We start from the raw sequence: 114,083 nt of genomic DNA, 5'->3' as shown, positions 1-114,083 counted from the left end.
TGCCGAAGGCATGCGCCGTATCTACGCCACGCCGCAGATCGGCAACGTGATCATCCGCGCCGCGCCCGGCCAGGACATGGAACGCCTTGCCCAAGAGGCCGCCGCAGCCTTGAAACCACAACTGCCCGACCACGATGTGGACATCCAGGTGCCCCAGCAAATGATCGACGGCATGACCCGGCAAAGCCGCACCTTCGCCTACCTGCTGCTGGCCCTCGGCGCGATCTCCCTGGTCGGCGGCGGCGTGGGGGTGATGAACGTGATGTTGATGAACGTCTCGGAGCGCCGTCGCGAGATCGGCATTCGCATGGCCCTCGGCGCGCGCCAGCGAGATATCCGTAACCTGTTCCTGCTTGAAGCCGTAACCCTCACCGCCGTCGGCGCCCTGTGTGGTGCGGTGCTGGGCATGACCGCTGCCTGGCTGTATGCCTGGCTGTCAGGCTGGGCGTTTGCCCTGGCCGTCGCCGCCCTCCCGCTGGGCGTGGGCAGTACGCTGCTGGTGGGGTTGTTCTTCGGCCTCTACCCGGCGATCTCGGCCTCACGGCTGCAGCCGGTGGAGGCCCTGCGCGATGAATAAGTGGCTGCTGTGGTTTGCCCTGTTCAGCCTGCAGGGCGTGGCGGCCGACGTGGTGATCAAGCCGTCGGCACCGAGCACGACGCGCAGCGGCTATGAGCGCAGCGTCTCGCTGAATGCCCAGCTCACCACCCTGACCCTGGGCGATGCGGTGTACCTGGGCCTGCGCAACAACCCGGCGATCCGCAGCGCGTACCTGCAACGGGTGGCCCAGAAATTCGACCTGCGCGTGGCCGAAGACGTGTTCAACCCCAAACTCACGCTCAACAGCGCGTACCGCAGCACCCGCGGCTCCGTCGACAATGCGCGCAATGCCAACGTGGCGCCGGCCACCAGCCTGCTCGGCGAGTACGGTACGCGCTTGAGCATGGCCTGGACCCAGCAGCTGAACACCGCCGACCGCGCCGGCCGCTACCGCAGCGACGGCCTGGACCTGGCGATCATCCAACCGCTGCTGCGTGGCGCCGGCTGGGACGCCACCACCGCGCCGCTGCGCCTGTCGCGCCTGTCGGAGCAGGCCAACCGCCTGAACCTCAAGGCCACGGTGGCGCAGACCATCAGCCAGATCATCGCCACCTACCGCGAACTGCTGCGCGCCCAGGAACAACTGAGTATCGTCCAGGACGCCCTCAAGCGGTCCGGTACCTTGCTGGAAGTGAACAAGGCATTGATCAGTGCCGGGCGCATGGCCGAGTTCGAAATCGTACAGACCGAAGCCGATATCGCCACCCAGCAACTGGGGGTGGAAGAGGCGCAAAACCAACTGGACACCAACCGCCTGTCGCTGCTGCGCCTGCTGGCCCTCGACCTGTCCACGCCGATTCGCGCCACCGAAGCCCTGGAGGCCAGGCCCATGCAGATCGACAAGCGCCAGGCGTTCAACCTGGCGCAGACCCAGCAGCCGGAATACCTCGCCGCCCTGCTTGGCAGCCAACAGGCGGACCTCAACCTGGTGATCGCCAAGGACTCCGGGCGTTGGCAGGTGGACCTGGTGGCCGGCGCCAACCAGGTACGCGACGCCTACGACAACGACACAGGCCGCTCCAACAACCGCACCTGGGACAGCTACGCTGGGGTGCAGGTGCAAATCCCCATCGGCGATATCAGCACGCGCCAGGCCGAAGTGCGCGCGCGGGTGAATGTGGAGGACCAGGAGATCCGCATCACCGATGCACGCCAGGAACTGGAACGCAGCGTCAACGATGTGGTGCGCGACCTCGGCACGCGCTGGCGCCAGTATGAAATTTCCCAGCGCGCGGTGGAGTTGTCGCGGCGCAAGATCGAGATCGAGCGGGAGAAACTCAGCGCCGGGCGCTCCACCAACTTCCAGGTGCTGAGTTTCGAGACCGACCTGCGCAACGCCGAAAATGCGCGCCTCAATGCGCTGATCGCTTATTTGAACGCCCAGACCCAGCTCGACTTGACCCTGGGCATGACGCTGGAAAGTTGGGAAATCGCCCTCAATGACTACTAATCAGAAACGCCTGCTGGGCGCTGTATTGATCGTGCTGCTGGCGGGCGCAGGTCTGGCCCTGCGCAGCCCTGCGTCCGATCCGGCGACCACCGCCGAGCACTGGCAGGAGGTGAAAGCCGACGCGCTGGTGCACCAGATCGGCCTGGTGGGCAGGATCGAACCCGACACCACCATCACCCTCACCGCGCCCTTCGACGGCAACGTACAGGCCAACCTGGTGGAACAAGGCCAGCGGGTCGAGGCCGGCCAAGTGCTGTTGCGCATGGACCCGGCGACCCTCGAAGTGCAGCTGCGTGAAGCACTCTCCACGCAGCTCAAGGCCCGGCGCACCGTGCAAGAGATGCAGGACTGGAACAACGGCCCTACCGTCAGCCGCGCGCGCCGCAGCCTGCGCACCGCCGAAATGATCGCCGGCAACACCCAGCGCAAACTCACTGAAAGCGAAAACCTGTTCAAGCGCGGCATCATCCCGCGCAATGAGCTGGACGACCTCAAGCAACAGACCCAGCAGCAACAACTGGACCTCGCTTCCGCGCGCAGCGAACTGCAACAGGCCATCGACCAGGGCAAAGGCGAATACCGCCAGATCGCCGATATGGAACTGACCAATGCCACGGTGAAATACGAGGCCCTGCACACGTTGCTCGAAGGCAAGGACATCAAGGCGCCGTTCGCCGGCATCGTGGTGCCACCGCCCGGCAATCCGTCACCCCAAGGCGGTGGCAACAACACGGCCCCGGTGCAGGCCGGCAGCAAGGTCAGCCAGGGCCAGGTGCTGTTTGGACTGGCGAATATCGAACGGCTGAAAATCGTCGCCAAGGTGTCGGAGCTGGATATCAACCAACTGCACCAGGGCCAGGCGGTTGAAGTACTGGGGGATGGGTTTGATGGCGAGCGGCTGACCGGTTCGGTGAGCGTGGTCAGTGGCTTGGCGATTGCCAGTGACAGCCAGGGCAGCGCGCAGTTTCCGGTGACGTTATCGATTCCCAAGCTCACGCCGCAGCAGTTGCAGCGGGTGCGGCTGGGGATGAGTGCGCGATTGACCATCGTGACCTACAACAATGCGCAGGCGATTGTGGTTCCGAGCCAGGCGATCCAGGCGGACAAAACCGTTGAGTACCGCGAGGCGATGGATAAGCCGGTGGAGCGGGTGAAGGTGACGACCGGGCAGTCGACGGCGCAGGGGGTTGAGGTGTTTGGGCTTAGGCCGGGTTTCGTAAAAGTCGGAAGCTGAACACGGTTCAAACTGTGGGAGCTGGCAAGCCAGCTCCCACCTTCAGATTTGTGTGAGCTTTGAGGCCAGCGCCTTGGCTTGCAGCGCTACATCCGTTACCGCCGTACTCTCCCACCACATCCCCCGCAACGGCGGCCCCATGGCGAACAACCGCTGGCTGACCTGCCCCTGCGCATCCACCACCGCCCCCGACGCATCAGCCGCAATCCCCAACGCCAGCGGCCCAGGCTGGATCAGCCCACGCTTGAGCAACTGCTGCGGGAGCGGCCGGGCCACGCGGCGCCAATCGTATTCGATGCCGCTGGAGTTGATCAGCGCTGCGCCCGACACCTGGGTCACCGCGTGCTCGCCGCGATAACGCAAGCGAATGGTCACCCCTTGCGCCGAAGGCTCCAGGCCTTTGAACGACGCCGCCCGGATCCGCAACCGCCCTTCCTCATGCAAGCGCGCCACCAACTGCGCGCTCAACGGCGGCGAGCGGTGGTGATGGCTCTCCCACCACGGCCGCACATGCCTCACGAACTGGCGTTTCTCGCCCTCGCTGGCCTGGCTCCATAGACGGCCGATGTGCGCACGCACGGTGTCCAGCGGTGCTTGCCAATCGATGCCCTGCGCGTGCGCAATAGCGCATTGCCGACGCACCTCACGCAGCAATTGCCGGGGGCTGCGCAGGCGGTGATCCTCGCCGAGGAAATCCACCCAACTCGGCGGTTGCCGGCGCACATGGGGCAGCAGGCCGTGGCGCGAGAAAATTTCGATTGGCCCGCGATGCCCGGCCTGCTCGAGGGAAACCACGGCGTCGACCATGGTCAGCCCGGAACCGATGATCAGCACCGTCGCTTGCGGGTCAATCTCGGTCATCGCGCTCACATCCCAGGGGTCCACCGCCGCCGCGTTCAACCCGCTGGACTCGGTCTGTGGCGTACGCGCCGCCGGGAACATGCCGGTGGCCAGTACCGCGAACGCGCCGCGCAGTTGCTGGCCGTTGTCGAGGGTCAGCAGCGTTGAGGCTTCCTCCACGCGCAGGTCGACCACTTCACCGCGCACATGTTCGACGCTGGACGCTGACTGCGCCTTCGCCTCGGCCAAGCGTTGCTGGGCGTACACGCCGAAAATCCCGCGCGGCGGGAACAGTTCGCTGATCGGTACGTGCTGCTGATCCGACTCAGGCCAGCCGCCAGCGCCGATAAAATCGGTCAGCCATTCGGTCAGGTCGTCGGCATTGTCCGGGTCGACACTCATGCGCGCCGCATTGCCGTTCAGGGTGTGGCCCAGTTCGACGGCGCTGTAGGCCTCGCCCCGGCCGAGTTCCGCGCGCGGCTCGATCACCAGGATCTGGCGCTGGCCAGGCAGGCGCAACAGTTGCACGGCCAGCATCGTGCCGCTCAGGCCGCCGCCGATGATCAGTACATCAGCGTTGCGGATGGATTCAGTCATGCGGAGTCGCCCTTACTGTTTGCCCAGATAAATGTCATGCAAGTCGCCCCGCGCCAGCAGTTCAGCGGCGCTGCCACTCAAGGCCACGCGGCCAGTATCCAATACGTAGCCGTGGGACGCATAGTTCAGCGCGACGTTGATGTTCTGCTCGGCGATCAGGAAGCTCACCTGCTGCTCACGGTTGAGCTGCGCGATGATCGCGAAGATCTCCTGCACGATCATAGGCGCCAATCCCATGGACGGCTCGTCGAGCAGTACCAGCGTAGGACGGGTCATCAACGCCCGACCGATGGCGACCATCTGCTGCTCGCCGCCGGAGGTGAGGCCGGCGCGGGTGTGGCGCTTGGTCTTGAGCCGTGGGAACCAGGCGTAGATGCGCTCCAGGTCGTGCGCCATGTCCTTGCGGCTCAGGCGCCGCACGAAGCCGCCGCTGCGCAGGTTGTCTTCCACGCTCAACTGGCCGAACACATGGCGGCCTTCCAGCACGTGGACCATGCCCTGGCGCACGCGCTGGCTGGGGTCGATGCCGGCCAGGTCGGCGCCGGCGTATTCGATCGTGCCCCGGCTGACCTCGGCCCGCTCGGCACGCACCAACCCGGAGATGGCCTTGAGCGTGGTGCTCTTGCCGGCGCCATTGGCACCGAGCAAGGCGACGATGGCGCCCTTGGGCACGCTCAGCGACACCCCGGCGACCGCAAGGATGGCACCGTCGTAGATCACTTCAATATCGTTGACCGTCAGCAGCGACGGGCGTGTGGTGTCGGTGGCGGGCTGGCTCATGGTTTATTCATCCCCGGTGCAGGTACGTGGCGTCAGGCCTTTTTCCTTGGCGAACGCTGCCGACTTTTCATCGATCAGCGGGCGCAACAGGGCGCGGTCGGCGGCGATCCAGTCGCTGATCAGCGTCCATTGAGCGCCGTCCCACTGCTGCACGCGCGCCGAGCCGCCGCCTTCGTGGTCGCGGCACGACAGCTTGAGGTTCTGCATCAGGCCCAGGTAACCCATGTCCTTCAAGCGCGCATCGTCGATGTTCAAGTGCTCCAGGCCCCAGCGGCCTTCTTCGCCATTAAGCGGGCGCTTGCCGAACTTGGCCTGGCCGGTGCGGATCGCTTCCACCGCCACGGCGGCGTTCACCAGGCCGGAGTTGTAGTAGACGCTGCCGAAGTTCTTCAGGTCCTTCAGGTCACTGTGGCCTTTGTCGAGGATGTAGCGCTTGAGGCGCTTGTGGATCTCAAAGTCGGCACCTGCTGGGTACGGCGTGAGCGCCAGGTAGCCTTTGGCGGCGGCACCGGCGGGCAATACGTCTTCGCTGGAGCTGGCCCAGATATCGCCGATGATGTGGTCCGCCGGGAAGCCGAAGCGCGCGGCGGTCTTCACCGCGACCGGCGTGGACACGCCCCAGGTGCGCAGGAACACCCAGTCCGGGTTGGCCTGGCGCACCTGGCGCCATTGCGCAGATTGTTCGTTGCCAGGGTCGGCGATCGGAATCTGGATGTTTTCGAAGCCGTATTTTTCGGCGAGCAGTTTCAACGGGCCGAGGGTTTCACGACCGTAGGCCGAGTCGTGGTAGACCGTGGCGATCTTCTTGCCCTTGAGTTTGTCGAAACCGCCTTCGCGCTGCGCGATGTAGTTCACCAGCGTCGACGCCTCGCTGTAGAAGGTCAGCATCACTGGGAAATTGTAGGGGAACACCGTGCCGTCGGTGGCTTCGGTGCGGCCGTAGCCGAGGGTGATCAGCGGGATCTTGTCGACTTCCGCCCGCTCGCTCAGCGCGTACGCCGCCGGGGCGCCGTTGGGCTGGTACACCGCGACCGGGGCGCCATCCAGGCCATTCTTGAAGCGCTCGTAGCACTCGATGCCCTTCTCCGCCGTCCATTCGGTCTCGCATTCCTGCCACACCAGTTTGACGCCGTTGATGCCGCCTTCGACCTCGTTGATGTAACGCAGGTAATCGATCATCCCGGCCCACACCTGCACGCCACTGGACGCATAGGCACCGACACGGTAAGTCGCGAGGGGAAAGAATTGCTGGTCGGGCGAGGCCACCGCCTGAGGCACAGCACCGGCCAGGGCAGCCAGCGCGAAGGCGGCGCCGGCCAGGGAACGTTTCAAGGATGCACGCATTTGGGTTCTCTTAGTCAGTCAGAAACGTAGGGGCCATTGACGCAGCCGATCGCGAAGGTTGTGCAACAGGCGAATCAAGCCCTCGGGTTCCTTGATCAGGAACACGATGATCAACACGCCAAAAATGATTTTCTGCAGGTTCTGCAACTGCCCCGCATCCACCGCGCCACCAAACAGCGCCTGCCCGGCGTGGCTGAGAAAGATCGGCAGCAGGCTGATAAAGGCCGCGCCGACAAAGTTGCCGGCGATACTGCCCATGCCGCCGATAATGATGATGAACAGGATCTGGAACGAACGATTGATATCGAAGCTGCTGGCGCTGGCCGTTCCCAGGTAGGCAAAGGCCCACAGCGCGCCGGCGATGCCCAGGTAGAACGAGCTGACCGCGAACGCCAGGCGTTTGTAGCGCACCACCGGAATGCCGACCACGGCGGCGGCGGTGTCCATGTCGCGGATCGCCATCCAGTTGCGCCCGACCTGGCTGCGCACCAGGTTGATCGCGGTCCAGGTCAGCAGCAGCACGGTGACCAGGGTCAGCAGGTAGCGGCCCAACGGCGTGTTGAGGTCGTGACCGAACAGCGCCAGCTTCGGCGCGGAGATAGTCCCGGACGAACCGTAGTTGTAGAACCACGGAAATTTGACGAACAGCCACTCCAGGAAAAACTGTGCGGCCAGGGTGGTGACCATCAGGTAGAAGCCCTTGATCCGCGAACTGGGCAGGCCGAACAGCAGGCCGACCAAGGCGCTGATGACCCCACCGCCGAGCAGCGCCACCGGCAAACCCAATTCAGGCAGGCGTAACAGAAATCCATAGGTGGCAAACGCGCCGACGGCCATGAAGCCGGCCGCCCCCACCGATGTCTGTCCGGTGTAGCCGGTGAGCAGGTTAAGGCCCAGCCCGGCCAGCGACAGCACCAGGAACGGGATCAGGATCGCATTCAGCCAATAGTCATTGCCCCACAGCGGCACCGCGATAAAGGCCAGCGCCAACAGGCCGATCAGGGCCCACGGGATGCGCCGCTGAATCAGCAGCAACGGCGCGGTTTCTTGCGCAAGGGGGATCGACATGGTTTCAGACTCGCTCGATGGCGCGCTCGCCGAACAGGCCGGCGGGACGGATATACAGGAAGGCCAGGGCCAATACGTAGGCGAACCACGGCGTGATACCGCCGCCGATCAACGGGCCGATGTACACCTCGGCGAGGTTCTCCGCCGCGCCGACAATCAGCCCGCCGACAATCGCCCCGCCAATCGAGGTAAAGCCGCCGATAATCAACACCGGCAAGGCCTTGAGCACCACCAGCGACAACGAGAATTGCACGCCTTGACGCGCGCCCCACAGCAGCCCGGCCACCAGCCCGACGATCCCGGCCACCGCCCAGACAATCTGCCAGATGCGGTTGAGGTTGATGCCGATGGACAGCGCCGCCGTGGTGTCATCCGCTACCGCGCGCAGCGACACGCCGATGCGGGTCTTGTTGAACAGCAACGCCAGCACTGTCACCAGCACCACGGCGGCGGCGGCAGCGATCAGGTCGAACTGGCTGAGCATCAGCGGGCCGACGAACAGCGGCACGTCGTCGATACCCAGGTCGAGGGCGCGCACCTGAGCGCCCATCAGTCCCTGGGCCAGGCCTTCGATAATGAACGACAGGCCCAGCGTCGCCATGAACAAGGTGATCTGCGAACGGTTCACCAACGGCCTCAAGACCAGGCGCTCGATGAACAAGGCGCCGACGATCATTACGATCACCGTCAGCAGCAGTGCCAGGGCAAACGGCACGCCCTGATCATGCAGGCTGACAAAGGTCAGCGCGGCGAACAGCAGCATCGAGCCCTGGGCGAAATTGAACACGCCACTGGCCTTGTAGATCAGCACGAAGCCGATGGCGACCAGCGAGTACATGGTGCCGGCGAGCAGGCCGCCGAGCAGGGTTTCAAAGAAGAACGTCATCCGTTTACCACTCCCAGGTAGGCCGCGATCACCTCGGGATTGGCCTGCACATCGGCAGGCGTGCCGTCACCGACCTTGCGCCCGTAATCAAGCACCACCACGTGGTCGGACAGGCCCATCACCACGCCCATGTCGTGTTCGATCAACACCACGGTGGTGCCGAGGTCGCGGTTTACGTCGGCGACGAAGCGCGCCATTTCCTGCTTTTCTTCGGCGTTCATGCCGGCCATGGGCTCATCCAGCAACAACAAGCTCGGCCCTGCGATCAACGCCCGGCCGAGTTCCACGCGTTTTTGCAGGCCGTAGGAAAGGTTGCCCACCAACACATCCCGGTGAGCTTGCAGTTCAAGGAATTCGAGAATGCCCTGGGCCCGCAGCCGGAACGCTTCGGCTTCGCGGCGTGCGCGGGGTAAGCCGAGGGCCTGTTCGATAAAATTGCTGCGCATGTGCCGTGACAGGCCGGTGAGAATGTTGTCGAGCACGCTCATCTTTTTGAACAGCGCGTTGTTCTGGAAGGTGCGACCAATGCCACGACGCGCAGCCCCCAAGGGGTCGATGCGGTGGAAGTGTTGGTCTTCGAAGACAATCTCGCCGGCATCGAAGCGATACACACCATTGAGCACGTTGAGCAGCGAACTTTTACCTGCGCCATTCGGCCCGATCAGCGCGCAGATTTCGCCGCGCGCCACCTCGAAGGACAAGGCATTGATCGCTTTGACGCCCTTGAACGACAGCGAGATATCCCGCACCTGCAAAATGGCCTGGCTCATGCGATGTCCCGTGTGAACTCAGCCAGCCAGGTCGGTTCGGCCGTCGGTTTAAGCGGTTGCCAGATGTAGGCCAGGCGTTGGAAACCCAGCAGTTTGCGCACGCGGTTTTTCAGCAGGCGACGCACGCCGCTCTGCGGGTGGGCGATGGCCCAGTCGCACAAACGTCGGCGCCAGGTGCCGTGAGGCGCCAGGCGGCTTTCGATCTCATCGGCCAGATGCTGCAAACGCACGGGCGACAACAGCAGGCCGGTGGGGGCGACTTCGCTGCGATCGCGCCGCGCCGAGGCCAGGCTTTCCGGGAAGGCCAGGCCGTGACCGCTGTTCAGCCATTGCTCCAGCACCACCGCGAGACCGCCCTGCCAGTGGGTGCCCTCTTCGCTCCACAACGCGGTTTCGCCCGTGGGCTGCCACCAGCGTGCGAGGTGTTGCGCGGGGTCCAGCGGGCCGAGTAATTGGGCGAAATCCAGTAGATTCGCTGACTGCCAATCCCGTACGTGCTGGCGGCCTTGCACATAAGAGTGAGTGGGGCGGATGCGCCACAGGTGGTGCTGGAGCGCCTCGGGATCCAGGTCATCGGCCAGGGTCAAGACCTGTCCACCGATGGCGTGCGCCGCCAGCGCCAGCAGCAACAGGTTCGGTTCAAACGCACCGCTGAGGGCCAGCCGCGACTGCTCGCTGAAACCCTGATGGCGTAACCCGTCGGCCAGGCGCTCCACATCGCGCAAGGCGTCGATCCAGCGCCACGCATACCACTGCCCCTGGCGCTTGTGGCGCAGGGCGGTGTGCAGCGGCGTGATCTGCGCCCAGTGGCGCAACTGTTCCAGCGCCTTGGGCAGGTTGCCGAGCAGTTCGGCGGGCCATTCCAGGGCCAGTGGGCGTTTGAGTGCGTGCACGCTCATAGGGACTTGCTCCTATTGAAGTGTTAAGCGTGCGGTGGTCCGCTGGCTGGATTATTTGGATCAACACCGATCTACTGTGGGAGGGGGCTTGCCCCCGATGGCGGTGTGTCAGTCACAAGTGCCTTGACTGGACTGCCGCTATCGGGGGCAAGTCGAATCGTCGCACCGCCCCTCCCACATTGGTTATGTGCGCGTCAGATAAATTGCGGTAACCGGCACCAGGGTGGTTGGAGGCCAACCTTGCACCGTCGCCAAACAACTTCTCGCGCAACGTACCCTGGGCGTATTCGGTCTTGTACACGCCACGCTTCTGCAACTCCGGCACCAACAGGTCCACGGCGTCGATGAAGGTTTCATGGGTCAGCGCGTAGGCCAGGTTGAAGCCGTCGACATCGGTCTCTTCGACCCATTCCTGCAACAGGTCCGCCACGGTTTCCGGGCCGCCGACAAACAAGGGGCCGAAGCCGCCGATGCCGACCCAATCGGCCAGTTCGTTTGGGGTCCAGACCTTGTTCGGGTCCGCCGTGGAGAAGGCTTCCACCGCCGACTGGATGGCGTTGGTGTGCACGTGCTTGAGCGGTTCATCCGGTTTGAACTGGCTGAAATCGATGCCGGTCCAGCCGGAGATCAGCGCCATTGCGCCTTCGTAGCTGACGTAGGATTTGTATTCGTCAAACTTGGCTTTGGCCTTGGCATCGGTCTCGCCGACGATCACCGTCTGCAAGTTGAAGATCAGGATCTTCTTCGGATCGCGCCCGGCTTCGGCGGCACGGCGGCGGATGTCGGCGACGGTCTTTTTCAGCAGCACCTTGGACGGCGCGGCAACGAACACGCACTCGGCCTGCTCGGCCGCAAACTGCTTGCCACGGCTGGACGCACCGGCTTGGTAGAGCACCGGCGTGCGCTGCGGCGACGGCTCGCACAGATGAATGCCGGGCACCTGGAAGTGTTTGCCGACGTGGCGGATCTCGTGGATCTTGCTCGGGTCGCTGAAAATCCGGCGCTCGCGGTCGCGCAATACCGCGCCCTCCTCCCAACTGCCCTCCCAGAGTTTGTAGCAGACCTCCAGGTATTCCTCGGCGTAGTCGTAGCGCGCGTCGTGTTCGGTCTGGGCTTTCTGGCCAAGGTTCTTGGCGCCGCTTTCCAGGTAGGAGGTGACGATGTTCCAGCCGATGCGGCCCTTGGTCAGGTGGTCGAGGGTGGAGAGTCGGCGGGCGAACGGGTACGGATGTTCGAAGGACAACGACGCCGTCAGGCCAAAACCCAGGTGCTCGGTAACCAAGGCCATCGGCGCGATCAACGACAGCGGGTCATTGACCGGCACTTGGGTCGCCTGGCGAATCGCCGCCTCGCCATTGCCGTTGTAGACGTCATAGATGCCCAGCACATCGGCGATAAACAGGCCATCAAACTTGCCGCGCTCAAGGATTTTGGCGAGGTCTGTCCAGTATTCCAGGTCCTTGTACTGCCACGAACGGTCACGCGGATGCGCCCACAGGCCCGGGGATTGGTGGCCGACACAGTTCATGTCGAAGGCGTTCAAACGGATTTCACGGGACATCAAAGCACTCCGTTGAGGTGGTAGTTACCGACAACCTGGTATTTCCAGCGCAGGGGGTCATCGAGGGTCGGCGGCAGTGCGGTGCGTTGGCCGGTGAGTTCGAATTCGGCGTTGCTGGCAGCGATCAAGGCTTCGGCGGCCGCGATCTGCGCTTCGGTCGCAGCGACTGGGCTGGGATGGGTTTCGGCGCGTTCAAGCAAGGCGGCGGCCACGTCGACGCGGATCTGCAGATCGCCGAAGCGGCTGATCACATAGGGGTCATCGCTTTTCTCGACATGGCGGCGGGTGCTGTCCAACAGTTGGCGCGCAAGCTTCAGTGTGGTCATGGAATGCGGCTCCTCAGTTCCAGGCGTGGCGCGCGGGCTTCACGCCGTTAAGCACGAAATTGCCGATCAGGTGGTATTTCCAGCGGGCCGGGTCGTGCAGGGTGTGGGTACGCGCGTTGCGCCAGAAGCGATCAAGGTTATGTTTGCCGGTGACCGAGCGCGTGCCGGCCAGTTCGAAGAGTTTGCTGCTGGCGAGCAAGGCGGTTTCAGCCGAGAGGACTTTGGCCTGGGCAACCACCAGCGAGGCGTGGGCGACGGTGTCTTCGCTGGGCTCGGCGAGGGCGCGATCAACCGCCAAACCTGCTTTGGCGAGGATGGCTTCGGTGCCGTGGACGCGCCATTCCAGGTCGCCGATGGCGGCGATGGTGAAGGGGTCTTGCCAGCCGTGCTCCTGCTGGCTGTCGATCCACGGTCGCGCCTGGCGGGCGTAGATCTTCGCCTGTTCGAGGGCACCGAGGGCGATACCGGTGTCGACGGCGGCCTGGATGATCTGCGAGATCGGGCCGTTGGCGGTGGGTTGGTCGAAGACTTGATGGGCGGGGATCACCGCTGTCAAGGGCACCGTTACCCCGTCGAGGGTCACGCCGCCGCTGGCGGTGGTGCGCTGGCCGAAGCCGTCCCAGCTGTCGATCACGCTAAGGCCCGGCGCATCGCGTTCGACAAAGGCGATAAACGCCTGGCCGTGTTCGTTGTTGCCGACCGTAGGCACGATGTGGGCGAACAGCGCGCCGGTGCAGTAGAACTTCTCGCCGTTGATGTGCGCGGTGTCGCCGTGGACGCGAATCTGGGTATCGAAGGTGCCGGCATTTTTGCTCTTGGCTTCGGAGAAGGCATTGCCGAAACGGTAGCCGGCCAGCACCTTGCCGAAGTAATGACGTTTTTGTTCCTCGGTCGCGGTTTGCAGCAGGATGTCCACCACGCCCAAGTGGTTCTGCGGGATCTGCCCCAGGGACGGGTCGGCGGCGGAGATCAGCTTGATGACCTCAGCGACCGTCACATAGGACACTCCAGCGCCGCCGTACTCTTTGGGAATGGTGATGCCCCACAGGCCGCTGGCAGAGAACGCTTCGAGTTCGGCGAAAGGCAGGATCCGATCACGGTCGCGCGCGCTGGCGTCGACGGCAAAACGTGCGGCCAGGCGCGTGGCGACCTCGATGGCTTCCGCGTCCGAGCGGATGATATGGGCAGGGTGTTGAGGGTGGGCTGACATGGGCCGACTCCAGGCTCCGTGGGGATGACCTGGGTGATTGCAGGAGTCGTGCCTGAAAGTAATTACCAATAAAATCAGCGGGTTGGTGAGAGTACGAGGCGCTTATTGCTCGCGCTAATCAGCAAAATGTTCAAGCACTGTTGCGCTACGAACACTTTTAGCCACTCACCCTCCTGCCAACTCAATCGACACAGGCTTCAATACTCACGGCTAATTAATTTGAGTATTAAAGCCTCACAACGTCGACTTAAACTTAAGGGCGATCTATCACGGTATATACACTTTGATGAGAAACACCAATTACCTCGTCATTCTCGCGAACGCTATAATCGGCTGTGACTTGCTCGGCATCGAAGACAATATGAAAACGCACTTTGACCTCATACTGGGGCTTCAACTCTAGAATTTTAAAACTAGCAAATGCAATTCCATTACCGCGTATCCCCCAGGAAACTTCTTGTCCGAGCGTAATACCGGGATAACTAGGGAAGATAATCTCGGCAGTACCGCCGGTCACTTCGGGGTACTTCAATACATTCCCGTGGGACGGCGTAATCTTCGGCTGGGGAAGCAGATTCTTGCTTGAGACATGTTTTGGGTTCATTCGTTTTCACTCCATGAAGTCATGACAACTACCCAACGTCACTGACTGAGTAGTATCGTCCACCCTAGCACCCGTCCCTTTTGAACATAAGCTGTCAACCTGCACAGTTGACAAACAGCAAAAACATGCTAACTACAACACCACATTCCTTACAAATCTTGCCGCCACCTTGCCTCCGTTGTAATAAGAGTGGGGCTGGTGGCTGGCAAACATAAAAAACTCACCGGCATCAATAGTGTTTTCCTTGTCGCCTATCACCAAGGTCAAACTGCCCTCAAAGACGAACAACTGCTCGCTCCAACCCTCTTGGTCTGGGTCCGGGCAGTACCGATCACCGGGTTCAAGGCGCCACTCCCAGAGTTCGACTTCACGCCGCGCCGTGGCCTTGGCCAACAACACCGCCTTACTCCCAACAATTTCCCCCGCCCAAGCCAATTCGTTGATGCGACTGTGGTCGCGCACCTCCGGCGCCTGGATGAGGTCGCTGAAGGCCACGTTTAACGCTTCGGCCACCCGGTCGAGGGTGGACAGGCTGACGTTCTTTTCGCCCGCTTCGATGGCCACCAGCATGCGCCGGCTAACCCCGGACTTTTCCGAGAGCGCGGTCTGGCTCAGGTCGGCGGCGTGGCGCAGGCGACGGACGTTCTGGCTGACGTGCTGCAGGACCGAAGCCCGATGTGGATTTTCTTTGTGCACTATATTGCTCAATGGGTGGGTGTGCGCAGTATACTGCCCAGCGTGCGGCGCATTGTGCGGTCCGTGCCTTTCCCTTGCAAGACCGAGCCGCCATGACCACCCCAAACGTCTCCCCTCGTTTCAACCGTTTCAGCAAAGCCGAATGCATCCTGGTGGTGATCACCATGATCTGGGGCGGCACGTTTTTGCTGGTGCAGCACGCGATGACCGTCAGTGGGCCGATGTTTTTCGTCGGCCTGCGCTTTGCGGCAGCGGCGATCGTGGTGGGGTTCTTTTCCTTGCGCACCCTGCGCGACCTGACGCTGTTCGAGTTGAAGGCGGGGGTGTTTATCGGTGTGGCAATCATGTTTGGCTACGGTTTGCAGACCATTGGCTTGCAGACGATCTTGAGCAGCCAGTCGGCGTTTATCACGGCTTTATATGTGCCGTTCGTGCCGCTACTGCAATGGCTGGTGCTTGGGCGTCGTCCGGGCTTGATGCCGAGCATTGGCATCATGCTGGCGTTTGCCGGGTTGATGCTGCTGACCGGGCCGGCGGGCGCTTCGCTGAACTTCAGCGCCGGCGAAATCGCCACGTTGATTGGCGCGGTGGCGATTGCGGCGGAGATCATCCTGATCAGCGCGTTTGCCGGGCAGGTGGATGTGCGCCGGGTGACCGTGGTGCAACTGGCCACGGCGTCGCTGTTGTCGTTCCTGATGGTGGTGCCGATGGGCGAGGCGTTGCCGGGGTTTTCGTGGCTGCTGCTGTTCAGTGCGGTGGGCCTGGGCTTGACCAGTGCGGTGATCCAGGTGGCGATGAACTGGGCGCAGCAAAGTGTTTCGCCGACCCGGGCCACGTTGATCTATGCCGGTGAGCCGGTATGGGCAGGCGTGGTGGGGCGGATTGCCGGGGAGCGCTTCCCGCCGATTGCGATGGTGGGGGCGGCGTTGATTGTGGTGGCGGTGATTGTCAGTGAAATGAAGACTAAGGGGCAGAAGGCGCTGGCGTTGGAAGAAGAGCTGGAGCAAGAGCGTCAGAACTGAGGTGCCGGTTGTGGGGCGGCTGCGCAGCCCAGCGGGAGCAAGCTCCCTCGCCACAGGGTCCTAAACACTGCCAAATGGGATTATTCGACCTATCTTGTAGGATCCTGCCACATCTTGCCGTTTGGTGATCGTGAAAGCGGCACGTATGATGCATCCCAAACTCCCGCAGATTAGAAGCCTATGTCCCTGATAGTTCTACTGCTTCTGCCTTTTATTGGCAGCTGTCTGGCGGCCTTGCTGCCGCACAATGCACGTAACACCGAATCCCTGCTGGCCGGCCTTGTGGCCCTGGTCGGCACTATTCAAGTCGCCCTGCTCTACCCCCAGATCGCCCACGGTGGCGTGATCCGCGAAGAATTCATATGGTTGCCCAGCCTCGGGCTGAACTTCGTGTTGCGCATGGACGGGTTTGCCTGGCTGTTCTCGATGCTGGTGCTCGGCATCGGTTCGCTGGTGGCGTTGTATGCGCGTTACTACATGTCGCCGGATGATCCGGTGCCGCGATTCTTCGCGTTTTTCCTGGCCTTTATGGGCGCCATGCTCGGCCTGGTGATCTCCGGCAACCTCATCCAGATCGTGTTCTTCTGGGAACTGACCAGCCTGTTCTCGTTCCTGCTGATCGGCTATTGGCACCACCGCGCCGACGCGCGCCGCGGTGCGTACATGGCGTTGATGGTCACCGGCGCCGGCGGCTTGTGCCTGCTGGCGGGCGTGATGCTGCTGGGGCACATCGTCGGCAGCTATGACCTCGACCAGGTGCTGGCGGCGGGCGATCAGATTCGCGCGCACTCGCTGTACCCGGTCATGCTGGCCCTGGTGCTGATAGGCGCCTTGAGCAAAAGCGCGCAATTCCCCTTCCACTTCTGGCTGCCACATGCGATGGCGGCCCCCACGCCGGTGTCGGCGTACCTGCATTCGGCAACGATGGTGAAGGCCGGCGTGTTCCTGCTGGCCCGCCTGTGGCCGTCGCTGTCGGGCAGCGAAGAATGGTTCTGGATCGTCGGCGGTGCCGGCGCCCTCACCCTACTCCTCGGCGCGTACTGCGCCATGTTCCAAAATGATCTGAAGGGCCTGCTGGCCTATTCCACCATCAGCCACCTCGGGCTGATCACCTTGCTGCTGGGCCTCAACAGCCCGCTGGCCGCCGTCGCGGCGGTGTTCCATATCCTCAACCACGCCACCTTCAAAGCCTCGCTGTTCATGGCCGCGGGCATCATCGACCACGAAAGCGGCACGCGGGACATCCGCAAGCTCAGCGGGCTGGTCAAGCTGATCCCGTTTACCGCGACCCTGGCGATGGTGGCCAGTGCGTCCATGGCGGGCGTGCCGTTGCTCAACGGCTTCCTGTCCAAAGAGATGTTCTTTGCCGAGACCGTGTTCATCACCTCGACGGCCTGGGTGGAGTTCGCCCTGCCGTTGATCGCGACCATTGCCGGGACATTCAGCGTGGCCTATGCGCTGCGTTTCACCGTGGACGTGTTCTTCGGCCCGCCGGCGACCAACCTGCCGCACACGCCCCACGAACCACCGCGCTGGATGCGCGCACCGGTTGAGTTGCTGGTGTTCACGTGCCTGCTGGTAGGGATTTTCCCGGCCCAGGTGGTCGGCTCGATCCTTGCCGCCGCTGCGCTGCCGGTGGTGGGCGGCGTGCTGCCGGAGTACAGCCTGGCGATCTGGCACGGCTGGAACGCGCCGATGATCATGAGCCTGGTGGCCATGTCCGGCGGCGTGGTGCTGTACCTGCTGCTGCGCAAGCAACTCAAGCTGGGGCGCTTCAAGTACCCGCCGATCATCAGCTATTTCAACGGCAAGCGTGGTTTCGAGCGCAGCTTGGTGGTGATGATGCGCGGCGTGCGCAGGATCGAGAAACGCATCAGTACCAAGCGCCTGCAGACTCAGTTGTTCCTGCTGGTGCTGGTGGCGGTGATCGGCGGCATGATCCCGATGCTCAACAGTGGCTTGAGCTGGGGCGACCGCCCGAAAATCCCGGGGTCGATCGTGTTCGTCACCCTGTGGGTGCTGGCGATCGCCTGCGCCCTTGGCGCCGCCTGGCAAGCCAAGTACCACCGGCTGGCGGCCCTGACCATGGTCAGCGTGTGCGGCCTGATGACCTGCATCACCTTTGTGTGGTTCTCGGCGCCGGACCTGGCGTTGACGCAGTTGGTGGTCGAAGTGGTGACCACCGTGCTGATCCTGCTGGGCCTGCGCTGGCTGCCGCGGCGGATCGAGGAGGTCTCGCCGCTGCCGAACACCTTGCGCAAGGCGCGGATTCGCCGGGTGCGCGACTTCCTGCTGTCCACCGTAGTGGGCGGCGGCATGGCGCTGTTGTCCTACGCGATGTTGACGCGCCAGACCCCCAACGATATCTCTTCGTTCTACCTCAGCCGTGCCCTGCCCGAAGGCGGCGGCAGCAATGTGGTGAACGTGATGCTCGTCGACTTCCGGGGCTTTGATACCCTCGGCGAAATCACCGTGCTCGGCGCCGTGGCGCTGACGGTGTACGCCCTGCTGCGCCGCTTCCGCCCTTCCAAGGAAAGCATGCAACTGCCCGCGCAACAGCGCCAGTTGGCGCCGGACGTGGCCACCGACCTGGTCAACCCACGCCAGGCCAGCGACACCGCGCTGGGCTTCATGATGGTGCCGGCGGTGCTGGTGCGTCTGCTGCTGCCGATTGCGCTGGTGGTGTCGTTCTACCTGTTCATGCGCGGCCACAACCAACCGGGCGGCGGGTTTGTCGCCGGGCTGGTGATGTCGGTCGCGTTTATCCTGCAATACATGGTCGCCGGCACCCAATGGGTCGAGGCACAGATGAGCCTGCGGCCGATGCGCTGGATGGGCTTCGGGCTGTTCTCCGCGACCCTGACCGGGCTTGGCGCCTTGTTTGCCGGCTACCCGTTCCTCACCACCCACACCTGGCATTTCAGCCTGCCGGTGCTCGGCGACATTCATGTCGCCAGCGCGCTGTTCTTCGACGTCGGCGTGTACGCCATGGTCGTCGGCTCGACGCTGCTGATGCTCACCGCCCTCGGTCACCAGTCCGTGCGGGCCCATAAACCGAGCAACCAGGCCAAAGTGGTTGCCGCTACGGAAGGAGCCGCCTGATGGAAGAAGTCATTGCAATTGCCATTGGCGTCCTGGCCGCCTCCGGGGTCTGGCTGATCCTGCGGCCACGGACGTTCCAGGTGGTGATGGGCCTGTGCCTGCTGTCGTACGGGGTCAACCTGTTCATTTTCAGCATGGGCAGCCTGTTTATCGGCAAGGAGCCGATCATCAAGGACGGTGTGCCGCAAGACCTGCTCCACTACACCGACCCGCTGCCCCAGGCGCTGGTGCTCACGGCCATCGTGATCAGCTTCGCCATGACCGCCTTGTTCCTGGTGGTGTTGCTGGCCTCACGGGGCCTGACCGGCACTGACCATGTGGACGGCCGGGAGCCCAAGGAATGACGTGGATGAATCAACTGATCGTCGCGCCGATCCTGCTGCCGTTGCTCACCGCCGCCTTGATGCTGATGCTCGGCGAGAAGCATCGGCCGCTGAAAGCGCGCATCAACCTGTTCTCGAGCATGATCGGCCTGGGCATCGCCATTCTGCTGCTGTACTGGACGCAAAAAGGCGGCCCCGGCTCGATCGGCGTGTACCTGCCGGGCAACTGGCAGGTGCCGTTCGGCATTGTGCTGGTGGTGGACCAACTATCAGCCTTGATGCTGGTGCTCACCGGGATCATCGGCGTGAGCGCGCTGCTGTTCGCCATGGCCCGCTGGGACCGTGCCGGCACCAGCTTCCATGCGCTGTTCCAGATCCAGATGATGGGCCTCTACGGCGCCTTCCTCACGGCCGACCTGTTTAACCTGTTCGTGTTCTTCGAGGTGCTGCTGGCGGCGTCCTATGGCTTGATGCTGCACGGTTCCGGCCGTGCGCGGGTGTCATCGGGGCTGCATTACATCGCGATCAACCTGCTGGCCTCGTCACTGTTCCTGATTGGTGCGGCGATGATCTATGGCGTCACCGGCACGCTGAACTTTGCCGACCTGGCGCTGAAGATCCCGCTGGTGCCGGAAGCCGATCGCGGCCTGCTGCACGCGGGTGCGGCGATCCTTGCGACGGCGTTCCTGGCGAAAGCCGGCATGTGGCCGCTGAACTTCTGGCTGGCCCCCGCCTACTCATCGGCCAGCGCGCCGGTGGCGGCGATGTTTGCGATCATGACCAAGGTCGGCGTGTACACCGTGCTGCGCCTGTGGACCCTGTTGTTCTCCGGCCAGGCCGGTGCGTCGGCACTGTTTGGCGGCGATTGGCTGGTGTATGGCGGCATGGCCACCATTGTCTGCGCCGGTCTGGCGATGGTGGCGGCGCAGCGCCTGGAGCGCATGGCCAGCTTGAGCATCCTGGTCTCGGCCGGGATCCTGCTGTCGTCGGTGGGCTTCGCCCAGCCGAGCCTCACCGCCGGCGCGCTGTTCTATCTGGTCAGTTCCACCTTGGCCTTGAGCGCGCTGTTCCTGCTGGCCGAATTGATCGAGCGTTCGCGCTCGGCCAACGACCTGCCGCTGGATGAAGAGATCGATGCGCTGCCCAAGGCCATGGAGTCCCTGCATCCGCGCCCTGGCGTCAACCTCGATGACGAACAGAAAGCCGTGGTCGGCCAGGTGATTCCCTGGACCATGGCCTTCCTGGGCTTGAGTTTTGTCGCCTGCGCCCTGCTGATTATCGGCATGCCGCCGTTGTCCGGGTTTATCGGCAAGCTCAGCCTGTTGAGCGCGCTGGTCAACCCGCTGGGCCTGGGGGTCAGTGTCGAGGAGCCGATCCGCCCGGCTGCCTGGGGCCTGGTCGCACTGCTGATCCTCTCCGGCCTGGCCTCGCTGATCGCCTTTGCGCGCTTGGGCATCCAGCGCTTCTGGACCCCGGAAGAGCGCCCGTCGCCGTTGCTGCGCCGCTATGAGTGCGTGCCGATCTTCTTTCTGCTGGGCCTGAGCATTCTGCTGACCTTCAAGGCAGAGCCGCTGATGCGCTACACCCTGGGCACCGCCCAGAGCCTGAACAACCCGGAAAACTACGTGATGGCGGTGATGGCAACGCGTCCTGTACCCAGCCCTGAAGCCAAGACCGCCGCGCTGGAGGTGCAACCATGAAGCGCCTGTTCCCTGCCCCGTGGCTGTCGCTGGCGTTGTGGGTGCTGTGGCTGGTGCTGAACCTGTCGGTCAGCCCCGGCAACCTGCTGCTGGGCGCCCTGCTGGGCTTTCTTGCGCCGCTGCTGATGGCACCGCTGCGCCCGTTGCCGATCCGCATCCGCCGCCCCGGCGTGATCATCCGCCTGTTTTTCCTGGTGGGACGCGATGTGATCGTCTCCAACCTGCAAGTGGCCTGGGGCGTGCTGACCTGCGGCTCGCGCCCGCCGCGCTCGCGCTTCGTCAAGATCCCCCTGGACCTGCGCGACGCCAACGGCCTGGCCGCGCTGTCGATGATCACCACCGTGGTGCCCGGCACCATCTGGTCGGAACTGGCACTGGACCGCAGCATCCTGCTCTTGCATGTGTTCGACCTGGAGGATGAAGCGCCGTTTATCGAGCACTTCAAGACCACCTACGAGCGGCCCCTGATGGAGATCTTCGAATGAGCGCCCTGCTCTCCAATGCGATCCTGTTCAGCCTGTTCCTGTTCTCGCTGGCCATGGTGCTGACCTTGGTGCGCCTGTTCAAAGGCCCGTCGGCACAAGACCGCGTACTGGCGCTGGACTACCTGTACATCCTGGCGATGCTGATGATGCTGGTGCTGGGCATTCGGTATGCGAGTGACACCTACTTTGAAGCGGCGCTGCTGATTGCGCTGTTCGGCTTCGTGGGCTCGTTTGCCCTGGCGAAATTCCTGCTGCGTGGGGAGGTGATTGAATGATGCCGTTATGGGTGGAAGTGATCGTGGCGGTGCTGCTGGTGCTGAGCAGTGTGTTTGCGTTGATTGGCGCGATCGGGCTATTGCGCATGAAAGACTTCTTCCAGCGCATGCACCCGCCGGCGCTGGCCTCGACGCTGGGCGCGTGGTGTGTGGCGTTGGCGTCGATCATCTACTTCTCGGTGCTCAAATCTGGGCCGGTACTGCACGGGTGGCTGATTCCGATTTTGTTGTCGATCACGGTGCCGGTGACCACATTGCTGTTGGCTCGCACTGCGCTGTTCCGCAAGCGCATGGCCGGTGATGACGTCCCCGCCGAGGTCAGCAGCCGCCGCTGATCCCTAGAATAAGCATGGTCAAAAATGTGGGAGGGCATCTACGCCACCGCCATTTCTCTGAAGGAACAGATCATGGCTATACCCATCGCAGTCGTGGCAGGAATGGGCCGCCGTAACCGCTCTATCGGCAAAGCGGGCGGACTCTTACGGATGGTCCCGGACGACATGCGCCGCTTCGCCGCCAAAACCATCGGAAAGCCCGTGATCATGGGCCGCAAGACCTTTGAATCGGTGATCGCACTCAGTGGACGACCACTGGCGGATCGTCCCAATATCGTGCTGTCGCGCAACCCGGCCTTTGAACACAAGCAGGCTGTAGTCTGCCGCTCGCTAGCATCAGCGCTGGAATGCGCCGCTTCCTACCATCCCGAGGAAATTCATATTGGTGGCGGCCCGGAGCTGTATGACCAGGTGATGGATCGGGTGGACAGGCTTTACCTCACCCTGTTCAACGACGATCACGAAGGGGAAGCCCGGTTTCCCAGCTTCGAGGATGAATTCATCGAGGTTTGCCATCATGGTGTCAGGGAGCATGAGGGCCTAGCGTATGAATGGGTCGATTACGTGCGGCGCGGCGCAGCGAGGGAATGAAGCAGGCACGATCCAAATGTGGGAGATGTCGAGCTCTAGCGAGGCTTCGAAGACGGCGGCACTGTTGGCAGATATATTGACTGAACCACCGTCATCGGGGGCAAGCCCCCTCCCACACTGGATCGCTGTTGGCAGGTAGAAAGCAGCCCGGCTGTAAATCTCATGGATACCGCCAATCCCCTGTGGGAGATGTCGAGCTCTAGCGAGGCTTCGAAGACGGCGGCATTGTTGGCAGATATGTTGACTGAACCAACGTCATCGGGGGCAAGCCCCCTCCCACACTGGATCAGGTGAGCCGCTCACTAAAACGGTGTGCAAAAAAACGCCCCGAACCAATCGGGGCGTTTTTCATTCAGCGTTTACCGATCAAGCCTGATCAGCCAACCGCCACGTCGTCCCACCCTTGCCGTCTTCCAACACCACCCCCATCGCGGTCAGTTGGTCACGGATACGGTCAGATTCCGCCCAGTCCTTATTGGCCCGCGCAGACAAACGCGCCTGGATCAGCGCATCCACTTCAGCCGCATCCACACGCCCTTCGGCGCCGGCTTGCAGGAAATCCTCAGGCTTCATTTGCAGAACCCCCAGCACGCTGGCCAGCTCTTTCAAGCGTGCCGCCAGGCCGGCCGCCGCGTCGAGATCGCTCTCGCGCAAGCGGTTGATCTCGCGCACCATCTCGAACAGCACGGCACAGGCTTCCGGGGTGCCAAAGTCGTCGTTCATGACTTCAGTGAAGCGTGCCACGAACGCTTCGCCGCCGGCAGGCGCCACGGATGGCAGGCCTTTCAACGCGTGGTAGAAACGCTCCAGGGCGCCCTTGGCGTCCTTGAGGTTGTCTTCCGAGTAGTTGATGGCGCTGCGGTAGTGGCTCGACACCAACAGGTAACGCACGACTTCCGGGTGGTACTTTTCCAGCACGTCGCGAATGGTGAAGAAGTTGTTCAAGGACTTGGACATCTTCTCGCCATTGATGCGGATCATGCCGCAGTGCATCCAGGCGTTGGCGTAGGTCTTGCCGGTGGCGGCTTCGCTCTGGGCGATTTCGTTTTCGTGGTGCGGGAACTCAAGGTCGCTGCCGCCGCCATGAATGTCGAAGGTGTCGCCCAGGCAGCAGGTGGACATCACCGAGCATTCGATGTGCCAGCCCGGACGCCCGGCGCCCCACGGCGACTCCCAGCTCGGCTCGCCGGGCTTAGTGCCTTTCCACAGCACGAAGTCGAGCGGGTCTTGCTTGGCTTCATCGACTTCGATCCGTGCGCCGATGCGCAGGTCTTCGATTTTCTTGCGCGACAGCTTGCCGTAGCCCATGAACTTGGCGACGCGGTAGTACACGTCGCCATTGCCTGGGGCGTAGGCGTAACCCTTGTCGATCAGGGTCTGGATCATCGCGTGCATGCCAGGGATGTGGTCCGTGGCACGTGGCTCCATGTCCGGCTTGAGGATGTTGAGGCGCGCCTCGTCCTCGTGCATCGCGGCAATCATGCGCTCGGTCAGCGCGTCGAACGACTCGCCGTTTTCATTGGCGCGGTTGATGATCTTGTCGTCGATGTCGGTGATGTTGCGCACATAGGTCAAGTCATAGCCGCTGAAACGCAACCAGCGGGTCACCAGGTCGAAGGCAACCATGCTGCGGCCGTGGCCGATGTGGCAGTAGTCGTACACGGTCATGCCGCACACGTACATGCGCACCTTGTTGCCATCCAGCGGCTTGAAGACTTCTTTGGTCTTGCTGAGTGTGTTGTAGATCGTTAACACGACATTTCCCTTAAATCACTGGCCCCACGAATCACGCAAGGTCACGGTACGGTTGAATACCGGATGACCGGGTTTCGAGTCCTTGATATCCGCGCAGAAGTAACCTTCGCGCTCGAACTGGAAACGGTCTTCCGGCTGTGCGTCGCCAAGCGATGGCTCGGCACGACAACCGGTGAGCACTTGCAGGGAGTCAGGGTTGATGTTGTCGAGGAAACTGGCGCTGTCTTCAGCCTTTTCAGGGTTCGGCGAGCGGAACAGGCGATCGTACAGGCGCACTTCGCACTCGACGCTGGCAGCGGCCGGCACCCAGTGGATCACGCCTTTGACCTTGCGGCCTTCAGGGTTCTTGCCCAGGGTTTCCGGGTCGTAGGAGCAGCGCAGTTCGACGATGTTGCCATCGGCGTCCTTGATCGCTTCGTCGGCACGGATCACGTAGCTGCCACGCAGACGTACTTCGCCGTTCGGCTCCAGGCGCTTGTAGCCCTTCGGCGGTTCTTCCATGTAGTCATCACGGTCGATGTAGATTTCACGCGCGAACGGCAGCTTGCGCACGCCGAGCGCTTCGTTCTGCGGGTGACGCGGCAGCTCGAGGTGGTCGACTTTGTCTTCCGGATAGTTGGTGATCACTACTTTCAACGGACGCAGCACGCACATGGCACGCGGCGCGTTGGCGTCGAGGTCCTGGCGGATGCTGAATTCGAGCATGCCGAAGTCGACCACGCCGTCGGAACGGTTGGTGCCGACCATGTCGCAGAAGTTGCGGATCGATGCCGGGGTGTAGCCGCGACGGCGGAAGCCCGACAGCGTCGACATGCGTGGGTCGTCCCAGCCGTGCACGTGCTTTTCATCCACCAGTTGCTTGAGCTTGCGCTTGCTGGTGATGGTGTAGTTCAGGTTCAGGCGGCTGAATTCGTACTGACGCGGGTGCGCCGGTACCGGCAGGCTGTCGAGGAACCATTCGTACAGCGGGCGATGGCTTTCGAACTCCAGGGTGCAGATGGAGTGGGTGATGCCTTCGATGGCGTCCGACTGACCGTGGGTGAAGTCGTAGTTGGGGTAGATGCACCACTTGTCACCGGTCTGGTGGTGGTGGGCATGACGGATGCGGTACATGATCGGGTCGCGCAGGTTCATGTTCGGCGAGGCCATATCGATCTTGGCGCGCAGCACGCGGGCGCCGTCCGGGAACTCACCGTCGCGCATGCGGTTGAACAGGTCCAGGTTCTCTTCCACCGAACGGTCGCGGAAGGGGCTGTTCTTACCCGGCTCGGTCAGGGTGCCACGGTATTCCTTGGCTTGCTCAGGCGTCAGGTCGTCGACGTAGGCCTTGCCGGCCTTGATCAGCTCGACGGCCCAGTCGAACAATTGGTCGAAATACTTCGAGGCATAGCGCACTTCACCGGACCATTCGAAGCCCAGCCACTTGATGTCGCTTTCGATGGCGTCGATGTATTCCTGGTCTTCCTTGGCCGGGTTGGTGTCGTCGAAACGCAGGTGCGTGACGCCACCGAACTCCTGGGCCAGGCCGAAGTTCACACAGATCGACTTGGCGTGACCGATGTGCAGGTAGCCGTTGGGCTCTGGCGGGAAGCGGGTGACGATCTGCGTGTGCTTGCCCGAATCCAGGTCCGCCTGGATGATCGGGCGCAGGAAGTTGACCGGGACGGCAGGTCCGGCCTTGGCATTCGAGGTAGGGTCGACAGTGGGCTTGCTCATAGGATCCTTGAACAGACAGGTTCGTGGCCGGGTGAGGCCAGATAAAACAAAGGCGATATCATAGCCGATGCTGTCAAGCACCTGACAGGCCAGCACCGAAAACTGCAGCATTTATTGCATAGGCGGTAAAAAACCACCTCGAAATTCCTGCAGGTCACGCTAAACTGCGCCCCTTGGCCTCTGTTTAGCCAGACCGGTCGAGGCGCCCAGGCGTCCAAACCCACGAATTCCCTGAAAAGAGTAGTGAACATGACTCAAGTCAAACTGACCACCAACCACGGTGACATCGTCATCGAGCTGAACGCCGAGAAAGCGCCGATCACCGTCGCCAACTTCATCGAGTACGTTAAAGCCGGCCACTACGAAAACACCGTTTTCCACCGTGTCATCGGCAACTTCATGGTCCAGGGCGGCGGTTTCGAGCCTGGCATGAAAGAAAAGAAAGACAAGCGTCCAAGCATCCAGAACGAAGCGGACAACGGCCTTTCCAACGACAAATACACCGTTGCGATGGCCCGTACCATGGAGCCACATTCGGCCTCCGCGCAGTTCTTCATCAACGTCGCCGACAACGCCTTCCTCAACCACAGCGGCAAGAACGTGCAGGGCTGGGGCTACGCGGTATTCGGTAAAGTGACCGAAGGCCAGGACGTCGTCGACAAGATCAAAGGCGTGCAAACCACCGGTAAAGCCGGCCACCAGGACGTTCCGGTAGAAGACGTGATCGTCGAGAAAGCCGAGATCGTTGGGTGATATTGCTGATTTCAGATTTGCATCTGGAAGAGGAGCGCCCGGACATCACCCGGGCGTTTCTGGATCTGCTCCACCACCGCGCCCGTGGCGCCCAGGCGTTGTACATTCTGGGGGACTTCTTTGAAGCCTGGATTGGCGACGATGGGATGACCCCCTTCCAGCGTTCGATTTGCGCAGCCCTGCGCGAGCTGAGCGACAGCGGCACCCCGATTTTCATCATGCACGGCAACCGCGATTTCCTCATCGGCAAGGCGTTCTGCAAAGCCGCAGGTGCCACCTTGCTCAAGGACCCGAGTGTCGTGCAGCTCCATGGCGAGCCCGTGCTGTTGATGCACGGCGACAGCCTCTGCACCCGCGACGTCGGCTATATGAAGCTGCGGCGCATCCTGCGCAACCCGATTGTGCTGTTTATCCTGCGGCATCTGCCGCTGCGCACGCGGCACAAGCTGGCGCGCAAGCTGCGCAGCGAAAGCCGTGCGCAGACGCGCATGAAGGCCAACGACATTGTCGATGTGACCCCCGAGGAAGTCCCACGGGTGATGCAGCAATTTGGCGTGCGCACCCTGGTCCACGGCCACACGCACCGGCCGGCCATCCATAAGCTGCAGATTGGCGATCAGGCGGCCAAGCGCATTGTGCTGGGGGATTGGGATAAGCAAGGCTGGGCATTGCAGGTGGATGAGCAAGGGTTTCAATTGGCGGCGTTTGATTTTGTGAACCCACAATTGGCGTTGCCCGGCGCCTGAACCTCAGACACCACAAATCCAATGTGAACAAAGATCCAAATGTGGGAGGGGGCTTGCCCCCGATAGCAGTGTGTCAGTCAGCTCATACTCAACTGACAGAATGCCATCGGGGGCAAGCCCCCTCCCACATTTGGATGTTGTACGTTTTCGGAATCAGTGGCCTGAGGCTTCCGGCCCGGCCTTGGCGCCAAACGGCGGCTTGGCCAACCACACCAGCAACATCAACGCCATGAACATCCACCCCAGCAACGTGAAGTAATCCACGGTGGACATCATGTACGCCTGGCTGGTGAGGATCTGGTCCAGCTGCGTGTAGGCCTTCTGCCCTGCCCCGCCGAGCGCCTGCAAGGCATCGCGGGTCGCGGAGTCGTAGGTGGTCATGTTCTCGCTCATGTACGCATGGTGCTGGTCCGCACGGCGGATCCAGATCCAGGTGGTCAGCGAAGCGGCAAAGCTACCGCCCAAGGTCCGCAGGAACGTCGCCAGACCTGCGCCGTCGGCAATCTGGTGCGGCGGCAGGTCGGACATCAAGATGCTCAAGGTCGGCATAAAGAACAGCGCCACGCCGATCCCCATGAACAGCTGCACCATCGCGATGTGCGTGAAGTCCACCTCATTGGTGAAGCCCGCACGCATAAAGCAGCTCAAGCCAATCGCCAGGAACGCCAGGCCTGCCAACAGGCGCAGGTCGAACTTGTGCGCGTACTTGCCCACGAACGGCGACATCAGCACCGGCAGGATGCCGATCGGCGCCACCGCCAGGCCCGCCCACGTGGCCGTGTAGCCCATCTGGGTCTGCAACCATTGCGGCAGGATCAGGTTGATGCCGAAGAAGCCTGCGTAACCCAGGATCAACACGATGGTGCCAATGCGGAAGTTGCGGTAGGCGAACAGCCGCAGATTCACCACCGGGTGCTTGTCGGTCATCTCCCAGATAATGAACACCGCCAGGGCAATCACCGAAATCGCGGCGCCAATGATGATGAAGTTGGATTCAAACCAATCCAGGTCATTGCCCTTGTCGAGGATGATCTGCAAGGCGCCAACCCCCACGATCAGGCTCAGCAGCCCCACGTAGTCCATGGGTTGGTAGCTGGTCTCCACCGGGCGTTTCTTCAGTTGCGAACGCACCACCATCACCGCAAAAACACCGATCGGCACGTTGATAAAGAAGATCCACGGCCAGCTGTAGCTGTCGGTGATCCAACCGCCGAGGATCGGCCCCGCAATCGGCGCCACCACCGTGACCATCGCCAGCAGCGCCAGGGCCATTCCCCGCTTCGCCGGCGGGTAGACCGCGATCAGCAGCGTCTGCGTCATCGGGTACAGCGGCCCGGCCACCAGGCCTTGCACGACCCGAAAGGCGATCAGTTCAGGCATCGACGTGGAAATACCACAGAGGAACGACGCCAGCACAAACAGCATGGTCGCCCACAAAAACAGCTTCACCTCGCCAAACCGGCGGCTCAGCCAACCGGTGAGTGGCAACGCGATGGCGTTGCTCACCGCAAACGAGGTGATCACCCAGGTGCCCTGCTCCGAACTCACGCCGAGGTTGCCGGAAATGGTCGGCAACGCCACGTTGGCGATGGTGGTGTCGAGCACCTGCATAAAGGTCGCCAGCGACAGGCCAATAGTGGCCATCAACAGGCTGGGTGGCGTGAAGGAGGCGTTATTGCTCATCAGCGTTGCGCAGCCTTGGGAGCGGCGAGGCTGTTGTCATGGATCAACTGGGTGATCATGGCGTCAGCTTCGGCCAATTGGCGGTCATACACGTTGGTGGTGAACGAGGCCTTTTGCGGCGCCTGTTGCGCCAGCACCGGGCCGCTTTGGTCGTGCAGGTCCACATTGACCACGGTGCTCAAGCCCACGCGCAGTGGGTGCTTGGCCAGCTCCTCGGCGTTGATATGGATGCGCACCGGCACCCGTTGCACGATCTTGATCCAGTTACCGGTGGCGTTCTGCGCCGGCAACAGGGCAAATGCGCTGCCGGTACCGGCGCCCAAACTGTCCACGGTGCCGCTGTACTTCACGTCGCTGCCGTAGATGTCCGACTCAATGTCCACCGGTTGGCCAATGCGCATATCGCGCAGTTGGGTTTCCTTGAAGTTGGCGTCGATCCACAGCTGGTTCAGCGGGATCACTGCCATCAACGCTGTGCCGGGCTGAACGCGCTGGCCCAGTTGCACGGTGCGCTTGGCGACGTAGCCGGTGACCGGTGCGATCAGGGTGCTGCGCGCATTGGCCAGGTAGGCTTGGCGCAATTGCGCGGCGGCGGCCTGCACATCCGGATGGGAGCTGATCACCGTGTCGTCCACCAACGCGTTGCTGGTTTTCAGTTGCTGTTCAAGGTTGGTCAACGCGTTCTTGGCGGCGGTCAGGCTGTCACGGGCGTGGGACAGTTCTTCCTGGGAAATCGCCCCGCCCTGGGCCAGGGTTTTACGGCGGTTGAAGTTGTCCTGGGCCGTTTGCACATCGGCTTTCTGCGCATTGACCTGGGCCTTCATGCCATCGACGTTGCTGTACAAACCGCGCACCTGGCGCACGGTGCGGGCCAAGTTGGCCTGGGCGCTTTGCAGGCCGACGGCGGCGTCGTTCGGGTCGAAGTTGATCAGCACCTGGCCTTCGTGGACCAGGTCGCCGTCGTCGGCGCCGATGCTGACCACGGTGCCGGTGACCAGCGGGGTGATTTCCACCACGTTGCCGTTCACGTAGGCGTCGTCGGTGCTTTCGCTGAAGCGGCCGTAGAGCTCATACCAGCCCCACACGCCGACCACGGCGAGGATGACGATCAGCGTCAGGCCGATCAGCATCACTTTGCGTTTGCGGGGGTTGTTGTCTTGCTTGGGTTGTTCGCTTGCAGGGGTGTTTTCGGCAGTGGCCATGACAAATACCTCAAATTATTCCGTGCGGGTGGCTGGGGTGGTCGCAGCCACGTTGTCGGCGCTGTAGCCGCCGCCCAGGGCCTGCATCAATTGAATCGACAGATCGATCTGCGCGGCATTCAGCGTTGCCAACTGGCGCTGGGCCTGCAGCAATTGCTGTTCGATGCTGAGTACATCCAGGTAGTTACCGATCCCGGAGCTGTAGCGCTGCACGCCGGTGTCGTAGGACTGCTGGGCAATGTCCGCGGCGTGTCGCTGGGCCTGGATCTGCCGGCCGGTGTCGCGCAGTTGCGAAAGGGTGTTACCGATATCGCCCAGGGCTTGCACCAGGGTCTTGTTGTACTGCGCCACCGCCAGATCGTAGTCGGCGTCGCGGGCATCGAGGTCGGCGCGCAGGCGGCCGCCGTCGAAGATCGGCAGCGAGACCGTCGGCGCAATATTGAAGAAGCGGCTGGCCGAACCGAACATCGCATCGCCCAGCAACGACTCGGCCCCAGCGCTCGCGCTCAGGTTGAGGTTGGGGTAGAAGCGGGTCTTGCTCGCATCGATGTTCTTGCCCGCCGCCTCGACGCGCCAGCGCGCGGCGATCAGGTCCGGGCGACGGCCCAACAGCTCGGCCGGCAGCACCGATGGCACGGCAACGGCGCTGGGTTTCAGCACGGCGGGCCGGGCCAGTTCACTGCCACGGTCCGGGCCTTTGCCGAGCAACACCGCCAACGCAATCTTGGCGCTCTGCAGTTGTTTTTCCGCGTCGATCAGCTGCGACTGGGCGCTGGCTTCGAGGCTTTCGGTCTGCTGGTACTGGTACTGGCTGTCGATGCCCGAGTTCAGGCGGCGCTTGCCCAGGTCGAGCATCTGCCGGGTGCGCTTGAGGTCGTCATTGGCCAGGTCCCGCACGATATGGGCCTGGCCCAAGTCGCTGTAAGCCTTGGCCACATTGGCGGCCAGCGTCAGGCGCGCCGCCTGCTGGTCGACTTGGGCGGCACGCGCCTCGCCCAACGCGGCTTCCCAGGCAGCGCGCTGGCCGCCCCAGAGGTCGAAGTTGTAATTGAAGCTGGCGCCGATGTTGCGCACGGTCGAATAGGCATCGCCTTCGCCGCGTGGGTCCTGGTCTTTGGCCAGGCGCGAACGGCTCACGCCGGCGCTGGCATCCAGGGTCGGCATGCGCTCGGCGTTGGCGGCGTAGGCGGCGGCTTCGGCCTGGTGGGCACGGGCGCTGGCCACTTGCATGTCGGGGCTGTTTTGCAGGGCTTCCTGGATCAGGCCGTCGAGTTGTGGGTCGCCGAGGCTTTTCCACCAGTCGGCGCTGGGCCAGGCGGCGCTCGACAAGGTCGCACCGCTCAGGGTTTTTCCGCTTTGCAGGGTGCTCGCGTCGAGGCGTTTGCCTTGGGTGTCGAGGCCGCTGTAGTTGGCGCAACCGGCCATGCTCATGGCCACCAGCACCAGGCAAAGGGCACGTGTGTTCATTGGTTACCTACCCGCTGGATAGTGATGGGATCACCCGCAGCTATCAGAATTTTCTTTAGGATCTTTTCCAGGGTTTCCAACTCACCCGGCTCCAGTGCGCCGGCCAGCTGGTTCAATGCATCGGCGCCGATGAACGGCAGCATGTCTGCCAGACGCTGGCCCTCCGGGGTGAGTACAAGCTGCACTTGGCGTCGATCCAGCGCTGAACGTTTGCGGTCCAGCAGCCCCTTCTGCTCCAGGCGGTCGAGCATGCGGGTCATTGAACCGCTGTCCAAAGACAGGTTGCGGCACAGCTCCGCCGGGGTGTCGACGCCGAACTGAGCCATGATGATCAACACCTTGAACTGCGCGGCGGTGATGCCGTGGGGTTCCATGTGGGTGTCGATGATCCGGTCTTTGAGGATTGCGGCACGCCCGAGCAAGAGGCCGAGGTGGCAGTTGTGGAAGTTATCCGGGGTGAAGTGTTTCATCGGAAGTCACCTTATTACTGCCTAGGCAGCGAATGTGTGACGAGATGTTACTGCTTAGGCAGCAAATGTCAAATGGAATAATTAGCTTGCTTGCTAATGTGGGAGGGGGCTTGCCCCCGATGGCGGTGTTTCAGTCGACTGCAACATGACTGACCCACCGCCATCGGGAGCAAGCCCCCTCCCACATGTTTAATCGCGTAAGCGTTAGAAATCGCGCTTGTAGAAGATATCCAGGGAGCTGGCCACGCCGCTTGCCACTTCCAGATACACCTTCTTGCTCAACAGGTAGCGCAAGGCAATCGTGCTGGCGGGCTCGAACACGCCCACGCCGTAACGCAGGCTGAGTTTCTCGGTGATCTTGCCGCTGGCCACCACGGCGGTGTTGTTACCGCTGCCCTGGGTGTCGAGGTCGAAGTCCTGGATACCCAACTTGTTGGCAAGGTCCGAGGTGACCCCGGCGCTGCCCATCAACCCCAGGCCCAATGCGGCTTGCGCGAGCATATTGTTATCTTCGCCGGTGCTGCTCAACGGACGCCCCAGCACCAGATACGACAGTGCCTGTTCCTGGCTCATGGCCGGTTCCGAGAAGATTTGCGTGGTGGGCTGCTCGGCACTGCCGCTCAGGCGGATACCGGCGACCACATCATCGGTCTTGCGGATCGCTTCGATGTCCAGGTACGGCTGGTCCAGGGGCCCGGCGAACAGCAAGCGCGCTCGTCGCACATCCAGCCGCTGCCCGTAGGCACGGTAGCGGCCATCGTTGAGCCACAGCTCGCCACGGGTGTCGAGGTTGTCGCCGATATGCACCTGGCCCTGCACCTTGGCAGTGAGGTCGAAGCCCGAGAAGTTGAGCTTGTCTTCACCCACCACCACGTCGATATCCATGGCCATCGCCATCGGCGGCTTGCCCTCCTCGGTCTGGCTGCCGATGATCACCGTGTCATCCGAGACTTTGACGGTGGACGGCGGCAGCTCACGCACGGTGATATCGCCACGCGGGATGTGCACTTTACCGGCCACCGCCAGCTTGTCGTTCTTCAGGCTGATTTTCAGGTCGGGCGCCACCTCCAGCACGGCGTACGGTTCAACCGTGACCGGCAGCTGCGAGCCTTGCAGGCTGAGGTCCACCACCAGCGCCTGGCCCCAGTCGATCTGGCCCTTGAGGCTACCCTGCCCCGCCTTGCCGCTGCGCCAGCCACCGTTGAGCTGCACGCTTTCGCCCGCGATCAGCGCTTGCACATTCAAGCCTTCGAGGCTGATGGGCAGTTCCGGCCCGGCAATCTCGCCACCCACCAGGTTCACGTTGCCGTTGACCTGCGGTGCCAGCAAGCCACCGGAAATCCGACCATTGCCATTGAGCTTGCCGCTGAGGGTTTCCACCATCGGTACAAACGGCCGCGCCACCGCCAAGTCCAGCCCGACGAGGCTGAAGTTGCCGGTGATCGGCTTGTTCTTCGGCAACGGGTTGATCTGCGCCTGCAGCATCAACTCACCGAGCTTGCCGCCACGGAAGTTCAGCTGCGTGTCGATGCGTTTAGGGTTAAGGGTGGTTTCCAGCTTCAGGGTGTCGTAAGGGAAATCCAGCCACTGGTCCTTGTCCTTGACGCGCAGGATGCCACCACTGGCGTCCACCGAGACCAGGCCTTTAGGGCCGCTGTCCGGCAGGTCCAGTTGCAGGTCGGCGTTGAGCTTGCCCTGCCAGGCAAAATCCTTGGGCAAGAACGCCGCCAGGCTGTCGATGGGGAATTGCTTGAGGTGGTAGCGCAGCTTCGGTTCCGGCATCAGGCGCTGGTCTTCGCCGCACAGGCTGGCGGGCCCGGACACCCAGCAGTGCGCGGCAAAAGTGAGCTTGCCATCGGCCAGGCGCTCGATCTTCGCCGGCGCCTGCAGCTTCCAGTCCTGCCCGCCGGCTTGTACATCACCGCTGGCCAAGCGCCCGCGCCAGTTGCCTTTATCGAGAGTGCCATCCAAGGCCAGGGCCAGCTTGACCAGCGGGCCGACCAAGTCCAGTTGGACCTTCTGCTGCTGGATATCGCCTTGGGCGCTGGCCGTCAGGGTACCAACCTGGGTGTCGCCGGACTGAATGCCGCTGCCCTTGAGGTCGATCTTGGCGCGCTGGGCATTGTCCAGGCTGGCATCGAGGGTGAGGCTTTGCAGGCGATTGTCGGCAAACGCCAGTTGCTGGCCCTTGAGGCCCAATTTGCCTTGGGGCGCCTTGAGGCTGCCGGCGACGTCGAGGCGGCCGTTGACCTGCCCGCGCAGTTGCGGCCACAACTGGGCCAGGCGCGCCAGCTTGATATCAATCTGCCCGGCCAAGCGTTGTTGCAGGCTGCCACTGCCGTTGATGCGGTTGTCGCCGAGGCGGATATCCAGGTTAGCCAACGTCCACTGCTCGCCCGCCCCGTCGGCCTTGGCCGCCAGCACCGCGGTTTGACCGCGCAGGCGGCCCTTGAGGTCGAGGTCGGCATTCAGCTTGAGTTGCTCGTTCTTGAACTCGCCTTTACTGCGCAACGGCCCGGCCAGGGTGCCGGGCAATTCAGCCACCCAGTAAGCCGGGTTCAGCGCCGACAGGTCGAGGGCCGTGTCCCAGGCAATGCCGTCGGCGAATTGCAGGTTCAGGTGGCCTTCAGCCTTGCCTTGGCCAGCGGTGAGTTTCAGTTCAGGCAGGAAAATTTGTTTAAGGTCGCCACTGAACGGCGTGACCACATTGAACTTGCCCGCCGGGCCATCGAGGTCGGCCTTGAGGTTGCCCAGGTAGTTGCCGTCCTTGTAGGAGATCTCACCATTGAACGTACGCAGCGCGACTTGCGGCTCGTCGATCACCGGATAGAGGCGATGCCAGGGGAAATCCAGCCAATCGATCTTGGCCTCGGCGCTGAAGCCTTGCTGCCAATCGAGTTGGGCGGTCAGTTTGAGGCTTTGCTTGTCACCGGCATTCAGGTCCAGGCCGGCGATCTGCGCGCCCTTGGCGTCGACCTTGCCTTGCAGCAGCAAGTCCACCGGGCCCTTTTCCGCCGGCAGCACGGCCTTGCCCAGCAATTGGTAGCCGCTGTTCAAGTCGCCTTTGGCGGTGAGGTCGAGTTGATTGAGTTGCAAGGTGTCGGGCAGATCGGCGCTGGGCTTGAAGCCGTCGGCAGTGAGGTGCAATTGGGCCGGGAGGTTTTCCGCCAGCGGTTGCAGCTCGCCGGTGAGCTTGGCCGGCAGGTAGCCGCTGCTGTCAGCATTGAGCTTGAGGGTCTTGAGCAGGTCGCCGTCGACGTTGAGAGCGACGTGCCACGGTGCGCCGCCCGGCGCGTAGGGCAGGCTCAGGTTACCGCTGGCGGTCAAAGGCCAGTCGCCAATGGGTTGCAGCAGGCCGGCGAGGTCCAGCACCAGGCCATCGCGCTGCACATGCACCGAGTCGATCTGCAGGCCGGCGGCGGTCCAATGCGCCGCCAGTTGCAAGCCTTTGAGTTCTTCGCTGCCGTTAAACAGCAGGCTACCGACGCGAACGTCGCCCAGCTGGATGGCCAGCGGCAGTTTCAAGTCAGGCAGCGCGATCGGCCCGCTGCTTTCCTCGGTGCTTGGCGGGAATTGCAGGCTGACCTGTTCCACGTCCAAGCGGTCGATACACAAGGTCATGCGCAACAGGCACGCCGGCGACCAATCCCATTGGGGGGCCTGGAGTTCGACGCGACTGCTGTCCTGCTGCCACAACACATGGTCGGCGCTCCATTGGCCGCCCAGATGCCCCTGGAAATGCTCTACGCTCAACCCCGGTACACGCCCCAACGCCCAGCGGCTGCCCGCCTGAGTGCCCAGTACCGCCCACAGTGCCAGCAACAGCACCCCAAGGAGGGCCACCACGGCCAACCCTGCTATTTTCACACCACGCATCACAGCTCAGGCCCCATGGAAAAGTGCAATCGAACGCCGCCCGGATCTTCGAGGGCATGGGCCAGGTCAAGGCGGATCGGGCCGACCGGCGAAACCCAGCGGATACCCACGCCCACGCCGGTCTTGAGGCTGGGCATTTCCAGGGAATTGAAGGAATTGCCCTGGTCGATAAAGGTCGCGACCCGCCATTTCTCGGCGATGGAATACTGGTACTCGGCGCTCAGGGCCACCATGTAGCGGCCACCGATGCGGTCGCCACGGTCGTTCTCGGGTGACAGCGTCTGGTACTCGTAGCCGCGCACGCTCTGGTCGCCACCGGCAAAGAAGCGCAGCGACGGCGGCACCGACTTGTAGCCATTGGTGGCACTGCCGCCTACCTGGGCACGCGCCAGAAAGCGATGGTTGTCCCACAAGGTGGTCAGGCCTTTGACCATGGCCGTGCCGTAGAGCAGGTTGGTGTCGGAGCCCAAGCCCTCTTTCGCCACCTTGCTATCAAATTGCAGGCGATAGCCGTGGTGCGGGTCGATGCGGTTGTCACTGCGCAGGTAGGAATAGCTGATCCCCGGCATCACCAGGTTGCTCAGGCCGGAGTCATTACCCAGGCGATATTCTTCGCGCTGGTACTTGAGCGAGATCACTCGGGTCCAACCGCTGGGCAATTTGCTGTGCCACTCGGGGCCGAGGGTGAGCAATTTACTCAGGGTGTCGGTGTTGGCGATTTCTTCATTCTGATAGCCACCGGCGAAACGCAGCTTGTCGGTGAGCGGTGGGTCGAGCGGGATGTCATACCACAGGCCGACGTTCTGGCGTGGCGCCGACAGCTCGGCTTCCCAGCCATAGCTATGGCCCTGGGGGTTGACCCAGTGCCGGGTCCAGTTGGCTTTGCCGCGTGGGCCGACGTCGGTGGAGAACCCCAGGCCCAGGCCCATGGTGCGCGGCTTGCGGGTCTCCAGGCGCACGGCGACCGGGATGATGTCGTTGGCCGAGGCGGCCGGGGCGGCGTCCACGCGCACGCCTTCGAAAAAACCGCTGGCTTGCAGGTTCTGGTTGAGTTCGGCGATCAGTTCGGAATCGTAGGGCGTGCCACTTTTGAACGGCACCATGCGTTGCAGCAGCTCTTCGTCAAACGGCGTATCGCCGGCGAAGCTGACCTTGCCCAGGGTGTAGCGCGGGCCGCTGTCGTAAACGAGTTCGATATCGGCGACACCCGCCTTCGGGTCCACCGCGAGTTGCTGTTGGGTGAAGCGCCCGCTGAAAAAGCCGTAGCGCGACGCCTGGTTCTGGATCAGACGCTTGGCGTCTTCGTAATGGCCATGGTTGAGCACGGCGCCGGAGGTGAGGTCGTCGCTGACGGGCACGCGAAAGGCCTTGAGGTCGGCGGCAGGGCCGTCGACCCGAATGGTCACGTTACGCAGATGCACCGGCTCGCCGGGGTCGATGGTGAGGATCAGGCGCGGATTCTTGCCGCCCTTCACATCGCTTTCGATCTGTGGCTGATAGAAACCCAGCGCCTGGGCGGCCTTGCGCGCCTGCTCCTCGGCGCCGCGGCTGAACCGCAGCAAGGCCTCTTCATCACGATCGCCCACCCCGCCGATATAGCCTTCGATGTTGGCTTTCAACGCGTCGTTTGAGGGCTTGATCCGCACGTCCAATTCGCTCTGCGCCAAGGCGCCGCAGCTTGTGAACAGCAGAACCAAGCCGCTGGTAAATCTTCCTGGAAACTTCATAGGCGCGGATGCTACACGAGCTGGGGAGAAACTTAGAACTCAGACAATTCTGAAAAATTCTGTGCTAAACCGTTACGGCCTGTAAGGCTTGGGGGTTGGGATGGAAAAAAACGTGCTCCAGGATCGGTCCTACAGCGACCTCACCAATTTCCTCATAGCCCTGACGCTTATAGAAATCCAGGTAGCGTGAATTGCCCGTGTCGAGCACCACACCGGACGAATGCGGGTCTTCGGCGCACCAGTTGTGCACGGCCTCCAGCAACTGCTCGCCATAATGTTTGCCCTGGAATTGCGGGTGGATCCCCAGCAGTGGCAACACGTGCACCGACTCATTGGGCAGGCACGCCAGCACGGCGTGGTGGTAGTCGAGATAACGCCGGGTACCGCGCACACCCGTGCTCAACCACATGCGCAATTGCCAGGCCCAGCTCTCGGTGATGCCCAGGCGCCGTTGCGGTGGCGCGATCAGGGCGATGCCGATCAGCCGGTCGTTGACGAACAGGCCAATCGCCGGCAGTTTCTGAAAGAAATGCTGTTTGACCAACTCGCGCACGGTGGCCCGTACGCGCTGCTCGTAGCCCGGACGCTCGGCTTCGAAGATATAGGCAAAGGTCGGCTCATGACGATAGGCCTGATACAGCAGGGAACGGGCCTCACGGGAATAGCCGCTGTTGAGCAGGCGAATTTCAGCAATGGCAGTCGAAGTGTCCGGCATACAGTCAATCTCCCTGGGCGCCGCTCAGGAGGCGGCGTTCTTATGGGTACGAACCCACGCAGCACGAGTCGTTCCCAGACATTAGCAGCGCATCTGCCCTACCGCCATGCTGGCCCCCGTCCGACTTGTCCGCTAGCATCGCCCTTTTGCCAGACTGGACTGCCGACCATGAAAATCGTCTCCTTCAATATCAACGGGCTGCGCGCCCGCCCTCATCAGCTGGCGGCGCTGATTGAAAAGCACCAGCCCGACGTGATCGGCCTGCAGGAAACCAAGGTCCACGATGACCAATTCCCCCTCGCCGAAGTACAAGCCCTGGGCTATCACGTGTACTACCACGGGCAGAAAGGCCACTACGGTGTGGCCCTGCTCTCGCGCCAGCCGGCGCTAAGCCTGCACAAAGGCTTTGCCAGTGACGAAGAAGACGCCCAGCGCCGGTTTATCTGGGGCACTTTCGCCGACGAACATGGCCAGCCAGTGACCATCATGAACGGCTATTTCCCACAAGGCGAAAGCCGCGACCACCCCACCAAATTCCCGGCCAAGCAGCGCTTTTACGAAGACCTGCAACAGTTGCTGGAAAGCCAGTTCAGCAATGACCAGGCGCTGGTGGTGATGGGCGACGTGAACATTTCCCCGGAAGACTGCGACATCGGCATCGGCGCCGACAACGCCAAGCGTTGGCTGAAAACCGGCAAGTGCAGCTTCCTGCCGGAAGAACGCGAATGGATGGCGCGCCTGAAAAACTGGGGCCTGGTGGACAGCTTCCGCCACTTGAACCCGGACGTGGCGGACCGCTTCAGCTGGTTCGACTACCGTAGCCGTGGGTTCGAAGATGAGCCCAAGCGCGGCCTGCGGATTGACGTGATCATGGCGTCCAATGGCCTGCTGCCGCGGGTCAAGGACGCCGGGGTGGACTACGACCTGCGCGGGCTGGAAAAGCCGTCGGACCATGCGCCGATCTGGCTGGAACTGAGCTGATTTCAGGACCGTACCCGGTCAAAATGTGGGAGGGGATTACCCCTTCCCACATTTAGCCTTGCGGCGCGCCAGTCATATTTATGCAACCTGCCTGACTTATTCTCGCGGCACTCCCTTTGGCTTGAGAAGGTGCCGGCATGAGGCTGCGCGTTCTGTTCCTGCTGACCCTGTTTCCCGTCTTCGCTGTTTGCGCTCCCCTTCCCGTTCCCGACCAAGGCCCTGCACTGCGCATCCAGGGTTCCAATACCATTGGCGCTGCGTTGGGCCCGGCGCTGGTCAAGGGCTTGATGGAGCATCAGGGCCTGCAGGCAGTGCACACTGAACCGGCCGAAGGTGCCAATGAACAGCGCGTGATCGGCAAGACGCGTCAGGGCAAGACCGTGACCATTGAGGTCGCCGCCCACGGTTCCAGCACCGGTTTCACTGCGCTTAAAAAGTCCACTGCCGACCTGGCGGCCTCCTCCCGCCCGATCAAGGACAGTGAACTGGTCGATCTGGAACCCCTCGGCGACCTGAAAAGCCCTGAAGCCGAACAGGTGATCGCCATCGACGGCTTGGCCATCATCCTCCACCCACAAAACCCGTTGAACACCCTGAATACCGAGCAACTGGCGCAGCTCTTCAATGGTGAAATCAGCACCTGGGAGGCCGTGGGCGGCGTCGGCGGGCCGATTCATGTGTACGCGCGCGATGATCAGTCCGGCACCTACGACACGTTCAAGGACCTGGTACTGCGCCTGCGCGGCAAACCGCTCGTGCCTTCCGCCAAGCGTTTCGAGTCCAGTGAGCAGTTGTCCGATGCGGTCAGCCAGGATCCGCTGGGCATCGGCTTTATCGGCTTGCCCTACGTGCGCCAGGCCAAGGCAGTGGCAATTGTGGACGGCGACTCACAACCGATGTTGCCGCTCAATAGCCTGATCGCCACCGAGGATTACCCGTTGTCCCGTCGGCTGTTCTTTTACCTGCCGCCGTCGGGCCACAACCCGTGGGCCAAGGCGCTGGTGGACTTTACCCAGAGCAGCAAGGGCCAGGCGATTGTCGCGGCGAGCGGGTTTATCGCCCAACAGGTGCAGGCGATGGACGTCGAACCGCGCGCCTCGATGCCCGAGGGCTATCAAACCATCGCCCGCGAGGCACAGCGCCTGACGGTGAATTTTCGTTTCGAAGAAGGCAGCGCCAGCCTCGACAACAAAGCACGCCAGGATTTGCAGCGGGTGGTGGCTTATATAAAAAGCCACGACAAGCTGGATAAGCAGGTGACGCTGGTGGGGTTTGGTGACGCGAAGAATGACCCGCAGCGCGCCGCGTTACTGTCCAAGCTCAGGGCGATGGCGGTGCGCCGGGAGCTGGTCAAGAGCGGTGTGGTACTGAGGGAGATTCGCGGGTTTGGCGCGCAGATGCCGGTGGCGGCGAATACGGCGGATGAGGGCCGGATCAAGAATCGGCGGGTGGAGGTGTGGGTTTACTGAGAACTGATGGATCTTCATTGCCTGATCCGGCCTCATCGGGGGCAAGCCCCCTCCCACATTTTGATCTGTGAACACATCCAAGTGTGGGAGGGGGCTTGCCCCCGATGCAGGCGACGCGCTGTTATTGCCCGCTGCGCATCAGCTCTTTAGGCACGTACTTGCCAATCTCGAACTTGCCGATCGCCGCCCGATGCACTTCGTCCGGGCCATCGGCCAAGCGCAGGGTGCGTTGCATGGCATACATGTAGGCCAGCGGGAAGTCGTTGGAAACCCCGGCTCCGCCATGGATCTGGATCGCGCGGTCGATCACCTTCAACGCTACGTTCGGCGCCACCACCTTGATCTGGGCGATTTCACTTTTCGCCACTTTGTTACCCACGGTGTCCATCATGTACGCCGCCTTCAGGGTCAGCAGGCGCGCCATGTCGATCTCCATCCGTGAGTCGGCGATCTTGTCGATATTGCCGCCCAGGCGGGCCAGCGGTTTGCCAAACGCGGTACGGCTGACGGAACGCTTGCACATCAATTCCAGTGCGCGCTCGGCCATGCCGATGGAGCGCATGCAGTGGTGGATACGGCCAGGGCCCAGACGGCCTTGGGCGATTTCAAAGCCGCGGCCTTCGCCGAGCAGAACGTTCTCATAAGGCACGCGTACGTTGTCGAACAGCACTTCGGCGTGGCCGTGGGGGGCATCGTCGTAGCCGAACACCGGCAGGGGGCGCACGATTTTCACGCCAGGAGTGTCCACTGGCACCAGGATCATCGAATGCTGCTGGTGGCGCGGTGCATCGGGGTTGCTCAGGCCCATGAAGATCAGGATCTTGCAGCGCGGGTCGCAGGCGCCGGAGGTCCACCATTTTTTGCCGTTGATCACCCATTCGTCGCCCTGGCGTTCGGCGCGGGCGGCCATGTTGGTTGCGTCCGAGGACGCCACGTCCGGCTCGGTCATGGCGAACGCTGAGCGGATCTCGCCGCGCAGCAGCGGTTCCAGCCAGCGTTGTTTCTGCTCTTCGTTGGCGTAGCGCACCAGCACTTCCATGTTGCCGGTGTCGGGGGCGGAGCAGTTGAACGGCTCCGGGCCCAGCAGGGAGCGGCCCATGATTTCGGCGAGTGGCGCATATTCAAGGTTGGTCAGCCCGGCGCCCAATTCGGATTCCGGCAGGAACAGGTTCCACAGGCCTTCAGCTTTGGCCTTGGCTTTCAGCTCTTCCATGATTGCGGTGGGCTGCCAGCGGTCGCCTTCGCTGACTTGGCGCTCGAACACCGGCTCGGCCGGGTAAACGTAAGCATCCATGAACGCAGTGACGCGTTCACGCAGTTCCTGAACCTTGGGCGAATAGGCGAAATCCATGAGCAGCTCCCTTCTCTGAGAGGTTGTTTAGGTCATGCAATCGATGCTAGAACAGCGTTGATAATTTACCTAGCCTATTCTCGGCGTGTATTAACATTCATCACCGATATATGATCGACGTATGGCCACCTAACAATAAGAGCGCTACGCAATGAATCTGAGCAAGGTCGACCTCAACCTGTTTATCGTCTTTGACGCGATCTACACCGAAGCCAACCTGACCCGCGCCGGGCAGATTGTCGGCATCACCCAGCCGGCGGTGTCCAACGCGCTAGCCCGTCTGCGTGAGACCTTCAACGATCCGCTGTTCGTGCGTACCGCCCAAGGCATGGTGCCCACGCCGATGGCGCAGAACATCATCGGCCCGGTGCGCAATGCGTTGTCGTTGCTGCGGGTGTCGGTACAGGAAAGCCGCATTTTCAACCCACAGCAGGCGGCCAAGACCTACCGCATCAGCATGACCGACCTCACCGAGGCGGTGATCCTGCCGCTGCTGTTTCAGCGCCTGCGCCGCTTGGCGCCCACCGTGGTGATCGAGAGTTTCCTGTCCAAACGCCGCGAGACCACCAAGGAACTCGCCGCCGGGCGCCTGGACTTCGCCGTGGATGCGCCGTTGAACACCGATCCGCAGGTGCGCCACGTCAAGCTGATGGAAGACCGCTACGTGTGCGCCATGCGCAAGGGCCATCCCATGGCCGGCAAGGACAAACTGACCCTGGATGACTACCTGTCGCTGACCCATATCCATATCTCCAGCCGCCGCAACGGCTTGGGCCACGTCGACCTGGCCTTGGGCAAGATGGGCATCCAGCGCAAAATCGCCCTGCGCTCCCAGCATTACCTGATGGCTTCACAAGTGTTGCAGCAGACCGACATGGTCATGACCGTGCCCGAACGCTTCGCCCGCCGCCACGAACTGCACTGGTTCAACCTGCCGGTCAACGATGTGCCGCCGGTGGAAACCCACCTGTACTGGCACGAAAGCACCGACCAGGACCCGGCCAACCGCTGGATGCGCGAGCAGATGATTGAGTTGTGCCAGCAGGTCACGGCGCACGAAAAGAAACTGGACGGCAAACAACCCTAACTTGTAGTGAGCGGGCTTGCCCCGCGCTGGGTGGCGAAGCCGCCCTAGAAAAGACACCACCGAGTCCCAGATAAACCCAGGTCGCCTGGTTTGGGGCGGCTTCGCCGCCCAGCGCGGGGCAAGCCCACTCACTACAAGAGCGCGACCCTTGACGTTAACGTCAAGCAGCCATTAGCTTAGCGCCCAAGACATCTTCTCGGGCACTACCATGAGCACGACCTACAGCATCTCCGACCTCGCCCGCGAGCTCGACATCACCACGCGCGCCATTCGCTTCTATGAGGAACAAGGGCTGCTGGCCCCGGAACGCCGGGGCCAGGAGCGTATCTACTCGGCCCGCGACAAGGTCAGTCTCAAGCTGATCCTGCGCGGCAAACGCATCGGCTTTTCCCTGGCCGAATGCCGCGAGCTGATCGAACTCTACGACCCCGCCAGCGGCAACCATGTGCAACTCAACAGCATGCTGGCAAAAATCGCCGAGCGCCGTGAGCAGTTGGAACAGCAACTGCTGGATATCGAACAGATGAAGCTGGAACTGGACACCGCCGAAGAGCGCTGCACCCAAGCCCTGGCCACCACCCTGCGCCAGGCCGGCCATTGATCAGAAGGTAACTGCCATGTCCCTCCCCTCACACGTACGCCTGGTGGAAGTCGGCCCGCGCGACGGCCTGCAGAACGAAGCCCAACCTATCAGCGTTGCGGACAAAGTCCGGTTGGTGGACGCACTCAGCGCTGCCGGCTTGAGCTATATCGAAGTCGGCAGTTTCGTCTCGCCCAAGTGGGTGCCGCAGATGGCCGGCTCGGCCGAGGTATTCGCGCAGATCCAGCGCAGGCCCGGCGTGACCTACGGTGCCCTGGCGCCGAACCTGCGCGGTTTCGAGGACGCATTGGCAGCCGGCGTGAAGGAAGTGGCGGTGTTTGCGGCCGCGTCCGAGGCGTTTTCCCAGCGCAATATCAACTGTTCCATCAGCGAAAGCCTGGAACGCTTTGCGCCGATCATGGCGGCGGCCAGGCAGCACGGAATCAGCGTGCGAGGTTATGTGTCGTGCGTGCTGGGCTGCCCGTATGAAGGCGAGATTGCGCCGGCGCAAGTGGCGGCGGTCGCGCGGGAGTTGTATGCCATGGGCTGCTATGAAGTGTCCCTGGGCGACACCATCGGCACCGGCACGGCGGGCGCCACGCGGCGGCTGTTCGAGGTGGTCGGCGCGCAGGTGCCACGAGACAAGCTGGCGGGGCACTTCCACGATACGTATGGCCAGGCTATCGCGAATATCTACGCCAGCCTGCTGGAGGGCATCGCGGTGTTCGACAGCTCTATCGCGGGCCTCGGCGGCTGCCCCTACGCCAAGGGCGCCAGCGGTAACGTCGCCACCGAAGATGTGCTGTACCTGCTAAACGGCCTGGGCATCGAGACCGGTATCGACCTGCAGGCATTGATTGCCGCGGGCCAGCAAATCAGCAACGTGTTGGGCCGACCCACCGGGTCGCGCGTGGCCAAGGCGCGTAACACCGGTTGAGTAGCGTAGCCGTGACAATGTGTTACCGCACGCCTACACATCGAGTAACACGGGAACATATTTTGTCGTATTTGCCGCAGGATATTTCCCACAAAAAAATCAAACCCTTGATTTTAAAGACTTTTTAAAAGTTGGCACGGCTTCTGCTATCTCTATGGCATAACAAGAATAAAAAGCACCAAGCCTAATAAAAATAAGACGAAACGACTCTGACATAACAAAAACAACACGGCAGAGACGCAGCTAACAGATTTTTTTGGAGAAGATGTGCTTCGCTGGGTACGGCGTGCCGAAACCCGCAACCGGTTAGAGAAAAATAAAACTACCTCAGGTAGCTACCCACTGGTTGGATCGATAACGAAGAAGCAGATCAGCGCTCAAAAAAATACGTTTGCTCTTGACCCCGAATGGGGGTCGCCAAAAACAGCGGTAAAGGGTAACGGTTGCCAAAAACAACAATAGACCGCCCCTCAATAATAAAAAAAGAGCACGCAACGACAAATTAAAGGGGACCCTCGGGTCCCCTTTGTGCTTTCTGCGTTTCGTTCATGTGTTGATTCACCGCAGCCAACATGTGAGGGAGCAAGCCCCCTCCCACATGGGTTCTGTGGTGTTATTGAGACTGCGTGCGCAGCTCTTCGATGGAGATTTCGCGCATGCGGAATTTCTGGATCTTGCCCGTGACCGTCATGGGGAATGCCTCCACGAACTTGAAGTGCTTGGGCGTCTTGAAGTGCGCAATGCGGCCCTTGCACCAAGTTTGCAGCTCAAGCTCATTGGCCACATGGCCGGGATGGAACTTGATCCAGGCGACGATGGCTTCACCGTAGCGCTCATCCGGAATGCCGATGACCTGCACATCCGCCACCGCCGGGTGGGTGAAGAAAAACTCCTCCAGCTCACGCGGGTACACGTTCTCGCCGCCGCGAATGATCATGTCTTTGTTGCGCCCGGCGATGCACACGTAGCCGTGGGCGTCCATGTTCGCCAGGTCACCGGTGTGCATCCAGCCGGCGTCGTCGATGGCCTCGCGGGTGGCGTCGGGGTTGTTCCAGTAGCCGAGCATCACGCTGTAGCCACGGGTGCACAACTCGCCGATCTCGCCGCGCGCAATCGTATTGCCATCGGCGTCGATGATCTTGTTTTCCAACTGCGGCTGGGTGCGCCCGACGGTGGTCACGCGGCGTTCCAAGTCGTCATCCGCTCCGGTTTGCAAGGACACCGGGCTGGTCTCGGTCATGCCGTAGGCAATCTGCACCTCGCTCATGTGCATCTCGCTGATGACCCGGCGCATCACTTCGATGGGGCACGTGGCGCCGGCCATGATGCCGGTGCGCAGGGTGGACAGGTCAAAGTCGCCCAGGCGGGGGTGATCGAGCATGGCGATAAACATGGTGGGCACGCCGTACAGGCCGGTGGCGCGCTCCTCGGCGACGGCGGCGAGGGTCAGCAGCGGGTCGAAGCCGTCATTCGGGTAGATCATGGTGGTGCCGTGGGTGATGCAACCGAGGTTGCCCATGACCATGCCGAAGCAGTGATACAACGGCACCGGGATCACCAGGCGGTCCTGCGCGGTGAGGCCCAGGCTTTCGCCGACCATGTAGCCGTTATTGAGGATGTTGTGATGGCTGAGGGTGGCACCTTTGGGAAAGCCCGTGGTGCCGGAGGTGTACTGGATATTCACCGGTTGATCGAAATGCAAAGCGGCCTGGCGGGCATGCAGTTGCTCGAGCGGGATGCCTGCACCGCGCGCTGCCAACTGCGACCAGGGCAGGAATCCCGGTGGCGGGTTGGGGTCGAGGCTGATCATGCCGCGCAGGTCCGGCTTCAGCGCCTGCAGCATCGCGTGGTAATCGGAAGTCTTGAACGACCCGGCACACACCAGCCACTGGCAGCCGGACTGCTTGAGCACGTAGTCCAGTTCACTGCTGCGGTAGGCCGGGTTGATATTGACCAGGATGACCCCGAGCTTGGCACTGGCGATCTGGCTGATGCACCACTCGGCGCAATTGGGCGCCCAGATACCCAGGCGGTCGCCGGCCTGCATGCCCAAGGCAAGAAAAGCGCGGGCGTGTACATCCACCGCCTCGGCCAACTGCCGCCAGGTGTAGCGAAGCTGCTGGTGGCGCACCACCAGGGCCTCGCCGTCAGGATGACGCGCAACCGTGCGATCAAAGGCCTGGCCGATGGTCATGGCCAGCAAGGCTTTGTCCTGAGGGCCACGGCTGTAGCTCTGATTCGATTGATCCATAACGACCCCTGTTGTCTTTTTTGTAGGTTGACGTAAACGTAAACTACGATTGACAGCGCCGCAACGCAAGCTTACGTTAACGTAAAGGTGAGCGCCCTCCCCTGGCGCGCCCTCCACACAAAAACAATGCTCACATTAAGGTGCCTGTCATGAGTTACCCGTCCCTGAACTTCGCCCTCGGTGAAACCATCGACATGCTGCGCGACCAGGTGCAGTCCTTCGTGGGCAAGGAAATCGCGCCCCGCGCGGCCCAGATCGACATCGACAACCTGTTCCCCGCCGACCTGTGGCGTAAGTTCGGCGATATGGGCCTGCTGGGCATCACCGTGCCGGAAGAGTACGGCGGCGCCGGCCTGGGTTACCTGGCCCACGTGGTGGCCATGGAAGAGATCAGCCGGGGCTCGGCGTCAGTGGCGCTGTCCTACGGCGCGCATTCCAACCTGTGCGTGAACCAGATCAACCGCAACGGCAACCACGAACAAAAACTCAACTACCTGCCCAAACTCATCAGCGGCGAACACGTCGGCGCCCTGGCCATGAGTGAGCCGAATGCCGGCTCCGATGTGGTTTCGATGAAACTGCGCGCCGACAAACGCGGCGATCATTACGTGCTCAACGGCAGCAAAACCTGGATCACCAACGGCCCCGACGCCAGCACCTATGTGATCTACGCCAAGACCGACCTGGAAAAGGGCCCTCACGGCATCACCGCGTTCATTGTCGAGCGCGACTGGAAAGGCTTCAGCCGCAGCAACAAGTTCGACAAACTGGGCATGCGCGGCTCCAACACCTGCGAACTGTTTTTCGATGACGTGCAAGTGCCGCAGGAAAACATCCTCGGCGTGCTCAATGGCGGCGTCAAAGTGCTGATGAGCGGCCTCGACTACGAGCGCGTGGTGCTGTCCGGCGGCCCCACCGGGATCATGCAGGCGTGCATGGACCTGATCGTGCCCTACATCCACGACCGCAAGCAGTTCGGCCAGAGCATCGGCGAATTCCAGCTGATCCAGGGCAAGGTCGCCGACATGTACACCCAACTCAACGCCAGCCGCGCCTACCTCTACGCGGTGGCCCAGGCGTGCGAGCGTGGCGAGACCACGCGCAAGGACGCGGCCGGGGTGATCCTCTACAGCGCCGAACGCGCCACGCAAATGGCCCTTGATGCCATCCAGATCCTGGGCGGCAATGGCTATATCAATGAATTCCCGGCCGGGCGCCTGCTGCGTGACGCCAAATTGTATGAGATCGGCGCCGGCACCAGTGAGATCCGCCGGATGCTGATCGGTCGCGAACTCTTCAACGAAACCCGCTGAAGGAGCGCACCATGGCCACCTTGCACAGCCAGCTCAACCCCCGCTCGGCGGAGTTTGCCGCCAACAGCGCGGCGATGCGCCAACAGGTCGACGCCCTGCACACCCTGCTCGCCCACGTGCAACAAGGCGGCGGCGCCAAGGCCCAGGAGCGGCACACCTCGCGCGGCAAACTGCTGCCTCGCGAGCGCATCAATCGCTTGCTCGACCCCGGCTCGCCGTTTCTTGAACTCAGCCAACTGGCCGCCCATCAGGTGTACGGCGAAGACGTACCGGCCGCTGGGGTGATTGCCGGGATCGGCTGCGTGGAAGGCGTCGAATGCATGATCGTCGCCAACGACGCCACGGTGAAAGGCGGTTCCTACTACCCGCTCACGGTCAAAAAACACCTGCGCGCGCAGACCATTGCCGAGCAGAACCGCCTGCCGTGCATCTACCTGGTGGACTCCGGCGGCGCCAATCTGCCGCGTCAGGACGAAGTGTTTCCCGATCGCGAGCATTTCGGGCGGATCTTCTTCAACCAAGCCAACATGAGCGCCCAAGGCATCCCGCAGATCGCCGTGGTGATGGGCTCGTGCACTGCCGGTGGCGCGTATGTGCCGGCGATGGCCGACGAAGCGATCATGGTGCGCAACCAGGCCACCATCTTTCTCGCCGGCCCGCCGCTGGTGAAAGCCGCGACCGGTGAAGTGGTCAGCGCCGAAGACCTCGGCGGTGCCGATGTGCACTGCAAGGTCTCCGGCGTAGCCGACCACTATGCCGACAGCGATGAACACGCATTGGCGCTGGCCCGCCGCAGCGTGGCCAACCTCAATTGGCGCAAACAGGGCGAGTTGCTGCAACGCCCGCCCGTGGCGCCGCTGTACAGCAGCGAAGAGCTGTACGGCGTGATCCCGGCCGACGCCAAGCAGCCCTTTGATGTGCGCGAAGTGATCGCACGCCTGGTCGACGGTTCAGTGTTCGATGAGTTCAAGGCGCTGTTTGGGACCACCCTGGTGTGCGGTTTTGCGCACTTGCACGGCTACCCGATTGCGGTCCTGGCCAACAACGGGATTCTGTTCGCCGAAGCCGCGCAAAAAGGCGCGCACTTTATCGAGCTGGCCTGCCAGCGCGGCATTCCCCTGTTGTTCCTGCAGAACATCACCGGCTTCATGGTCGGCCAGAAGTACGAAGCCGGTGGCATCGCCAAGCACGGCGCCAAGCTGGTCACCGCAGTGGCCTGCGCCAAGGTGCCGAAGTTTACGGTGATCATAGGCGGCAGCTTTGGCGCGGGTAACTACGGCATGTGTGGCCGCGCCTACGACCCACGTTTCCTGTGGATGTGGCCGAATGCACGCATTGGCGTGATGGGCGCCGAGCAGGCGGCCGGTGTGCTGGTGCAGGTCAAGCGCGAGCAGGCCGAACGCGCGGGCGTGGGATTCAGCGCCGAAGAAGAGGCGGCAATCAAGCAGCCGATCCTCGACCAGTACGACACCCAGGGCCACCCCTACTATTCCAGCGCGCGCCTGTGGGATGACGGCGTGATTGACCCGTTGCAGACCCGTGACGTGCTGGCGCTGGCCTTGTCCGCCTCGCTGAATGCCCCCATCGAGCCGAGCCGCTTCGGCGTGTTCCGCATGTAAATGGAGCCGTACCCCATGAGCGATTTCAATACCCTCGAACTGATCACCGACAGCCGTGGTTTTGCCACGCTGTGGCTTAGTCGTGAAGCCAAGAACAACGCGTTCAATGCCGAGATGATCCGCGAACTGATCATCGCCCTCGACCAGGTGCAAGGCGATCCGTCCCTGCGTTTTCTGGTGCTGCGCGGGCGCGGCAAACACTTCAGCGCCGGTGCCGACCTGGCCTGGATGCAGCAATCGGCCGAGCTGGACTACCACACCAACCTGGACGATGCCCGCGAACTGGCGGAGCTGATGTACAACCTGGCCAAGCTGAAAATCCCGACCCTCGCAGTAGTGCAAGGCGCAGCCTACGGTGGCGCGCTGGGCTTGATCAGTTGCTGTGACATGGCAATTGGCGCGGATGACGCGCAGTTCTGCCTGTCGGAAGTACGCATCGGCCTGGCGCCGGCCGTGATCAGCCCGTTCGTGGTGCAAGCCATCGGCGAACGCGCGGCGCGGCGCTATGCCCTGACCGCCGAGCGCTTTGGCGGCCAACGCGCGCGGGACATCGGTTTGCTGGCAGAGAGTTACCCGATTGGCGAGCTGGACCGTCAGGTCGAACAGTGGATCGCCAACCTGCTGCACAACAGCCCGGCGGCGATGCGCGCCAGCAAGGACTTGCTGCGCGAAGTGGGCAACGGCGCCCTCACCCCGGCCTTGCGCCGCTACTGCGAAAACGCCATTGCGCGCATTCGCGTGAGCGCCGAGGGCCAGGAAGGCTTGCGCGCCTTCCTGCAAAAACGTCCACCGAGCTGGCAGCCTCAGGAGCCGCGTTCATGACAACATTGACGACCGTGCTGGTGGCCAACCGAGGCGAGATTGCCTGCCGGGTGATGCGCACCGCCAAGGCGATGGGCCTGACCACCGTGGCGGTGCACAGCGCCATCGACCGCGATGCGCGTCACAGTCGCGAGGCGGATATTCGTGTCGACCTGGGGGGCAGCAAGGCCACTGACAGTTACCTGCAAATCGACAAACTGATCGCCGCCGCCCAGGCCAGCGGCGCCCAGGCGATTCATCCGGGTTACGGTTTTTTGTCGGAGAACGCCGGGTTTGCCCGCGCCATTGAAGCCGCTGGCTTGATCTTCCTCGGCCCACCCGCCTCGGCGATCGATGCCATGGGCAGCAAGTCGGCGGCCAAGGCCCTGATGGAAACCGCCGGTGTGCCGCTGGTGCCGGGTTATCACGGCGAAGCTCAGGACCTGGACACCTTCCGCGCCGCCTGCGAACGCATCGGCTACCCCGTGCTGCTCAAGGCTACAGCCGGTGGCGGCGGCAAAGGCATGAAGGTGGTCGAGGACGTCAGCCAATTGGCCGAGGCGCTCGCGTCGGCCCAGCGTGAGGCGCTGTCGTCCTTCGGCAATGGGCAGATGCTGGTGGAAAAATACCTGCTCAAGCCGCGTCATGTGGAGATCCAGGTGTTTGCCGACCAGCATGGGCATTGCCTGTACCTCAATGAACGCGACTGCTCGATCCAGCGCCGCCACCAGAAGGTGGTCGAGGAAGCGCCCGCGCCGGGGTTGAGCGTTGAACAACGCAAGGCCATGGGCGAAGCTGCCGTGCGTGCAGCACAGGCCATCGGTTATGTCGGCGCCGGTACGGTGGAGTTTTTGCTGGACGCGCGCGGCGAGTTCTTCTTCATGGAGATGAACACGCGGCTGCAGGTGGAGCATCCCGTGACCGAGGCGATCACCGGACTGGATTTGGTGGCCTGGCAGATTCGTGTCGCCCAGGGCGAGGCTTTGCCGATCACCCAGGAGCAGGTGCCGCTGATCGGCCATGCAATCGAAGTGCGACTGTATGCCGAGGACCCCGCGAATGATTTCCTGCCGGCTACCGGGCATCTCGCGCTGTACCGCGAATCCACGCCAAGGCCGGGCTGCCGGGTGGACAGTGGCGTCGAGCAAGGCGACAGCGTGTCGCCCTTCTATGACCCCATGCTCGGCAAGCTGATTGCCTGGGGCGAGGACCGTGAACAGGCGCGGCTGCGGTTGCTGGGCATGCTGGATGAGTTTGCCGTGGGCGGGCTGAAGACCAACCTGGGCTTTTTGCGGCGCATTATCGGGCATCCGGCGTTCGCGGCGGCCGAGTTGGATACCGGGTTTATTCCGCGATATCAGGACGATTTGCTGCCGGCGCCCGGGGAACTGGGCGATGAATTCTGGCAAGCCGCAGGCGCGGCCTACATCCAGAGTTTGCCGCCGGGTGAAGGGCCTTGGGCGGATAAGCGTGGGTTTCGTGCTGGGTTGCCGGCCGAGGTTTCGCTGCATTTGAGCTGCAACGGCCAGGATCGGCTGGTCACTCTGGCCGCGGACGGCGCCCAGCTACGCGGCGAACAGCTGCTGATCGAGCAACAGGGCGTGCGTCGCAGCCATTTGGCGGTGCGCCATGGCCACACGGTGTATCTGCGCTGGGACGGCGAGATGCAGGCGGCAACGCTGTTCGACCCGATTGCAGCAGTCGAGGCCAACCAGTCCCACCAAGGCGGCCTTACCGCGCCGATGAACGGCAGCATCGTGCGAGTGCTGGTGGAGGTCGGACAAAACGTGGAGGCCGGCACGCCACTGGTGGTCCTGGAGGCCATGAAGATGGAACACAGTATCCGCGCGCCCCAGGCTGGAGTGGTCAAGGCGCTGTTCTGCCAGGAAGGTGAAATGGTTGCAGAAGGTTGCGCGCTGGTGGAGCTCGAAACGGCTGGCTAGAACTTCGCCGTGGCTTGAACCACCACGCCGAGGATGCGGCATTCTTCAGTGAACAGCCGTTTCGGGTAGGTGGGATTGAGCGGCACCAGGTAAAGCTGGCCGCTCTCTTCCAGCAACTGGCGGAAGGTCGCGTGTGGGCTCTCGGCCCATTGGGCGACCACCAGCTTGCCGGGCTCGGCCGCGATGGCCGGGTCTACCAGGATCATCATGCCCGCACTGACACTCAGGCCGCTGGGGGCGGTCATGGCGTCGCCTGTGACCGGCAGCCAAAAGGCGTCGCCCTGGGCGTGATAATCCGTCAGTTCGAAGCGGGACACGCCATAAGGCGCCCGTTCTTCGCGCACCTCGCACACCCCTCTCCAATCGCTGACCGGGTAGCGGTAATACGGGTTGTAGTTTTTCTCCGGTGGGGCTTCCTCGGCCCGCTCGCGGATATCCAGTGCGACTTCAAGGTACCCCAGCCCCAGCGCCGCCAGGACCCGGTTCATGTCCACCAGGCTTGGCGCCCGCCGTTTGTTGAGCCAATGGCCAACGCCGCCCTGGGACATGCCCAAGCGCTCGGCCAACTCCCCTTGTGTGACCTTGCGGTCTTCCATGTTGGTCCTGACCAACGCAATCCAGTTATCCATGGGGCTGACAATACGTCATGGAGTTTTCAGGGCAATAAACAGTTTGTAGTAATCCATAAAACGACATAAATACGATACGTACTATCATCGGACATAAGGTTTTCGACACCCATCCGGAGTACCGCCCCCCATGACGACCAGCCCCAACCTCCTGCCTGAAACCGCTGAAGACACTGAACTGCACGACCTGCGCCATAGCGGTGCCGCCAAGCGCGCGCTGGATTTTTACTTGAAAGAAGATAGTTCGGAATCATTTCCGGATGGAGCCCTATTCACCCTCAAGCCAGGCATCAGCCAGGAGGAAGCCCTGATACACGCTTCAGACCTGCTGCGCAGCGCCGCGGCCACCGCCTATGAATCAGCAAGCAGCCATCAGGGCAATCATCGTGACCTGGCGTTTTCAGTGGTGTATTTGATTGATATGGCGAAGGCGATGGTGGAGCGGTCGTTGCAGGTGCCAGTGGCTCAGGCAAACGGGTAACCGGCGCGGAAGAAAAATATTTCTATCTCACGGATAAAAACATTTGACTTGCAAATGATAATGATTATTATTGGGTTCAGCTGATCGCGAGATCAGTCGATAGACCAAGGGACCTTAGGTCGGACTCTTGGAATATCTCCTCATCAGGCTAATCACGGTTTTTGACCCGGCTCTTTGGCCGGGTCTTTTTTTTGCCGGTTTCCCCGGCATGGCTTCAGGCTAATGAAGACTGTGTGTTGCTCGATGGCGCGCATGGTAGCAAAAGACCATCGCCGAAAGAAAGTCGGTCGAGCGCTCTGGCTCACATCTTTGCGAAATAGCGCTTGAGAATCAATCTCATAGATTCTAAGCTGCGGCGGCGTCACGGATGACGCCCCCCCTTCCCCCAGCAACAATTTTGCGTCCAGCCTTTACCAGACTCCTGTGTAATATGGCGCCACAACACTCATATTCAGGCACCCAGACTATGACCGTGGCCTTGACCTCCATCAAAATCAGCACCGACTTCGACAGTGGCAATATCCAGGTACTGGATGCCCACGATGCCTATCAGTTGTTGCTGGCAATCAAACCCGACACGCGCAGCCCACACTTCCAGTGGTTCCACTTCAAGGCCGAAGGCATGCACGTGGGCCACACCCACACGTTCCGCCTGAGCAACGCGAGCAAGTCTTCCTACCCGCACGCGTGGAGCGGCTACAACGCCGTGGCCTCTTACGACCATATCAACTGGTTCCGGGTGCCTTCGCGCTTTGATGGGGAAATCCTGCACATCAGCCTCGAAACCCGCGAGAAACACGCGTGGTTTGCCTACTTCGAGCCCTACAGCCGCGAGCGCCACGACGCATTGATCGACAAGGCCCTGAGCCGTGCCGGCACGAAGCTGCTGGCCACCGGTAAAAGTGTCGAAGGCCGTGATATCCAACTGCTACGTCGCGGCAAAGGCGGCGAAGGCCGCCGCAAGATCTGGATCATCGCCCAACAGCATCCTGGCGAGCACATGGCCGAATGGTTTATGGAGGGCATCATCGAACGCCTGCAGCAGGACGGTGACGCCGAGCTGAAAAAACTGCTGAAAGTCGCCGACCTGTACCTGGTGCCCAACATGAACCCGGACGGCGCCTTCCACGGTCACCTGCGCACCAACGCCATGGGCCAGGACCTTAACCGTGCCTGGCAGAGCGCCAGCCAGGAGATCAGCCCGGAAGTGCTGTTCGTACAGCAGCAAATGGAAACGTACGGCGTCGACCTGTTCCTCGATATCCACGGTGACGAGGAAATTCCCTACGTGTTCACCGCGGGCTGCGAGGGTAACCCCGGTTATACCCCGCGCATCGAGGCGTTGGAAAAACACTTCCGCGGCCACCTGAGCGCGCTGACCCGCGACTTCCAGACCACCTACGGCTACACCCGCGACCTGCCGGGCGAAGCCAACATGACCCTGGCTTGCAACGCGGTAGGCCAACAATACGACTGCCTGTCGCTGACCCTGGAAATGCCATTCAAGGATAACGACGACGCGCCCGACCTGCACACCGGCTGGTCAGGCAAACGCTCGATGCAGTTGGGCAAGGACGTGTTGAGTACGGTCGCTGATATCGTCGACGTCCTGCGCTGAGGTTGTGGCTTGCTTGCGCGGGGCTGCTTCGCAGCCCAGCGCGAGCAAGCTCGCTCACTACAGGGAGCGTTTGGAGCCGGTCATGCTTTGCAGCACGCCATCGCGTCGGACCAACCCATGGAACAGCGCCGCCGCCAGGTGCAAGAGCACCGTCAGGAACAACAGGTAGGCGAGAAACCCGTGGGCCTTGCGCAGCACCGCGAACAGCGGCGCATTCGCCCCCACCAGCGCCGGCAACTGCACCGAACTGCTGAGCATCACCGGGTCGCCGGCCGCCGAAATCATTGCCCAACCCAGCAGCGGCAGCACCAGCATCAAGGCATACAGCACCAGGTGGGACGCCTTGGCCGCCAGCACTTGCCACAGCGGCAAGTCGGCTGGCAACGGCGGTTGGCGAGTGGAAAAACGCACCACCAACCGCACGATCACCAACGCCAGAATCGCAATACCCAGCGGCTTGTGCAGGTGAATCAACCACTCATGCCGCTCCGACACCGAAGCCGCCAGGCCCGCGCCGATAAACAGCATGGCGATGACCATCAGCGCCATCAGCCAGTGCAACAGACGCGCCAAGGGGGCGAAAAACCGGGGTTGGGCATTCATGGCTTCGACTCCTGAGGGGCGCTATGCAACGGGCTGACTTCACCGGCACGGCGCAGGTACGAGCTCGCGTACGCTGCCGAACGTGCCGCCAGCAGGGGGTCATTGGAGGCTTCAATGCCACTGGGCAAAATCAGCGGATCAAAGTTGATATCACGGCAAGCACCGTCCGCTTGCGGCTGGCTGCTTTGCAAGACCAGGGTGCCGGCGTTAATGACCTTATGCTCGCCGGTCCAGGCCTTGCTCGCATCGTCCAGCGGGTCGCCGGGGTTGGCCAGGGTCATGCTTAACTGCCAACGCAGCGGCCCGGCAGACAGGCGCTGTACCAGGTCTTTCTCGAGGAAATCACTCCCCGCTGGCGCGGTATCGCCCGGTGCGTCTTGACTCAGGGGTACGACGCCCCAACGCACGGCCTGGCGCTTGCCATCGGCACCCACCAGGTAAAACGCATTGATACCGTTGTAGGTTTCGGTCGCATAACTGGCCGAAGGCTTGGCGGTCTTGACCCATGCCAGAAACGACGCGGTCTCGGGATGGGCGGCAAAGAACGCTGGCATACTCGCCGGGTTCGGTTTGCCGGTGGCGGGCTCCGGTGCGCCGGCCTTGAGCATCTGGTAGAACGCCTCGGGCGTGCCCACCGGGAACACCGGCATGCTGTTCATGCCGGTGCGCCACTGCTGGCCGTTGGCCTGGCTGAATTGCACGGCAAAACTGCGGATCGGTACACTGCTGTCCGGCGCATAGGGGTTGCCGCTGGGCAACGCAAACCGACCGATCAGCGGGGTCTTGGCCGCGCTGAACACCTGGGCGCTGGAGTAGGCGCGGGCTTCGGCACTGCTCTCGAAATACCCCGCCACGCACACGCCCTTGGCATGGTTACGTCGGAAGCCGGGGTGCACGCCATTGTTGGTTTCCAGAGCGTTGACCAAGGTTTTCGGGCGCAGGCGCTGTGGGTCGAGGGTGCCATTGACGTAGGCAAATGCCCCCGCCACAACCGCAACCACGGCACCGATACCCGCCAGGCGCGCGATCAGGCTCGCAGTGCTCAACGGGGGACGGGGCGGTGATGAGTGATCTACCATGAAGAAACTCCAGGGCCAAAGGCCTTAGGGGTGAACATAAGGTCGGAGCATTAAGACGAACGCCGATCCGCTCTATTCCCGGGCCGTGGATTTATTTCCCAACACAGGGAATAACCGTCAACGCCGCACGTCTCTCTAGTCCCAGCGTAGTGACCCGCCAGACGCCCATGCATGAACTCGACGAACAGTTACGTGAACTCATCCCCAGGCTACGGCGCTTTGCCGTGTCCCTGACCCGTAACGCCAGCAGCGCCGACGACCTGGTGCAGTCGACCCTGGAGCGGGGGATCATCAGTTGGGCCGATAAACGCATCGAAGGCGACTTGCGCGCCTGGCTGTTCTCGATCCTCTACCGACAATTCCTCGATGCCCACCGCCGCACCCGGCGCTACGCACGCATGCTGGAGTTCTTCACCGGACGCGACGATGTGCAACCGTCGGTGGAACGCACGGTGATCGCCCAGTCGACCCTGCAAGCCTTCGATCAACTCAGCACCGAGCAGCGCGCGCTGCTGCTGTGGGTCTCCGTCGAAGGCTTCAGCTACAAGGAGGTCGCCGAGATCCTCGAGGTGCCCATCGGTACCGTGATGTCGCGCCTGTCGCGGGCACGCCAAGCCCTGCGTCAACTCAGTGATGGCGAAATTGCCAGCCCTTCCCTGCGGAGACTCAAATGATCAGCCTGCCCCCCAGCGAACGCGATTTGCATGCCTACGTCGATCATCAACTGCTGGAGAGTGATCGCCGTGTGCTGGAAACCTATTTGGCCACCCACCCGGACGTTGCGGCCCAGGTCCACGCCTGGCAGCACGATGCACAGTTGCTGCGCGCGGCATTGGGCGGTGCGCTGCAACAGCCGGCCAACCCGGACCTGGACCCGGCGCTCATCCGCCAACGCATCAAGCACCAGTCGCGTCGCCACGTCGCCACCGCAGCCGTGCTGCTGATCGCCGTCAGCCTCGGCGGCCTCGGCGGCTGGCACGCCCGTGAAGCCACCCAACCGCCCCTGCTGCCAATGGCCGACGCGATGCAGGCGTTCCGCTTGTTTGCCCAGGACGGCATCATGCCCGCCGACTACAAGGTCCAGGGCGACGGCACGATGCAGGCCTGGCTCGACCGCTACTTCAACCAGGCGCACCGCCTGCCTGACTTGAGCGCATCGGGCTTCACGCCGGTCAGCGGGCGCTTGCTCACCACCGAGCAAGGCGCGGCGGCCATGGTGCTGTACGAAGACCGGCAAGGGCGGCGCATCAGTTTCTACATCCGTCCACCGGGTCCCGAAAACGGCTTCCTGCCCCGTGGCAGCCGCAGTGCCGATGGCTTGCAGGCCCAATACTGGTCCGGCGCCGGCTACAACTATGCGGTGGTCAGCCCGGTGGGTCAGCCCACACCACCGATGCAGACGTTCTAAAAGCCCACGTCGAGTACCACGTTGTCGAGATAGGTACCCGCGGGTGGAGTGTTCTGGTCGGTGTAGACCCTGGCGTTGTAGTTGAACACCTGGCTACCGGTGCCCAGGCCGTTGCCGGGGTTGATTTCGGCGGTGGAGCTGTCGCGACGCGCTGCGCCCACGCTGCCCCAGCGGGTGGTCCCGGCGCTTTTGAAGATGTCGTAGGCCAGGTAGTTGCCGCCGGACACCATGCGCCGTCGCCCGCCCACGCTGAGCGGGTTCTGGCCGTCACTCAGGCCGACGCTGTAGGCGCTGCCTTTGGTGCAGGAAATGCTGGTCTGCCCGGTCACGGTGGAGAACCCACTGACAACCGGCGCGCTGCCAAAGCTGATATTGGGCGCGGTGATCTGGCAGTCGTTGGTGACGGTCATGCTCACGGTCAACGCTGCCGTGCCGCTGCCGATGTCGCGGCCCAGGCAGATACCTCCAATGCCGATCCCCGAGCAGTAGTTCCAGTTCCAGGCAATGTTCAAGGTCTCGGTGTACAACCCCGCAGCAACGTTGCTGCCGGTGATGCTGCTCAGGTACAGCGGGACGGTTTTTGTCCCAGGCCCCGCGATCAAACCGATGCCTTGGGCAATGCCCCCGGCTCCACCGAATTCAAATTGGGTACCTCTGGTTATCGGGAAACTGGTGCTGTTGCTGCCGTAAATCGTATAGCCGATGACATCGCCGGTTGGCCCGACCATCCCGGTGTTGGAGGAGGTGATCGTCGCGTAGAAGTGGTCGGAGGACACCAGCAGCGAAATCAACGCCGAGGCGCAGCTCAACCCTGCGTTTGCCGTCGAACTGGCCTGCGCCGCCGTGCGCACCGTCATTGAGCTGATCGAACCGAAACTCGCCGGCGTCGTGGTCACCACCGAACACAGCGCCATGGCCTGGCCCGAAAACACTACGCCCACGACACACAGCCACCCCATTCCCCTCATTGGCATACCAACGGCCCGATCAGCGGCACATCCTGTTGTTGCTCATCGATATCAAACCGCGCCTGGCAGGTACGCCCTTCGCCCAGCGTGACGTGCAGGGTGTTATGCCCCGAGAGATTTTCCAGGTACACCAGGCCATCCCAGCCGACCACCGCCTGCTGGTTGCTTTGCTCGTGCACCACCAGGCTGCCCAGGGGCAACTCCTGATGCTGGGTGTCCACCAGGGTGACGCTGGCCGCGAGTACCCGGCGCAATGGAAACTCCAGCAGGTAGCCGCTGCCACGCCGCACCGACACACGCTGTTCCACATTCGGGCTCTGCACGTTGAGCGGCAGGTTCAGCGGATCGATTTCATACTTGGCGCGGTAATACGCGCTGCTCCACGGCACCAGAAGATGGCCGTTGCGGTCGGTTTCGCCCACCAACTGGTTCTCGTAGCGCACCGGAATCCCGGCGAACCCCTGGGTACTCACCACCACAAAGGCATCGTTGATGCGGTTGGCGGCAAAGGCGTCGCCGCCCATCCACACCAGCGAGCCACTGGCATCCGCCCAACGCGTCTCGGCATCGCTGCTGCCGTATACGCCAGCCTGCAACTGCACCGATTGCAAGCGCCACGTCAGGTCGGCCTGCCGGTACGCCGGGCCAGCGCCCTGGGCATAACCGAGGTTGTAGCCTACCCCGCCTTCGCTGGGCACCGCGTGACTGTAGTTGAGGCGCTGGCGGCTGGCGCCCTCCTTGCTGCGCTCGGTGCTCAGGGCCAGGCTGCCGTTGAGATCAAACGGAATCACCAGTTGCGCCTGCATCGCCCAGTTGCTGTCGCCGATCTCACGGTTGGCCGACAGGTAGAAACTGGTGTTGCGCCACAGCGGTTTGCTCCAGCTCAGGTTGAGCAGGCGCGTGCGCGAATCGTCCGCCGCCTGCACGTCGAAATACCCCACACCCAGGCTGCCGAAACGCTCAAGGTTGAGGCTCAGGGTTACCTGCTCGCTGCGCTTGCTGAGGCTGGCGTAAGGCGTGTCGACCAGGGTCAGGTCGGCGTACGCTTCGTGTCGCTCCACCCGCTGATAGGACAGGCTGTAGCGCGTGCTGTTGTACTGATACCCCAGGCTCAGTTGCTGGCCGGTGCGGCCTTCGAACTGGCTTTGACTGACGGCCGTGTTGAGCACGCCGAAGTTGCCCAGCCGCAGGTTGCCGCCCAGGCCGCCCAGGGTCAGGTCGCTGGACGCTTCGGCATGGGTTTCCAAGGTCAGGTTGTCGGAATACCCATAACGAAAGGTGCCGCTGGCCACACCTGACCCGTAGGCAAAATCCTTCAGGGCGTACTCCCGGCGCAAGGTACCGGCGGCCACCGAGAAATCCGTCAGACCCTGTTGCAGCAACGTGCTGGTCACATAGAACGGCACGGTGGTCGAGACCTGGCGACCCAGGGCGTCGGTGGTCACCACCACGGCTTCGCCCGCTCCGTTGATAAACGGCACATTGGTCAGCGTGTAAGGCCCTGGTTGCAGCAGTGCGCTGTCGGACTTGTAGCCGTTGATAAACAGGTCCACCGACGATGGCACCGCAGCCTCACCGGCAAATTGCGGCAAAGGATAGGTCACCAGGTCCGGGCGCACCGCAAAGTCCCGCGACAGTTGCACGCCGCCCAGGCGCACCGAACTGCTCCAAGGCAAGGCGCCGCTGATCACGTCACCGGCCTCGTAGGTCAGCAGCTGCTCATCATCGGAGAAACGCCAGGTGGTGTCGTAGCGCCGGTAGCCGTTGTTGAGCGTACTGCTGCCGACCCCATCGGCCAGGGTCTGGCGGTACTGACCGGTATTGGACAAAGTGCCCCAGTTGTCGAACAGGCGCACTTCGTTCCAGGCGGCGAGGTAGCTGCCGCCTTCGTCGGTGTCGTTGAAATACAGGTCATAGTTGAGCAAGGCGCCGAAGCTGCTCATCGCCTGGGTACGCGGATAGGTGTTGCGGTTGCCGATGAATTGCGCCTGCAGCCACGACGGTGGCACATCCAGCAACAGGCGCTGTCCATGGCTGTCGTACTCGCTGTGCAGGCCGGGGATCTGGTCCAGCGCCACACTGCCACTCGGTTCACCGGGCAGCTTCATGCCCACATCCTGCAGCGCACTGGCCGGCACGTAGAGTTGCCCGGCCCGTTGATCGACCGCAATAACACGGCCGGTGTCCATCTGGTTGACCACCAACTCCAGAAACAACTGTGCATCGGCGACAGCCTCCATACTGCTCGGGGGCGGTGGCAGGTCGCCAGCCACGCCCGGAAGCGCAATTATTGCGCCGCCCAGCCCGCTTACCACCGACAGCCATATACCACGAGCCAGACCACGACTCATCATGGCGTTGTGTCCTTCAATGGACATCTCCATCCGTTTAAAACCCGGGGCTTCCCAGCCCCGCTACCCTGCGGTTATCGCTTCGGCGCCAGGTTCTCCAATTGCGGCGCACCGTTGATCCTGACCTGCAGCGGCTGGTCGGCCGACAACGTATCCGGCACCGGCCAGCGCATGGTTGCGCCCGGCAGTACGTAGCCCAACAGGCCGTCCACCAACGGCCGCGTCTGCCCACCCTGCTTGAATGACGCATCGGTGAGGCGCGCATGCACGGCGCCCTGGTTGCGCACTTCGATGTAGTTGCGCCCTGCCACCGTGACCTTGTGCCAACTCAGCTCCGGTTTGCCGGCGCCCTTGGGGTCGCGCTGGCGCGTGCTGTCGTCCTTGCTCCACAGGCCCGCGCCGTAGGCAAACAGCGGCACCGAATAACGCATCTGAAAGCGGATCGCCGCTGCCGTGTTCTTGCCTTCCGGCGGCGTGGGCACCTGCAAGGGTGAAGGGATTTCATCGATGATGATGCGGTAGGCCAACTCTTGCCCCGGCGGCACTTCACGGGTGCGCGTCAGGCGTACCAGTTGTTTCTGCCCCGGCTCGATCCGCGCCACGGGCGGGCTGCCGATCACCTCGCGCTGGTTTTGGTATTGCTCGTCGAAGCCGCTCTGGCTCCAGGCAAAGACGCGAATCTGCAAGCTCGCAGTTTCGGTCCCACGGTTTTCCAGCCACAGTGCGCTGGCCTGTTGATCGGCCTCCAGCACCGGATCGATGGGCCAGATCAGCACCGAGCTGGCCGCTTGCACTAGCCCTGCCGTGCACGCGGCACTCAAGGCAAGACCCGCGGCCCACAGCCGCCGGGAAGGTGAACGCATAACCCCACTCCTTATACCAATAGCCTTACCACGTCAGCTGCACTTGCAGCGTGTCGCTGTACGTCCCCCCAGGCTGATTGCCCGGCAATTGCACCCGCCCGTAGATCGGCAGGCTGATGGTGTTCGCATCGCTGTAAGCCACGTTGACGCTCTGGCCGATCCCCAGGCTCTGGCTGAACGCCGCATCCCGAAATAACTGATACGCCACCCGCGCACTGCCGCTGTTGAGCTGCAAATTGCGCCCGGTGCTGCTGTGCAGCCCGCCGTCGACGCTCATGCTCAGCGCCACCCCCGGCGTGCATTGCAACGTGACGCCCGCTGTCAGCGCCGCCGTGACGGTGCTGGTCGCCAGGGCCGAATGACTGCCGTAGGTCAGCGCGCCGTAATTGGAGCTCCCGCCCACAATCAGGCAGCCAGGGGTGATGGTCGCGCTCACCTGGAAGCTCTGGCTGGTCACCGCCGATAACGGCAGCGGCACCGCCAGCGCACAGGCCAGCAACGCTCTGAACCACATCGCTAGAACGTCAGTTCCACGGCCACGGTGTCGGTGTAGGTGCCTGCCGGCAGCCCCGCCTTGCCCACCGCCCGACCGTAGAGGCTGACGGTCTGCGCCACGCCGGTACTGGCGGCGAGGGTGATCACGCCGTCGATCGCCAACAACGCGGAGTGGCCGCTGTCGGTGTAGAAGTCGTAAGGCACGAAGTTGCCCGCACCGTCGGCCAGCGCACGGCTGCCGCCTGGGGAAGCGCCGTCATGCGCACCGGCGCGCACCTTGACGGCTGGCGTGGTGCCACTGGAACACAGGATCGACAATCCGCCACCCGTGCCGGTACCGCCGAGCAACTGCGCATCGGCGTTGGTGAACAAGCTGTTGGTGGTGCCGAAGTTCAAGCTACCGAAGTTCAGGCCGGCGGCCGCTCCAGAGCCGTTGACCTGGCAGCTGGAGATCAATATCAGGCTGGACGTGATCTGCCCGGTCACCGTGGTTGCCGCGTTGAGGCTGGAGGCCATCGCCAGGCCCAGCGCGCAAACGCCTAATCGAGAAACAAGTACATGCATGGTTTCCATCCTCTTGAGTTACCAGTCCAGTGTCACCGTCAACGTGTCGGTGTAGATCCCTGCCGGTAAGGCACTGGTATTGGCGACCACGGAGCCAAACACCGGGATCGGTATCTGGGTGCCCTTGGCCACGACAAAATTGTGTTGCTGCCCGATGCTGTAGGTGCTGTGACCCTGCGGGTCGGCGGACAGGCGATAAGGAATCATCTGGCGCCCATTGCTCAGGCGCCGGGTGGTGCCATCGCCGTTGGTACCGCCGTCGATGGTCACGGTGAAGCTCGAGACCGAGGGGTTGCACGACACCGCCAGTGGCGCCTTGTCGCCCGCGGTGACGCCAGCGCCCAGCGGGTTGCTCCAGGTCGGACCTTGGCTGCCGAAGTCGAGCATCGCCGTGCCGCCCGTGGGGTTGACCGGCGCGCTTTCAACCCCTTTGCTCACTTCGCAACTGGCGGTGATCACCAGCCGCGCCTGGATCAGCCCGGTGGCGGCAGCCGCCTGCGCGTCATCCGCCAGCACCAGCAGGCCGCCGATGACCACCAGGGCCATGCAGCGGCTTACCATGTCACCGTCACCTTGAGCAGGTCGGTGTAGCGGCCGACGGCGGGGATGTCTTTGAGCGGTTCAATGCGGCCGTAAAGCGGCAGGTCAACAAAGCCTGCGTCCGGCACCCGGCCGCTCAGCGGCACGTCCACCGGCAACGGCACGCGCCGCGCGGCGTCGGCATACAGGCGATAGGGAATGGGTTGGGTCGAAGGGGTGGCGCTCAGGTAGCGCACTTCACCGGTGCCGCCATGCAGGCCACCGTCCACGCGCACTTGATACGGCGTGTCGGGGTTGCACTCCAGGCGCGGCTGGCGCTGGCTGATCAACGCCGCACTCAAGGGCCCGGCCGGGTCGTTGAGACGCGGGCCGCTGCCGAAATCCAAGATACCCAGTTGCTCGATGCCAGCCTCGCGGGTGGTACCCACCAACTGACAGCCCCGCTGCACGTCGATACGCACCTCCACCTGGAGTTGTGCGCCGTAAGCCGTGCTGCAGAGCATCGCGCCCATGACTGCCAATACTGCTCGTCCCTTCACTGCCCCAAATCCTTGTACAGGAATTACTCCTTTGTAGGAGGTTAGACACTCAGCGAGAAACTGCCAGTCTGGACAGGATTACCTTCGTGACAGGCTTTTTCGAGATAGCGGGCAACGCCCTTCTCTATTGGTCAAAACGCGGCGAGCGCCCTAAAGTGAGCAACCACTGAACTATAGAGTGACTTGCATTGGCCGCGCTTTCCTTGATCCGTCGCCTGCTCGGTAAACACACCGCCCCCCTCGACGCCTCGCCCCTCCCCGCGTTCTTTCAGCAAAAGGCCGAACAACAGGGTTACACCCTCAGCACCGGTCAAACCCAAGCCATTGCAGCATTGGCCCGGGAAACCCAGCACTTGCTCGCCGGCCAACCCGCCCGCAGCCTGTACCTGCACGGACCGGTGGGACGCGGCAAAAGCTGGCTGCTGGACGGTTTTTTCCAGGCGTTGCCGATTGCGCAGAAGCAGCGCGTGCACTTCCATGACTTTTTCGCCCAACTGCATCGCGACATGTTCACCCACCGTGAGCAGGACGATGCCCTGGCCGTGGCCCTCGATGAACGGCTGGCAGATTGCCAGGTGCTGTGTTTCGACGAATTCCACGTCCACGATATCGGCGATGCCATGCTGATCACGCGGCTGTTCAAGGCCTTGTTCGAGCGCGGTGTGCTGGTGCTGGTGACGTCCAACTATGCGCCGCAGGGCTTGCTGCCCAACCCCCTGTACCACGAGCGATTCAAGCCGGTGATCGACCTGATCGACGCGCGCATGGAGGTGCTGGAGGTCAGCTCGCCGCAGGACTTTCGCAGCCTGCCCCAGGCGCAGAGCGCGCAACGTTTTACCAGCGGTCAGTACGTATGGCCGGGAACCGCAAGCCAGCGTGCAGCACTTGATCTGCCCGCTGCGGACTGCCCGCCCCAGCCCTTGGCCGTCGGCCACCGGACCTTGATGTGCCGGCGCCACGCGGGACGCAGCGTTGCCTTCACGTTCAACGACCTGTGCGAACAACTCACGGCGGTCATGGACTACCTGCTGCTGTGCCAGGACTACGATCACTGGGTCATCGACGGCCTGCCTCAACTGGCGGAGTGTCCGATTGCCGTGCAACAGCGGTTTATCAACTTGGTGGACGTGCTCTACGACCGGGACAAGCACCTGGTGCTTATCGGTGAGCAGCCCCTCGACATCGCCTTGGGCGGCCAGGCCATCGACCTCGCCCGTACTGCCAGCCGTCTCGGGCAGCTGCAACAGACCTGCCCGCAACCGGTGCCCGACCCGGTATCATGAGCGCCATTTACGCCTTCTTGCCGAGTGACCGCGCCGTTCATGAATACCCTCGCCCAACTCAAGGCCGGCCAATTGGCCGGCATCACGCGCCTGGACCTGTCCTGCGGGCTGACCGAATTCCCCCGGGAAATCTTCGAACTGGCCGACTCCCTGGAAATCCTCAACCTCAGCGGTAACGCCCTGAGCCGCCTGCCCGACGACCTGCACCGCCTGCCGCACCTGCGCGTGCTGTTCTGCTCGGACAACCTGTTCACCGAGCTGCCGGCCAGCCTGGGCCAGTGCGCCAAGCTGAGCATGATCGGGTTCAAGGCCAACCGGATCAGCCACGTGCCCGCCGCGGCATTGCCGCCCCTGCTGCGCTGGCTGATCCTGACCGATAACCGCATCAGCCAGTTGCCGAGTGAATTGGGCGAACGGCCACTCCTGCAAAAGCTGATGCTGGCCGGCAACGAGCTGACGCACCTGCCGGAAAGCCTGGCCAACTGCCACAACCTCGAATTACTCCGCATTGCCTCCAACCGCTTCACCCGGTTACCGCAGTGGCTGCTGACGCTGCCCAGCCTGACCTGGCTGGCCTATGCCGGTAACCCGGTGGAAATGGCCGTCGAGGTGCCGGGCGATGAGACTACCGCGAATATTCCCTGGTCCGACCTGGCACTGGCCGAAGTCCTCGGCGAAGGCGCTTCCGGCGTCATCCGTAAAGCGCTGTGGAAACCGTCGGGCAAAGCCGTCGCCGTCAAACTGTATAAAGGCAGCATCACCAGTGATGGCTCGCCGCTGCACGAAATGCAGGCCTGCATTGCCGCCGGCTTGCACCCCAACCTGATCAAGGTCGAGGGCCGCGTTGTCGGCCACCCTGACGACCAGGCCGCACTGGTGATGGAGCTGATCAACCCGAGCTACCGCAACCTCGCGGCCTTGCCGAGCCTGGCCTCGTGCACACGCGACATCTACGAAACGGGCGCTTGCTTCAGCCTTGAAGTGGCGCTGCGCATGGCACGCGGGGTCGCGTCGGTAGGCGCGCATCTGCATCGGCATGGCATCACCCATGGCGACCTGTATGGCCACAATATCCTCTGGAATGAAGCGGGGGACTGCCTGCTGGGGGATTTTGGCGCGGCGTCGTTCCATGCCACGGCGGAAACCCTGGAGACCAAAGCGTTGCAGCGTATTGAAGTGCGGGCGTTCGGCGTGTTGCTGGGGGAGTTGTTGGAGCGGGTTGAGGATCAGGTGAGTGATGGACTGATCGCGCTGCAAATAAGCTGCTGTCAGCCCGATGTATTGGCGCGGCCGGGGTTCGATGAAATCGAATTACTGCTGAACCGGGGCTGAAACCCAATCCAAATGGGGGAGCTGGCTTACCTGCGATGTCGGCGGGTCAGCTACAACCAAGCTGACTGACAGACCGCTGTCGGCGCATAGAGCGTAACCACGATGCGAAGCGAGCCGCTCTTGATCGTGATCTTGATCTCGCTTTTGATCTGAGGCGCCCCGTCAAACACGCTGGCCGGAATTCGACAGGGATTTGGGGGGTAAACCGGCAGGGATGCCGGTTTAGCCGCCCCGCGCCATGGATGGCGCGTGGCGGCGGCCCCCCAAATACCTGTCGGATTACGGGCACACCGAGCGTGAGCGAGGTGCCGAGTGTTGGGGCAAGAGCGTTTTGCTTACTTTTGCGCTTTTCAAAAGTGAGCCGCCGTAGGGGCGGAACCCATAGCGGCCGTTACCTAAATAACGGATATGTACCCGGTCTGATCCAACATCCTGATCGTCTACCAGGCCGCCAACGGGAGCAAGCTCCCTCGCCACAGGTCCAGCGCCATACACAGAGTGGTGTAGATACCGAGGCCCCGATGGCGCTGAATCAGTCACCTGAGGAATCGACTGACACACCGCTATCGGGGGCAAGCCCCCTCCCACATTTGGATCGCGGTCTAACCGTTAGATGGCGCTCGGCTGTCAGGCCGCCGGCGAGAGCAAGCTCCCTCGCCACAGGTCCAGCGCCATACCCAGAATGGTGTAGATACCGAGGCCCCGATGGCGCTGAACCAGTCACCTGAGGAATCGACTGACACACCGCTATCGGGGGCAAGCCCCCTCCCACATTTGGATCGCGGCCTAACCGTTAGATGGCGCTCGGCTGTCAGGCCGCCACGGGAGCAAGCTCCCTCGCCACAGGTCCGCCGCCATACCCAGAATGGTGTAGATACCGAGGCCCCGATGGTGCTGAATCAGTCACCTGAGGAATCGACTGACACACCGCCATCGGGGGCAAGCTCCCTCCCACATTTTTTACCGTGTTTCAGCCAGCCAGGCCGACGAACATATCCTGCACGTCATCGTGGTTGTCCAAGCCTTCCAGGAAGGCTTCCACTTCCGCCATCTGCTCATCGCTCAAACCGCTCACCGGGTTCTTCGAGATATAACCCAGCTTGGCCGACAGCACAGTGAAACCCTGCTCAGGCAAGGCTTTCTGTACGGCATCGAGGTCGGTGGTCTCAGTGATGAACAGGGTGGTGCCCTCTTCTTCGCCGTCTTCAAAATCCTGTGCGCCGGCTTCGATAGCGGCCATTTCCGGGTCGGCGTCCGGGCTGTCCGGCGAGGCTTCGATCAGGCCGACGTGGTTGAAATCCCAGGCCACGGAACCAGAGGCACCGAGTTGGCCCTTGCGGAACGCTACGCGGATTTCCGCCACGGTGCGGTTGATGTTGTCGGTCACGCACTCAACGATCAGCGGCACCTGATGCGGGGCGAACCCTTCATAGGTCACGCGGTGGTACTGCACGGTTTCGCCGAGCAGACCGGCGCCTTTCTTGATGGCGCGTTCCAGGGTTTCCTTGGGCATCGAGGCCTTTTTGGCCTGTTCCACCACCAGACGCAAGTGGGCGTTGGTCGCGGTGTCGGCACCGTTGCGGGCGGCGATGGTGATTTCTTTCACCAGCTTGCCGAAGATCTTGCCCTTGGCATTGGATGCCGCTTCTTTATGTTTGACTTTCCACTGTGCGCCCATGACTCACTCTCTATTCGTCCATCGCGCCGAAACGTCTACTGGCCGGCGCTTTGGGGGCAGAGTTTATAGCGCAAGAACACATCGTTCCACCAAAAACCGATCAGGGCGTCAACGCGAAAAAGGCCTGGATCAGGCGCAACGAGCGGCGCCGCTCCAGGCAACCGAGCATGTGCCGATTGACCAGCCCATCAGCGTGCAGGGGAATCGCTTGCACCCGTGGGTCCGGGCTGACCTCCATCGACGACACCACCCCAACCCCCAACGCGGCGGCGACGGCCTCGCTGACCGCCTCGCGACTGTCCAATTCCAGCAGCACCTTGGGCTGCACACCCGCCGCCACGCAGGCGTTGTCAAAGGTGCGACGAGTGATGGAACTGGGCTCGCGCAGCACCATGATCACCTCATGCAACTGCTCCAGGCGGATACCTGCCGCCGACTTGGCCCACGCATGGCCCGCCGGCACCAATGCGCAGATACGCGACTCGCTCAAGGGTTGCAGGTGCAAACCATTGCGCGGTTCCACCTCGGTCAGCACCGCCACGTCCGCATGTTCGGACAACAGTGCGGCCAGGGTTTCCTGGGCATTGCCCAGGCGCAGGTTCACGGTGATCCCAGGGTAACGCGCACGCAGGCTGGCGATCATCGGCATCACTAGGTGCGGTCCGTCAGCCGCCACTTCCAGGCGCCCGGTGAGCAATTGGCGGTTGGCCTCCAGCAAGGTCTGAGCTTCATCCACCAGGCCAAAGATCGCCCGGGTGATCGCCGCGAGGCGTGCGCCCTCTTCCGTCAACTCGACACGTCGCGCGGTGCGGCGCAGCAACGGGATCTGGTAATGCTCTTCTAGGGCCTTGATGTGTCCGGTCACCGCCGGCTGGCTGATAAACAACCGCGCCGCCGCGCGGGTAAAGCTGCCCTCACGGGCCACGGCATCGAATGCACGCAGTTGGAACAGGTTCATGGCTATCGGCCTCACTGATAGCTCGCATAACAACAAACAATTTGATTGATGACAAGCCAAACTGCAATTTAGGCGCCGTAGCTTGACTCAACGGCTTTACGAGGATTTGCAATGACCGCGCCCCTCCTGCTCACGCCCGGCCCGCTGACCACATCCGCCCGCACCCGCCAGGCCATGTTGGTGGACTGGGGTTCATGGGACGACCGCTTCAACCAACTCACCGCCAGCGTCTGCGAACAATTGCTGGCGATCATCGATGGCGTCGACAGCCACCACTGCGTGCCATTGCAAGGCAGCGGCACCTTCGCCGTCGAAGCGGCCATCGGCACGCTGGTCCCGCGTGACGGCAAGGTGCTGGTGCTGATCAACGGCGCCTATGGCAAGCGCCTGGCGAAAATCTGCGAAGTACTGGGCCGCGCCTTCAGCACCTTTGAAACCGCCGAGGACGAACCGACCACCGCTGCCGATGTGGACCGCCTGCTACAGGCCGACCCGGCCATCACCCACGTCGCCCTGATCCACTGCGAAACCAGCACCGGCATTCTCAACCCGCTGCCGGAGATCGCCCAGGTCGTTAAAACCCACGGCAAACGCCTGATCATCGACGCCATGAGTTCCTTCGGCGCGCTGCCGATCGATGCCCGCGAAGTCCCGTTCGACGCACTGGTCGCCGCCTCCGGCAAGTGCCTGGAGGGCGTGCCGGGCATGGGGTTCGTCTTCGCCGACAAACAGGCGCTGGCCGCCGCCCAAGGCAACTGCCACTCCCTGGCAATGGACCTGTTCGACCAGCACAGCTACATGGCCAAGACCGGCCAATGGCGCTTCACGCCGCCGACCCATGTGGTCGCCGCCCTGCACGAAGCGCTGCTGCAATACCAGGAAGAAGGCGGCCTGCCCGCGCGGCATAAACGCTACGCCAGCAACTGTCAGGCGCTGCTCGACGGCATGGCCGAACTGGGCGTGCGCAGCTTCCTGCCGGCCGCCATCCAGGCGCCGATCATCGTCACCTTCCATGCGCCGCAAGACCCGCGCTACCAGTTCAAGGACTTCTACGAACGGGTCAAGGCCAAGGGTTTCATTCTGTATCCAGGCAAGCTGACCCAGGTGGAGACCTTCCGCGTGGGCTGCATCGGCGATGTCGACGCGGCAGGCATGCAGGCAGCGGTCAAGGCGATTGCCGAGGTGCTGCACGCCATGGAAGTGTTGGACATTTGATTCCCCCTTTTACCGATAGGATCTGAACCATGCAGTATCAAAACCCCAACACCCTCCAGGCCGTTATCCTTGATTGGGCCGGCACCGTGGTCGATTTCGGCTCGTTTGCCCCCACGCAAATCTTCGTCGAGGCCTTCGCCGAGTTCGACGTGCAAGTCTCCATCGAAGAAGCCCGTGGCCCGATGGGCATGGGCAAGTGGGACCACATCCGCACCCTCTGCGATCAACCACAGGTTGCCGAACGCTACCGCAAGGCCTTCGGCCGCACGCCCACCGATGACGACGTGACCGCCATCTACCAGCGCTTCATGCCGTTGCAGATCGAGAAGATCGCCGAACACTCGGCGCTGATTCCCGGCGCCCTCGACACCATCGCCCGGCTGCGCGTGCAAGGCATCAAGGTCGGCTCCTGCTCCGGCTACCCCAAGCAAGTCATGGACAAGGTGGTTGCCCTGGCCGCCACCAACGGCTACATCGCCGACCATGTGGTGGCCACCGACGAAGTGCCCAATGGTCGCCCATGGCCGGCCCAGGCCCTGGCTAACGTGATCGCGCTGGGGATCGATGATGTCGCCGCGTGTGTGAAGGTCGACGACACCGTGCCGGGCATCCTTGAAGGTCGCCGCGCCGGGATGTGGACGGTGGCCCTGACCTGCTCCGGCAATGCCTTGGGCCTGACCTATGAGCAATTTCGCGCCCTGGACGCGGCCACACTGGCCAGCGAGCGCAAACGCATCGAGGCGATGTTCGAAGGCTCGCGCCCGCACTACCTGATTGACACCATCACCGACCTGCCGGCGGTGATCAGCGACATCAACGCACGCCTGGCCCGCGGGGAAATGCCACAGAGCAACTGACAGAGATCAAGTCAACGCTATTCGCGCCGGGCAAATCGCTTAAAACAGGCTTACAGTAAAAGGACTCCGTCGCCAAAGAATGGAGGTTTGCCCTGATGAGTGAGGAACCCAGCGATGCCGTGGAAAAATTCCGATACGCGCTACAGCACCATGTCGATTGCGTTGCACTGGTTGATGGTGGTGCTACTGGCGGTGGTCTACGCCTGCATTGAGTTACGCGGCCAGTTCCCCAAAGGCAGCGGTGCGCGAACGCTGATCGTCGAGATGCACTTTATGTTTGGCCTCACCGTGTTTGTGCTGGTGTGGCTGCGCCTGTTTGCACGCAGCCTGGGGGTGGCACCGAAGATCGTCCCGGCGCCGCCGCAATGGCAAAGCCTGTTGGCCACCCTGATGCACGTCGCGTTATACGCGTTGATGATCGGCATGCCGATTGCCGGTTGGCTGATTGTCAGTGCCGAGGGGCATTCGGTGATGTTCTATGGCATGGAATTGCCGCCGCTGATCGCTGAGAACAAGGACCTGGCCAAGCAGATCGAGGGCTGGCACGTGTGGTTCGGCAAGGTCGGTTATTGGCTGATCGGGCTGCATGCGCTGGCCGGGATTGCCCACCATTACATCCTGCGCGACAACACCGCGTTGCGCATGATGCCGGGCAAACGCGCTAACCCTTGAAACCTCGGCGACCTTGCAGGCCGCCGGTGTGGACGAAGACCAGGCGAGTGCCGGGGGCTAAGCCCCCGGCTTCGATGTGGGTCTTTAAAGCCAGTAAGGCCTTGCCGGTGTAGAGCGGCTCCAAGGGCACGCCGCAGGCCTGCTCTGTTGCGTCGATAAACTCGACCAGCAAGGGGTCGACGTTGGCAAAGCCACCGCGGCTGGCGTCCACCAGCTCATATCCGCCCTGCACGATAGCCTCGACGTTCTGCGCCACACCGTGGCCATCCGGCACCGCCATGGCGCCGTACACCGGGTGTGCGCCCCTTTCAGCGAGTGCCAGGCCGGCCAGCGTGGTGCCGGTGCCTGCCGCCAGCCACCAGGCGTCGTAATCCGCCCAGCCCACGCGGTGTAACTGCGCACGCACCTGCTCGATCAGCACCGCGCAGCCCACGGCGCCCGTGATGCCACCGCCGCCTTCGGGCACGGGATGCAGGTCGGGATACTGTTCACGCCACGGCAGCCAGAAACCCGGTTCATGCCGAGCGCGATAGCCGCCATAACCCAGCCAATGCAATTGCATGCCAAAGGCTTTCAGGTCGACGACAGTCGGGGTGTCTTGCGCATGCCCGCGTAACAGGCCGACGGTGGGAAAACCGAAACGCTTGCCGGCGGCGGCCAACGCGTGCAGATGGTTGGAGTAAGCGCCGCCCAGGCTGATGAGACCGCGCGCGCTGTGCGCCTGGGCCAAGTGCCCGGTGAGCTTGAACCACTTGTTGCCGCTGATCAGTGGGTCGATACGGTCCAGGCGCAGCACGGCCAACTCGACGCCGTTCAGCCAATCGAGCTGCAAGCGTTCAAGGGGGGCGTGGGGAAGCCAATCGAAGGGACCCATCGGAAGGGATCTGCATGAAAAACGGGGCGGTAGTCTAACACCGCCCCGCTCGGGGTCTTACAGCTCCGCCGCGAGACGCGAGCCCTGGTTGATGGCGCGCTTGGCATCCAACTCGGCCGCCACGTCGGCGCCGCCGATCAGGTGCACGTTCTGGCCGGCCGCGACCAGGCCGTCCTGCAATTCACGCAGCGGGTCCTGGCCGGCGCAGATGACGATGTTGTCCACTGCCAGCACCTGCGGTTCGCCCTCGGCACCGATGCGGATATGCAGGCCTTCATCGTCGATCTTCAGGTATTCGACGCTGTTGAGCATCTGCACCCGCTTGTTCTTCAAGCCAGTACGGTGGATCCACCCGGTGGTCTTGCCCAGGCCATCGCCGACCTTGGAGGCCTTGCGTTGCAGCAGGAACACTTCTCGCGCCGGCGCATGCGGTTGCGGCTTGATGCCCGCGACGCCGCCACGGGCTTGCAGCTGGGTGTCGATGCCCCACTCTTTCCAGAAGGCTTCGCGGTCCAGGCTGGTGGACACGCCTTGGTGCACGAGGAATTCCGACACGTCGAAACCGATACCGCCCGCGCCGATCACGGCGACGCGCTTGCCGACCGGTTTACGTTCCAGGATCACGTCCAGGTAGCTCAGCACCTTGGCGTTATCGATCCCTGGGATCGCCGGCGTGCGTGGTGCGATGCCGGTCGCCAGGATGATCTCGTCGTAACCGCCCGCCGCCAGTTGCGCCACGTCCACGCGGGTATTGAGGCACAGCTCGACGTGGGTGGTCTGCAACTTGCGTTTGAAGTAGCGCAGGGTTTCGAAGAACTCCTCTTTGCCCGGCACACGCTTGGCGATGTTGAACTGGCCGCCGATCTCGCTGGCGGAGTCGAACAGGGTGACTTGATGGCCACGCTCGGCGGCGACCGTTGCGGCGGCCAAACCGGCAGGGCCGGCACCGACCACGGCGATCTTCTTGATCTGCTTGACCGGCAGGTAGTTGAGCTCGGTCTCGTAGCACGCACGGGGGTTGACCAGGCAGGTGGTCAGCTTGCCGCCAAAGGTGTGGTCCAGGCACGCCTGGTTGCAGCCGATGCAGGTGTTGATTTCATCGGCGCGGCCGGCGGCGGCCTTGTTGACGAACTCTGGGTCGGCCAGGAAGGGGCGTGCCATCGAGACCATGTCGGCATCGCCTTCGGCGAGGATCTGCTCGGCGATTTCCGGGGTGTTGATGCGGTTGGTGGTAATCAACGGGATCTGCACCGCACCGCGCAGCTTGGCGGTGACTTTGCTGAACGCGCCACGCGGTACTTTGGTGGCGATGGTCGGGATCCGCGCTTCGTGCCAGCCGATCCCGGTGTTGATAAGGGTCGCACCGGCACCTTCGATGGCCTTGGCCAACTGCACGATTTCTTCCCAGGTGCTGCCGCCTTCCACCAGGTCGAGCATCGACAGGCGGAAGATAATGATGAAGTTCGGGCCCACGGCTTCACGCACACGGCGCACGATGTCTACCGCCAGGCGCATGCGGTTTTCGTAGCTGCCACCCCAGCGGTCGGTGCGATGGTTGGTGTGGGCCGCGAGGAACTGGTTAATGAAGTAGCCTTCAGAACCCATGATTTCCACGCCGTCGTACTCGGCGACCTGGGCCAGCAACGAGCACGTGACGAAATCCTGAATCTGCTTTTCGATGCCCTCTTCGTCCAGCTCCTTGGGTTTGAACGGGTTGATGGGCGCCTGGATCGCACTGGGTGCCACCTGCTTGGGGCTGTAGGCATAACGGCCGGCGTGGAGGATCTGCATACAGATCTTGCCGCCCGCCTCGTGCACCGCCTGGGTGACGATCTTGTGCTTCTGCGCTTCTTCGTCGGTGGTCAGTTTGGCTGCGCCTGAATACACGCCGCCCTCATCATTCGGGCCAATGCCGCCCGTGACCATCAGGCCCACGCCCCCTCGGGCGCGCTCGGCGAAATAGGCCGCCATGCGTTCGAAACCGCCGGGTTTTTCTTCCAGGCCGGTGTGCATCGAGCCCATCAGGGTACGGTTGCGCAAGGTGGTAAAACCCAGGTCCAACGGGGCCAGCAGGTGCGGGTAGGCAACAGCGGTCATGGTCAAGCTCCACAACGGATCATCACGGGACGTGACACGCTCGAACGGCGCGCCATCGGTTTATGTCCCACAGACTAAGAGCCGGTGGACGACGGCTCAATGACCGAAACTGACAAGTTATTGATCCAAATGCACAGCGCCCCTTGGCAAGCCCGCCCATGGGCCCTACCCTAGTCGGCGAACCCTGCACACGGTCTGTTGTCTGTTCCCCCATGCGTAAACTTCTAGCTTTTACCGTCACCATGGCCCTGGTTGCCGCCGTCGCCGCGTATCTGGTCTGGACCCAGGAGCGCCCCGTCGCGCATTACCTGTCGGACCTGCGTATCACCCTCGCCGTCAACGAAGGCCTGCCCGCCGACCGGGGCAACTTGCTGGGCATCCAGCCGGAGCTGTTTCCCGCCGACTACCAGAGCCTGGAACGCCTGCACCTGAAGCTCGCGGCCTACCTGCAAAAAGCCCGCGATCAGGGGCTGATCAACGACAAGACCATCGTGGTGCTGCCTGAACATATCGGCACCTGGCTGATGCTCACCGGCGAAAAGAACGAGGTTTACCAGGCGCTCCACGTGAAGGATGCGATGAATTGGCTGTCGGTCAGCAACCCACTGCTGTTCGCGCGCGCCTGGATCAGCGCGACGGGCGACAACCGCACAGACGACGCCTACCTGCGCATGAAAGCCTCCGGCATGGCACGGGACTATCAGTTGGTGTTCGGCGGCCTGGCCAAGGAATTCGGCGTCACGCTGGTGGCCGGTTCCATCACCCTGCCCAACCCGAGTGTCAGCCAGGGGCAACTGCAGGTCGGCCATGGCGCGCTGTACAACGCCAGCCTGGTCTTCAACGCAGACGGCTTGCCGGTGGGCCAGCCGCAGCGCCAGCTCTACCCGATCTACGATGAACGCGGCTTTATCGAGCCCGGTGACGAAAACATCGTCAGCGTGGTCGACACCCCGGCCGGGCGCCTGGGGGTGCTGGTGGGCAGCGACAGTTGGTACCCGGACAACTACCGCAAACTCAACGAACAAGGCGCGCAGCTGATCGCGGTGCCGGCCTTTGTGCTCGGCCGCGATACCTGGGACCGCCCTTGGCGCGGCTTCAAAAGCGTGTCCACCCCGACCGAAATCAGCCTCAAGCCCGAAGAACTCAGTGAGGGCCAAGCCTGGCACCGCCTTACGCTGATCAGCCAACAACCGGTCAGCCAGGCCAGCGCCGGTATGAGCGTGTTCCTGCGCGGGCAGTTCTGGGACTTGGGCACCGCCGGGCACAGCTTTCTCAGCAGCAATGGACAGGTCAGCGCCGATGGCGAAGCCCGTGGCGCGCGCCTGTTGAATATCTGGTTGTGAAACCGGTACGGCTGGGGGACCTGTCGGTGGGCTTCGTGCACACCTTGGCCGATGCCATCCACAGCCATGGCCTGGACCCGCAGCCGCTGTTGCTGCAATACGGACTCGACCCGGCGCGCCTCGCCGAGGCCGGTGCCCGCTTGTCGATCCCGCGCTACATGCGCCTGGGCCATGCGGCCATTCAACTCACTGGCGACCCAGGCCTGGGCCTGCGCATGGGTCAGCTTAGTCGCTTGAGCCAGGCCGGGCTGGCGGGCGTCACCGCCGCCCAGGCGCCCAACGTGCGCGAGGCGGCGCGTGCGCTGACGCGCTTCGAAGCACTGTACGGCTCCAATTATCGTGGGCAGTCGAGCTTTGTCGAAGATGCCGAAGGCGCCTGGCTGCGCTTCTATTCCATCAGCCCCTACAACGCCTACAACCGCTTTGTAGTGGACTCGATCATCGCCGGCTGGCTGCATCAATTGTCCAGCCTGGCCCAGCAACCGGTGCAGGCGCAGCGCATCGATATCGAGTTCGAAGCGCCGGAGTACAGCGAACACTACAACGCGCTTGGCGACGTTCACTTCGGTGCCGACGCCAATCAACTGCGCCTCAACCAGCACACCCTGGCGCTGCGCAACCCGCAACACTGCCCGAGCACCTGGCAATTGCTGTTACAGCTGTGTGAAAGGGAATTGGAACAGTTGACCCGCACCCGCAGCCTGCGCGAGCGCATTACCCGGCTGCTCGGGCCGATGCTCAATGGCGGCCGGGAACCCGACCTGGAAGAAGTGGCGGCACGCCTGAAGCTGCCGACCTGGACGTTGCGCCGCAAACTGGCCGAAGAAGGCACTCAGTTCCGCGCGATTCTAAACGATACCCGCCGCGACCTGGCCATGACCTACATTCGCGATACGGAACTGGCGTTCGGCGAGATCGCCTACTTGCTCGGTTTTGCCTCGGCCCAGGCGTTTCAACGAGCCTTCAGGCGGTGGAACAACCAGACCCCAGGGGAATTTCGCCGCAGTCAGCGGCATTCCGCCTGAAGCCGGTCTTACAGCTCTGTCGCATCGTCTGCGGGTTCCAGCGGGTCCAACTCAATCGCGCGGTACTCGAGCAGTTCTTCCTGGTAATCGTCCATGCTGGACTCCTTGTTGAATTAAAAGCGGCTGCTGATTAATGACCTGCACAGCCAGCCTAAAGTGCCGTCATGACGAAAAAATGTCTGCACCATGACGTTCCTGCACTCAAGGATTAAACGTAGCAGCGTTACAGGGATTTAGCACCTGGGCTTTGAAGAACTATTGCAATCATTGCAATTGCAATCACATGCGAATTTCCATTAGGGTAATGGCATTCGTCGCCAGGTAACCCTCTCCATGACCGCCGCTACCGCACACGCCGCGCAGCTCTGTATCGACGCCTTGAGCACTGCTGCCGCCGCCAGCCGTTCGCCGCTGTACACCGTGACACGCATGGCCGACACCCTTGAATTCAGCCGACACGCCTGGGTGATCCGCGGCCAGTCACGCTCACGCCGCGCGGGTCACTGGCCCGGCTGGTTTGCCCGTAATACGGCGGAAAAACCCTTGCTGTACCTGCACAGTGCGCAATCCTCCGCACAGCTGAGCGCGCTGTCGGACGTCACCCAACAGCGCGGCATCCTGTGCAACGACATTGAAAACCAGCCCTCCCGTTGGCCCAAAGGTGCGCAGCCGTCCTTGCCGCTGTGGCTGGCCACTCATCCGCGCTGCACACCGTATGACCCGGCCTCGGGGGAAGAAGCCCAAGCGATTGTGCTGGCGGCGCTGCGTACGCTGTATGTCGACGGCAAGCCTGGGTTTTACTACCTGGCCCTGCATGATCATGACAATACAGCGGCCCTGAATGAGCAGGATCGTGAAGCTGCGCTCAAGGGTATGTACCCGCTCCAGCAGGACACGCCAGGGGATGTGCGACTGCTCGGCGCAGGCCGCGCGCTGGAAGAGGTCGTGCAGGCCAAGCGCTTGTTGGAACAGGACTGGAATATCACCGCGCAACTCTGGAGTTGCCCCAGCTACACACGGCTGGCCCGCGAGGCAGCGGCCGCTGAACGCTGGAATCGCCTGCATCCCGAGGCGCCCAGGCGCAGTTGCCATTTGCGTGATTGCCTGGCGGGGAATGCAGCGCCGGTGATTGCGGTGACCGGTTATCCGCAGGCGATTGTCGATCAGTTGGCGGGGCACGTGGAGGCGCGGTTCGTGGCGTTGGGGGCGGGCTCGGTGCAGACGGCGGCGCCGAGTCGGTATTGGATTGTGGTGTCGGCGCTCAGGGCGTTGGCGGATGAGGGGCGGATCGATGCCCTGCTAGTGGAAAAAGGCATCAAGCGGTACGTCCTGAAATGAGCTGGAATGCGATCAAAAAATGTGGGAGCGGGTTTGTTGTGGTGAGTGGGGCTTGTCCCCCGACGGGTTCACCGTCGACCCAAGGGCTGCTTCGCAGCCCAGCGCAGGGCAAGCCTGCTCACCACAACCAGCCCGCGCCCCTATTTGATCTCCATGTTTCTCAGACTTTGCGGCGGCTGCGGGTCTGCACGCCTGCGTCCATCGCCAGCCCGGCGGTGCGTTCCAGCGCATCCGCAAACACCTGGCGCTGCTCCGGCTCGAGCTGAGACAGAAACAACTCATCCACCGTGCTTTCGTAGATCTTCCACATCTTTTTACGCAGCACCCGGCCGGCATCGGTGATCGAGGCAAACGCCGCGCGGCCATCGCCGTCGGAGCGGGAACGCACCACCAGGCCGTCCTTTTCCAGACGGTCGACCAAGCGCGTGAGGTTGTAGCGCTCGATGGCCAGCACATCGGCCAATTCGTGCATGCGGCGGGTGCCGTCGGGTCCGCTTTCCAGGCCCCACAACGCGTCGTACCAGGCATACGGCGGCAGGTCCGCCGCTGCCAGGCGCCGCTCGATTTCACGGATCACCGTCCTGTGGGCCCTGACAAAACGGAACCATACATCCGGCTCTTTCGACGACATGCAACACCATCCGGGGAATTTCAAGAAGGTTGCAATAGTAGCTCATCCCGCGCTAGATTCGGTCATGTAGTTGCAATTGCAATTACTTTGTCGGCACTCCCACAAGGAGCCCGCCACTTGAAATCCGCCTACCCTGGAGCCTCACATGACCCCGAACAACGCAGTCAGACGCGACGACGATCCGCAGGAAACCCGCGAGTGGCTGGAGTCCATCGAATCGGTGCTGTCCACCGAAGGTCGCCCGCGCGCGCACTACCTGATCGATCAGTTGCTGGATTTCGACGTGGCGCGGCATGGCGACTTCTACGGGCGGGTGACCACGCCCTACGTCAATACAATCCCGGTGGACCGCCAGTTGCCCTACCCCGGCAACCTGGCCATCGAACGCCGTACCAATGCGTTTATCCGCTGGAATGCCATGGCGATGGTGTTGCGTGCAGGCAAACATTCAGGTGTCGGTGGGCATATTGCGACCTATGCGTCAGCCGCCGTGTTGTACGACGTAGGCTTCGACCACTTCTTCCGTGGCCGTACCGACAGCTTTGACGGCGACCTGGTCTACATCCAGGGCCACTCCTCTCCCGGCATCTATGGTCGCGCCTACCTCGAGGGCCGCATCAGCGAAGCGCAGCTCGACAACTTCCGCCGCGAGGCCGGTGGCGACGGTATTTCGTCCTACCCGCACCCACGACTGATGCCGGACTTCTGGCAATTCCCCACGGTGTCCATGGGCCTTGGCCCGATCACCGCCGCCTACCAGGCGCGCTTTATGCGTTACCTGGAACTGCGCGGCCTCAAGCAACACCAGGGCCGCAAGGTCTGGGCATTTCTCGGTGATGGCGAAATGGACCAGCCGGAATCCCTGGCGTCCATCTCCCTGGCCGGGCGCGAGAAACTCGACAACCTGATCTTCGTGGTCAACTGCAACCTGCAGCGCCTGGACGGCCCGGTGCGCGGCAATGCCAAGGTGATCCAGGAGTTCGAAAGCCTGTACCGCGCCGCCGGCTGGAACGTGATCAAAGTGATCTGGGGCGGTGGCTGGGACGCGCTGCTGGAGAAAGACCAAAGCGGCCTGCTGCGCCAACGCATGATGGAATGCGTGGACGGCGACTATCAGAATTACAAATCACAGAACGGCGCTTACGTGCGCGAACATTTCTTCGGCAAATACCCAGAATTGCTGGCGCTGGTTGCGGACATGTCCGACGACGACATCTGGAAACTCTCACGGGGCGGGCATGACCCGGACAAGGTCTACAACGCCTACGCCGCTGCCGTGCGTCACAGTGGACAGCCTACGGTGATCCTGGCGAAAACCGTCAAGGGCTTTGGTATGGGTGAGGCCGGCGAAGGCCAGAACATCAACCATCAATTGAAGAAAATGGGCGCTGATGCGGTAAGGGCTTTCCGCGATCGCTTTGGCCTGGAAGTCGCTGACGAGCAGCTCGCCGACATTCCCTACCTCAAGCCCGCGGCCGACAGCGAAGAAGCCCGCTACTTCGCCGCACGCCGCCAGGCCCTGGGCGGCTACGTACCGGCGCGCCAGAGTGCGGTCGAGCCCTTGCAGGTTCCCGAACTGTCCGCCTTCGCCACCCAACTCAAGGACACCGGCGAGCGCGCGATCTCCACCACCATGGCGTTTGTGCGCATCCTCGGCACCCTGCTCAAGGACCCGCACCTGGGCAAACTGATCGTACCGATTGTGCCGGATGAGTCGCGCACCTTCGGCATGGAGAGCCTGTTCCGACAGATCGGCATCCACTCCGCCGTAGGCCAGCTCTACACCCCACAGGACGCAGGGCAATTGAGCTACTACAAGGAAAGCAAGGACGGACAGATCATGCAGGAAGGCCTGAATGAATCCGGCGCCATTTCCTCGTGGATTGCGGCGAGTACGTCCTACAGCAATCACGGCCTGATGACGGTGCCGTTCTATATCTTCTATTCGATGTTCGGCTTCCAGCGGGTCGGCGACCTCGCCTGGGCGGCCGGTGACGCGCGGGCGCGCGGCTTCCTGCTGGGGGCCACGGCCGGGCGCACCACGCTGATGGGTGAAGGCTTGCAGCATGACGATGGGCACAGCCATATCCTGTCGTCGGTGATTCCGTGCTGCGTGTCTTACGACCCGACGTTTGCCTACGAGCTGGCGGTCATTATTCGCGAAGGTATGCGGCGGATGTATGTGCAGCAGGAGGACATTTATTACTACATCACCCTGCTCAACGAAAACTACCCGCACCCGGCAATGCCCGAAGGTGTGGAAGACGGCATTCTCAAGGGCATGTACCGGCTCAAGGCCAGCCAACAGGCCCAGGTGCAACTGATGGGCAGTGGCTCAATCCTGCGCGAAGTGATCGCGGCGGCGGAGCTGCTGGAGAAGGACTTCGGCGTGCAAAGCGCCGTGTGGAGCACCACCAGCCTCACCGAATTGCGGCGTGACGGGCATGAGGTGGAACGCTGGAACCTGCTGCACCCGCAGAGCGAGCCACGGGTGAGCTACGTGGAGCAATGCCTGGCCGGGCAAACGGGGCCGGTGGTGGTGGCGACGGACTACATGAAACTCTTCGCCGATCAGATTCGCCCCTTTGTCCCCAATCGGCGCTTTGTGGCGCTGGGCACGGACGGCTTCGGGCAATCGGATACCCGTGAAAGCTTGCGGGCGTTTTTCGAAGTGGACCGGCATTTCATCGCGCTGGCGGCCTTGAAGGCACTCGCGGATGACGGCGTGATCGGCCGTGAAAAAGTCAGTGAGGCCATCAGTCGCTACGGGATCAACGTCGACAAGGCGAACCCCGTAGCGGTCTGAGTTACTGCGCAGGCGTCGGCAGCGGCGGGATCGCTTCTGTCGGCGCTGGCAGGTCCGGGTTAGTGGCTGCTGGTGCGGGCTCTGCTTGCGGTGCAATCGGCGCGGCCTCGGCAGGCGGCGTGACGGGTTGCGAAACGGCAGGCTCTTCCTTCGCCTCCTTCGCCGGCTCGACCTTCTCGGCAGCCGGTGCCACTTTAGGTTCCGGCACCCCCAGTTCAGCTTTCGGCTGCTCGGGAATATGCGCAGCCTTCTTCACTTCCTGAGGCAGGAACACATCCACCAGCGCAAAGTAGCGCTCGTAGAATTTCGGCGCCGAGACGGTTTCGCTTGCCACCTTCACCATCGAATCATCGGTGGAGCCGATCGGCATCGACACCGACCCCAGCACACCCACCCCCACACTCGCGGAGTTGTTGACCTTCTTCAGCGCGTAGCGATCCTGCAAGGCATTGGCGAACATCGTCGAATGGTTGGTGCCTTTGCCATCATCGGCACACACCACGTTGAAGCTGATTTGCAGATGGGTCTCGCCCGTCTGCTGAAAGCTCTTGTTACCCACGACTACTTTCGCATCGTTACTGGTGATGATGTAGCCCTGGCTCAGCAGGGCACGCCGCGCGGCCTCGCACGCCGCGACATCACTGACCGGGTAATCCCGCGAAAACGTGCCGGAGTCGTCGAAACTCTCATGTTCATAGATAGCGGTCTTGGGTGACGAGCAGCCCGCGGCGCCCGCCAACACCAGCGCCACCCCAAGGCTACGCAAGTAAAATGATGTCGACATTGAAAATCCCGAGGAAAACAGTCAGGGCGGTATTGTGCAACAGAACGAGGCCTTGGCGCGCGCATTCCTGTCGGTAAAACGTCACAGCCTCACACGACGCCGCTCGTAGGAAAAAGCCCAGCGCACATATGATCGATAAACACCCGCACTTTGGCCGTGGCATGGCGACTTGATGGCCATAACATCCAGAAACTGCCACGGTGCTCGATACAGTCGTCCAGCACCCTTTGCAGGCGCCCCTCACGCACCGCGTGGTTGACCATGTAATCCGGCAGGCAAGCGATTCCCAATCCTTCGAGCACCACATGGTTGAGGGACTCGATGGTCGTGCTGACCAGTGGGGTGCGCAAAGTGGGCTCCGACGCACCGGGAGCCAGGTGCAAAGGCCAAGGCTCCAGCTTGCCCGTGGCGCAGAATTTGTGGCGAAGGCAGGCATGTTCGCTCAACTGCTGCGGGTGCTGCGGGGTGCCATGCTCACGGAAATAGCCCGGGGTGCCCACCAACACCAGCTGATAGTGCCCCAGGTGACGGGCCATCAAGCGTGAATCTTCCGGCTTGCCCGTACGAATCACCGCGTCGAAACCTTCTTCGATCACGTCCACCATACGGTCGGAGAAATCCACATCCAGCTCGATCTCCGGGTAGGCGCGCATAAAGTCACTGAGCACCGGCATCAGCAAACCGCGCACTTGCGGCACGCTGATGCGTAACTTGCCACGGGGTGTGGCGCTGGCCTCCGTCAGTTCCCGTTCGGCAGCCTCGACCTCAGCAAGGATACGCCGCGAACGCTCGAGGAACAGCGCGCCTTCGCTGGTCAAGGTGATGCTACGGGTACTGCGGTGAAACAGCCGAACCCCCAGGCGCTGTTCCATCCGCGCGATGCTTTTGCCGATGGCCGAAGACGACACGCCGAGCAGACGGCCGGCGGTGGTGAAACTGCGCGTCTCTGCCACCTGCACGAATACCGAAAGGCTGCCCAGACTGTCCATGATGTGCCCTTTGAGATTGCGGATACCGAAGTCCGATAAGTTCGGAACCTTAGCCTGTTTTTCCGCCGACCACAGCCCCCTACTCTGCCTGCTTGACCTTTTGCATGGACAGAACACGATGACCTCCCTCACCGATTCCCCAGTCACAACCCGGCCTGAAACACTTCCGATGGCTGGCTTGCTGGCCTTGGCCAGCGCCGGCTTTATCACCATTCTCACGGAAGCCATGCCCGCCGGGCTGCTGCCGCAGATGGGCGAAGGCCTGGGCGTGTCGCCCGCGCTGGTCGGCCAATTGGTCACGCTGTATGCACTTGGATCGCTCCTCGCCGCCATCCCGCTGACGCTGTTGACCCGAGGCTGGCGACGTCGGCCCTTGTTGCTGGTGGCCATTGGCGGCTTTGCGCTGGTCAACAGCGTGACCGCACTGTCCAGCCACTACGGGCTGACCCTGGTTGCGCGCTTCTTTGCCGGCGTATTCGCCGGGCTACTTTGGGCGCTGCTGGCGGGTTATGCCAGCCGGATGGTTGCGCCACACCTGCAAGGCCGGGCAATCGCGGTAGCCATGCTGGGTGCACCGCTGGCGCTGTCATTGGGTGTGCCCGCCGGCACCTTTCTGGGTGCCGCGGTTGGATGGCGCCTGAGTTTTGCGATCATGACCGGGCTGACGCTGGTGCTACTGATCTGGGCGCGCTGGCAACTTCCGGATTTTGCCGGCGAACGCGCCGAAAAACGCTTGGGGCTGCATCAAGTGCTGACATTGCCAGGCATTCGTCCGGTGCTGTGGGTGACCTTCACCTACGTGCTGGCCCACAACATTCTCTATACCTATATCGCCCCGCTGCTGGTACCGGCTGGAATTGTCACCGATATCGATCGGGTGCTGCTGGTGTTCGGCCTCGCTGCATTGCTGAGCATCTGGCTGGCCGGCGTGTTGATTGATCGGTGGTTGCGCGCACTGCTGCTGATCAGTTGCGCCCTATTTGGCCTGATCGCCTTAGCGCTGGCGTTTTGGATCGACCTGCCAGCCGTCATCTACGTCACCGTGGCACTCTGGGGTTTGGCCTTCGGCGGGCTGCCCGCGCTGCTGCAAACGGCACTGGCCAAGTCGGCGGGCGAGTCAGCAGATGCCGCGCAATCGATGCTGGTGACCGTATGGAACCTGGGCATAGCGGGCGGCGGTTTGGCGGGCGGCGCGTTACTACAAGGCTGGGGCGTCGGCGCATTTCCATGGGTGGTTGTGCTGCTGATGCTTTTGGCAATAACCGGCGCGCTACAGGCTGCGCCCCAACAACTGGCCAGGCCATCCCTCCAGGTCGAACGTTGAAATGCGCTCATAGCCACAGGACTCATAAAACCGCACCAGGTCGCCGGTCCCACCGCCATAGCAGTCCACCCGCAAACGCCTTACTCCCGCAGCATGGGCACGGTCGTCGGCGAAAGCCATAAGGCGCCGCCCGATACCCCGTACACGCTGATCCCGCGAGGCGATCAGCAGCCGCACATACACCTCCGGCGCTGTCGCCGCGGGCACATAAGCCATGGGCTCGCCCAACACGAGTGCCGCCAGGATCTGGCCGCCGCGCGCCTCAACCACCCACGCACCCGGCATCGCGCAGGCATCGGTGACTTGCGCAACCCGTCGCGGCGAAGCCGACCAAGGCTCAGTCCCCCATTGACCGTGATTGCCCATGGACACGAACCAGGCAATCACTTCGTCGAACACCTGCAAAACCGCCGGGGCATCCGCCACACTGGCGCGGCGGATCATCACACCCTCACTTCCTTGATCGAACATGCTGCAAACTCCCTGGTCCGCACAGTGAAGGCCCAGTCTAGCGCACATAAAAAACCCCCGGACTTTTCAGGCCGAGGGCTTTTTATTCAAACCGACATCAGTACTTCTTGATGTCAGCCTTGGTCTCCAACTGCTTGCGGTAAGCCGCGAAGTCTTGCTGACCGACACGGGAAGCGAGGAAGCGGCGGTATTGCGCCTTTTCTTCGTCCGTCGGGGCAGCGGCTTCGTTGACGCCATTCAAGCGCACGATCACCAGGCTACCGTCAGCCAGGGTCACCGTGGTAAACGTCGGCTTATCCTTGGCCGCAGGCTTGGGCATGCGGAACAGGGCTTGCAGCACGGCCGGGTCAATGGTTTCCTGGCTACGGGTAGCCGCTTCAGTGACCTTCCATGCCTGGCCGTCGACCGGCTGGTTCAGCGGGGTCTTGCCATCACGCAGGCTGGCGATCAACTCATCAGCGTGGGTCTTGGCAGCCGCGCTGGCGCGCTCTTTGGCCATCTGGGTGCGAATCGCCGCTGCAACACTTTCGAGCGGCAGTTGCGCAGGCTTCAGGTGCTCTTTGGCACGCAGCACGATGATGGTTTCCGGGTCCAGTTCGATGGCGGTGCTGTTGGCACCCTCATCCAACACTTCCGGGCTGAACGCGGCGGTGACCACGGCACGGTTGGCCGCAACACCTTCACCACCTTCACGGCCAAATGGCGCAGAGGTGTGGACGGTCAGCTTCAGGTCGGACGCCGGCTGGGCCAGGTCGGAGGCTTCGAATGCCGCATCTTCCAATTGCTTGGTCGCTTCGACAAAACGCTGCTCGACTTGCTGGGTCTTGAGCTCTTTGGTCAGCTTGTCTTTCAGGCTGGCAAACGTCGGCACTTGCGGTGCTTCAACGCCCAACAGCTTGATCAGGTGCCAACCGAAGGTGCTGCGCACCGGCGCCGAGACCTGGTCCTTGTTCAACGCGTACAAGGCCGTCTCGAAGTCCGGGTCGTAGACGCCAGGGCCAGCAAAGCCCAGGTCGCCGCCATTGCTGGCCGAACCTGGATCCTGGGAGAACTCCTTGGCCAGGGCTTCGAACTTCTCACCCTTGGCCAGGCGTGCCTGGATTTCCTCGATCTTGGCCTTGGCTTGCGCGTCGGTGACCTTGTCGTTGACTTCAATCAGGATGTGCGCGGCACGACGCTGTTCAGCGAGGTTCGCGGTTTCTTTCTGATAGGCAGCCTGCAACTCATCGTCCTTCACGGCAACCTGGTCGAAGAAGGATGACTTCTTCAGTTCCAGATAGTCGATGACCACTTGATCAGGGGTCATGAACTCTTTGGCGTGCTGGTCGTAGTAAGCCTTGACCTCGTCATCGGTGAGTTTCACCGCCGCAGGGTTGGCCTTGATGTTGACGGTGGCGAAGTCGCGGGTCTGTTTTTCCAGACGGGCGAATGCCAGCACTTCGGAATCGGTGACGAAACCGCTGCCGGCGATACCTGCACGCACCTGGCCGATCAGCATTTCCTGGGTCAGCATCTGACGGAATTGCAGACGGCTGTAGCCCAGCTGACGGATCACCTGGTCAAAGCGTTCAGCGTTGAACTTGCCGTCCACCTGGAATTCCGGCGTCTGCAGGATCACTTGGTCCAAGGCAGCTTCAGAGAAGCCAAACTTGGAATCGGCGGCGCCTTGCAGCAACAGCTTGCGATCGATCAGGCTTTTGAGGGCCGCTTCGCGCAGCAGTTTTTCGTCCAGCAGAGAAGCATCGAAATCCTTGCCCAGCTGTTGCATCAGCTGGCGACGTTGCATGTCGACGGCCTGGCTCAGTTCGGTCTGGGTGATTTCTTCACCGTTGACCTTGGCCACGTCCTGCTTACTATTACCCGAAGCCTGGAAAATGGCCTCGATACCGGTGAACGCCATCAATGCGACGATGATCCCGATGATGGTCTTGGCAATCCAGCCTTGTGAATTGTCCCTGATATTTTGCAGCATGCGTCCCCCAGAAACGGTTGAACTTCAAAAATAGGCAACCGTGGAGCGTGGGTAGAGTCCGGATAGAAGAAAGGCGCATCCGAGGATGCGCCTTCTCGTAACTGGCGGAGCGGACGGGGGTTTGAACCCACACCCCCGGCGTGGCGACCCGATGGATACGTGGGTCAGCTGCCGCTCCGCTGCCAGGTCGAACCTGCGTTCGACCCGGGTAGGTAAAGGCTTGATCGAAACTTAGTTGACGGCTTCTTTCAGGGCTTTACCGGCTTTGAAACCTGGTTTTTTGGCAGCAGCGATTTGCAGTGCTTTGCCAGTCTGTGGGTTACGGCCAGTGCGAGCTGGGCGGTCAGTCACAGAGAAAGTACCGAAGCCTACCAGTACCACGGAGTCGCCGGCCTTCAGAGCGCCAGTGACGGATTCGATTACTGCATCCAGCGCACGGCCAGCAGCAGCTTTCGGGATATCAGCGGATGCAGCGATAGCATCAATCAGTTCCGACTTGTTCACTCTAAGTCCCCTTATATATCTATTGAGTATGATTCTAAGTTTTTTTGGTAAAAGCAAAAACCAGTGCTGAATGGCCTACAGACACTTAAGAGCCGCTTTATAACAAGGGCTCTAAAAAGCTGTCAAGGAAGCCCCCAGGCTCCAGCACATTAATGCGTGCTAATTCGTTCCTTGGAATCAGACTCGCGTTTTTCGTCCTTCGCGACTATCTCCGGAGCCACATCCGGCAAGGGCTCCGGCGCGTATTGCAGCGCAATTTGCAGGACCTCGTCAATCCATTTAACCGGTTTAATCTGAAGATCCTGCTTGATATTGTCAGGAATCTCCTTCAAGTCGCGAACATTCTCTTCAGGAATGATCACGGTCTTGATACCGCCCCGGTGTGCCGCAAGCAATTTCTCTTTCAGGCCACCGATGGCCAATACCTGGCCACGCAGGGTGATTTCCCCGGTCATTGCGACATCGGCTCGCACCGGAATGCCGGTCAATGCCGACACCAGCGCCGTGCACATGCCTACGCCGGCGCTAGGGCCGTCTTTAGGCGTCGCCCCTTCCGGCATATGGATGTGGGTGTCGTGCTTCTCGTGGAAGTCCAGGGGGATCCCCAGGCTCCTGGCGCGGCTGCGCACCACGGTCTGCGCGGCGGTGATGGATTCGACCATCACGTCACCCAGGGAACCGGTCTTGATCAGTTGGCCTTTACCCGGGATCACCGCGGCTTCGATGGTCAGCAATTCGCCGCCCACTTGGGTCCACGCCAGGCCCGTCACCTGCCCTACCTGATCCTGTTGCTCGGCCAGGCCATAGCGGAATTTACGCACCCCCAGGAAGTGTTCCAGGGAGTCGGCCGTGACCTTCACCGAGAAGCGTTTTTCCAGCGCATGTTCCTTGACCGCCTTGCGGCAGATCTTCGCGATCTGGCGCTCCAGGCCCCGTACACCGGCCTCGCGGGTGTAATAACGCACGATATCGCGGATCGCCTCGACCTCGAATTCGATCTCGCCCTTCTTCAGGCCATTGGCCGAAATCTGCTTGGGCGCGAGGTATTTGACCGCGATGTTGATCTTCTCGTCTTCGGTGTAGCCCGGCAGACGAATCACCTCCATCCGGTCCAGCAATGCCGGCGGAATGTTCATGGAGTTGGAGGTGCACAGGAACATCACGTCGGACAGGTCGTAGTCGACTTCCAGGTAATGGTCGTTGAAATTGTGGTTCTGCTCAGGGTCGAGCACTTCGAGCAAAGCCGAGGCCGGATCGCCACGCATGTCACTGCCCATTTTGTCGATTTCATCGAGCAGGAACAGCGGGTTGCGCACACCCACCTTCGTCATCTTTTGAATCAATCTTCCTGGCATCGAACCGATGTACGTCCGGCGATGACCACGAATTTCCGCTTCATCGCGTACACCACCGAGGGCCATGCGCACGAATTTACGGTTGGTGGCATTGGCAATCGACTCGGCCAGCGAGGTTTTACCCACACCAGGCGGGCCCACCAGGCACAACACCGGACCGCGAATCTTTTTCACGCGTTTTTGCACGGCGAGGTATTCGAGGATGCGTTCTTTGACTTCTTCAAGGCCATAGTGGTCGGCATCGAGGATGTCTTCAGCGCGGGCCAGGTCGAGGCGCACCTTGGTCTGGGCCTTCCACGGCACCTGCACCAGCCAGTCGATGTAGGAGCGCACCACGGTGGCTTCGGCCGACATCGGCGACATTTGCTTGAGCTTGTTCAGCTCGGCGTTGGCCTTGGTCAGGGCGTCTTTCGGCAGGCCGGCGGCATCGATACGCTTTTTCAGCTCTTCGATTTCGTTGTGGCCTTCCTCGCTGTCGCCGAGTTCCTTCTGAATGGCCTTCATCTGCTCATTCAGGTAGTACTCGCGCTGGCTGCGCTCCATTTGTTTCTTCACACGACCACGGATGCGTTTCTCAACCTGCAACAGGTCGATTTCGGCATCCAGCAGTGCCAGCACATGCTCAACACGGGCCGGCAGGTCGATGATTTCGAGGATGTCTTGCTTCTGCTCGATTTTCAGCGCCATGTGCGCGGCCATGGTGTCGACCAGGCGGCTTGGCTCATCGATACTGTTAAGGGACGACAGGACTTCAGCCGGGACTTTCTTGCCCAACTGCACATACTGCTCGAATTGCGAGAGCAGGCTGCGTACAAAAACTTCAGACTCGCGCTCCGGGGCCTCGACTTCGTCGATCAGCGCTACTTCGGCGCGCAGGTGACCATCCACCTCCATGAAGCGCTCGACCGCACCGCGCTGCTCGCCTTCCACCAACACCTTGACGGTGCCATCCGGCAGTTTGAGCAATTGCAGAACAGTGGCAATGGTGCCAACGCGATACAGGGCCTCTTCGCCCGGATCATCATCAGCAGGATTTCTTTGGGCCAACAGCAGGATCTGCTTGTCGCCCGTCATCGCTGCCTCAAGGGCTTCGATAGACTTCTCGCGCCCCACGAACAGCGGGATAACCATGTGCGGATAGACGACGACATCACGCAACGGCAGGAGAGGCAATTCGATGGTTGTCTTCATGATTTCGCCTCTATGACAGTTGAAAAGTAAGCTTGAAACCAAGATGGGGGCTGCATGCAAAAAAAACAAGCTTATTGCCAGCAGTTAAACGCAGTAAACGCTCTGGCGTAAAAACCTCGTAAAAACAAAGGGGCCCCTGGAGGCCCCTTGTTTATACCGACACTGCGAAACGCTTACGCGTCTGGCGCAGCCTTGGCAGTCGGCTCACTGTTTTCGTAGATATACAGTGGCTTGGACTTACCTTCTATAACGCTTTCGTCGATCACCACTTTACTCACCTCGGACTGCGAGGGGATTTCGTACATGGTGTCGAGCAGTACGCCTTCAAGAATCGAACGCAGACCACGTGCACCGGTCTTGCGCTCCAGTGCCCGCTTGGCCACCGATTTGAGCGCGTCGGTACGGAACTCGAGGTCTACACCTTCCATCTCGAACAACTTGGCGTATTGCTTGGTCAGGGCGTTTTTCGGTTCGGTGAGGATCTGAATCAGAGCAGCCTCATCCAATTCGTCCAACGTGGCCAGGACCGGCAGACGGCCAACGAATTCCGGGATCAGACCGAACTTGACCAGATCGTCAGGCTCGACTTCACGCAGGGACTCGCCCACCTTCTTGCCTTCTTCCTTGCTGCGCACTTCCGCACTGAAACCAATGCCACCACGGGTGGAGCGTTGCTGGATAACTTTTTCCAGACCGGAGAACGCACCGCCACAGATGAACAGGATGTTGCGCGTATCAACCTGAAGGAATTCCTGCTGCGGGTGCTTGCGGCCGCCTTGTGGCGGTACGGAAGCAACCGTGCCTTCGATCAGTTTCAACAGGGCTTGCTGCACGCCTTCACCGGAAACGTCCCGGGTGATCGACGGGTTGTCCGACTTGCGCGAAATCTTGTCGATTTCGTCGATGTAGACAATACCCATCTGGGCTTTCTCTACGTCGTAGTCGCACTTCTGCAGCAGCTTCTGAATGATGTTCTCGACGTCCTCACCCACGTAGCCAGCCTCGGTGAGGGTGGTGGCGTCGGCGATAGTGAACGGAACGTTCAAGAGACGAGCGAGGGTTTCTGCAAGCAAGGTTTTACCCGAGCCTGTAGGACCGATCAGCAAGATGTTGCTCTTGCCGAGTTCAACTTCGTCGCCTTTCTTGTCACGCTGGTTCAAGCGCTTGTAGTGGTTGTACACCGCTACGGCCAAAACCTTCTTTGCACGCTCTTGACCAATCACGTATTGATCAAGGATGCCGCTGATTTCTTTAGGCGAAGGCAATTTATGCGCGCTGCTTTCGGCCTGGGCTTCCTGCACCTCCTCACGGATGATGTCATTGCACAGGTCGACGCACTCGTCGCAGATAAAGACCGAGGGGCCGGCAATCAATTTGCGTACTTCATGCTGGCTTTTGCCACAGAAGGAGCAATAGAGCAGCTTGCCGTTGTCCTCGCCGTTGCGGGTGTCAGTCATTCGTTCGATCCAAATCCGATAGGCTTGCAACACAAGATGAAGGCTTATGCGGGCTTTTTCAAGCCCGCCAGTGGTCGGACATGCCGACCAGCCCTATTTTGAGCGGCTTATATTAAGCGGGGCGCTTGTCGATCACTGCGTCGATCAGCCCGTAATCACGCGCTGCCTCGGCACTCATGAAGTTGTCGCGGTTGGTGTCGCGCTCGATTTCTTCCAGGGTGTGCCCGCTGTGCTTGGCCATCAGCGTGTTGAGACGCTCACGGATAAACAGGATTTCCTTGGCGTGGATTTCGATGTCCGACGCCTGGCCCTGGAAACCGCCCAATGGCTGGTGAATCATCACGCGCGAGTTAGGCAGGCAGAAACGCTTGCCTTCAGCACCTGCGGTCAACAGGAATGCGCCCATGCTGCAGGCCTGACCGATACAGGTGGTCGATACATTCGGCTTGATGAACTGCATGGTGTCGTAGATCGACATGCCAGCTGTCACCGAACCGCCTGGGGAGTTGATGTAGAGATGGATGTCCTTGTCCGGGTTTTCCGCTTCAAGGAACAGCAGCTGCGCACAGATCAGGTTGGCCATGTAGTCCTCTACCGGGCCCACCAGAAAGATCACTCGCTCCTTGAGCAGGCGCGAGTAGATGTCGTAGGCGCGTTCGCCACGAGCGGACTGCTCGACAACCATCGGGACCAGGCCGCCAGCGGCCTGGATATCAGAGTTCTGCTGAATATAGGAATTACGGAACATGCTCTGCAGTTACTCCCAAATAGTCATGTCTTGAAAACGCATAAGCCAGCGCGAGGCTGGCTTATGGTTGAATTTCCAACGAGTTGGACAATCAGTCGGCTTGTGCTGCTTCCGCCGGTTTGACTGCTTCTTCGTAAGAGACCGCTTTATCGGTCACCTTAGCCTTCTGCAGAACAGTATCCACAACTTGTTCTTCCAGCACAACCGAACGCACTTCGTTCAGTTGCTGATCGTTCTTGTAGTACCAAGCCACGACCTGCTCAGGTTCCTGGTAGGCCGAAGCCATTTCCTGGATCATTTCGCGAACGCGGTCTTCGTCAGGCTTGAGGTCGAACTGCTTGACCACTTCAGCCACGATCAGGCCCAGCACAACGCGGCGCTTGGCTTGCTCTTCGAACAGCTCGGCCGGCAGTTGGTCAGGCTTGATGTTGCCACCAAACTGCTGAACAGCTTGTACGCGCAGGCGATCCACTTCGTTGGACAGCAGGGCCTTAGGCACTTCGATCGGGTTGGCGGCCAGCAGACCGTCCATGACCTGGTTCTTGACCTTGGACTTGATGGCCTGACGCAGCTCGCGCTCCATGTTCTTGCGAACTTCGGTGCGGAAGCCTTCGATACCGGTTTCCTTGATACCGAATTGAGCGAAGAACTCTTCGTTCAGCTCTGGCAGCTTAGGCTCGGAAACACTGTTGACGGTCACGGTGAACTCGGCGGCTTTGCCAGCCAGGTCCAGGTTCTGGTAGTCAGCAGGGAATTCCAGGTTCAGTACGCGCTCTTCGCCGGCTTTGGCGCCAACCAGGCCGTCTTCGAAACCAGGGATCATGCGGTTGGAACCCAGCACCAGCTGAGTGCCCTTGGCGGAGCCGCCGGCGAACGCTTCGCCGTCAACCTTGCCAACGAAATCGATGTTCAGCTGGTCTTCGTTCTGGGCAGCACGCTCGGCCACTTCGAAACGAGTGTTCTGCTTGCGCAGGATTTCCAGCATGTTGTCCAGGTCCGAATCAGCCACTTCGGCGCTCAGGCGCTCGATGGCGATACCGTCGAAACCGGCCACTTCAAATTCAGGGAACACTTCGAATACGGCAACGTATTCCAGGTCCTTGCCCGCTTCCAGGGACTTAGGCTCGATCGACGGCGAACCCGCCGGATTCAGCTTTTGCTCAACGACCGCTTCGTAGAAGGAAGCCTGGATCACGTCACCGACAGCTTCCTGGCGCGCATCGGCACCAAAACGGCGCTTGATTTCGCTCATTGGCACTTTGCCTGGACGGAAACCAGCGATCTTGGCCTTTTGGGCAGTCTGCTGCAGACGCTTGTTGACCGCAGTCTCGATACGCTCAGCCGGCACGGTGATGCTCAGGCGACGCTCGAGAGCAGTAGTATTTTCAACAGAAACTTGCATGGATATTCCTCGTTGCACAGACGTTAGCCGGCCATTTCCGACCCCAATCAAGGGCATGCATTCTAGTGGGTCAAACTCAAGAAGTCACCCTACTGGAAATACGCCCGAAAACAGCCGGCAATTTATCGGTACGAAGGCATTGATGCACCTCGCCCCGGTGACAAATACAGCCCATCACGCCAGGGCTCTGCGCCGCCCCTTCTATATATAGAAGAAGTCGTCATCCATCACCCCGACGGCCAACCCACACACAGGGCTGGCAGGCAGTGCGGCATCATCGAGATACATAAATACGACGAAACGCCCTGCCATTGCGACCCAGTACCTGCAGCCGCGGAATATTCGAACCGCTAAAACCAAAAAAGGCGCCAGACTGTTAAATCTGGCGCCTTTCGAATATGGGGTGGACGAAGGGGATCGAACCCTCGACAACGGGAGTCACAATCCCGTGCTCTACCAACTGAGCTACGCCCACCATATTGCGTTAACAAAGAAACCAAACTACTTCTTTGTCGAGCTTTACCCTGTCTTTCAACGGGGCCAAGCTTTAATTGGTGCGGATGAAGAGACTCGAACTCTTACGCCTCGCGGCGCTGGAACCTAAATCCAGTGTGTCTACCAATTCCACCACATCCGCGCTTGAAGCTCTTAAAGCAAAGGCGCCAGACGATTAATCTGGCGCCTTTTCAAAATATGGGGTGGACGAAGGGGATCGAACCCTCGACAACGGGAGTCACAATCCCGTGCTCTACCAACTGAGCTACGCCCACCATCTAACGCTACTTGTGCCAAAGCTGCCTAATGGCGCACCCGGCAGGACTCGAACCTGCGACCATCCGCTTAGAAGGCGGATGCTCTATCCAGCTGAGCTACGGGCGCCTTATTAATCTGTACTCTTGGAGGATTACAAACTAAGTGCTTCCAGCCTTGCAGAACAATCATCTATTCCGCCCGACCTTCTTAACCAGTGCTAGGCTGTGCCCGACAAGTGCGACGAATAGTATAGATGCCCCCGAAACCCGTCAAATCTTTTTTGAAAAAAACTGATTTTATTTAAGGAGTTAGGGCAATTTGCAGACCAAGCGCCTTTGCCCTCACGTCCTGGCATGCGAGAATGCGCGCACTTTTCTTCCCCCTCTCGATGGTTAATCACGCGTAATGACTGCACAACTTATCGACGGCAAATCAATCGCCGCCAGCCTGCGCCAGCAGATCGCCAAACGCGTCACCGAGCGTAGCCAGCAAGGCCTGCGCACGCCCGGCCTCGCGGTGATCCTGGTCGGCAGCGATCCTGCCTCTCAGGTTTATGTCTCGCACAAGCGTAAAGACTGTGAAGAGGTCGGCTTTATTTCCAAGGCCTACGACTTGCCTTCCGAGACCACCCAGCAGGCCCTTACGGACCTGATCGATGGCCTCAACGAAGACCCGAAGATGGATGGCATCCTGCTCCAGTTGCCGCTGCCCGACCATCTGGACGCCTCCAAATTGCTGGAGCGCATTCGCCCGGACAAAGATGTCGACGGTTTCCACCCTTATAATGTCGGCCGCCTGGCCCAGCGTATCCCGCTGCTGCGCCCGTGCACCCCGAAAGGCATCATGACCCTGCTGGAAAGCACCGGCGTCGACCTGTACGGCCTCGACGCCGTAGTTGTCGGCGCGTCCAACATCGTGGGTCGCCCGATGGCCATGGAGTTGCTGCTGGCCGGCTGCACCGTGACCGTCACCCACCGCTTCACCAAGGACCTCGCCGGCCACGTCGGCCGCGCCGACCTGGTGGTAGTCGCGGCCGGCAAGCCGGGGCTGGTCAAGGGTGAGTGGATCAAGGAAGGCGCCATCGTCATCGACGTGGGCATCAACCGCCAGGAAGACGGCAAGCTGGTCGGCGACGTGGTGTACGAGACCGCCCTGCCCCGTGCCGGCTGGATTACCCCAGTACCCGGCGGTGTCGGCCCGATGACCCGTGCCTGCCTGCTGGAAAACACCCTGTACGCCGCAGAAACCCTGCACGATTAATAACCAGGCGTACTGAAAAAGCCCTGCCTTATCGCAGGGCTTTTTATTGCCCGTGATAAACCCTGTTTTTTCTTAGTTTTTAAGTACTTTCGTCTGGTTTTAGAAGAACATTCGACAGTCTCTCGTCCATACTCCTAAAATGTAACGGCATTTATCAAAAAACCGTTCCTGAACGGTATTTCCTTACTTTTTAGCGAGTTCATCCGCGTGAAAATTCGTCTCTCTATCATCAGCCTGTTTTTCGCTTTCACAGGCAACTTCGCGCACGCCGCCGAAACCACCCAGGCGCCGCGTGACACCTCCAAACTGCAAATTGCGTCCGGCAGCGCCATGCTGGTCGACCTGCAGACCAACAAGGTGATCTATTCCAGCAACCCTGACGTGGTGGTGCCCATCGCCTCGGTGAGCAAATTGATGACCGGCCTGATCGTGCTGGAAGCCAAGCAGAACATGGACGAGTACATCGACATCAACATCACCGATACGCCAGAGATGAAAGGCGTGTTCTCCCGCGTGAAGATCGGCAGCCAGATGCCCCGTAAGGAAATGCTGCTGATCGCTCTGATGTCTTCGGAAAACCGCGCCGCGGCGAGCCTGGCCCACCACTATCCGGGCGGTTACGCCGCGTTCATCGCCGCGATGAACGCCAAGGCCAAGGCCTTGGGCATGACCAGCACGCACTATGTCGAACCCACCGGTCTGTCCATCCACAACGTCTCCACCGCCCGCGACCTGAGCAAACTGCTGGCCGCCGCGCGACACTATCCGTTGCTCAGCCAACTGAGCACCACCAAGGAAAAGACCGTGTCGTTCCGCAAGCCCAACTACACCTTGGGCTTCTCCAACACCGACCACCTGATCAACCGCGCCAACTGGGACATCAAGCTGACCAAGACCGGCTTTACCAACCAGGCCGGTCATTGCCTGGTGCTGGTGACGAGCATGGGCAACCGCCCGGTGTCGCTGGTAATCCTGGATGCCTTTGGCAAATTCACCCACTTTGCCGATGCCAGCCGCATTCGTAATTGGGTAGAGACCGGCAAGAGCGGCTCGGTGCCGGATGTGGCGTTGCGCTACAAGGCCGACAAGAACCTGAAGAACCGTCCGAACGCGGCAGAAGTGCGTCGCTAAGCAACAACGCCAGATCCAATGTGAAATACCGATCTGGGAGCGGGCTTGCCCCTCCCACATTTTTTATCGGTGTTCCGCCAGCACTTTAAGCGCCTGCGCCGCCGCCCGTTCCTGCCCGGCCTGGGCCGTGGCGTTGGCCGCATCCCGCCAGCGCTGGGCGTCCACATTTGCCGGCAATTGGCTCGGCCGCTGGGTGAGGATTGCCCAACTCCCGGCGCTTTTCCACTTCGACTCAAAGTCGCTGAAGCTCATCAACAGCCGCCGGTCCATGCCCGAACGCAGCAACACCGTGCTTTTCTGTTGATTGAACCCCACCACAACCACGTAGTGCGCGTCGGACCACAGCCCGCCGCCGATCCGCGCCATCACCGGATACCCCGCCGCCACTTGCGCCAGCACCGCCGTCAGCTTGGCATCCAGCGGGTACACCATCAGCCCGTACTCGCGCGCCAGCACCTGCATGTTGCGCTCAAGGTCCGCTTCGCCGCCCGGTAGATGCAGTGGCTTATCCAGCAACCCCGGTGTCATGACAATGCCTTGTTGCGACAGCATGCTGGCTAACGCCGTAGGACCGCTCTGATAAGCCTCGCTGCGAAACGTCGGCACGCCATTGAGTTCGACACGCTCCGGCAGGCCCGCCAGTTTCGACGGGGTTGCGGAACAGGCCACAAGCCCCAGGGCGCAGGCCAATAGAAAGGATGTTTTAAGGTTCGACCGTAACCGCAATTTTCTACTCTCTTGATCAACTGCCGGTGAGGGCCCTGATCATAGGACGCCCGGCCACGCGGGTATAGCCCGTAGGCTTAGTAAAGGAAGCGGATAGAGCAAACAAGTTGGACGGACACGACCATTGGTCAATAGCAGGCAACCGCCGGGTAGCTAGACTGTCCATTGAGAAGACTGTGTGTGCCCCGTACGGGGCGAGAGGAGGCCCGAATGAGCCTTGCAACGACGATTTTCCTGTTGATCTGCGGTTGGCTGTCGGTAGCCGCCGCCATGTTGTGGGGGGTGTTGCGCATTACCCGCCGGCACCATCACCCCCACGTAAAACCCGCTGCGCCCGCCAAGCCTCATAAGGCGGCGGTGCACCACGCCTAGCCAGGCATGCAATTGAAGTCCTGAGTCGCTGCGACCTCCTTGCCGTGACCATCCATCAAGGCTGCGCGCACGGTGGTACCCAGGCTGGACTCCACCAGGGTGTAATGCTCACCCGCCTTGAAATGCTTGTATTCGACGCGTCCCTGGCAGTCCTGCTGGTTGTCGTCACCCGCCTCCTCCTCGAACAGCGTCACATCCAGGCGATGGTCCCCCGGTGTGACCTCAAAAAAGCGGCCGTCATCCACACGCTTGCCGTCCACGCGTTCAGCCATCAGGTCGTTCGGCGCTTCTTCCTTCAAGCCGATCCAGGCTTCACTCGGATCGGCTTTGGGCATTGGCCCGGCGCACGCCGACAACAACAGCGCAGCACCGAGGGCGGGAATCAATAACAGTGGTTTGAGTGACATGGCAGGGCTCCAAAGCAGGACAATGTGTCCGATGGGTTACAAGCTTGGGCGGCTGACCTGTCTAGAACAAATGAATGCCTATGAAACGATTTTCAGCCCTTACCTAAATGTTCCTTCACCTGGCTGAAAGGTGCGTGTTAGGTGGGTCGCGTGAGACTGCCGGGGTTTGCAATCCTGCTCCTCCGGAGGTTCACGCATGCTCGGGCTGGTAAAGACCGCACTGCAAAAGCCGTACACGTTTATCGTGTTGGCCATATTCATCTGCATCATCGGGCCGATGGCGGCCCTGCGTACGCCCACTGACGTTTTCCCCGATATCGGCATCCCCGTGGTCGCCGTGGTCTGGCAGTACAACGGCCTGTCGCCGGACGCCATGGCCGGTCGTGTGATCTACACCTACGAACGCTCCCTGAGCACCACCGTCAACGACATCGAACACATCGAATCCCAATCGCTGCCCGGCATGGGCATCGTCAAGATCTTCTTCCAGCCCGGCGTGGATATCCGTACCGCCAACGCCCAAGTGACGGCGGTGTCACAAACCGTGCTCAAGCAGATGCCGCCGGGTATCACACCGCCGCTGATCCTCAACTACAGCGCCTCCACGGTGCCGATCCTGCAGATGGCGTTCTCCAGCCCCAGCCTGTCGGAAGCCAGGATCCGCGACCTTGTGCAGAACAACATCCGCCTGCCCTTGAGCGCCCTGCCCGGCTTGGCCATGCCCACGCCCATGGGCGGCAAGCAACGCCAGATCACCCTCGACCTTGACCCACAGGCACTCGCCGCCAAAGGCCTGTCGGCCCAGGACGTGGGCAACGCCCTGGCGCTGCAGAACCAGATCATCCCGGTGGGCACCGCCAAGCTCGGCCCCAACGAATACACGATCCTGCTGAATAACAGCCCCAAGGCCATCGATGAACTCAACGACCTGCCGATCAAGACCGTCGACGGCGCGCTGATCACCATCGGCCAGGTCGCCCACGTGCGTGACGGCTCGCCGCCGCAGACCAACATCGTGCGCGTCGACGGCCACCGTGCAGTGCTGATGCCGGCGCTTAAAAACGGCAGCATCTCGACCCTGTCGATCATCGACGGCATCCGCCAGATGCTGCCGCGCATCAACGAAACCCTGCCACCGTCACTGAAGACCTCACTGCTGGGCGACGCCTCGGTGTTCGTCAAACAATCGGTCGGCAGCGTGGCCCAGGAAGGCATCATCGCCGCACTGCTGACGAGTGCGATGATCCTGCTGTTCCTCGGCAGCTGGCGCTCCACGATCATTATTGCCGCCTCGATTCCGCTGGCCGTGCTATCGGCCATCGCACTGCTGGCGGTCAGCGGGCAAACCCTCAACGTGATGACCCTCGGCGGGCTGGCGTTGGCGGTGGGGATCCTGGTGGACGACGCCACGGTGACCATCGAAAACATCAACTGGCACCTGGAACAAGGCAAGCCGGTGAAGACGGCAATCCTCGACGGTGCCGCGCAAATTGTCGGCCCGGCGTTCGTCTCGCTGCTGTGCATCTGCATCGTGTTCGTGCCGATGTTTTTGCTGCAAGGCATCGCCGGTTATCTGTTCCGGCCGATGGCGCTGGCGGTGATCTTTGCCATGGCCAGTTCGTTCATCCTCTCGCGTACGTTGGTGCCGACCCTGGCAATGTTCCTGCTCAAGCCGCACACGCCGGAGCCAGGTGCGGGGCATCACCCGGAAGACGAATTCATCAACCACCACGAGGGCGAGCAGCACACCCAGCAGCGCAATGCCGTGCTGCAATCGGTGCTGAATTTCCAGCAGGGTTTCGAGCGTCACTTCTCGAACATCCGCGACACCTATCACGGCCTACTGACCTTGGCCCTGGGCAATCGCAAGCGCTTTATCGTCGGTTTCCTGGCCTGCGTGCTGGCGTCATTCCTGCTCCTTCCGAGCCTGGGCCAGGACTTCTTCCCGGCCACCGACGCAGGTGCCCTGGCGTTGCATGTGCGCCTGCCGCTGGGCACGCGCATAGAAGAAAGCGCCGCTGCCTTCGACCGCATTGAAGCGCGGATCCGCGAAATCATCCCTGCCGGAGAGCTGGACACCATCGTCGATAACATCGGCATCCCGCTCAGCGGCATCGACATGGCCTACAGCAGCAGCGGCACCATCGGCCCGCAGGATGGCGACATCCAAGTCAGCCTGAAGAAGGACCACGCACCGACCGCCGACTACGTGAAAAAACTGCGTGAAGCGCTGCCGCACAGTTTCCCTGGCAGCCACTTCGCCTTCCTGCCGGCGGACATCAGCAGCCAGATCCTCAACTTCGGTGCCCCGGCCCCGCTGGACGTGAAAATCTCCGGGCGCAGCGATGAAGAAAACCGCGCCTACGCCGTGGAGCTTGAGCGCCGGTTGCAGCACGTACCGGGCATCGCCGACCTGCGCATCCAGCAGTCCACCGGCTATCCGTCGCTGCAGGTGAACGTCGACCGTATGCGCGCCAATGGCCTGGGCATCACCGAGCGTGACGTGACCAACAGCATGGTCGCCTCGCTCGCCGGCAGCTCCCAGGTAGCACCGACCTTCTGGCTTAACCCGGCCAACGGCGTGTCCTATTCCATCGTCGCCGCCACCCCGCAATACCGCCTCGACAGCCTGCCCTCTCTGGAGGCCTTGCCGGTGACCGGCGCCGACGGCCAGTCGCAGATCCTCGGCGGCGTGGCGACCATCTCCCGCGTGCAAAGCCCGGCGGTGGTGACCCACTACAACATCGAACCGACCCTGGACCTGTACGCCAACGTGCAAGGCCGCGACCTCGGCGGCGTGGCCCGTGATGTGCAAAAAGTGCTGGATGACACCGCCGCCCTGCGGCCCAAAGGTGCGGTAATCAGCCTGCATGGGCAGATCGACGCACTGCATGAAGCCTTCAGCGGCCTGAGCCTTGGCCTGCTCGGCGCCGTGGTGCTGATCTACCTGCTGATCGTGGTCAATTTCCAGTCGTGGTCCGACCCGTTTGTGATCATCACGGCCTTGCCGGCGGCGCTCGCCGGGATTGTGTGGATGCTGTTCCTCAGCGGCACCTCATTGTCGGTACCGGCACTCACCGGCGCCATCTTGTGCATGGGCGTCGCCACGGCCAACTCGATCCTGGTGGTGAGCTTCTGCCGTGAGCGCCTGGCCGAACATGGCGACGCGTTGAAAGCCGCCATGGAGGCCGGTTACACACGCTTCCGTCCGGTGTGCATGACCGCCCTGGCGATGATCATCGGCATGCTGCCGCTGGCGATTTCCGAGGAGCAGAACGCCCCGCTCGGGCGCGCCGTCATCGGCGGCTTGATCTTCGCCACCCTCGCCACTTTGTTGTTTGTTCCCGTGGTCTTCAGCCTGGTCCACGGTCGTCAGCCTACTCGCGCAGTTGCAGGAGAAACCCCACATGTCGTCTGATCACAAACCCTCGCGCAAGCGTCTGATGCTCATGGGTGTCGGCGGCCTGACCCTGGCCGCCCTGTTGGTCGCCAACGGCCTGCATGCCCGCACGCTGCACGAACAATCGGTCACGGCCTGGACTGAAACCGCCGCCATCCCGCAGGTGATGGTGTTCCAGCCCAAGCAGAACGTCGCCGGCGATACCCTGCGCCTGCCTGCGCACCTTGAAGCCTGGAGCAAGGCACCGATTCATGCCCGGGTCAGTGGCTATTTGAAGGACTGGAAAGTGGATATCGGCAGTCAGGTCAAGGCCGGGCAGATCCTTGCCGAAATCGACAGCCCCGACCTCGACCAACAGTTGGCGCAGACCCATGCGCGCTTGATCCAGGAGCAGGCGAATGCACGCCTGGCCGCCACCACGGCGACACGCTGGCAAAACCTGCTGGCCAGTCATTCGGTGTCGCGCCAGGAAGCCGATGAAAAAACCTCCAACGCGGCGGCAGCCAAAGCCAATGCTGAAGCCGCCGCTGCCGACTATGCGCGCTTGTCGGCCCTGGAAGGCTACAAGACCCTCCGTGCGCCCTTCGCCGGCACCATCACCGCGCGCAACACCGATATCGGCCAGCTGATCAAGGCCGATACCGACAGCGACCCGGAACTGTTCAACATCGCCGACACGCATCAATTGCGCCTGTATGTGCCGGTGCCGCAGAACTACGCGGCCGTCATCCACCCAGGGCTTGAAGCCGAACTGACCGTGCCCGAGCATCCCGGCGAGCATTTCAAGGCGCGCCTGATCGGCGACTCCACCGCCATCGACCGCCGCTCCGGCACGTTGCTCGCGCAGTTCGTCGCCGACAACCCCAATGGCGAGTTGCTGCCCGGCGACTACGCCGAAGCCACCTTGCCGATTCCAGCCGACACCCATGGCGTGAGCATCCCGGCCAGCGCGTTGATCTTCCGTGCCCAAGGCACCCAAGTGGCGGTGCTGGATGCGCAGAATCATGTGCACCTGCAAGACATCCACATCGGCCTCGACCTGGGCGAACGCCTGGTCGTCGACCAAGGTTTGAAACCCGCCGACCGTATCGTCGACAACCCGCCCGATGCCCTGCGCGAAGGCGACCCGGTGCAGTTGGCCGATGCCTCGGGAGGTGCGCATGCGCCCAAGGCTTAAACCTCTCGCAGCATTGATGCTGCTGGCATTGCAGGGCTGCTCGATGGCGCCCGCCTACAAGGTGCCGTCGCTTGACCTGCCCGCGCATTACCGCGAACAGACCAGCGACGGCCCTTGGCACAGCGCGCAACCGTCCGACCAAATGGCCCCCGAATGGTGGACGCTCTACCACGACGCGCGCCTGAATGACCTGCAACAGCAACTGCTCCGGGCCAACCCGGACCTGGCGGCGGCGCTGGCGCACTTCGATGCGTCCCAGGCGTATGCCAGCCAACTGCATGCCGGGCTGTTCCCGCAGATCACCGCCAGCGCGCAGCCGCTGCGCCAGCGGCAATCGGACTCGCGGCCGCTGCGGGGAACCACGCAGCCGTCGGTGTACAACAGCAATACGGCAGGCTTCTCGCTGAGTTACGACCTGGACCTGTGGGGAAAAATCCGTAACCAAGTCGCGGCCGGCGATGCCCAGGCGCAAGCCTCGGGTGACGATTTGGCGGTGGCGCGCCTGAGCTTGCAGCATCAGTTGGCAACCTTGTATGTGCAGCTCAATGGGCTGGACGCGCAGGCGCGGATTCTCGACCGTTCGCTGGATGATTTCAGCCAGGCACTGCAACTGACCCGCAGTCGGTATGAGGGCCAGATTGCTTCGGAGTTGGACCTGACCCGTGCGCAAAACCAGCTCGCCGAGGCCAAGGCGCAACGGGATGAAGTGCGCGGGCAACGCAACCTGACCGAGCATGCGATAGGCGAGTTGGTGGGTGTGGCGGCCAGTGACTTCACCCTGCCGCCGAGCCAGCAACTGATCGCGCTGCCGGGCATTCCCTCACAATTGCCGAGCCACCTGCTGCAACGCCGCCCCGACATCGCGGCGGCAGAGCGCCGGGTGTTCGCCGCCAACGCCAATATCGGCGTGGCCAAGGCGGCGTGGTACCCGGATTTCAGCCTGACCGGGCTGATTGGCGGGCAAACCCAGGGCGTTGGCAACTTGCTGTCCGCCGGTAATCGCTACTGGGCGTTGGGGCCGCTGGTGAACCTGCCGATCTTCGATGGCGGGCGCTTGAGCGCCAATGAACGCCAGGCCAAGGCCGAGTTTGAAGAAGCCTCGGCGCACTACCGCAGCCAGGTATTGAAGGCCGTGCGCGAGGTGGAAGACAACCTGGCGCAACTGCGGGATTTGCAGCTTGAGGCGCAGGATGAACAAGCGGCGGCGGATGCGGCGCAGCACACCCAATCGCTGGCGATGAACAGCTACCAGGCCGGGGCCGTGAGTTACCTGGACGTGGTGACGGCGCAGACGGCGGCGTTGCAGGCGCAGAGGACGTTGCAGGCGGTGCAGACACGGCAGTTGCAGGCGAGCGTGGGGTTGGTGACTGCGCTGGGCGGTGGGTGGCAACCTGGCGCCTGACACGGCGGGTCAGTCACATCACTATCAACTGAACGGCTGCCATCGGGGGCAAGCCCCCTCCCACACGTGTCCGGTGCCGGACACATAATGTGTGAACACCGCAGAGCCAAGGTGGGAGGGGGCTTGCTCCCGATGGCGCTCTTCCAGACACATCCTGCCAAAAGTCCGCCCCTCACCCTGCGGCCCTCCAATCTAGCCTCTCTAGACGCATCTTGAGAGGGCCAGGGAATGGCAGAATTACCCGCGTCACACCGCCTGCGCATCGGACGCTTCAGCGAACCCAACCGCATCTACCTCATCACCACCAACACTCACGAACGCATTCCCATTTTCAGCAACTTCCACTTGGGTCGGCTGCTGGTCTGGCAATTTCGGCTGGCACAACACCAAGGGCTCGCGAACTCAATTGCGTGGGTGATCATGCCGGACCATTTCCATTGGATTATTGAGCTGAAAAAAGGCTCTCTTGCAGATCTGATGCGACAGGTAAAATCCAAGAGCACGCGGTCCGTTAATGGCGTGAGTGGTCGCAAGGGAAGACTCTGGCAGGAAAGCTTTCATGACCGCGCACTGCGCAAGGAGGATGATCTAGTGAAGATGGCGAGGTATGTAGTGGCCAATCCATTGAGAGCAGGTCTGGTTAAAAAGATCGGCGACTACCCATTGTGGGATGCCATCTGGATCTAACATCACACACTGTTCAAATGTGGGAGGGGGCTTGCCCCCGATAACAGGGTGACTGACCCACCGCTATCGGGGGCAAGCCCCCTCCCACATTTTTTTCTACCGTATTTCAGGCGGCTAACTTGCCGCTGGCGATTGCGGCGGAAGCTGCCACCATTGCGCGTAATAGAACCGCACACCCAGCAGCCAGATCATCCGGTGCGGCATTCTCGATTTCGTTATGGCTGATGCCGCCTTCACAGGGCACAAAGATCATCCCCGCCGGGCCCAGCTCTGCGACGAAGATCGCGTCGTGCCCTGCCCCGCTGACGATGTCCATGTTCGACAGGCCCAGGCCGTTCGCCGCATCGCGCACGGCGTCGACGCAGCCTTTGTCGAAATACAGCGGTGGGAAATCCGCCGTGGGCTCCATCTCAAAACTCAAGCCATGCTTGGCACAGGTTTCATCGATCACCTTGCGCACTTGGGCAATCATCGAGTCCAGCCGCGCCGGCTCAAGGTGACGGAAATCCAGGGTCATGCGCACTTCGCCAGGGATCACGTTGCGCGAGCCGGGATAGGCCTGCAGGCAACCCACCGTCCCACACGCATGGGGTTGATGACCCAGCGCTGCGGCATTCACCGCCGCCACCACTGCCGCCGCGCCGACCAGGGCGTCCTTGCGCAAATGCATCGGCGTCGGCCCCGCATGCGCTTCGACGCCGCGCAGTTTCAGGTCAAACCACTTCTGCCCCAGTGCGCCGAGCACCACGCCGATGGTTTTCTGCTCGTCCTCAAGAATGGGTCCCTGTTCGATATGCGCCTCGAAATACGCCCCCACTTTATGACCGCTGACGGGACGTGTGCCCGCATAACCAATCGCATTCAGTGCATCGCCGACGCTGACGCCGTCCACATCGACCTTGGCCAGGGTATCGGCCAGGGTGAATTTCTCGGCGAACACGCCGGAGCCCATCATGCACGGGGGGAAACGCGAGCCTTCCTCGTTGGTCCACACCACCACTTCCAGCGGCGCCTCGGTTTCGATCTTGAGGTCGTTGAGGGTACGCAGCACTTCCACGCCCGCCAGCACACCGAAGCAACCGTCGAACTTGCCACCGGTGGGCTGGGTGTCGATATGGCTGCCGGTCATCACCGGTGGCAGGTCAGGATTGCGGCCGGGGCGGCGCGCGAAGATGTTGCCGATACCGTCGATGGTGACGGTGCAACCGGCGTCCTCGCACCACTGCACAAACAGGTCGCGGGCCTTGCGGTCGAGGTCGGTCAGGGCCAGCCGACACACGCCGCCCTTGGGGGTGGCGCCGAGTCTGGCCAGGTCCATCAGGGATTGCCACAAGCGGTCGCGGTTGATGTGCTGATGGGTCGATTGCAGAACGTCGAGGGCAGCGTTCATGGGGATCTCCTCAGGCTGGTTTTTTATAAGTGGAACAGGTGGAACCCCCTCCCACATTTGGATTGCATTCCACTTCCGTTACAGCGGTGACTTAGCAGTGACCGGGCTGATACCACGCTTGGCATTCAAGCCGTAATACAGCAAGCCGCCCAGCGCCGAACCGGTGAACCAGCCATAGCTGTAGAACCAGCTGAACGCATCGCTGCCCAATGACAGCAAGGTCAGCACCACCGGCACGCCAAACGCGATAAAGCCACTCCAGTTCCACGCCGGGTACACGTCATCGCGGTACAGCCCGGCCAGGTCCAGTTGTTGTTTGCGGGTGATGAAGTAGTCCACCACCATGATCCCGGCAATCGGCCCCAACAGGCTTGAATAGCCGAGCAACCAGTTGGAATACACGGTTTCCAGGCTCACATCGGAAACGATCAGGCCAAGCTTTTTCAGCAGTTCATGGCCCATCAACGCCAACCCCACCAACCCGGTCAGGATCACGGCGGTGGTGCGGTTGATCAGCTTGGGCGCGATGTTCTGGAAGTCGTTGGTCGGCGACACGATGTTCGCCGCCGTGTTGGTGGACAGGGTAGCGACGATGATCAACGCCATCGCCACCGCCACCCACACCGGGCTCTGGATATGCCCGATCAGGGTGACGGGATCGGACACGCTGACGCCCACCAATTTCACCGAGGCGGCGGTCATGATCACGCCGAGGGCGGCGAACAGGAACATGGTCAGCGGCAGGCCGAAAATCTGCCCGAGAATCTGATCCTTCTGGCTTTTTGCGTAGCGGCTGAAGTCGGGAATATTCAGCGACAAGGTGGCCCAGAAACCCACCATCGCGGTGAGGCCGGCCATGAAGTAACCGGTGAGGCTCGCGCCCTCGGGACGCTTGGGCGGGATCGCCATCAATTCGCTGATCGACACGTTAGGCATTGCCCACACCAACAGGCCAATCCCCACCGCCACCAGCAACGGCGCCGACAACGTTTCAAGGCGCTTGATCGATTCGGCGCCGCGCAGCACCACCCACAAATTCAGGCACCAGAAAATCATGAAGCCAATCACTTCACCCGTGCCGCCGAGGGACTTCCAGCCGTCGAAAATCGAGCCCAGGAACAGGTGAATCGCCAGCCCGCCAAACATCGTCTGGATACCAAACCACCCGCACGCCACCAGCGCCCGGATCAGGCACGGCACGTTGGAACCGAGGATGCCGAACGATGAGCGCAACAACACCGGGAACGGTATGCCGTACTTGGTGCCGGGGAAGGCGTTGAGGGTCAGCGGGATCAGCACCACGATGTTGGCCAGCAAAATCGCCATCAGCGCCTCGCCCACCGACAAGCCGAAATACGCGGTGAGCACCCCGCCCAAGGTATACGTGGGCACGCAGATCGACATGCCGACCCACAGCGCGGTGATGTGCCACTTGTTCCAAGTGCGTTCATGCACCTTGGTCGGTGCCATGTCGTGGTTGTAGCGCGGGCTGTCGAGGACGTCGGGGCCGGCGTCGAGTTCGTACAGGCCGTTGCGTTCAATGACTTGCGATCTGTTCTGTTGCATGGCCGCTCCACGGTTTTTTCGAATTATTGTTGCTCATCCAACGCGCTGCGCCGGATGGCCGGAGTACCTCATAAACAACATGACATCACGGACCCGGCCAGCCGCCACTGCACTCAATAACCGTGCCGACTACGGCCCTCGAACCCGTACCGCTTATATAACTGGCTGATGTTAATCAGCTTTCCGATTGAGCCCGCGGTACTTGCCACGTTACTCAGGCTAAATAATGCGTAAGTTGCCCGAACCCTCCGGACTCAATCTGGTGCAACACAATTATTTTTATTAACTGTCTTCGTCAAGAGGCATCTCTCAAGCGTCTGATTTGCAATAAGAAATGTTGCTCAATTTGCGAACCTGTCAAGTGCGTCAAAATGGTGAGTGGCCGCCACATTTTGGTGATTTATTAATTTTTACCTTATAAATCAACAAATTAAACACGGTATAAGCTTATAAAAAATCTTCTTGCTCAATCGAAAAACTCGGGCTAGCTTCTATTCCTGTCACCGATGACAGGAATTAACCGACTATCGGTTAGCAGCATTACAACACTTAGAACTGGCACAAGCCGGTCAAGCCTGTGAGGAACTCGACATGTCGCTGTTGATCCGTGGCGCCACCGTTATTACCCATGATGAAAGTTACCGCGCCGATGTGTTATGCGCAGGCGGTCTAATTCGCGCCATTGGCACGAACCTGGAGGTTCCCGCCGGCACTGAGACACTCGATGGCAGCGGTCAATATTTGATGCCCGGCGGCATCGACCCCCACACCCATATGCAACTGCCCTTCATGGGCACCGTGGCCAGTGAAGACTTTTTCAGTGGCACGGCAGCAGGCCTGGCGGGGGGCACTACGTCGATCATCGACTTTGTGATTCCCAACCCGCAGCAATCCTTGATGGACGCTTTTCACCAGTGGCGCGGCTGGGCGGAAAAATCCGCGTCCGACTATGGCTTCCATGTGGCGATTACCTGGTGGAGCGAGCAGGTGCGCGAGGAAATGGCCGAGCTGGTCAGCCACCATGGCATCAACAGCTTCAAGCACTTCATGGCCTACAAAAACGCGATCATGGCGGCGGACGACACCCTGGTCGCCAGCTTCGAGCGTTGCCTGGAATTGGGCGCGGTGCCCACCGTGCACGCCGAGAACGGCGAGCTGGTGTACCACCTGCAACGCAAGCTGATGGCGCAGGGCATCACCGGGCCGGAAGCACACCCGCTGTCGCGCCCATCCCAGGTCGAAGGTGAAGCAGCCAGCCGTGCTATCCGCATCGCCGAGACTATCGGCACGCCGCTGTACCTGGTGCACGTGTCGACCAAAGAAGCGCTGGATGAGATCACCTATGCGCGCAGCAAGGGCCAACCGGTGTATGGCGAAGTCCTCGCTGGCCACCTGCTGCTGGACGACAGTGTCTACCAACACCCCGACTGGCAAACCGCCGCCGGCTACGTGATGAGCCCGCCGTTCCGCCCGCGCGGGCATCAGGAGGCGCTGTGGCATGGCCTGCAATCCGGCAACCTGCACACCACCGCCACCGACCATTGCTGCTTCTGCGCCGAGCAAAAAGCCGCCGGCCGAGACGACTTCAGCAAGATCCCCAACGGCACCGCCGGCATCGAAGACCGCATGGCGCTGCTGTGGGACGAAGGCGTCAACACCGGGCGCCTGTCGATGCAGGAGTTCGTCGCGCTGACCTCCACCAACACCGCGAAGATCTTCAACCTCTACCCGCGCAAAGGCGCGATCCGCGTGGGTGCGGATGCCGACCTGGTGTTGTGGGACCCCGAGGGTACACGGACCATTTCCGCCAAGACCCATCACCAGCAGGTCGACTTCAATATCTTCGAAGGCAAGACCGTGCGCGGTGTGCCGAGCCACACCATCAGCCAGGGCAAGCTGGTCTGGGCCGATGGCGACCTGAGGGCCGAGCGCGGTGCGGGGCGGTATGTGGAGCGGCCGGCGTACCCGGCGGTGTTTGAGCAGTTGAGCAAGCGGGCGGCGCATTCCAAGCCAGTGGCTGTGAACCGCTGAGACCGCTATCGGGAGCAAGCCCCCTCCCACCCAATGTGGGAGGGGGCTTGCTCCCGATGAGGCCAGTACAGGCAACACAAAAACCACTGCCCATCAGAGGCAGCACCTCAATAACCGTGAGGCCACCACCGTGATCCAGACCCTGACCCACCTCCCCCATCCCGTTGAGGATGGAGCCACCCTCGCCAGCCATTTCACCGACTTGGCACCGCCCCTCAACGCACGCCAGGCACAATTGGAAGCCTCGCGCTGCCTGTACTGCTACGACGCGCCGTGCGTGAACGCGTGCCCCAGCGAGATCGACATCCCCTCGTTCATCCGCAACATCCACACCGACAACGTACAAGGTGCCGCGCAGAAAATCCTCTCGGCCAACATACTCGGCGGCAGCTGCGCGCGGGTGTGCCCCACCGAGATCCTGTGCCAGCAGGCCTGCGTGCGCAATAACGCCGAAGAATGCGCCCCGGTGCTGATCGGCCTGCTGCAACGCTATGCCATCGACAACGCGCACTTCAGCGAACACCCCTTCCAGCGCGCCGCCCCCACCGGCAAGCGCATCGCCGTGGTCGGCGCCGGGCCTGCCGGTTTGGCCTGCGCCCATCGCGCCGCCCTGCACGGGCATGACGTGGTGATTTTCGAAGCGCGGGAAAAGGCTGGCGGCCTGAATGAATACGGAATCGCCAAGTACAAACTGGTGGACGACTTCGCCCAGAAAGAGCTGGATTTCCTCCTCCAGATCGGCGGCATCGAGATCCGCCACGGCCAGCGTCTGGGGGACACTCTCACCCTCAGCGAACTGCATCAGCAATTCGATTCGGTATTCCTGGGGCTCGGCCTGGCCGCGAGCAAACAGCTGGGTCTGCCCCACGAGGACGCCCCCGGCCTGCTCGCCGCCACCGACTACATCCGCGAACTGCGCCAGGCCGATGACCTCACACAACTGCCCCTGGCCGACCGCTGCATCGTGCTCGGTGCCGGCAACACCGCTATCGACATGGCTGTGCAAATGGCCCGCCTCGGCGCCCGCGACGTCAACCTCGTCTACCGTCGAGGCCTGGCCGACATGGGCGCGACCCACCATGAACAGGACATCGCCAAGGCCAACCAAGTGCGCCTGCTGACCTGGGCCCAACCCGAAGAAGTGCTGCTGGACGACCAGGGCCATGTGCGCGGCATGCGTTTCGCCCGCACGCGCCTGGACAACGGCCGCCTGCAACCCACCGGCGAAACCTTCGAACTGGCTGCCGATGCGATCTTCAAGGCCATCGGCCAGGGTTTTGACAGCGAGGCACTGCACGATCCGCTGGCACAACAGCTGCACCGCGTGGGCGAGCGGATCTTCGTCGACGAGCAGCTGCGCACCAGTATTCCCGGGGTTTACGCCGGTGGCGACTGCGTCAGCCTTGGCCAGGACCTCACCGTGCAGGCCGTGCAACATGGCAAGCTGGCCGCCGAAGCCATGCACGCCCAACTCATGCTGAATGTGGAGGCTGCATAATGGCCGATCTCTCGATTGTATTCGCCGGCATCAAGGCCCCCAACCCGTTCTGGCTGGCCTCCGCGCCGCCCACCGACAAAGCCTACAATGTGGTTCGCGCGTTTGAAGCTGGCTGGGGCGGCGTGGTGTGGAAGACCCTGGGTGAAGACCCGGCGGCGGTCAACGTGTCCTCCCGCTACTCGGCGCACTATGGCGCCAACCGCGAAGTGCTGGGCATCAACAATATCGAGTTGATCACCGACCGCTCGCTGGAGATCAACCTGCGGGAAATCACCCAGGTAAAAAAGGACTGGCCGGATCGAGCGCTGATCGTGTCGCTGATGGTGCCGTGCGTTGAGGAGTCCTGGAAAAACATCCTGCCGCGCGTGGAAGCCACCGGTTGCGACGGTATCGAACTGAACTTCGGTTGCCCCCACGGCATGCCCGAACGTGGCATGGGCGCGGCGGTAGGCCAGGTGCCGGAGTATGTGGAACAGGTGACGCGCTGGTGCAAGACGTATTGCTCGCTGCCGGTGATCGTCAAGCTCACGCCGAACATCACCGACATCCGCGTCGCGGCCCGGGCGGCGTATCGCGGGGGGGCCGACGCGGTGTCGCTGATCAACACCATCAACTCCATCACCAGCGTGGACCTGGAACGCATGGTCGCCCTGCCGATGGTCGGCACTCAGAGCACCCACGGCGGCTACTGCGGTTCAGCG

97 protein-coding genes and 4 tRNA genes (1 of these 101 running past the window's edge) are annotated in these 114,083 nt (G+C 61.9%); 46 read left to right on the top strand and 55 right to left on the bottom strand.

Annotation, left to right across the window (positions count from 1 at the left end):
* The 3 genes in view from AC3ZU9_RS04485 to AC3ZU9_RS04475 are tightly spaced (each overlapping or abutting the next) and all read left to right on the top strand, a layout consistent with a single transcriptional unit that may run on beyond the window.
* Positions 1-577, top strand: the final stretch of a protein-coding gene (locus tag AC3ZU9_RS04485) for an ABC transporter permease (protein ID WP_102060128.1). It extends 641 nt beyond the left edge of the window; only the last 577 of its 1,218 coding nucleotides appear in the window; the start codon falls outside the window, past its left edge; it ends in the stop codon at positions 575-577.
* A complete protein-coding gene (locus AC3ZU9_RS04480; RefSeq protein WP_490090358.1) occupies positions 570-2,048 on the top strand; it encodes a TolC family protein in 1,479 nt (492 codons plus the stop codon). The genes AC3ZU9_RS04485 and AC3ZU9_RS04480 overlap by 8 nt, the downstream gene beginning before the upstream one ends.
* The gene (locus tag AC3ZU9_RS04475; protein ID WP_490090357.1) at positions 2,038-3,282 is read left to right on the top strand and encodes an efflux RND transporter periplasmic adaptor subunit; all 1,245 of its coding nucleotides are present in this window, start codon (positions 2,038-2,040) and stop codon (positions 3,280-3,282) included. The genes AC3ZU9_RS04480 and AC3ZU9_RS04475 overlap by 11 nt, the downstream gene beginning before the upstream one ends.
* 42 nt (positions 3,283-3,324) lie before the next feature.
* Here the strand turns inward: AC3ZU9_RS04475 and AC3ZU9_RS04470 are convergent, their stop codons facing one another.
* The 12 genes from AC3ZU9_RS04470 to AC3ZU9_RS04415 all read right to left on the bottom strand — a co-directional run bounded on the left by AC3ZU9_RS04470 (position 3,325) and on the right by AC3ZU9_RS04415 (position 14,863).
* A complete protein-coding gene (locus AC3ZU9_RS04470) occupies positions 3,325-4,719 on the bottom strand; it encodes an FAD/NAD(P)-binding protein (protein WP_102060126.1) in 1,395 nt (464 codons plus the stop codon).
* A 12-nt stretch (positions 4,720-4,731) separates the two neighbouring features.
* A complete protein-coding gene (locus tag AC3ZU9_RS04465; RefSeq protein ID WP_064055367.1) occupies positions 4,732-5,499 on the bottom strand; it encodes an ABC transporter ATP-binding protein in 768 nt (255 codons plus the stop codon).
* 3 nt (positions 5,500-5,502) lie between these two features.
* Positions 5,503-6,843 (bottom strand): ABC transporter substrate-binding protein, encoded by a 1,341-nt coding sequence (locus AC3ZU9_RS04460; protein ID WP_490090356.1) that lies wholly within the window; start codon positions 6,841-6,843, stop codon positions 5,503-5,505.
* An 18-nt stretch (positions 6,844-6,861) separates the two neighbouring features.
* The gene (locus tag AC3ZU9_RS04455; protein WP_012724979.1) at positions 6,862-7,911 is read right to left on the bottom strand and encodes a branched-chain amino acid ABC transporter permease; all 1,050 of its coding nucleotides are present in this window, start codon (positions 7,909-7,911) and stop codon (positions 6,862-6,864) included.
* A gap of 4 nt (positions 7,912-7,915) precedes the next feature.
* The gene (locus AC3ZU9_RS04450) at positions 7,916-8,797 is read right to left on the bottom strand and encodes a branched-chain amino acid ABC transporter permease (protein WP_064055365.1); all 882 of its coding nucleotides are present in this window, start codon (positions 8,795-8,797) and stop codon (positions 7,916-7,918) included.
* Entirely contained in the window at positions 8,794-9,567 is a 774-nt protein-coding gene (locus AC3ZU9_RS04445) for an ABC transporter ATP-binding protein (protein ID WP_093541507.1), read from the bottom strand. The genes AC3ZU9_RS04450 and AC3ZU9_RS04445 overlap by 4 nt, the downstream gene beginning before the upstream one ends.
* Positions 9,564-10,466, bottom strand: coding sequence for an AMP-binding protein (locus AC3ZU9_RS04440; protein WP_122811589.1), 903 nt, complete (start codon positions 10,464-10,466; stop codon positions 9,564-9,566). Before AC3ZU9_RS04440 ends, AC3ZU9_RS04445 begins: the two co-directional genes overlap by 4 nt.
* Positions 10,467-10,578: 112 nt before the next feature.
* Positions 10,579-12,027, bottom strand: coding sequence for an LLM class flavin-dependent oxidoreductase (locus AC3ZU9_RS04435; RefSeq protein ID WP_122811590.1), 1,449 nt, complete (start codon positions 12,025-12,027; stop codon positions 10,579-10,581).
* Positions 12,027-12,353: an acyl-CoA dehydrogenase gene (locus AC3ZU9_RS04430; protein WP_012724984.1), complete on the bottom strand. Its 327-nt coding sequence runs from the start codon at positions 12,351-12,353 to the stop codon at positions 12,027-12,029. The genes AC3ZU9_RS04435 and AC3ZU9_RS04430 overlap by 1 nt, the downstream gene beginning before the upstream one ends.
* A gap of 13 nt (positions 12,354-12,366) precedes the next feature.
* Positions 12,367-13,563, bottom strand: coding sequence for an SfnB family sulfur acquisition oxidoreductase (locus AC3ZU9_RS04425; RefSeq protein ID WP_490090355.1), 1,197 nt, complete (start codon positions 13,561-13,563; stop codon positions 12,367-12,369).
* Positions 13,564-13,816: 253 nt separating this feature from the next.
* Complete coding sequence (locus AC3ZU9_RS04420) at positions 13,817-14,167, bottom strand: hypothetical protein (RefSeq protein WP_122811591.1); 351 nt, start codon at positions 14,165-14,167, stop codon at positions 13,817-13,819.
* Between the two features lie 132 nt (positions 14,168-14,299).
* On the bottom strand, positions 14,300-14,863 hold the full coding sequence (locus tag AC3ZU9_RS04415) for a helix-turn-helix domain-containing protein (protein WP_102060119.1): 564 nt from the start codon (positions 14,861-14,863) through the stop codon (positions 14,300-14,302).
* Between the two features lie 92 nt (positions 14,864-14,955).
* On the opposite strand from AC3ZU9_RS04415, the gene AC3ZU9_RS04410 reads away from it, so the two are divergent.
* From AC3ZU9_RS04410 to AC3ZU9_RS04375, 8 genes are all read left to right on the top strand, one after another.
* Complete coding sequence (locus tag AC3ZU9_RS04410) at positions 14,956-15,885, top strand: DMT family transporter (protein WP_046035539.1); 930 nt, start codon at positions 14,956-14,958, stop codon at positions 15,883-15,885.
* A gap of 180 nt (positions 15,886-16,065) precedes the next feature.
* Positions 16,066-18,987, top strand: coding sequence for a monovalent cation/H+ antiporter subunit A (locus AC3ZU9_RS04405; RefSeq protein ID WP_046035540.1), 2,922 nt, complete (start codon positions 16,066-16,068; stop codon positions 18,985-18,987).
* On the top strand, positions 18,987-19,331 hold the full coding sequence (locus AC3ZU9_RS04400; RefSeq protein ID WP_007986256.1) for a Na+/H+ antiporter subunit C: 345 nt from the start codon (positions 18,987-18,989) through the stop codon (positions 19,329-19,331). The genes AC3ZU9_RS04405 and AC3ZU9_RS04400 overlap by 1 nt, the downstream gene beginning before the upstream one ends.
* Positions 19,328-21,010 carry a monovalent cation/H+ antiporter subunit D gene (locus AC3ZU9_RS04395; protein ID WP_064055357.1) on the top strand — a complete coding sequence of 561 codons (1,683 nt, stop codon included), beginning with the start codon at positions 19,328-19,330 and terminating at the stop codon, positions 21,008-21,010. Before AC3ZU9_RS04400 ends, AC3ZU9_RS04395 begins: the two co-directional genes overlap by 4 nt.
* Positions 21,007-21,495, top strand: coding sequence for a Na+/H+ antiporter subunit E (locus AC3ZU9_RS04390; RefSeq protein WP_064055356.1), 489 nt, complete (start codon positions 21,007-21,009; stop codon positions 21,493-21,495). Before AC3ZU9_RS04395 ends, AC3ZU9_RS04390 begins: the two co-directional genes overlap by 4 nt.
* Entirely contained in the window at positions 21,492-21,770 is a 279-nt protein-coding gene (locus AC3ZU9_RS04385) for a K+/H+ antiporter subunit F (protein ID WP_003211751.1), read from the top strand. Before AC3ZU9_RS04390 ends, AC3ZU9_RS04385 begins: the two co-directional genes overlap by 4 nt.
* Positions 21,767-22,105, top strand: a complete 339-nt coding sequence (locus AC3ZU9_RS04380) for a Na+/H+ antiporter subunit G (protein ID WP_043205555.1) — start codon at positions 21,767-21,769, stop codon at positions 22,103-22,105. Before AC3ZU9_RS04385 ends, AC3ZU9_RS04380 begins: the two co-directional genes overlap by 4 nt.
* 72 nt (positions 22,106-22,177) lie before the next feature.
* Positions 22,178-22,696: a dihydrofolate reductase gene (locus AC3ZU9_RS04375; protein ID WP_163825855.1), complete on the top strand. Its 519-nt coding sequence runs from the start codon at positions 22,178-22,180 to the stop codon at positions 22,694-22,696.
* Positions 22,697-23,062: 366 nt separating this feature from the next.
* Here the strand turns inward: AC3ZU9_RS04375 and cysS are convergent, their stop codons facing one another.
* Complete coding sequence (cysS, locus tag AC3ZU9_RS04370; RefSeq protein ID WP_093541493.1) at positions 23,063-24,451, bottom strand: cysteine--tRNA ligase; 1,389 nt, start codon at positions 24,449-24,451, stop codon at positions 23,063-23,065.
* A 15-nt stretch (positions 24,452-24,466) separates the two neighbouring features.
* Positions 24,467-26,167: a glutamine--tRNA ligase/YqeY domain fusion protein gene (locus AC3ZU9_RS04365; RefSeq protein ID WP_012724993.1), complete on the bottom strand. Its 1,701-nt coding sequence runs from the start codon at positions 26,165-26,167 to the stop codon at positions 24,467-24,469.
* Positions 26,168-26,416: 249 nt separating this feature from the next.
* On the opposite strand from AC3ZU9_RS04365, the gene AC3ZU9_RS04360 reads away from it, so the two are divergent.
* Positions 26,417-26,920 (top strand): peptidylprolyl isomerase, encoded by a 504-nt coding sequence (locus AC3ZU9_RS04360; RefSeq protein ID WP_043205556.1) that lies wholly within the window; start codon positions 26,417-26,419, stop codon positions 26,918-26,920.
* Positions 26,917-27,666, top strand: coding sequence for a UDP-2,3-diacylglucosamine diphosphatase (gene lpxH, locus AC3ZU9_RS04355; RefSeq protein WP_012724995.1), 750 nt, complete (start codon positions 26,917-26,919; stop codon positions 27,664-27,666). Before AC3ZU9_RS04360 ends, lpxH begins: the two co-directional genes overlap by 4 nt.
* A gap of 153 nt (positions 27,667-27,819) precedes the next feature.
* On the opposite strand, the gene AC3ZU9_RS04350 is transcribed toward lpxH, so the two are convergent.
* The 7 genes from AC3ZU9_RS04350 to AC3ZU9_RS04320 all read right to left on the bottom strand — a co-directional run bounded on the left by AC3ZU9_RS04350 (position 27,820) and on the right by AC3ZU9_RS04320 (position 38,806).
* Positions 27,820-29,349, bottom strand: coding sequence for a DHA2 family efflux MFS transporter permease subunit (locus AC3ZU9_RS04350; RefSeq protein WP_490090354.1), 1,530 nt, complete (start codon positions 29,347-29,349; stop codon positions 27,820-27,822).
* Entirely contained in the window at positions 29,349-30,551 is a 1,203-nt protein-coding gene (locus tag AC3ZU9_RS04345; protein ID WP_012724997.1) for an HlyD/EmrA/EmrK family protein, read from the bottom strand. Before AC3ZU9_RS04345 ends, AC3ZU9_RS04350 begins: the two co-directional genes overlap by 1 nt.
* A 15-nt stretch (positions 30,552-30,566) precedes the next feature.
* Positions 30,567-32,018, bottom strand: a complete 1,452-nt coding sequence (locus tag AC3ZU9_RS04340; protein ID WP_046035546.1) for an efflux transporter outer membrane subunit — start codon at positions 32,016-32,018, stop codon at positions 30,567-30,569.
* Entirely contained in the window at positions 32,015-32,488 is a 474-nt protein-coding gene (locus AC3ZU9_RS04335) for a MarR family winged helix-turn-helix transcriptional regulator (RefSeq protein WP_012724999.1), read from the bottom strand. Before AC3ZU9_RS04335 ends, AC3ZU9_RS04340 begins: the two co-directional genes overlap by 4 nt.
* A gap of 204 nt (positions 32,489-32,692) precedes the next feature.
* Positions 32,693-36,364, bottom strand: a complete 3,672-nt coding sequence (locus AC3ZU9_RS04330; RefSeq protein WP_490090353.1) for a translocation/assembly module TamB domain-containing protein — start codon at positions 36,362-36,364, stop codon at positions 32,693-32,695.
* Complete coding sequence (locus tag AC3ZU9_RS04325; protein WP_012725001.1) at positions 36,364-38,091, bottom strand: autotransporter assembly complex protein TamA; 1,728 nt, start codon at positions 38,089-38,091, stop codon at positions 36,364-36,366. Before AC3ZU9_RS04325 ends, AC3ZU9_RS04330 begins: the two co-directional genes overlap by 1 nt.
* A gap of 64 nt (positions 38,092-38,155) precedes the next feature.
* Complete coding sequence (locus AC3ZU9_RS04320) at positions 38,156-38,806, bottom strand: GNAT family N-acetyltransferase (RefSeq protein WP_046035548.1); 651 nt, start codon at positions 38,804-38,806, stop codon at positions 38,156-38,158.
* A gap of 168 nt (positions 38,807-38,974) precedes the next feature.
* Between AC3ZU9_RS04320 and xthA the strand changes: the two genes are divergently transcribed.
* A complete protein-coding gene (xthA, locus tag AC3ZU9_RS04315) occupies positions 38,975-39,787 on the top strand; it encodes an exodeoxyribonuclease III (protein ID WP_046035549.1) in 813 nt (270 codons plus the stop codon).
* Positions 39,788-39,924: 137 nt separating this feature from the next.
* Positions 39,925-41,256, top strand: coding sequence for a substrate-binding domain-containing protein (locus AC3ZU9_RS04310; RefSeq protein ID WP_490090352.1), 1,332 nt, complete (start codon positions 39,925-39,927; stop codon positions 41,254-41,256).
* A gap of 121 nt (positions 41,257-41,377) precedes the next feature.
* On the opposite strand, the gene AC3ZU9_RS04305 is transcribed toward AC3ZU9_RS04310, so the two are convergent.
* The gene (locus AC3ZU9_RS04305) at positions 41,378-42,607 is read right to left on the bottom strand and encodes an acyl-CoA dehydrogenase (RefSeq protein ID WP_028616890.1); all 1,230 of its coding nucleotides are present in this window, start codon (positions 42,605-42,607) and stop codon (positions 41,378-41,380) included.
* A 151-nt stretch (positions 42,608-42,758) separates the two neighbouring features.
* Here AC3ZU9_RS04305 and AC3ZU9_RS04300 point away from each other — a divergent pair, with 151 nt between their 5' ends.
* The 3 genes from AC3ZU9_RS04300 (at position 42,759) to AC3ZU9_RS04290 (ending at position 45,211) form a co-directional block, all read left to right on the top strand.
* Complete coding sequence (locus tag AC3ZU9_RS04300) at positions 42,759-43,694, top strand: LysR family transcriptional regulator (protein WP_012725006.1); 936 nt, start codon at positions 42,759-42,761, stop codon at positions 43,692-43,694.
* A 208-nt stretch (positions 43,695-43,902) separates the two neighbouring features.
* A complete protein-coding gene (locus AC3ZU9_RS04295) occupies positions 43,903-44,295 on the top strand; it encodes a MerR family transcriptional regulator (protein WP_012725007.1) in 393 nt (130 codons plus the stop codon).
* 16 nt (positions 44,296-44,311) lie between these two features.
* Positions 44,312-45,211, top strand: a complete 900-nt coding sequence (locus AC3ZU9_RS04290; protein WP_046035551.1) for a hydroxymethylglutaryl-CoA lyase — start codon at positions 44,312-44,314, stop codon at positions 45,209-45,211.
* Between the two features lie 613 nt (positions 45,212-45,824).
* Here AC3ZU9_RS04290 and AC3ZU9_RS04285 read toward each other — a convergent pair.
* Positions 45,825-47,462 (bottom strand): AMP-binding protein, encoded by a 1,638-nt coding sequence (locus tag AC3ZU9_RS04285; RefSeq protein WP_490090351.1) that lies wholly within the window; start codon positions 47,460-47,462, stop codon positions 45,825-45,827.
* A gap of 149 nt (positions 47,463-47,611) precedes the next feature.
* Here AC3ZU9_RS04285 and AC3ZU9_RS04280 point away from each other — a divergent pair, with 149 nt between their 5' ends.
* Genes AC3ZU9_RS04280 through AC3ZU9_RS04265 form a run of 4 tightly spaced genes read left to right on the top strand, consistent with a single transcriptional unit; the run spans position 47,612 to position 53,138 of the window.
* The gene (locus tag AC3ZU9_RS04280; protein WP_043205557.1) at positions 47,612-48,775 is read left to right on the top strand and encodes an isovaleryl-CoA dehydrogenase; all 1,164 of its coding nucleotides are present in this window, start codon (positions 47,612-47,614) and stop codon (positions 48,773-48,775) included.
* A gap of 11 nt (positions 48,776-48,786) precedes the next feature.
* Complete coding sequence (locus AC3ZU9_RS04275) at positions 48,787-50,394, top strand: carboxyl transferase domain-containing protein (RefSeq protein WP_046035553.1); 1,608 nt, start codon at positions 48,787-48,789, stop codon at positions 50,392-50,394.
* Positions 50,395-50,409: 15 nt separating this feature from the next.
* A complete protein-coding gene (locus tag AC3ZU9_RS04270; RefSeq protein WP_046035554.1) occupies positions 50,410-51,216 on the top strand; it encodes a gamma-carboxygeranoyl-CoA hydratase in 807 nt (268 codons plus the stop codon).
* Complete coding sequence (locus AC3ZU9_RS04265) at positions 51,213-53,138, top strand: acetyl/propionyl/methylcrotonyl-CoA carboxylase subunit alpha (RefSeq protein ID WP_490090350.1); 1,926 nt, start codon at positions 51,213-51,215, stop codon at positions 53,136-53,138. The genes AC3ZU9_RS04270 and AC3ZU9_RS04265 overlap by 4 nt, the downstream gene beginning before the upstream one ends.
* On the opposite strand, the gene AC3ZU9_RS04260 is transcribed toward AC3ZU9_RS04265, so the two are convergent.
* Positions 53,135-53,767 (bottom strand): LexA family protein, encoded by a 633-nt coding sequence (locus tag AC3ZU9_RS04260; RefSeq protein WP_093541475.1) that lies wholly within the window; start codon positions 53,765-53,767, stop codon positions 53,135-53,137. The genes AC3ZU9_RS04265 and AC3ZU9_RS04260 overlap by 4 nt on opposite strands.
* A 130-nt stretch (positions 53,768-53,897) precedes the next feature.
* Here AC3ZU9_RS04260 and AC3ZU9_RS04255 point away from each other — a divergent pair, with 130 nt between their 5' ends.
* Positions 53,898-54,248, top strand: a complete 351-nt coding sequence (locus tag AC3ZU9_RS04255; RefSeq protein ID WP_122811599.1) for a DUF6124 family protein — start codon at positions 53,898-53,900, stop codon at positions 54,246-54,248.
* 466 nt (positions 54,249-54,714) lie between these two features.
* On the top strand, positions 54,715-55,866 hold the full coding sequence (locus tag AC3ZU9_RS04250; protein ID WP_043205559.1) for a M14 family metallopeptidase: 1,152 nt from the start codon (positions 54,715-54,717) through the stop codon (positions 55,864-55,866).
* Positions 55,867-55,923: 57 nt separating this feature from the next.
* Here the strand turns inward: AC3ZU9_RS04250 and AC3ZU9_RS04245 are convergent, their stop codons facing one another.
* Both AC3ZU9_RS04245 and AC3ZU9_RS04240 read right to left on the bottom strand, forming a co-directional pair.
* Entirely contained in the window at positions 55,924-56,469 is a 546-nt protein-coding gene (locus tag AC3ZU9_RS04245; RefSeq protein ID WP_046035557.1) for a cytochrome b, read from the bottom strand.
* Positions 56,466-57,548 (bottom strand): catalase family peroxidase, encoded by a 1,083-nt coding sequence (locus tag AC3ZU9_RS04240; protein WP_093541471.1) that lies wholly within the window; start codon positions 57,546-57,548, stop codon positions 56,466-56,468. The genes AC3ZU9_RS04245 and AC3ZU9_RS04240 overlap by 4 nt, the downstream gene beginning before the upstream one ends.
* Before the next feature lie 167 nt (positions 57,549-57,715).
* On the opposite strand from AC3ZU9_RS04240, the gene AC3ZU9_RS04235 reads away from it, so the two are divergent.
* Positions 57,716-58,222, top strand: coding sequence for a sigma-70 family RNA polymerase sigma factor (locus AC3ZU9_RS04235; RefSeq protein ID WP_490090349.1), 507 nt, complete (start codon positions 57,716-57,718; stop codon positions 58,220-58,222).
* Positions 58,219-58,956: an anti-sigma factor family protein gene (locus AC3ZU9_RS04230; protein WP_490090348.1), complete on the top strand. Its 738-nt coding sequence runs from the start codon at positions 58,219-58,221 to the stop codon at positions 58,954-58,956. The genes AC3ZU9_RS04235 and AC3ZU9_RS04230 overlap by 4 nt, the downstream gene beginning before the upstream one ends.
* Here the strand turns inward: AC3ZU9_RS04230 and AC3ZU9_RS04225 are convergent.
* From AC3ZU9_RS04225 to AC3ZU9_RS04195, 7 genes are all read right to left on the bottom strand, one after another.
* Positions 58,953-59,930: a Csu type fimbrial protein gene (locus AC3ZU9_RS04225; RefSeq protein WP_046035560.1), complete on the bottom strand. Its 978-nt coding sequence runs from the start codon at positions 59,928-59,930 to the stop codon at positions 58,953-58,955. The genes AC3ZU9_RS04230 and AC3ZU9_RS04225 overlap by 4 nt on opposite strands.
* Complete coding sequence (locus tag AC3ZU9_RS04220; RefSeq protein WP_046036935.1) at positions 59,921-62,278, bottom strand: fimbria/pilus outer membrane usher protein; 2,358 nt, start codon at positions 62,276-62,278, stop codon at positions 59,921-59,923. Before AC3ZU9_RS04220 ends, AC3ZU9_RS04225 begins: the two co-directional genes overlap by 10 nt.
* Before the next feature lie 71 nt (positions 62,279-62,349).
* Positions 62,350-63,138, bottom strand: a complete 789-nt coding sequence (locus tag AC3ZU9_RS04215) for a fimbrial biogenesis chaperone (protein ID WP_012725023.1) — start codon at positions 63,136-63,138, stop codon at positions 62,350-62,352.
* Between the two features lie 25 nt (positions 63,139-63,163).
* Entirely contained in the window at positions 63,164-63,652 is a 489-nt protein-coding gene (locus tag AC3ZU9_RS04210; protein ID WP_093541464.1) for a Csu type fimbrial protein, read from the bottom strand.
* Between the two features lie 2 nt (positions 63,653-63,654).
* Positions 63,655-64,197 (bottom strand): Csu type fimbrial protein, encoded by a 543-nt coding sequence (locus tag AC3ZU9_RS04205; protein WP_490090347.1) that lies wholly within the window; start codon positions 64,195-64,197, stop codon positions 63,655-63,657.
* An 18-nt stretch (positions 64,198-64,215) separates the two neighbouring features.
* Positions 64,216-64,758, bottom strand: coding sequence for a Csu type fimbrial protein (locus AC3ZU9_RS04200; RefSeq protein ID WP_122811601.1), 543 nt, complete (start codon positions 64,756-64,758; stop codon positions 64,216-64,218).
* Positions 64,752-65,249, bottom strand: a complete 498-nt coding sequence (locus AC3ZU9_RS04195; RefSeq protein WP_490090383.1) for a Csu type fimbrial protein — start codon at positions 65,247-65,249, stop codon at positions 64,752-64,754. Before AC3ZU9_RS04195 ends, AC3ZU9_RS04200 begins: the two co-directional genes overlap by 7 nt.
* 215 nt (positions 65,250-65,464) lie before the next feature.
* Between AC3ZU9_RS04195 and zapE the strand changes: the two genes are divergently transcribed.
* A complete protein-coding gene (gene zapE, locus AC3ZU9_RS04190; RefSeq protein ID WP_122811602.1) occupies positions 65,465-66,559 on the top strand; it encodes a cell division protein ZapE in 1,095 nt (364 codons plus the stop codon).
* A gap of 39 nt (positions 66,560-66,598) precedes the next feature.
* Complete coding sequence (locus AC3ZU9_RS04185) at positions 66,599-67,891, top strand: protein kinase (protein ID WP_490090346.1); 1,293 nt, start codon at positions 66,599-66,601, stop codon at positions 67,889-67,891.
* Between the two features lie 970 nt (positions 67,892-68,861).
* Here AC3ZU9_RS04185 and AC3ZU9_RS04180 read toward each other — a convergent pair.
* Positions 68,862-69,569 (bottom strand): YebC/PmpR family DNA-binding transcriptional regulator, encoded by a 708-nt coding sequence (locus AC3ZU9_RS04180; RefSeq protein WP_015884705.1) that lies wholly within the window; start codon positions 69,567-69,569, stop codon positions 68,862-68,864.
* A gap of 100 nt (positions 69,570-69,669) precedes the next feature.
* Positions 69,670-70,527, bottom strand: a complete 858-nt coding sequence (locus AC3ZU9_RS04175; RefSeq protein WP_122811603.1) for a LysR substrate-binding domain-containing protein — start codon at positions 70,525-70,527, stop codon at positions 69,670-69,672.
* Positions 70,528-70,638: 111 nt separating this feature from the next.
* On the opposite strand from AC3ZU9_RS04175, the gene AC3ZU9_RS04170 reads away from it, so the two are divergent.
* The 3 genes from AC3ZU9_RS04170 (at position 70,639) to AC3ZU9_RS04160 (ending at position 73,271) form a co-directional block, all read left to right on the top strand.
* Positions 70,639-71,742 carry a 2-aminoethylphosphonate--pyruvate transaminase gene (locus AC3ZU9_RS04170; protein WP_490090345.1) on the top strand — a complete coding sequence of 368 codons (1,104 nt, stop codon included), beginning with the start codon at positions 70,639-70,641 and terminating at the stop codon, positions 71,740-71,742.
* Between the two features lie 29 nt (positions 71,743-71,771).
* On the top strand, positions 71,772-72,599 hold the full coding sequence (gene phnX / locus AC3ZU9_RS04165; RefSeq protein ID WP_015884708.1) for a phosphonoacetaldehyde hydrolase: 828 nt from the start codon (positions 71,772-71,774) through the stop codon (positions 72,597-72,599).
* Positions 72,600-72,713: 114 nt separating this feature from the next.
* Positions 72,714-73,271 carry a cytochrome b gene (locus AC3ZU9_RS04160; protein ID WP_015884709.1) on the top strand — a complete coding sequence of 186 codons (558 nt, stop codon included), beginning with the start codon at positions 72,714-72,716 and terminating at the stop codon, positions 73,269-73,271.
* On the opposite strand, the gene AC3ZU9_RS04155 is transcribed toward AC3ZU9_RS04160, so the two are convergent.
* On the bottom strand, positions 73,261-74,145 hold the full coding sequence (locus AC3ZU9_RS04155; RefSeq protein WP_490090344.1) for a 1-aminocyclopropane-1-carboxylate deaminase/D-cysteine desulfhydrase: 885 nt from the start codon (positions 74,143-74,145) through the stop codon (positions 73,261-73,263). The genes AC3ZU9_RS04160 and AC3ZU9_RS04155 overlap by 11 nt on opposite strands.
* A gap of 57 nt (positions 74,146-74,202) precedes the next feature.
* Complete coding sequence (locus AC3ZU9_RS04150; RefSeq protein ID WP_046035628.1) at positions 74,203-76,242, bottom strand: NADPH-dependent 2,4-dienoyl-CoA reductase; 2,040 nt, start codon at positions 76,240-76,242, stop codon at positions 74,203-74,205.
* A 212-nt stretch (positions 76,243-76,454) separates the two neighbouring features.
* Between AC3ZU9_RS04150 and AC3ZU9_RS04145 the strand changes: the two genes are divergently transcribed.
* The 3 genes from AC3ZU9_RS04145 to AC3ZU9_RS04135 all read left to right on the top strand — a co-directional run bounded on the left by AC3ZU9_RS04145 (position 76,455) and on the right by AC3ZU9_RS04135 (position 79,948).
* Positions 76,455-77,585: a carbon-nitrogen hydrolase family protein gene (locus AC3ZU9_RS04145; RefSeq protein WP_015884712.1), complete on the top strand. Its 1,131-nt coding sequence runs from the start codon at positions 76,455-76,457 to the stop codon at positions 77,583-77,585.
* On the top strand, positions 77,582-78,610 hold the full coding sequence (locus AC3ZU9_RS04140) for an AraC family transcriptional regulator (protein WP_093541393.1): 1,029 nt from the start codon (positions 77,582-77,584) through the stop codon (positions 78,608-78,610). The genes AC3ZU9_RS04145 and AC3ZU9_RS04140 overlap by 4 nt, the downstream gene beginning before the upstream one ends.
* 333 nt (positions 78,611-78,943) lie before the next feature.
* Positions 78,944-79,948 carry a transketolase-like TK C-terminal-containing protein gene (locus AC3ZU9_RS04135; RefSeq protein WP_490090343.1) on the top strand — a complete coding sequence of 335 codons (1,005 nt, stop codon included), beginning with the start codon at positions 78,944-78,946 and terminating at the stop codon, positions 79,946-79,948.
* A 160-nt stretch (positions 79,949-80,108) separates the two neighbouring features.
* On the opposite strand, the gene AC3ZU9_RS04130 is transcribed toward AC3ZU9_RS04135, so the two are convergent.
* Complete coding sequence (locus AC3ZU9_RS04130) at positions 80,109-80,579, bottom strand: MarR family winged helix-turn-helix transcriptional regulator (protein ID WP_490090342.1); 471 nt, start codon at positions 80,577-80,579, stop codon at positions 80,109-80,111.
* A 145-nt stretch (positions 80,580-80,724) separates the two neighbouring features.
* On the opposite strand from AC3ZU9_RS04130, the gene aceE reads away from it, so the two are divergent.
* Entirely contained in the window at positions 80,725-83,385 is a 2,661-nt protein-coding gene (gene aceE, locus AC3ZU9_RS04125) for a pyruvate dehydrogenase (acetyl-transferring), homodimeric type (protein WP_490090341.1), read from the top strand.
* Between the two features lies 1 nt (position 83,386).
* Here aceE and AC3ZU9_RS04120 read toward each other — a convergent pair whose 3' ends face one another.
* Both AC3ZU9_RS04120 and AC3ZU9_RS04115 read right to left on the bottom strand, forming a co-directional pair.
* Positions 83,387-84,169 (bottom strand): DUF2242 domain-containing protein, encoded by a 783-nt coding sequence (locus AC3ZU9_RS04120; protein ID WP_015884717.1) that lies wholly within the window; start codon positions 84,167-84,169, stop codon positions 83,387-83,389.
* Positions 84,170-84,258: 89 nt separating this feature from the next.
* Positions 84,259-85,158, bottom strand: coding sequence for a LysR family transcriptional regulator (locus AC3ZU9_RS04115; protein WP_490090340.1), 900 nt, complete (start codon positions 85,156-85,158; stop codon positions 84,259-84,261).
* 118 nt (positions 85,159-85,276) lie between these two features.
* On the opposite strand from AC3ZU9_RS04115, the gene AC3ZU9_RS04110 reads away from it, so the two are divergent.
* Complete coding sequence (locus AC3ZU9_RS04110) at positions 85,277-86,482, top strand: MFS transporter (protein WP_236382476.1); 1,206 nt, start codon at positions 85,277-85,279, stop codon at positions 86,480-86,482.
* Here the strand turns inward: AC3ZU9_RS04110 and AC3ZU9_RS04105 are convergent.
* The 11 genes from AC3ZU9_RS04105 to AC3ZU9_RS04055 form a co-directional block, all read right to left on the bottom strand.
* Complete coding sequence (locus AC3ZU9_RS04105) at positions 86,429-86,953, bottom strand: GNAT family N-acetyltransferase (protein ID WP_093541382.1); 525 nt, start codon at positions 86,951-86,953, stop codon at positions 86,429-86,431. The two genes, AC3ZU9_RS04110 and AC3ZU9_RS04105, sit on opposite strands and share 54 nt — an antisense overlap.
* Positions 86,954-87,050: 97 nt before the next feature.
* Positions 87,051-88,925 carry a SurA N-terminal domain-containing protein gene (locus AC3ZU9_RS04100; RefSeq protein ID WP_046035621.1) on the bottom strand — a complete coding sequence of 625 codons (1,875 nt, stop codon included), beginning with the start codon at positions 88,923-88,925 and terminating at the stop codon, positions 87,051-87,053.
* Positions 88,926-89,156: 231 nt separating this feature from the next.
* Positions 89,157-89,429, bottom strand: a complete 273-nt coding sequence (locus AC3ZU9_RS04095; protein WP_003174819.1) for an HU family DNA-binding protein — start codon at positions 89,427-89,429, stop codon at positions 89,157-89,159.
* 149 nt (positions 89,430-89,578) lie between these two features.
* Positions 89,579-91,975, bottom strand: a complete 2,397-nt coding sequence (gene lon, locus AC3ZU9_RS04090; protein ID WP_015884722.1) for an endopeptidase La — start codon at positions 91,973-91,975, stop codon at positions 89,579-89,581.
* A 173-nt stretch (positions 91,976-92,148) separates the two neighbouring features.
* Positions 92,149-93,432 carry an ATP-dependent Clp protease ATP-binding subunit ClpX gene (gene clpX / locus AC3ZU9_RS04085; RefSeq protein WP_003238279.1) on the bottom strand — a complete coding sequence of 428 codons (1,284 nt, stop codon included), beginning with the start codon at positions 93,430-93,432 and terminating at the stop codon, positions 92,149-92,151.
* Positions 93,433-93,544: 112 nt separating this feature from the next.
* Positions 93,545-94,180: an ATP-dependent Clp endopeptidase proteolytic subunit ClpP gene (clpP, locus tag AC3ZU9_RS04080; RefSeq protein WP_015884723.1), complete on the bottom strand. Its 636-nt coding sequence runs from the start codon at positions 94,178-94,180 to the stop codon at positions 93,545-93,547.
* 91 nt (positions 94,181-94,271) lie between these two features.
* Positions 94,272-95,582, bottom strand: coding sequence for a trigger factor (gene tig / locus AC3ZU9_RS04075; RefSeq protein WP_015884724.1), 1,311 nt, complete (start codon positions 95,580-95,582; stop codon positions 94,272-94,274).
* A 399-nt stretch (positions 95,583-95,981) separates the two neighbouring features.
* A tRNA-His gene (locus AC3ZU9_RS04070) sits at positions 95,982-96,057 on the bottom strand.
* Positions 96,058-96,134: 77 nt separating this feature from the next.
* A tRNA-Leu gene (locus AC3ZU9_RS04065) sits at positions 96,135-96,219 on the bottom strand.
* A 57-nt stretch (positions 96,220-96,276) separates the two neighbouring features.
* Positions 96,277-96,352: transfer RNA gene (locus AC3ZU9_RS04060), tRNA-His, on the bottom strand.
* 32 nt (positions 96,353-96,384) lie between these two features.
* Positions 96,385-96,461 (bottom strand) — tRNA-Arg (locus AC3ZU9_RS04055).
* Positions 96,462-96,740: 279 nt separating this feature from the next.
* Here AC3ZU9_RS04055 and folD point away from each other — a divergent pair.
* Positions 96,741-97,595, top strand: coding sequence for a bifunctional methylenetetrahydrofolate dehydrogenase/methenyltetrahydrofolate cyclohydrolase FolD (folD, locus tag AC3ZU9_RS04050; protein ID WP_015884725.1), 855 nt, complete (start codon positions 96,741-96,743; stop codon positions 97,593-97,595).
* A gap of 207 nt (positions 97,596-97,802) precedes the next feature.
* Positions 97,803-98,726, top strand: a complete 924-nt coding sequence (gene pbpG, locus AC3ZU9_RS04045; RefSeq protein WP_046035572.1) for a D-alanyl-D-alanine endopeptidase — start codon at positions 97,803-97,805, stop codon at positions 98,724-98,726.
* A 63-nt stretch (positions 98,727-98,789) separates the two neighbouring features.
* On the opposite strand, the gene AC3ZU9_RS04040 is transcribed toward pbpG, so the two are convergent.
* A complete protein-coding gene (locus AC3ZU9_RS04040) occupies positions 98,790-99,452 on the bottom strand; it encodes a C39 family peptidase (RefSeq protein ID WP_015884727.1) in 663 nt (220 codons plus the stop codon).
* Between the two features lie 210 nt (positions 99,453-99,662).
* On the opposite strand from AC3ZU9_RS04040, the gene AC3ZU9_RS04035 reads away from it, so the two are divergent.
* Positions 99,663-99,824 (top strand): hypothetical protein, encoded by a 162-nt coding sequence (locus tag AC3ZU9_RS04035; protein ID WP_163825860.1) that lies wholly within the window; start codon positions 99,663-99,665, stop codon positions 99,822-99,824.
* Here AC3ZU9_RS04035 and AC3ZU9_RS04030 read toward each other — a convergent pair.
* Entirely contained in the window at positions 99,821-100,231 is a 411-nt protein-coding gene (locus AC3ZU9_RS04030) for a PA0061/PA0062 family lipoprotein (RefSeq protein WP_046035570.1), read from the bottom strand. The two genes, AC3ZU9_RS04035 and AC3ZU9_RS04030, sit on opposite strands and share 4 nt — an antisense overlap.
* Before the next feature lie 196 nt (positions 100,232-100,427).
* On the opposite strand from AC3ZU9_RS04030, the gene AC3ZU9_RS04025 reads away from it, so the two are divergent.
* The 4 genes from AC3ZU9_RS04025 to AC3ZU9_RS04010 all read left to right on the top strand — a co-directional run bounded on the left by AC3ZU9_RS04025 (position 100,428) and on the right by AC3ZU9_RS04010 (position 106,897).
* Complete coding sequence (locus AC3ZU9_RS04025) at positions 100,428-103,649, top strand: efflux RND transporter permease subunit (RefSeq protein WP_122811610.1); 3,222 nt, start codon at positions 100,428-100,430, stop codon at positions 103,647-103,649.
* On the top strand, positions 103,639-104,808 hold the full coding sequence (locus tag AC3ZU9_RS04020; protein WP_490090339.1) for an efflux RND transporter periplasmic adaptor subunit: 1,170 nt from the start codon (positions 103,639-103,641) through the stop codon (positions 104,806-104,808). The genes AC3ZU9_RS04025 and AC3ZU9_RS04020 overlap by 11 nt, the downstream gene beginning before the upstream one ends.
* Complete coding sequence (locus tag AC3ZU9_RS04015) at positions 104,792-106,210, top strand: efflux transporter outer membrane subunit (RefSeq protein ID WP_015884732.1); 1,419 nt, start codon at positions 104,792-104,794, stop codon at positions 106,208-106,210. Before AC3ZU9_RS04020 ends, AC3ZU9_RS04015 begins: the two co-directional genes overlap by 17 nt.
* Before the next feature lie 228 nt (positions 106,211-106,438).
* On the top strand, positions 106,439-106,897 hold the full coding sequence (locus tag AC3ZU9_RS04010; protein ID WP_015884733.1) for an REP-associated tyrosine transposase: 459 nt from the start codon (positions 106,439-106,441) through the stop codon (positions 106,895-106,897).
* A gap of 106 nt (positions 106,898-107,003) precedes the next feature.
* Here the strand turns inward: AC3ZU9_RS04010 and AC3ZU9_RS04005 are convergent, their stop codons facing one another.
* Complete coding sequence (locus AC3ZU9_RS04005; protein WP_015884734.1) at positions 107,004-108,287, bottom strand: Zn-dependent hydrolase; 1,284 nt, start codon at positions 108,285-108,287, stop codon at positions 107,004-107,006.
* A gap of 78 nt (positions 108,288-108,365) precedes the next feature.
* Positions 108,366-109,853: an NCS1 family nucleobase:cation symporter-1 gene (locus tag AC3ZU9_RS04000; protein ID WP_046035772.1), complete on the bottom strand. Its 1,488-nt coding sequence runs from the start codon at positions 109,851-109,853 to the stop codon at positions 108,366-108,368.
* Positions 109,854-110,444: 591 nt separating this feature from the next.
* Between AC3ZU9_RS04000 and hydA the strand changes: the two genes are divergently transcribed.
* From hydA to preA, 3 genes are all read left to right on the top strand, one after another.
* Positions 110,445-111,884: a dihydropyrimidinase gene (gene hydA / locus AC3ZU9_RS03995; RefSeq protein WP_102060091.1), complete on the top strand. Its 1,440-nt coding sequence runs from the start codon at positions 110,445-110,447 to the stop codon at positions 111,882-111,884.
* Between the two features lie 130 nt (positions 111,885-112,014).
* A complete protein-coding gene (locus AC3ZU9_RS03990; protein WP_490090338.1) occupies positions 112,015-113,382 on the top strand; it encodes an NAD(P)-dependent oxidoreductase in 1,368 nt (455 codons plus the stop codon).
* On the top strand, positions 113,379-114,083 hold a 705-nt coding region (gene preA / locus AC3ZU9_RS03985; protein WP_490090382.1), incomplete at its 3' end, for an NAD-dependent dihydropyrimidine dehydrogenase subunit PreA. The genes AC3ZU9_RS03990 and preA, both read left to right, overlap by 4 nt.

The sequence above is a fragment of the Pseudomonas sp. A39 genome, from assembly GCF_058145955.1.
The sequence above is the reverse complement of the archived record's forward strand: the minus strand, read 5'-3'. Positions and strand labels throughout refer to the sequence as shown.

Coding starts and splice junctions, on each gene's coding strand:
- AC3ZU9_RS04245 (WP_046035557.1), bottom strand. CDS start 56,469: ATGAATGCCCAACCCCGGTTTTTCGCCCCCTTGGCGCGTCTGTTGCAC.
- AC3ZU9_RS04480 (WP_490090358.1), top strand. CDS start 570: ATGAATAAGTGGCTGCTGTGGTTTGCCCTGTTCAGCCTGCAGGGCGTG.
- AC3ZU9_RS04020 (WP_490090339.1), top strand. CDS start 103,639: ATGTCGTCTGATCACAAACCCTCGCGCAAGCGTCTGATGCTCATGGGT.
- AC3ZU9_RS04405 (WP_046035540.1), top strand. CDS start 16,066: ATGTCCCTGATAGTTCTACTGCTTCTGCCTTTTATTGGCAGCTGTCTG.
- AC3ZU9_RS04260 (WP_093541475.1), bottom strand. CDS start 53,767: ATGGATAACTGGATTGCGTTGGTCAGGACCAACATGGAAGACCGCAAG.
- AC3ZU9_RS04000 (WP_046035772.1), bottom strand. CDS start 109,853: ATGCAACAGAACAGATCGCAAGTCATTGAACGCAACGGCCTGTACGAA.
- AC3ZU9_RS04330 (WP_490090353.1), bottom strand. CDS start 36,364: ATGCGTGGTGTGAAAATAGCAGGGTTGGCCGTGGTGGCCCTCCTTGGG.
- tig (WP_015884724.1), bottom strand. CDS start 95,582: ATGCAAGTTTCTGTTGAAAATACTACTGCTCTCGAGCGTCGCCTGAGC.
- AC3ZU9_RS04385 (WP_003211751.1), top strand. CDS start 21,492: ATGAGCGCCCTGCTCTCCAATGCGATCCTGTTCAGCCTGTTCCTGTTC.
- AC3ZU9_RS04305 (WP_028616890.1), bottom strand. CDS start 42,607: ATGGATTTCGCCTATTCGCCCAAGGTTCAGGAACTGCGTGAACGCGTC.
- AC3ZU9_RS04110 (WP_236382476.1), top strand. CDS start 85,277: ATGACCTCCCTCACCGATTCCCCAGTCACAACCCGGCCTGAAACACTT.
- AC3ZU9_RS04350 (WP_490090354.1), bottom strand. CDS start 29,349: ATGAGCAATAACGCCTCCTTCACGCCACCCAGCCTGTTGATGGCCACT.
- AC3ZU9_RS04360 (WP_043205556.1), top strand. CDS start 26,417: ATGACTCAAGTCAAACTGACCACCAACCACGGTGACATCGTCATCGAG.
- AC3ZU9_RS04230 (WP_490090348.1), top strand. CDS start 58,219: ATGATCAGCCTGCCCCCCAGCGAACGCGATTTGCATGCCTACGTCGAT.
- AC3ZU9_RS04225 (WP_046035560.1), bottom strand. CDS start 59,930: ATGCCAATGAGGGGAATGGGGTGGCTGTGTGTCGTGGGCGTAGTGTTT.
- hydA (WP_102060091.1), top strand. CDS start 110,445: ATGTCGCTGTTGATCCGTGGCGCCACCGTTATTACCCATGATGAAAGT.
- AC3ZU9_RS04155 (WP_490090344.1), bottom strand. CDS start 74,145: ATGGGTCCCTTCGATTGGCTTCCCCACGCCCCCCTTGAACGCTTGCAG.
- AC3ZU9_RS04465 (WP_064055367.1), bottom strand. CDS start 5,499: ATGAGCCAGCCCGCCACCGACACCACACGCCCGTCGCTGCTGACGGTC.
- AC3ZU9_RS04365 (WP_012724993.1), bottom strand. CDS start 26,167: ATGAGCAAGCCCACTGTCGACCCTACCTCGAATGCCAAGGCCGGACCT.
- AC3ZU9_RS04030 (WP_046035570.1), bottom strand. CDS start 100,231: ATGTCACTCAAACCACTGTTATTGATTCCCGCCCTCGGTGCTGCGCTG.
- AC3ZU9_RS04425 (WP_490090355.1), bottom strand. CDS start 13,563: ATGTCAGCCCACCCTCAACACCCTGCCCATATCATCCGCTCGGACGCG.
- AC3ZU9_RS04470 (WP_102060126.1), bottom strand. CDS start 4,719: ATGACTGAATCCATCCGCAACGCTGATGTACTGATCATCGGCGGCGGC.
- AC3ZU9_RS04375 (WP_163825855.1), top strand. CDS start 22,178: ATGGCTATACCCATCGCAGTCGTGGCAGGAATGGGCCGCCGTAACCGC.
- AC3ZU9_RS04180 (WP_015884705.1), bottom strand. CDS start 69,569: ATGGGCGCACAGTGGAAAGTCAAACATAAAGAAGCGGCATCCAATGCC.
- AC3ZU9_RS04420 (WP_122811591.1), bottom strand. CDS start 14,167: ATGAACCCAAAACATGTCTCAAGCAAGAATCTGCTTCCCCAGCCGAAG.
- AC3ZU9_RS04100 (WP_046035621.1), bottom strand. CDS start 88,925: ATGCTGCAAAATATCAGGGACAATTCACAAGGCTGGATTGCCAAGACC.
- AC3ZU9_RS04310 (WP_490090352.1), top strand. CDS start 39,925: ATGAGGCTGCGCGTTCTGTTCCTGCTGACCCTGTTTCCCGTCTTCGCT.
- AC3ZU9_RS04460 (WP_490090356.1), bottom strand. CDS start 6,843: ATGCGTGCATCCTTGAAACGTTCCCTGGCCGGCGCCGCCTTCGCGCTG.
- AC3ZU9_RS04280 (WP_043205557.1), top strand. CDS start 47,612: ATGAGTTACCCGTCCCTGAACTTCGCCCTCGGTGAAACCATCGACATG.
- AC3ZU9_RS04295 (WP_012725007.1), top strand. CDS start 43,903: ATGAGCACGACCTACAGCATCTCCGACCTCGCCCGCGAGCTCGACATC.
- AC3ZU9_RS04445 (WP_093541507.1), bottom strand. CDS start 9,567: ATGAGCCAGGCCATTTTGCAGGTGCGGGATATCTCGCTGTCGTTCAAG.
- AC3ZU9_RS04410 (WP_046035539.1), top strand. CDS start 14,956: ATGACCACCCCAAACGTCTCCCCTCGTTTCAACCGTTTCAGCAAAGCC.
- AC3ZU9_RS04025 (WP_122811610.1), top strand. CDS start 100,428: ATGCTCGGGCTGGTAAAGACCGCACTGCAAAAGCCGTACACGTTTATC.
- AC3ZU9_RS04320 (WP_046035548.1), bottom strand. CDS start 38,806: ATGCCGGACACTTCGACTGCCATTGCTGAAATTCGCCTGCTCAACAGC.
- AC3ZU9_RS04325 (WP_012725001.1), bottom strand. CDS start 38,091: ATGAAGTTTCCAGGAAGATTTACCAGCGGCTTGGTTCTGCTGTTCACA.
- AC3ZU9_RS04010 (WP_015884733.1), top strand. CDS start 106,439: ATGGCAGAATTACCCGCGTCACACCGCCTGCGCATCGGACGCTTCAGC.
- AC3ZU9_RS04150 (WP_046035628.1), bottom strand. CDS start 76,242: ATGACCGCTGTTGCCTACCCGCACCTGCTGGCCCCGTTGGACCTGGGT.
- AC3ZU9_RS04340 (WP_046035546.1), bottom strand. CDS start 32,018: ATGAACACACGTGCCCTTTGCCTGGTGCTGGTGGCCATGAGCATGGCC.
- AC3ZU9_RS04435 (WP_122811590.1), bottom strand. CDS start 12,027: ATGTCCCGTGAAATCCGTTTGAACGCCTTCGACATGAACTGTGTCGGC.
- AC3ZU9_RS04005 (WP_015884734.1), bottom strand. CDS start 108,287: ATGAACGCTGCCCTCGACGTTCTGCAATCGACCCATCAGCACATCAAC.
- AC3ZU9_RS04185 (WP_490090346.1), top strand. CDS start 66,599: ATGAATACCCTCGCCCAACTCAAGGCCGGCCAATTGGCCGGCATCACG.
- AC3ZU9_RS04335 (WP_012724999.1), bottom strand. CDS start 32,488: ATGAAACACTTCACCCCGGATAACTTCCACAACTGCCACCTCGGCCTC.
- AC3ZU9_RS04105 (WP_093541382.1), bottom strand. CDS start 86,953: ATGTTCGATCAAGGAAGTGAGGGTGTGATGATCCGCCGCGCCAGTGTG.
- AC3ZU9_RS04290 (WP_046035551.1), top strand. CDS start 44,312: ATGTCCCTCCCCTCACACGTACGCCTGGTGGAAGTCGGCCCGCGCGAC.
- AC3ZU9_RS04300 (WP_012725006.1), top strand. CDS start 42,759: ATGAATCTGAGCAAGGTCGACCTCAACCTGTTTATCGTCTTTGACGCG.
- AC3ZU9_RS04395 (WP_064055357.1), top strand. CDS start 19,328: ATGACGTGGATGAATCAACTGATCGTCGCGCCGATCCTGCTGCCGTTG.
- AC3ZU9_RS04135 (WP_490090343.1), top strand. CDS start 78,944: ATGACCGCCGCTACCGCACACGCCGCGCAGCTCTGTATCGACGCCTTG.
- AC3ZU9_RS04195 (WP_490090383.1), bottom strand. CDS start 65,249: ATGGGCGCGATGCTCTGCAGCACGGCTTACGGCGCACAACTCCAGGTG.
- AC3ZU9_RS04345 (WP_012724997.1), bottom strand. CDS start 30,551: ATGGCCACTGCCGAAAACACCCCTGCAAGCGAACAACCCAAGCAAGAC.
- AC3ZU9_RS04175 (WP_122811603.1), bottom strand. CDS start 70,527: ATGAACCTGTTCCAACTGCGTGCATTCGATGCCGTGGCCCGTGAGGGC.
- aceE (WP_490090341.1), top strand. CDS start 80,725: ATGACCCCGAACAACGCAGTCAGACGCGACGACGATCCGCAGGAAACC.
- AC3ZU9_RS04255 (WP_122811599.1), top strand. CDS start 53,898: ATGACGACCAGCCCCAACCTCCTGCCTGAAACCGCTGAAGACACTGAA.
- AC3ZU9_RS04160 (WP_015884709.1), top strand. CDS start 72,714: ATGCCGTGGAAAAATTCCGATACGCGCTACAGCACCATGTCGATTGCG.
- AC3ZU9_RS04450 (WP_064055365.1), bottom strand. CDS start 8,797: ATGACGTTCTTCTTTGAAACCCTGCTCGGCGGCCTGCTCGCCGGCACC.
- xthA (WP_046035549.1), top strand. CDS start 38,975: ATGAAAATCGTCTCCTTCAATATCAACGGGCTGCGCGCCCGCCCTCAT.
- AC3ZU9_RS04215 (WP_012725023.1), bottom strand. CDS start 63,138: ATGCGTTCACCTTCCCGGCGGCTGTGGGCCGCGGGTCTTGCCTTGAGT.
- AC3ZU9_RS04205 (WP_490090347.1), bottom strand. CDS start 64,197: ATGCATGTACTTGTTTCTCGATTAGGCGTTTGCGCGCTGGGCCTGGCG.
- AC3ZU9_RS04285 (WP_490090351.1), bottom strand. CDS start 47,462: ATGGATCAATCGAATCAGAGCTACAGCCGTGGCCCTCAGGACAAAGCC.
- AC3ZU9_RS04210 (WP_093541464.1), bottom strand. CDS start 63,652: ATGTGGTTCAGAGCGTTGCTGGCCTGTGCGCTGGCGGTGCCGCTGCCG.
- AC3ZU9_RS04440 (WP_122811589.1), bottom strand. CDS start 10,466: ATGAGCGTGCACGCACTCAAACGCCCACTGGCCCTGGAATGGCCCGCC.
- AC3ZU9_RS04220 (WP_046036935.1), bottom strand. CDS start 62,278: ATGATGAGTCGTGGTCTGGCTCGTGGTATATGGCTGTCGGTGGTAAGC.
- AC3ZU9_RS04270 (WP_046035554.1), top strand. CDS start 50,410: ATGAGCGATTTCAATACCCTCGAACTGATCACCGACAGCCGTGGTTTT.
- AC3ZU9_RS04120 (WP_015884717.1), bottom strand. CDS start 84,169: ATGTCGACATCATTTTACTTGCGTAGCCTTGGGGTGGCGCTGGTGTTG.
- AC3ZU9_RS04170 (WP_490090345.1), top strand. CDS start 70,639: ATGACCGCGCCCCTCCTGCTCACGCCCGGCCCGCTGACCACATCCGCC.
- phnX (WP_015884708.1), top strand. CDS start 71,772: ATGCAGTATCAAAACCCCAACACCCTCCAGGCCGTTATCCTTGATTGG.
- AC3ZU9_RS04145 (WP_015884712.1), top strand. CDS start 76,455: ATGCGTAAACTTCTAGCTTTTACCGTCACCATGGCCCTGGTTGCCGCC.
- AC3ZU9_RS04275 (WP_046035553.1), top strand. CDS start 48,787: ATGGCCACCTTGCACAGCCAGCTCAACCCCCGCTCGGCGGAGTTTGCC.
- lon (WP_015884722.1), bottom strand. CDS start 91,975: ATGAAGACAACCATCGAATTGCCTCTCCTGCCGTTGCGTGATGTCGTC.
- clpP (WP_015884723.1), bottom strand. CDS start 94,180: ATGTTCCGTAATTCCTATATTCAGCAGAACTCTGATATCCAGGCCGCT.
- AC3ZU9_RS04240 (WP_093541471.1), bottom strand. CDS start 57,548: ATGGTAGATCACTCATCACCGCCCCGTCCCCCGTTGAGCACTGCGAGC.
- AC3ZU9_RS04400 (WP_007986256.1), top strand. CDS start 18,987: ATGGAAGAAGTCATTGCAATTGCCATTGGCGTCCTGGCCGCCTCCGGG.
- folD (WP_015884725.1), top strand. CDS start 96,741: ATGACTGCACAACTTATCGACGGCAAATCAATCGCCGCCAGCCTGCGC.
- AC3ZU9_RS04430 (WP_012724984.1), bottom strand. CDS start 12,353: ATGACCACACTGAAGCTTGCGCGCCAACTGTTGGACAGCACCCGCCGC.
- AC3ZU9_RS04250 (WP_043205559.1), top strand. CDS start 54,715: ATGACCGTGGCCTTGACCTCCATCAAAATCAGCACCGACTTCGACAGT.
- AC3ZU9_RS04235 (WP_490090349.1), top strand. CDS start 57,716: ATGCATGAACTCGACGAACAGTTACGTGAACTCATCCCCAGGCTACGG.
- AC3ZU9_RS04115 (WP_490090340.1), bottom strand. CDS start 85,158: ATGGACAGTCTGGGCAGCCTTTCGGTATTCGTGCAGGTGGCAGAGACG.
- AC3ZU9_RS04035 (WP_163825860.1), top strand. CDS start 99,663: ATGAGCCTTGCAACGACGATTTTCCTGTTGATCTGCGGTTGGCTGTCG.
- AC3ZU9_RS04390 (WP_064055356.1), top strand. CDS start 21,007: ATGAAGCGCCTGTTCCCTGCCCCGTGGCTGTCGCTGGCGTTGTGGGTG.
- AC3ZU9_RS04380 (WP_043205555.1), top strand. CDS start 21,767: ATGATGCCGTTATGGGTGGAAGTGATCGTGGCGGTGCTGCTGGTGCTG.
- AC3ZU9_RS04265 (WP_490090350.1), top strand. CDS start 51,213: ATGACAACATTGACGACCGTGCTGGTGGCCAACCGAGGCGAGATTGCC.
- AC3ZU9_RS04455 (WP_012724979.1), bottom strand. CDS start 7,911: ATGTCGATCCCCCTTGCGCAAGAAACCGCGCCGTTGCTGCTGATTCAG.
- AC3ZU9_RS04475 (WP_490090357.1), top strand. CDS start 2,038: ATGACTACTAATCAGAAACGCCTGCTGGGCGCTGTATTGATCGTGCTG.
- clpX (WP_003238279.1), bottom strand. CDS start 93,432: ATGACTGACACCCGCAACGGCGAGGACAACGGCAAGCTGCTCTATTGC.
- AC3ZU9_RS04200 (WP_122811601.1), bottom strand. CDS start 64,758: ATGGTAAGCCGCTGCATGGCCCTGGTGGTCATCGGCGGCCTGCTGGTG.
- AC3ZU9_RS04015 (WP_015884732.1), top strand. CDS start 104,792: ATGCGCCCAAGGCTTAAACCTCTCGCAGCATTGATGCTGCTGGCATTG.
- AC3ZU9_RS04130 (WP_490090342.1), bottom strand. CDS start 80,579: ATGTCGTCGAAAGAGCCGGATGTATGGTTCCGTTTTGTCAGGGCCCAC.